General features: G+C 69.5%; 148 protein-coding genes, 1 tRNA gene and 1 pseudogene (1 of these 150 only partly in view). 101 read left to right on the top strand and 49 right to left on the bottom strand.

The window, feature by feature from the left end:
* Positions 1–27: 27 nt before the first annotated feature.
* Complete coding sequence (locus SNA_RS17790) at positions 28–225, bottom strand: antitoxin (RefSeq protein WP_030070446.1); 198 nt, start codon at positions 223–225, stop codon at positions 28–30.
* A gap of 192 nt (positions 226–417) precedes the next feature.
* Between SNA_RS17790 and SNA_RS42435 the strand changes: the two genes are divergently transcribed.
* Positions 418–627: a hypothetical protein gene (locus SNA_RS42435; RefSeq protein WP_037792942.1), complete on the top strand. Its 210-nt coding sequence runs from the start codon at positions 418–420 to the stop codon at positions 625–627.
* A 60-nt stretch (positions 628–687) separates the two neighbouring features.
* Here the strand turns inward: SNA_RS42435 and SNA_RS17780 are convergent, their stop codons facing one another.
* The 6 genes and pseudogenes from SNA_RS17780 to SNA_RS17755 all read right to left on the bottom strand — a co-directional run bounded on the left by SNA_RS17780 (position 688) and on the right by SNA_RS17755 (position 10,459).
* On the bottom strand, positions 688–3,741 hold the full coding sequence (locus SNA_RS17780) for an alpha-mannosidase (RefSeq protein WP_030070445.1): 3,054 nt from the start codon (positions 3,739–3,741) through the stop codon (positions 688–690).
* 51 nt (positions 3,742–3,792) lie between these two features.
* Positions 3,793–5,868 carry an endo-beta-N-acetylglucosaminidase gene (locus SNA_RS17775; protein ID WP_044365744.1) on the bottom strand — a complete coding sequence of 692 codons (2,076 nt, stop codon included), beginning with the start codon at positions 5,866–5,868 and terminating at the stop codon, positions 3,793–3,795.
* Positions 5,869–5,958: 90 nt separating this feature from the next.
* Positions 5,959–7,194, bottom strand: a complete 1,236-nt coding sequence (locus SNA_RS17770) for a glycoside hydrolase 5 family protein (RefSeq protein ID WP_030073437.1) — start codon at positions 7,192–7,194, stop codon at positions 5,959–5,961.
* 51 nt (positions 7,195–7,245) lie between these two features.
* A complete protein-coding gene (locus SNA_RS17765; protein ID WP_044365886.1) occupies positions 7,246–8,109 on the bottom strand; it encodes a carbohydrate ABC transporter permease in 864 nt (287 codons plus the stop codon).
* A gap of 101 nt (positions 8,110–8,210) precedes the next feature.
* Positions 8,211–9,146, bottom strand: a complete 936-nt coding sequence (locus tag SNA_RS17760; RefSeq protein ID WP_078969963.1) for a carbohydrate ABC transporter permease — start codon at positions 9,144–9,146, stop codon at positions 8,211–8,213.
* A gap of 7 nt (positions 9,147–9,153) precedes the next feature.
* Positions 9,154–10,459 (bottom strand): annotated as a pseudogene (locus SNA_RS17755) (ABC transporter substrate-binding protein).
* 229 nt (positions 10,460–10,688) lie between these two features.
* Between SNA_RS17755 and SNA_RS17750 the strand changes: the two are divergent.
* Both SNA_RS17750 and SNA_RS17745 read left to right on the top strand, forming a co-directional pair.
* On the top strand, positions 10,689–11,759 hold the full coding sequence (locus SNA_RS17750; protein WP_030073443.1) for a LacI family DNA-binding transcriptional regulator: 1,071 nt from the start codon (positions 10,689–10,691) through the stop codon (positions 11,757–11,759).
* A gap of 107 nt (positions 11,760–11,866) precedes the next feature.
* Complete coding sequence (locus SNA_RS17745) at positions 11,867–12,256, top strand: VOC family protein (RefSeq protein WP_030073445.1); 390 nt, start codon at positions 11,867–11,869, stop codon at positions 12,254–12,256.
* A 138-nt stretch (positions 12,257–12,394) separates the two neighbouring features.
* On the opposite strand, the gene SNA_RS17740 is transcribed toward SNA_RS17745, so the two are convergent.
* Positions 12,395–13,255: a lysozyme gene (locus tag SNA_RS17740; protein WP_044365741.1), complete on the bottom strand. Its 861-nt coding sequence runs from the start codon at positions 13,253–13,255 to the stop codon at positions 12,395–12,397.
* Between the two features lie 293 nt (positions 13,256–13,548).
* A complete protein-coding gene (locus SNA_RS17735; protein ID WP_198535060.1) occupies positions 13,549–14,235 on the bottom strand; it encodes a transglycosylase SLT domain-containing protein in 687 nt (228 codons plus the stop codon).
* Between the two features lie 708 nt (positions 14,236–14,943).
* Here SNA_RS17735 and SNA_RS41305 point away from each other — a divergent pair.
* Positions 14,944–15,246: a hypothetical protein gene (locus tag SNA_RS41305; protein ID WP_104531987.1), complete on the top strand. Its 303-nt coding sequence runs from the start codon at positions 14,944–14,946 to the stop codon at positions 15,244–15,246.
* A 95-nt stretch (positions 15,247–15,341) separates the two neighbouring features.
* Here the strand turns inward: SNA_RS41305 and SNA_RS17725 are convergent, their stop codons facing one another.
* The 7 genes from SNA_RS17725 to SNA_RS17695 all read right to left on the bottom strand — a co-directional run bounded on the left by SNA_RS17725 (position 15,342) and on the right by SNA_RS17695 (position 20,909).
* Positions 15,342–15,899 (bottom strand): transglycosylase SLT domain-containing protein, encoded by a 558-nt coding sequence (locus SNA_RS17725; RefSeq protein WP_044365738.1) that lies wholly within the window; start codon positions 15,897–15,899, stop codon positions 15,342–15,344.
* 446 nt (positions 15,900–16,345) lie between these two features.
* Positions 16,346–17,194 (bottom strand): SRPBCC family protein, encoded by an 849-nt coding sequence (locus SNA_RS17720; protein ID WP_030064942.1) that lies wholly within the window; start codon positions 17,192–17,194, stop codon positions 16,346–16,348.
* On the bottom strand, positions 17,191–17,508 hold the full coding sequence (locus tag SNA_RS17715; protein WP_044365735.1) for an ArsR/SmtB family transcription factor: 318 nt from the start codon (positions 17,506–17,508) through the stop codon (positions 17,191–17,193). The genes SNA_RS17720 and SNA_RS17715 overlap by 4 nt, the downstream gene beginning before the upstream one ends.
* 148 nt (positions 17,509–17,656) lie before the next feature.
* Positions 17,657–18,556 carry an alpha/beta fold hydrolase gene (locus SNA_RS17710; RefSeq protein ID WP_030064939.1) on the bottom strand — a complete coding sequence of 300 codons (900 nt, stop codon included), beginning with the start codon at positions 18,554–18,556 and terminating at the stop codon, positions 17,657–17,659.
* Positions 18,557–18,690: 134 nt separating this feature from the next.
* Entirely contained in the window at positions 18,691–19,932 is a 1,242-nt protein-coding gene (locus SNA_RS17705) for a beta-ketoacyl-[acyl-carrier-protein] synthase family protein (protein ID WP_044365733.1), read from the bottom strand.
* Positions 19,929–20,162: an acyl carrier protein gene (locus tag SNA_RS17700; protein WP_030064937.1), complete on the bottom strand. Its 234-nt coding sequence runs from the start codon at positions 20,160–20,162 to the stop codon at positions 19,929–19,931. The genes SNA_RS17705 and SNA_RS17700 overlap by 4 nt, the downstream gene beginning before the upstream one ends.
* Before the next feature lie 294 nt (positions 20,163–20,456).
* Complete coding sequence (locus SNA_RS17695; RefSeq protein WP_030064936.1) at positions 20,457–20,909, bottom strand: MarR family winged helix-turn-helix transcriptional regulator; 453 nt, start codon at positions 20,907–20,909, stop codon at positions 20,457–20,459.
* A 125-nt stretch (positions 20,910–21,034) separates the two neighbouring features.
* Here SNA_RS17695 and SNA_RS17690 point away from each other — a divergent pair, with 125 nt between their 5' ends.
* The 4 genes from SNA_RS17690 to SNA_RS17675 all read left to right on the top strand — a co-directional run bounded on the left by SNA_RS17690 (position 21,035) and on the right by SNA_RS17675 (position 23,658).
* A complete protein-coding gene (locus SNA_RS17690; protein WP_030064935.1) occupies positions 21,035–21,445 on the top strand; it encodes an organic hydroperoxide resistance protein in 411 nt (136 codons plus the stop codon).
* Positions 21,446–21,715: 270 nt separating this feature from the next.
* On the top strand, positions 21,716–22,963 hold the full coding sequence (locus SNA_RS17685; RefSeq protein WP_078969980.1) for a PP2C family protein-serine/threonine phosphatase: 1,248 nt from the start codon (positions 21,716–21,718) through the stop codon (positions 22,961–22,963).
* 219 nt (positions 22,964–23,182) lie between these two features.
* Positions 23,183–23,419 (top strand): DUF6400 family protein, encoded by a 237-nt coding sequence (locus SNA_RS17680; protein ID WP_030064933.1) that lies wholly within the window; start codon positions 23,183–23,185, stop codon positions 23,417–23,419.
* A 2-nt stretch (positions 23,420–23,421) separates the two neighbouring features.
* Positions 23,422–23,658, top strand: coding sequence for a hypothetical protein (locus SNA_RS17675; protein ID WP_030064932.1), 237 nt, complete (start codon positions 23,422–23,424; stop codon positions 23,656–23,658).
* A 10-nt stretch (positions 23,659–23,668) separates the two neighbouring features.
* Here SNA_RS17675 and SNA_RS17670 read toward each other — a convergent pair whose 3' ends face one another.
* Positions 23,669–24,571: a S41 family peptidase gene (locus SNA_RS17670; RefSeq protein ID WP_044365730.1), complete on the bottom strand. Its 903-nt coding sequence runs from the start codon at positions 24,569–24,571 to the stop codon at positions 23,669–23,671.
* A 32-nt stretch (positions 24,572–24,603) separates the two neighbouring features.
* Here SNA_RS17670 and SNA_RS17665 point away from each other — a divergent pair, with 32 nt between their 5' ends.
* Positions 24,604–25,473 carry an SCO6745 family protein gene (locus SNA_RS17665; protein ID WP_044365728.1) on the top strand — a complete coding sequence of 290 codons (870 nt, stop codon included), beginning with the start codon at positions 24,604–24,606 and terminating at the stop codon, positions 25,471–25,473.
* Between the two features lie 40 nt (positions 25,474–25,513).
* Here the strand turns inward: SNA_RS17665 and SNA_RS17660 are convergent, their stop codons facing one another.
* Positions 25,514–26,422, bottom strand: coding sequence for an SCO4651 family lipoprotein (locus tag SNA_RS17660; RefSeq protein WP_198535059.1), 909 nt, complete (start codon positions 26,420–26,422; stop codon positions 25,514–25,516).
* Between the two features lie 513 nt (positions 26,423–26,935).
* Between SNA_RS17660 and SNA_RS38375 the strand changes: the two genes are divergently transcribed.
* From SNA_RS38375 to SNA_RS41300, 5 genes are all read left to right on the top strand, one after another.
* Positions 26,936–27,748: a hypothetical protein gene (locus SNA_RS38375; protein ID WP_241779701.1), complete on the top strand. Its 813-nt coding sequence runs from the start codon at positions 26,936–26,938 to the stop codon at positions 27,746–27,748.
* A gap of 324 nt (positions 27,749–28,072) precedes the next feature.
* Positions 28,073–28,756 (top strand): pyridoxamine 5'-phosphate oxidase family protein, encoded by a 684-nt coding sequence (locus tag SNA_RS17650; RefSeq protein ID WP_044365726.1) that lies wholly within the window; start codon positions 28,073–28,075, stop codon positions 28,754–28,756.
* Positions 28,757–29,162: 406 nt separating this feature from the next.
* A complete protein-coding gene (locus SNA_RS43240) occupies positions 29,163–29,303 on the top strand; it encodes a hypothetical protein (RefSeq protein WP_198535058.1) in 141 nt (46 codons plus the stop codon).
* Positions 29,304–29,412: 109 nt separating this feature from the next.
* Positions 29,413–30,585, top strand: coding sequence for an elongation factor Tu (gene tuf / locus SNA_RS17645; RefSeq protein ID WP_030064925.1), 1,173 nt, complete (start codon positions 29,413–29,415; stop codon positions 30,583–30,585).
* Positions 30,586–30,760: 175 nt separating this feature from the next.
* Complete coding sequence (locus SNA_RS41300; RefSeq protein ID WP_044365880.1) at positions 30,761–31,642, top strand: spermidine synthase; 882 nt, start codon at positions 30,761–30,763, stop codon at positions 31,640–31,642.
* Here SNA_RS41300 and SNA_RS17635 read toward each other — a convergent pair.
* Positions 31,629–32,954 carry an MFS transporter gene (locus tag SNA_RS17635; protein ID WP_198535057.1) on the bottom strand — a complete coding sequence of 442 codons (1,326 nt, stop codon included), beginning with the start codon at positions 32,952–32,954 and terminating at the stop codon, positions 31,629–31,631. The two genes, SNA_RS41300 and SNA_RS17635, sit on opposite strands and share 14 nt — an antisense overlap.
* A gap of 168 nt (positions 32,955–33,122) precedes the next feature.
* Here SNA_RS17635 and SNA_RS17630 point away from each other — a divergent pair, with 168 nt between their 5' ends.
* Positions 33,123–33,578, top strand: a complete 456-nt coding sequence (locus tag SNA_RS17630) for a DUF4442 domain-containing protein (protein ID WP_030064922.1) — start codon at positions 33,123–33,125, stop codon at positions 33,576–33,578.
* Between the two features lie 239 nt (positions 33,579–33,817).
* On the top strand, positions 33,818–34,465 hold the full coding sequence (locus SNA_RS17625) for a DedA family protein (protein WP_030064921.1): 648 nt from the start codon (positions 33,818–33,820) through the stop codon (positions 34,463–34,465).
* A gap of 65 nt (positions 34,466–34,530) precedes the next feature.
* Here SNA_RS17625 and SNA_RS17620 read toward each other — a convergent pair whose 3' ends face one another.
* The 3 genes from SNA_RS17620 to SNA_RS17610 form a co-directional block, all read right to left on the bottom strand.
* Positions 34,531–34,761, bottom strand: coding sequence for a hypothetical protein (locus SNA_RS17620; protein WP_030064920.1), 231 nt, complete (start codon positions 34,759–34,761; stop codon positions 34,531–34,533).
* A gap of 89 nt (positions 34,762–34,850) precedes the next feature.
* Positions 34,851–36,920 carry an AAA family ATPase gene (locus SNA_RS17615; protein WP_044365724.1) on the bottom strand — a complete coding sequence of 690 codons (2,070 nt, stop codon included), beginning with the start codon at positions 36,918–36,920 and terminating at the stop codon, positions 34,851–34,853.
* 135 nt (positions 36,921–37,055) lie between these two features.
* Positions 37,056–37,613, bottom strand: a complete 558-nt coding sequence (locus SNA_RS17610) for a gamma carbonic anhydrase family protein (protein WP_044365722.1) — start codon at positions 37,611–37,613, stop codon at positions 37,056–37,058.
* 137 nt (positions 37,614–37,750) lie between these two features.
* Here SNA_RS17610 and SNA_RS17605 point away from each other — a divergent pair, with 137 nt between their 5' ends.
* On the top strand, positions 37,751–38,527 hold the full coding sequence (locus tag SNA_RS17605) for an acyltransferase (protein ID WP_420823487.1): 777 nt from the start codon (positions 37,751–37,753) through the stop codon (positions 38,525–38,527).
* A 7-nt stretch (positions 38,528–38,534) separates the two neighbouring features.
* Here the strand turns inward: SNA_RS17605 and SNA_RS17600 are convergent, their stop codons facing one another.
* Positions 38,535–39,404, bottom strand: a complete 870-nt coding sequence (locus SNA_RS17600; RefSeq protein ID WP_030064915.1) for a DMT family transporter — start codon at positions 39,402–39,404, stop codon at positions 38,535–38,537.
* A 137-nt stretch (positions 39,405–39,541) separates the two neighbouring features.
* Between SNA_RS17600 and SNA_RS17595 the strand changes: the two genes are divergently transcribed.
* Both SNA_RS17595 and SNA_RS17590 read left to right on the top strand, forming a co-directional pair.
* On the top strand, positions 39,542–40,114 hold the full coding sequence (locus SNA_RS17595; RefSeq protein WP_030064914.1) for a helix-turn-helix domain-containing protein: 573 nt from the start codon (positions 39,542–39,544) through the stop codon (positions 40,112–40,114).
* A gap of 100 nt (positions 40,115–40,214) precedes the next feature.
* Positions 40,215–40,775, top strand: a complete 561-nt coding sequence (locus SNA_RS17590; RefSeq protein WP_030064913.1) for a YbaK/EbsC family protein — start codon at positions 40,215–40,217, stop codon at positions 40,773–40,775.
* Positions 40,776–40,833: 58 nt separating this feature from the next.
* On the opposite strand, the gene SNA_RS17585 is transcribed toward SNA_RS17590, so the two are convergent.
* The 3 genes from SNA_RS17585 to SNA_RS17575 all read right to left on the bottom strand — a co-directional run bounded on the left by SNA_RS17585 (position 40,834) and on the right by SNA_RS17575 (position 42,739).
* Positions 40,834–41,340 (bottom strand): GNAT family N-acetyltransferase, encoded by a 507-nt coding sequence (locus tag SNA_RS17585; protein WP_030064912.1) that lies wholly within the window; start codon positions 41,338–41,340, stop codon positions 40,834–40,836.
* 42 nt (positions 41,341–41,382) lie between these two features.
* Positions 41,383–41,790: a CoA-binding protein gene (locus SNA_RS17580; protein ID WP_030064911.1), complete on the bottom strand. Its 408-nt coding sequence runs from the start codon at positions 41,788–41,790 to the stop codon at positions 41,383–41,385.
* Positions 41,791–41,947: 157 nt separating this feature from the next.
* On the bottom strand, positions 41,948–42,739 hold the full coding sequence (locus tag SNA_RS17575; protein ID WP_052808930.1) for a type VII secretion system-associated protein: 792 nt from the start codon (positions 42,737–42,739) through the stop codon (positions 41,948–41,950).
* Between the two features lie 249 nt (positions 42,740–42,988).
* Between SNA_RS17575 and SNA_RS17570 the strand changes: the two genes are divergently transcribed.
* Positions 42,989–43,615 (top strand): YigZ family protein, encoded by a 627-nt coding sequence (locus tag SNA_RS17570; RefSeq protein WP_030064909.1) that lies wholly within the window; start codon positions 42,989–42,991, stop codon positions 43,613–43,615.
* 349 nt (positions 43,616–43,964) lie between these two features.
* Here SNA_RS17570 and SNA_RS17565 read toward each other — a convergent pair whose 3' ends face one another.
* The 3 genes from SNA_RS17565 to SNA_RS17560 form a co-directional block, all read right to left on the bottom strand.
* Positions 43,965–45,302, bottom strand: coding sequence for a site-specific integrase (locus SNA_RS17565; RefSeq protein ID WP_030064908.1), 1,338 nt, complete (start codon positions 45,300–45,302; stop codon positions 43,965–43,967).
* Positions 45,244–45,531 carry a hypothetical protein gene (locus tag SNA_RS42430; protein ID WP_157879964.1) on the bottom strand — a complete coding sequence of 96 codons (288 nt, stop codon included), beginning with the start codon at positions 45,529–45,531 and terminating at the stop codon, positions 45,244–45,246. Before SNA_RS42430 ends, SNA_RS17565 begins: the two co-directional genes overlap by 59 nt.
* Positions 45,532–45,678: 147 nt before the next feature.
* Positions 45,679–46,131, bottom strand: coding sequence for an XRE family transcriptional regulator (locus SNA_RS17560; protein ID WP_157879963.1), 453 nt, complete (start codon positions 46,129–46,131; stop codon positions 45,679–45,681).
* A 531-nt stretch (positions 46,132–46,662) separates the two neighbouring features.
* Here SNA_RS17560 and SNA_RS43235 point away from each other — a divergent pair.
* The 21 genes from SNA_RS43235 (at position 46,663) to SNA_RS17460 (ending at position 57,235) form a co-directional block, all read left to right on the top strand.
* On the top strand, positions 46,663–46,989 hold the full coding sequence (locus tag SNA_RS43235; protein ID WP_030064905.1) for a hypothetical protein: 327 nt from the start codon (positions 46,663–46,665) through the stop codon (positions 46,987–46,989).
* A 104-nt stretch (positions 46,990–47,093) separates the two neighbouring features.
* The gene (locus SNA_RS17550) at positions 47,094–47,588 is read left to right on the top strand and encodes a hypothetical protein (RefSeq protein WP_030064904.1); all 495 of its coding nucleotides are present in this window, start codon (positions 47,094–47,096) and stop codon (positions 47,586–47,588) included.
* Positions 47,581–48,192 (top strand): hypothetical protein, encoded by a 612-nt coding sequence (locus SNA_RS38370; protein ID WP_051877196.1) that lies wholly within the window; start codon positions 47,581–47,583, stop codon positions 48,190–48,192. Before SNA_RS17550 ends, SNA_RS38370 begins: the two co-directional genes overlap by 8 nt.
* A complete protein-coding gene (locus SNA_RS17540; protein WP_030064902.1) occupies positions 48,189–48,515 on the top strand; it encodes a hypothetical protein in 327 nt (108 codons plus the stop codon). The genes SNA_RS38370 and SNA_RS17540 overlap by 4 nt, the downstream gene beginning before the upstream one ends.
* Positions 48,512–48,847, top strand: a complete 336-nt coding sequence (locus SNA_RS17535) for a phiSA1p31-related protein (protein ID WP_030064901.1) — start codon at positions 48,512–48,514, stop codon at positions 48,845–48,847. The genes SNA_RS17540 and SNA_RS17535 overlap by 4 nt, the downstream gene beginning before the upstream one ends.
* Entirely contained in the window at positions 48,844–49,188 is a 345-nt protein-coding gene (locus tag SNA_RS17530) for a hypothetical protein (protein WP_030064900.1), read from the top strand. Before SNA_RS17535 ends, SNA_RS17530 begins: the two co-directional genes overlap by 4 nt.
* On the top strand, positions 49,185–49,337 hold the full coding sequence (locus SNA_RS42425; protein ID WP_157879962.1) for a hypothetical protein: 153 nt from the start codon (positions 49,185–49,187) through the stop codon (positions 49,335–49,337). The genes SNA_RS17530 and SNA_RS42425 overlap by 4 nt, the downstream gene beginning before the upstream one ends.
* 88 nt (positions 49,338–49,425) lie before the next feature.
* Positions 49,426–49,824, top strand: coding sequence for a hypothetical protein (locus tag SNA_RS17525; RefSeq protein ID WP_030064899.1), 399 nt, complete (start codon positions 49,426–49,428; stop codon positions 49,822–49,824).
* 34 nt (positions 49,825–49,858) lie between these two features.
* A complete protein-coding gene (locus tag SNA_RS17520; protein WP_030064898.1) occupies positions 49,859–50,239 on the top strand; it encodes a hypothetical protein in 381 nt (126 codons plus the stop codon).
* Positions 50,240–50,305: 66 nt separating this feature from the next.
* Positions 50,306–51,400: a DUF5131 family protein gene (locus tag SNA_RS17515; protein ID WP_044365718.1), complete on the top strand. Its 1,095-nt coding sequence runs from the start codon at positions 50,306–50,308 to the stop codon at positions 51,398–51,400.
* Positions 51,397–51,735 (top strand): hypothetical protein, encoded by a 339-nt coding sequence (locus tag SNA_RS17510; protein ID WP_030064895.1) that lies wholly within the window; start codon positions 51,397–51,399, stop codon positions 51,733–51,735. Before SNA_RS17515 ends, SNA_RS17510 begins: the two co-directional genes overlap by 4 nt.
* Positions 51,732–52,574: a hypothetical protein gene (locus SNA_RS17505; RefSeq protein WP_044365717.1), complete on the top strand. Its 843-nt coding sequence runs from the start codon at positions 51,732–51,734 to the stop codon at positions 52,572–52,574. Before SNA_RS17510 ends, SNA_RS17505 begins: the two co-directional genes overlap by 4 nt.
* Before the next feature lie 3 nt (positions 52,575–52,577).
* Positions 52,578–53,510, top strand: coding sequence for a recombination directionality factor (locus SNA_RS17500; protein WP_044365715.1), 933 nt, complete (start codon positions 52,578–52,580; stop codon positions 53,508–53,510).
* Positions 53,511–53,589: 79 nt separating this feature from the next.
* Positions 53,590–53,865 (top strand): hypothetical protein, encoded by a 276-nt coding sequence (locus SNA_RS17495; protein ID WP_030064892.1) that lies wholly within the window; start codon positions 53,590–53,592, stop codon positions 53,863–53,865.
* A gap of 74 nt (positions 53,866–53,939) precedes the next feature.
* Positions 53,940–54,311, top strand: coding sequence for a hypothetical protein (locus SNA_RS17490; protein WP_030064891.1), 372 nt, complete (start codon positions 53,940–53,942; stop codon positions 54,309–54,311).
* Positions 54,308–54,508: a hypothetical protein gene (locus SNA_RS17485; RefSeq protein WP_030064890.1), complete on the top strand. Its 201-nt coding sequence runs from the start codon at positions 54,308–54,310 to the stop codon at positions 54,506–54,508. Before SNA_RS17490 ends, SNA_RS17485 begins: the two co-directional genes overlap by 4 nt.
* On the top strand, positions 54,505–55,347 hold the full coding sequence (locus tag SNA_RS17480; protein ID WP_044365713.1) for a hypothetical protein: 843 nt from the start codon (positions 54,505–54,507) through the stop codon (positions 55,345–55,347). The genes SNA_RS17485 and SNA_RS17480 overlap by 4 nt, the downstream gene beginning before the upstream one ends.
* On the top strand, positions 55,344–55,607 hold the full coding sequence (locus SNA_RS17475) for a WhiB family transcriptional regulator (protein WP_030064887.1): 264 nt from the start codon (positions 55,344–55,346) through the stop codon (positions 55,605–55,607). The genes SNA_RS17480 and SNA_RS17475 overlap by 4 nt, the downstream gene beginning before the upstream one ends.
* A gap of 39 nt (positions 55,608–55,646) precedes the next feature.
* Positions 55,647–55,721 (top strand) — tRNA-Leu (locus tag SNA_RS17470).
* Positions 55,722–55,745: 24 nt separating this feature from the next.
* Entirely contained in the window at positions 55,746–56,807 is a 1,062-nt protein-coding gene (locus SNA_RS17465) for a hypothetical protein (RefSeq protein ID WP_037789034.1), read from the top strand.
* The gene (locus SNA_RS17460; RefSeq protein WP_030064886.1) at positions 56,807–57,235 is read left to right on the top strand and encodes a hypothetical protein; all 429 of its coding nucleotides are present in this window, start codon (positions 56,807–56,809) and stop codon (positions 57,233–57,235) included. Before SNA_RS17465 ends, SNA_RS17460 begins: the two co-directional genes overlap by 1 nt.
* 61 nt (positions 57,236–57,296) lie before the next feature.
* Here SNA_RS17460 and SNA_RS17455 read toward each other — a convergent pair whose 3' ends face one another.
* A complete protein-coding gene (locus SNA_RS17455) occupies positions 57,297–57,515 on the bottom strand; it encodes a type II toxin-antitoxin system prevent-host-death family antitoxin (RefSeq protein ID WP_030064885.1) in 219 nt (72 codons plus the stop codon).
* 155 nt (positions 57,516–57,670) lie between these two features.
* On the opposite strand from SNA_RS17455, the gene SNA_RS38365 reads away from it, so the two are divergent.
* The 10 genes from SNA_RS38365 (at position 57,671) to SNA_RS17415 (ending at position 64,048) form a co-directional block, all read left to right on the top strand.
* The gene (locus tag SNA_RS38365; RefSeq protein WP_037789033.1) at positions 57,671–58,963 is read left to right on the top strand and encodes an HNH endonuclease; all 1,293 of its coding nucleotides are present in this window, start codon (positions 57,671–57,673) and stop codon (positions 58,961–58,963) included.
* 22 nt (positions 58,964–58,985) lie between these two features.
* Entirely contained in the window at positions 58,986–60,134 is a 1,149-nt protein-coding gene (locus SNA_RS17445) for an HNH endonuclease (RefSeq protein ID WP_157879961.1), read from the top strand.
* Positions 60,131–60,886, top strand: coding sequence for a zinc finger domain-containing protein (locus SNA_RS17440; RefSeq protein WP_157879960.1), 756 nt, complete (start codon positions 60,131–60,133; stop codon positions 60,884–60,886). Before SNA_RS17445 ends, SNA_RS17440 begins: the two co-directional genes overlap by 4 nt.
* Positions 60,883–61,215: a hypothetical protein gene (locus tag SNA_RS42420; protein ID WP_157879959.1), complete on the top strand. Its 333-nt coding sequence runs from the start codon at positions 60,883–60,885 to the stop codon at positions 61,213–61,215. The genes SNA_RS17440 and SNA_RS42420 overlap by 4 nt, the downstream gene beginning before the upstream one ends.
* Positions 61,212–61,523, top strand: coding sequence for a zinc finger domain-containing protein (locus tag SNA_RS17435; RefSeq protein ID WP_030064881.1), 312 nt, complete (start codon positions 61,212–61,214; stop codon positions 61,521–61,523). The genes SNA_RS42420 and SNA_RS17435 overlap by 4 nt, the downstream gene beginning before the upstream one ends.
* Positions 61,520–61,870: a helix-turn-helix domain-containing protein gene (locus SNA_RS17430; RefSeq protein ID WP_063752476.1), complete on the top strand. Its 351-nt coding sequence runs from the start codon at positions 61,520–61,522 to the stop codon at positions 61,868–61,870. The genes SNA_RS17435 and SNA_RS17430 overlap by 4 nt, the downstream gene beginning before the upstream one ends.
* Complete coding sequence (locus SNA_RS17425) at positions 61,867–62,172, top strand: hypothetical protein (protein WP_044365709.1); 306 nt, start codon at positions 61,867–61,869, stop codon at positions 62,170–62,172. Before SNA_RS17430 ends, SNA_RS17425 begins: the two co-directional genes overlap by 4 nt.
* On the top strand, positions 62,169–63,368 hold the full coding sequence (locus tag SNA_RS17420; protein WP_063752474.1) for a DNA cytosine methyltransferase: 1,200 nt from the start codon (positions 62,169–62,171) through the stop codon (positions 63,366–63,368). Before SNA_RS17425 ends, SNA_RS17420 begins: the two co-directional genes overlap by 4 nt.
* The gene (locus tag SNA_RS43230; protein WP_198535056.1) at positions 63,365–63,535 is read left to right on the top strand and encodes a hypothetical protein; all 171 of its coding nucleotides are present in this window, start codon (positions 63,365–63,367) and stop codon (positions 63,533–63,535) included. Before SNA_RS17420 ends, SNA_RS43230 begins: the two co-directional genes overlap by 4 nt.
* Before the next feature lie 126 nt (positions 63,536–63,661).
* Complete coding sequence (locus SNA_RS17415) at positions 63,662–64,048, top strand: hypothetical protein (RefSeq protein WP_030064878.1); 387 nt, start codon at positions 63,662–63,664, stop codon at positions 64,046–64,048.
* Positions 64,049–64,241: 193 nt separating this feature from the next.
* On the opposite strand, the gene SNA_RS42415 is transcribed toward SNA_RS17415, so the two are convergent.
* On the bottom strand, positions 64,242–64,922 hold the full coding sequence (locus tag SNA_RS42415) for a GIY-YIG nuclease family protein (RefSeq protein ID WP_157879958.1): 681 nt from the start codon (positions 64,920–64,922) through the stop codon (positions 64,242–64,244).
* Positions 64,919–65,140: a hypothetical protein gene (locus SNA_RS17405; protein WP_037789032.1), complete on the bottom strand. Its 222-nt coding sequence runs from the start codon at positions 65,138–65,140 to the stop codon at positions 64,919–64,921. Before SNA_RS17405 ends, SNA_RS42415 begins: the two co-directional genes overlap by 4 nt.
* Positions 65,141–65,306: 166 nt before the next feature.
* Between SNA_RS17405 and SNA_RS17400 the strand changes: the two genes are divergently transcribed.
* From SNA_RS17400 to SNA_RS42410, 11 genes are all read left to right on the top strand, one after another.
* The gene (locus SNA_RS17400) at positions 65,307–65,624 is read left to right on the top strand and encodes a WYL domain-containing protein (protein ID WP_030064876.1); all 318 of its coding nucleotides are present in this window, start codon (positions 65,307–65,309) and stop codon (positions 65,622–65,624) included.
* 48 nt (positions 65,625–65,672) lie between these two features.
* Positions 65,673–66,272, top strand: a complete 600-nt coding sequence (locus SNA_RS17395) for a hypothetical protein (protein ID WP_044365707.1) — start codon at positions 65,673–65,675, stop codon at positions 66,270–66,272.
* 72 nt (positions 66,273–66,344) lie between these two features.
* A complete protein-coding gene (locus tag SNA_RS17390) occupies positions 66,345–66,548 on the top strand; it encodes a hypothetical protein (RefSeq protein WP_030064874.1) in 204 nt (67 codons plus the stop codon).
* Positions 66,545–66,907 (top strand): hypothetical protein, encoded by a 363-nt coding sequence (locus tag SNA_RS17385; protein WP_030064873.1) that lies wholly within the window; start codon positions 66,545–66,547, stop codon positions 66,905–66,907. Before SNA_RS17390 ends, SNA_RS17385 begins: the two co-directional genes overlap by 4 nt.
* Entirely contained in the window at positions 66,904–67,233 is a 330-nt protein-coding gene (locus tag SNA_RS17380) for a hypothetical protein (RefSeq protein WP_030064872.1), read from the top strand. Before SNA_RS17385 ends, SNA_RS17380 begins: the two co-directional genes overlap by 4 nt.
* Before the next feature lie 55 nt (positions 67,234–67,288).
* Positions 67,289–67,555 (top strand): hypothetical protein, encoded by a 267-nt coding sequence (locus SNA_RS17375; RefSeq protein ID WP_030064871.1) that lies wholly within the window; start codon positions 67,289–67,291, stop codon positions 67,553–67,555.
* A gap of 2 nt (positions 67,556–67,557) precedes the next feature.
* Positions 67,558–67,986: a DNA-3-methyladenine glycosylase gene (locus tag SNA_RS17370; RefSeq protein WP_030064870.1), complete on the top strand. Its 429-nt coding sequence runs from the start codon at positions 67,558–67,560 to the stop codon at positions 67,984–67,986.
* A 46-nt stretch (positions 67,987–68,032) separates the two neighbouring features.
* The gene (locus SNA_RS17365; RefSeq protein ID WP_051877194.1) at positions 68,033–68,326 is read left to right on the top strand and encodes a hypothetical protein; all 294 of its coding nucleotides are present in this window, start codon (positions 68,033–68,035) and stop codon (positions 68,324–68,326) included.
* Between the two features lie 81 nt (positions 68,327–68,407).
* Positions 68,408–68,908, top strand: a complete 501-nt coding sequence (locus SNA_RS17360; RefSeq protein ID WP_030064868.1) for a hypothetical protein — start codon at positions 68,408–68,410, stop codon at positions 68,906–68,908.
* On the top strand, positions 68,905–69,186 hold the full coding sequence (locus SNA_RS17355; RefSeq protein WP_030064867.1) for a hypothetical protein: 282 nt from the start codon (positions 68,905–68,907) through the stop codon (positions 69,184–69,186). Before SNA_RS17360 ends, SNA_RS17355 begins: the two co-directional genes overlap by 4 nt.
* Positions 69,186–69,359 (top strand): hypothetical protein, encoded by a 174-nt coding sequence (locus tag SNA_RS42410; protein ID WP_157879957.1) that lies wholly within the window; start codon positions 69,186–69,188, stop codon positions 69,357–69,359. The genes SNA_RS17355 and SNA_RS42410 overlap by 1 nt, the downstream gene beginning before the upstream one ends.
* A gap of 328 nt (positions 69,360–69,687) precedes the next feature.
* On the opposite strand, the gene SNA_RS17350 is transcribed toward SNA_RS42410, so the two are convergent.
* Complete coding sequence (locus SNA_RS17350; protein WP_157879956.1) at positions 69,688–70,125, bottom strand: hypothetical protein; 438 nt, start codon at positions 70,123–70,125, stop codon at positions 69,688–69,690.
* A 57-nt stretch (positions 70,126–70,182) separates the two neighbouring features.
* Positions 70,183–70,692: a hypothetical protein gene (locus SNA_RS17345; RefSeq protein ID WP_030064865.1), complete on the bottom strand. Its 510-nt coding sequence runs from the start codon at positions 70,690–70,692 to the stop codon at positions 70,183–70,185.
* A 180-nt stretch (positions 70,693–70,872) separates the two neighbouring features.
* Here SNA_RS17345 and SNA_RS17340 point away from each other — a divergent pair, with 180 nt between their 5' ends.
* The gene (locus SNA_RS17340; protein ID WP_030064863.1) at positions 70,873–71,175 is read left to right on the top strand and encodes a hypothetical protein; all 303 of its coding nucleotides are present in this window, start codon (positions 70,873–70,875) and stop codon (positions 71,173–71,175) included.
* Between the two features lie 95 nt (positions 71,176–71,270).
* On the opposite strand, the gene SNA_RS17335 is transcribed toward SNA_RS17340, so the two are convergent.
* The 12 genes from SNA_RS17335 to SNA_RS17280 form a co-directional block, all read right to left on the bottom strand.
* Positions 71,271–72,260: a hypothetical protein gene (locus tag SNA_RS17335; RefSeq protein ID WP_030064861.1), complete on the bottom strand. Its 990-nt coding sequence runs from the start codon at positions 72,258–72,260 to the stop codon at positions 71,271–71,273.
* An 87-nt stretch (positions 72,261–72,347) separates the two neighbouring features.
* The gene (locus tag SNA_RS17330; RefSeq protein WP_030064859.1) at positions 72,348–72,803 is read right to left on the bottom strand and encodes a hypothetical protein; all 456 of its coding nucleotides are present in this window, start codon (positions 72,801–72,803) and stop codon (positions 72,348–72,350) included.
* An 18-nt stretch (positions 72,804–72,821) separates the two neighbouring features.
* Positions 72,822–73,277: a Panacea domain-containing protein gene (locus SNA_RS17325; protein WP_030064857.1), complete on the bottom strand. Its 456-nt coding sequence runs from the start codon at positions 73,275–73,277 to the stop codon at positions 72,822–72,824.
* 209 nt (positions 73,278–73,486) lie between these two features.
* Positions 73,487–73,741, bottom strand: a complete 255-nt coding sequence (locus tag SNA_RS17320) for a hypothetical protein (RefSeq protein WP_030064856.1) — start codon at positions 73,739–73,741, stop codon at positions 73,487–73,489.
* A gap of 179 nt (positions 73,742–73,920) precedes the next feature.
* Entirely contained in the window at positions 73,921–74,199 is a 279-nt protein-coding gene (locus SNA_RS17315; protein WP_157879955.1) for a hypothetical protein, read from the bottom strand.
* Between the two features lie 405 nt (positions 74,200–74,604).
* A complete protein-coding gene (locus SNA_RS17310; protein WP_030064852.1) occupies positions 74,605–75,096 on the bottom strand; it encodes a hypothetical protein in 492 nt (163 codons plus the stop codon).
* Positions 75,097–75,230: 134 nt separating this feature from the next.
* The gene (locus SNA_RS17305) at positions 75,231–75,629 is read right to left on the bottom strand and encodes an NUDIX hydrolase (protein ID WP_420823486.1); all 399 of its coding nucleotides are present in this window, start codon (positions 75,627–75,629) and stop codon (positions 75,231–75,233) included.
* A complete protein-coding gene (locus SNA_RS17300) occupies positions 75,622–75,927 on the bottom strand; it encodes a ribonuclease E inhibitor RraB (protein ID WP_030064848.1) in 306 nt (101 codons plus the stop codon). The genes SNA_RS17305 and SNA_RS17300 overlap by 8 nt, the downstream gene beginning before the upstream one ends.
* A 45-nt stretch (positions 75,928–75,972) precedes the next feature.
* Entirely contained in the window at positions 75,973–76,746 is a 774-nt protein-coding gene (locus SNA_RS38360) for a hypothetical protein (RefSeq protein WP_030064846.1), read from the bottom strand.
* A 139-nt stretch (positions 76,747–76,885) separates the two neighbouring features.
* Positions 76,886–77,254, bottom strand: coding sequence for a DUF6907 domain-containing protein (locus tag SNA_RS17290; RefSeq protein WP_030064845.1), 369 nt, complete (start codon positions 77,252–77,254; stop codon positions 76,886–76,888).
* 104 nt (positions 77,255–77,358) lie between these two features.
* A complete protein-coding gene (locus SNA_RS17285; RefSeq protein WP_030064843.1) occupies positions 77,359–78,561 on the bottom strand; it encodes a helix-turn-helix domain-containing protein in 1,203 nt (400 codons plus the stop codon).
* A gap of 130 nt (positions 78,562–78,691) precedes the next feature.
* The gene (locus SNA_RS17280; RefSeq protein ID WP_044365699.1) at positions 78,692–78,994 is read right to left on the bottom strand and encodes a hypothetical protein; all 303 of its coding nucleotides are present in this window, start codon (positions 78,992–78,994) and stop codon (positions 78,692–78,694) included.
* 312 nt (positions 78,995–79,306) lie between these two features.
* Between SNA_RS17280 and SNA_RS17275 the strand changes: the two genes are divergently transcribed.
* From SNA_RS17275 to SNA_RS17210, 18 genes are all read left to right on the top strand, one after another.
* Positions 79,307–79,564, top strand: a complete 258-nt coding sequence (locus tag SNA_RS17275; protein ID WP_030064838.1) for a hypothetical protein — start codon at positions 79,307–79,309, stop codon at positions 79,562–79,564.
* Between the two features lie 405 nt (positions 79,565–79,969).
* Positions 79,970–80,092: a hypothetical protein gene (locus SNA_RS44720; RefSeq protein WP_275042008.1), complete on the top strand. Its 123-nt coding sequence runs from the start codon at positions 79,970–79,972 to the stop codon at positions 80,090–80,092.
* 53 nt (positions 80,093–80,145) lie between these two features.
* Positions 80,146–80,403, top strand: a complete 258-nt coding sequence (locus SNA_RS17270) for a hypothetical protein (RefSeq protein WP_030064836.1) — start codon at positions 80,146–80,148, stop codon at positions 80,401–80,403.
* A gap of 44 nt (positions 80,404–80,447) precedes the next feature.
* Entirely contained in the window at positions 80,448–80,624 is a 177-nt protein-coding gene (locus tag SNA_RS42405) for a hypothetical protein (protein ID WP_157879954.1), read from the top strand.
* The gene (locus SNA_RS17265; protein ID WP_044365696.1) at positions 80,624–80,803 is read left to right on the top strand and encodes a hypothetical protein; all 180 of its coding nucleotides are present in this window, start codon (positions 80,624–80,626) and stop codon (positions 80,801–80,803) included. Before SNA_RS42405 ends, SNA_RS17265 begins: the two co-directional genes overlap by 1 nt.
* Before the next feature lie 12 nt (positions 80,804–80,815).
* A complete protein-coding gene (locus SNA_RS42400; RefSeq protein ID WP_157879953.1) occupies positions 80,816–80,986 on the top strand; it encodes a hypothetical protein in 171 nt (56 codons plus the stop codon).
* A 92-nt stretch (positions 80,987–81,078) separates the two neighbouring features.
* Positions 81,079–81,240: a hypothetical protein gene (locus SNA_RS42395; protein ID WP_157879952.1), complete on the top strand. Its 162-nt coding sequence runs from the start codon at positions 81,079–81,081 to the stop codon at positions 81,238–81,240.
* 105 nt (positions 81,241–81,345) lie between these two features.
* Positions 81,346–81,678: a hypothetical protein gene (locus SNA_RS17260; RefSeq protein WP_030064831.1), complete on the top strand. Its 333-nt coding sequence runs from the start codon at positions 81,346–81,348 to the stop codon at positions 81,676–81,678.
* 95 nt (positions 81,679–81,773) lie between these two features.
* The gene (locus SNA_RS17255; protein ID WP_030064829.1) at positions 81,774–81,977 is read left to right on the top strand and encodes a hypothetical protein; all 204 of its coding nucleotides are present in this window, start codon (positions 81,774–81,776) and stop codon (positions 81,975–81,977) included.
* Positions 81,978–82,070: 93 nt separating this feature from the next.
* Positions 82,071–82,289, top strand: coding sequence for a hypothetical protein (locus SNA_RS17250; RefSeq protein ID WP_030064828.1), 219 nt, complete (start codon positions 82,071–82,073; stop codon positions 82,287–82,289).
* A 35-nt stretch (positions 82,290–82,324) separates the two neighbouring features.
* Entirely contained in the window at positions 82,325–83,620 is a 1,296-nt protein-coding gene (locus SNA_RS17245) for a hypothetical protein (RefSeq protein ID WP_037789028.1), read from the top strand.
* 11 nt (positions 83,621–83,631) lie between these two features.
* Entirely contained in the window at positions 83,632–85,788 is a 2,157-nt protein-coding gene (locus tag SNA_RS17240) for a hypothetical protein (protein WP_044365693.1), read from the top strand.
* Positions 85,789–85,988: 200 nt separating this feature from the next.
* Positions 85,989–86,570 carry a DUF6197 family protein gene (locus tag SNA_RS17235; RefSeq protein ID WP_030064822.1) on the top strand — a complete coding sequence of 194 codons (582 nt, stop codon included), beginning with the start codon at positions 85,989–85,991 and terminating at the stop codon, positions 86,568–86,570.
* Between the two features lie 15 nt (positions 86,571–86,585).
* The gene (locus tag SNA_RS17230) at positions 86,586–86,810 is read left to right on the top strand and encodes a hypothetical protein (protein WP_030064820.1); all 225 of its coding nucleotides are present in this window, start codon (positions 86,586–86,588) and stop codon (positions 86,808–86,810) included.
* An 18-nt stretch (positions 86,811–86,828) separates the two neighbouring features.
* A complete protein-coding gene (locus tag SNA_RS17225; RefSeq protein WP_030064819.1) occupies positions 86,829–87,071 on the top strand; it encodes a hypothetical protein in 243 nt (80 codons plus the stop codon).
* A 45-nt stretch (positions 87,072–87,116) separates the two neighbouring features.
* Positions 87,117–87,350: a hypothetical protein gene (locus SNA_RS17220; RefSeq protein WP_030064818.1), complete on the top strand. Its 234-nt coding sequence runs from the start codon at positions 87,117–87,119 to the stop codon at positions 87,348–87,350.
* 69 nt (positions 87,351–87,419) lie between these two features.
* The gene (locus SNA_RS17215) at positions 87,420–87,737 is read left to right on the top strand and encodes a DUF7739 domain-containing protein (RefSeq protein ID WP_030064816.1); all 318 of its coding nucleotides are present in this window, start codon (positions 87,420–87,422) and stop codon (positions 87,735–87,737) included.
* 55 nt (positions 87,738–87,792) lie between these two features.
* Positions 87,793–87,981 carry a hypothetical protein gene (locus tag SNA_RS17210; RefSeq protein ID WP_030064814.1) on the top strand — a complete coding sequence of 63 codons (189 nt, stop codon included), beginning with the start codon at positions 87,793–87,795 and terminating at the stop codon, positions 87,979–87,981.
* A 641-nt stretch (positions 87,982–88,622) separates the two neighbouring features.
* On the opposite strand, the gene SNA_RS38355 is transcribed toward SNA_RS17210, so the two are convergent.
* Positions 88,623–89,072, bottom strand: coding sequence for a hypothetical protein (locus tag SNA_RS38355; protein WP_051877193.1), 450 nt, complete (start codon positions 89,070–89,072; stop codon positions 88,623–88,625).
* A gap of 12 nt (positions 89,073–89,084) precedes the next feature.
* Positions 89,085–90,650 (bottom strand): restriction endonuclease fold toxin-2 domain-containing protein, encoded by a 1,566-nt coding sequence (locus SNA_RS39725; protein WP_030064808.1) that lies wholly within the window; start codon positions 90,648–90,650, stop codon positions 89,085–89,087.
* A gap of 237 nt (positions 90,651–90,887) precedes the next feature.
* Here SNA_RS39725 and SNA_RS17190 point away from each other — a divergent pair, with 237 nt between their 5' ends.
* From SNA_RS17190 to SNA_RS42390, 3 genes are all read left to right on the top strand, one after another.
* Positions 90,888–91,544: a hypothetical protein gene (locus SNA_RS17190; protein WP_030064807.1), complete on the top strand. Its 657-nt coding sequence runs from the start codon at positions 90,888–90,890 to the stop codon at positions 91,542–91,544.
* 139 nt (positions 91,545–91,683) lie between these two features.
* Positions 91,684–91,926 (top strand): hypothetical protein, encoded by a 243-nt coding sequence (locus SNA_RS17185; protein WP_030064805.1) that lies wholly within the window; start codon positions 91,684–91,686, stop codon positions 91,924–91,926.
* A 240-nt stretch (positions 91,927–92,166) separates the two neighbouring features.
* Positions 92,167–92,319 carry a hypothetical protein gene (locus tag SNA_RS42390; protein WP_157879951.1) on the top strand — a complete coding sequence of 51 codons (153 nt, stop codon included), beginning with the start codon at positions 92,167–92,169 and terminating at the stop codon, positions 92,317–92,319.
* Between the two features lie 100 nt (positions 92,320–92,419).
* On the opposite strand, the gene SNA_RS17180 is transcribed toward SNA_RS42390, so the two are convergent.
* A complete protein-coding gene (locus SNA_RS17180) occupies positions 92,420–92,902 on the bottom strand; it encodes a hypothetical protein (protein WP_104531986.1) in 483 nt (160 codons plus the stop codon).
* 209 nt (positions 92,903–93,111) lie between these two features.
* On the opposite strand from SNA_RS17180, the gene SNA_RS17175 reads away from it, so the two are divergent.
* From SNA_RS17175 to SNA_RS17095, 17 genes are all read left to right on the top strand, one after another.
* A complete protein-coding gene (locus tag SNA_RS17175) occupies positions 93,112–93,519 on the top strand; it encodes a phage tail fiber protein (protein ID WP_044365691.1) in 408 nt (135 codons plus the stop codon).
* Positions 93,520–93,564: 45 nt separating this feature from the next.
* On the top strand, positions 93,565–94,767 hold the full coding sequence (locus tag SNA_RS43225) for a hypothetical protein (RefSeq protein ID WP_198535054.1): 1,203 nt from the start codon (positions 93,565–93,567) through the stop codon (positions 94,765–94,767).
* The gene (locus tag SNA_RS17165) at positions 94,761–95,060 is read left to right on the top strand and encodes a hypothetical protein (protein ID WP_030064797.1); all 300 of its coding nucleotides are present in this window, start codon (positions 94,761–94,763) and stop codon (positions 95,058–95,060) included. Before SNA_RS43225 ends, SNA_RS17165 begins: the two co-directional genes overlap by 7 nt.
* Before the next feature lie 771 nt (positions 95,061–95,831).
* A complete protein-coding gene (locus SNA_RS17160; RefSeq protein WP_030064795.1) occupies positions 95,832–96,299 on the top strand; it encodes a hypothetical protein in 468 nt (155 codons plus the stop codon).
* A complete protein-coding gene (locus SNA_RS17155; RefSeq protein ID WP_044365689.1) occupies positions 96,286–97,920 on the top strand; it encodes a hypothetical protein in 1,635 nt (544 codons plus the stop codon). Before SNA_RS17160 ends, SNA_RS17155 begins: the two co-directional genes overlap by 14 nt.
* An 18-nt stretch (positions 97,921–97,938) precedes the next feature.
* A complete protein-coding gene (locus tag SNA_RS17150; RefSeq protein ID WP_420823485.1) occupies positions 97,939–99,378 on the top strand; it encodes a phage portal protein in 1,440 nt (479 codons plus the stop codon).
* Between the two features lies 1 nt (position 99,379).
* On the top strand, positions 99,380–100,405 hold the full coding sequence (locus SNA_RS17145; protein WP_030064790.1) for a VG15 protein: 1,026 nt from the start codon (positions 99,380–99,382) through the stop codon (positions 100,403–100,405).
* Between the two features lie 9 nt (positions 100,406–100,414).
* The gene (locus SNA_RS17140; protein ID WP_030064788.1) at positions 100,415–100,663 is read left to right on the top strand and encodes a hypothetical protein; all 249 of its coding nucleotides are present in this window, start codon (positions 100,415–100,417) and stop codon (positions 100,661–100,663) included.
* A gap of 71 nt (positions 100,664–100,734) precedes the next feature.
* Complete coding sequence (locus SNA_RS38345) at positions 100,735–101,544, top strand: hypothetical protein (RefSeq protein WP_051877191.1); 810 nt, start codon at positions 100,735–100,737, stop codon at positions 101,542–101,544.
* Positions 101,541–101,729: a ribosomal-processing cysteine protease Prp gene (locus tag SNA_RS17130; RefSeq protein ID WP_030064785.1), complete on the top strand. Its 189-nt coding sequence runs from the start codon at positions 101,541–101,543 to the stop codon at positions 101,727–101,729. Before SNA_RS38345 ends, SNA_RS17130 begins: the two co-directional genes overlap by 4 nt.
* A gap of 2 nt (positions 101,730–101,731) precedes the next feature.
* Positions 101,732–103,048: a major capsid protein gene (locus tag SNA_RS17125; protein ID WP_030064783.1), complete on the top strand. Its 1,317-nt coding sequence runs from the start codon at positions 101,732–101,734 to the stop codon at positions 103,046–103,048.
* A 68-nt stretch (positions 103,049–103,116) separates the two neighbouring features.
* Positions 103,117–103,482, top strand: a complete 366-nt coding sequence (locus tag SNA_RS17120; protein ID WP_030064781.1) for a hypothetical protein — start codon at positions 103,117–103,119, stop codon at positions 103,480–103,482.
* Positions 103,483–103,494: 12 nt separating this feature from the next.
* The gene (locus tag SNA_RS17115; protein ID WP_030064779.1) at positions 103,495–104,124 is read left to right on the top strand and encodes a hypothetical protein; all 630 of its coding nucleotides are present in this window, start codon (positions 103,495–103,497) and stop codon (positions 104,122–104,124) included.
* A 1-nt stretch (position 104,125) separates the two neighbouring features.
* The gene (locus SNA_RS17110; protein WP_030064777.1) at positions 104,126–104,533 is read left to right on the top strand and encodes a DUF6093 family protein; all 408 of its coding nucleotides are present in this window, start codon (positions 104,126–104,128) and stop codon (positions 104,531–104,533) included.
* Between the two features lie 13 nt (positions 104,534–104,546).
* Positions 104,547–104,957 (top strand): hypothetical protein, encoded by a 411-nt coding sequence (locus SNA_RS17105; protein ID WP_044365686.1) that lies wholly within the window; start codon positions 104,547–104,549, stop codon positions 104,955–104,957.
* Positions 104,958–104,970: 13 nt separating this feature from the next.
* Complete coding sequence (locus SNA_RS17100) at positions 104,971–105,300, top strand: hypothetical protein (RefSeq protein ID WP_030064774.1); 330 nt, start codon at positions 104,971–104,973, stop codon at positions 105,298–105,300.
* A gap of 61 nt (positions 105,301–105,361) precedes the next feature.
* Positions 105,362–105,589, top strand: the beginning of a protein-coding gene (locus tag SNA_RS17095) for a phage tail tube protein (protein ID WP_030064773.1). The gene runs 252 nt beyond the window's last position; 228 of the gene's 480 nt are visible here — the first part of the coding sequence; the start codon lies at positions 105,362–105,364; the stop codon falls past the right edge of the window.

Genomic DNA, 105,589 nt, shown 5'->3' with positions numbered 1-105,589 from the left:
GTACGAGCCCCCGGAGACGGGCCGTGATCACTGCTGTGGCGGGTTGTCCCGGTCCTGGTCCATGCCGCCGAGCTGTTCCTTGAGCTTGTCCTGGGCCGTGTCGGTCTGGCCGCTGTACTTGCCCTGGGTCTTCTCGTCGACGAAGTCCCCGGCCTTGTCGACGCCCTGGCCGGCCTGGTCTTCATGGCCCTTCAGCAGCTGCTTGAGCTTGTCCATCACGGACATGGAGCACCCTCCTCACCACAATCCCCCGTCTCTCCAGCATCACCCCCGGCCTCCCGGTATGCATCCGCGCGCCACGGCCCCGCGCACCCGCCGCGGTCACCCGTACGGACCGCACCGGGCCGGGCCCTGCGGACGGCGGCCCGCCGGCCCGCCCGACGGGCAGCGCGCCGCCCCCCGGCCGAGAATGCAGCGGTGAGCGATGAACACTGCACTGCCGATGACACCGCGCCGCGCCGGATGCCCACCCATGAGCAACGGCGCCGCGCCCGAAGGGCGCTGGCCGGCCGTGCGCGGGATGCGGACGATCTGTCGCTGCTGATGGACATGCTGGGCCTGGACCCGGCCGCCGAACTGCGCCATGACGCGTCCCCGGCGCCACCCCGGCCGGCCGAACCCAGATGACCCGTCCCGACAGCCGACACCCCGCGCGGCTCGCCGTACCACCTGCCGTGACCAGGGCCGTTACGCCGCGCCCCGGCCTTGCCGCACCAGCCGCAGGGTGACGATCTGGAACGGCCGCAGCGCCATCCGGACGGTGTTCCCCGCTCGCTCCAGCGCCGGGCCGTCGTCCGTCGGCCGCTCCAGCAGGTCCGTGGCGAGCGCGTCGGACAGGCCGAAGGCGGTGGTGAGGGTGGCGGTGGCCCGACCGCCGTGGGCCTCGTGGAGGCGGACGACCACATCGCCGCTCGTATCGTCGGCGAGTTTGACGGCCGTGACGACCGTGGCGTCATTGTCCACCGCGACCAGGGGCGCCACCGGGCCGGAGCCGGTCAGGCGCCGCTCGGGGAGGTTGATGCGATGCCCTTCGCGCACGGCATCGCCGATCCCGGCGCCGGGCACCAGGGCACAGCGGAAGTGGTGCGGGCCCTGATCGGTCTCCGGGTCGGGGAAGCGCGGGGCGCGCAGCAGGGACAGCCGTACGGTGGTGGTCGTACCGTGATCGCCCTCGTCGCCGTCCCGGACGGCGCGGGTCAGGTCATGGCCGTAGAGACAGTCATTGACGAGGGCGACGCCCCAGCCCGGTTCCGCCGCGTGGACGAAGCGGTGCGCACAGACCTCGAACTTGGCGGCCTCCCAGCTGGTGTTGGTGTGCGTGGGGCGGTACAGATGCCCGAACTGGGTTTCCGCGGCATACCGTTCGGCGTGCAGATCCAGGGGGAAGGCGGCCTTGAGGAAGGTCTCCGTCTCGTGCCAGTCGACGTCGGTGGCGATATCGAGCCGCCGCTGACCGCGGGCCAGGGTCAGGTCCTGGGTGACGTGCGAGGCGCCGAAGGAGCGGGCGACGCGTACCGTCGCGCCGCTCGGCGACGCGGTCCGCAGCCCCACCTCGTCCGCCTCGGTGAGGTCGGTGACGACATTGCGGTAGAAGGAATCCACGTCCCAGGCGTCCCACATGTTCGGGAAGTCGGGGTGGATCTGGAGCAGATTGGCGGCGCAGCCGGGGGCGACGGCCTCCCGGTCCGAGTCGTGGTCGTAGGCCGAGACGACCAGGCCGCGGGCGTCGATCTCGATGCGCAGCAGGCCGTTGTCGAGGGTGAATCCGCAGGCGGGCCGCGGCACGGCGCGTACCTCGGGACCTTCGGTCGCCGCCACCCCGAGGGCGCCGGCGGCGATCCCGGAGCGGGCGTGCGGTGCCGCGTTCGCCGTGAGTTCCGTGCTCCCGCCGCCCGCCAGCGCGCCCAGCGCCGCGCCGATGATCTCTTCGAGCTCGGCGGCCACCGCGGCATACGTCCGCTCGGCCTCCCGGTGCACCCAGGCGATGGAGGAGCCCGGCAGGATGTCATGGAACTGGTGCAGCAGCACGGTCTTCCACAGCCGGTCCAACGCGGCATAGGGATACGGGTGTTGGCGCAGCACCGCGGCCGTTGCCGACCACAGTTCGGCCTCGTGCAGCAGCTGCTCGCTGCGGCGGTTGCCGCGTTTGGTGCGCGCCTGGCTGGTGAGCGTCCCGCGGTGCAGCTCCAGATACAACTCGCCCACCCACACCGGCGCCTGGGGATACTCCGCCTGGGCCGTGGCGAAGAAATCGGCGGGCTTCTCCCACCGCACCACCGGCGAACCGTCCAGATCGCGCAGCCGGCGGGCCTTGGCGACCATCTCCCGGGTGGTGCCGCCCCCGCCGTCGCCCCAGCCGGTCGGCGCCAGCGAGTGCCGGGCGACCCCCTTGTCCCTGAAGTTCCGTGCCGCATGGGCGAGTTCGGTGCCCGACAGCCGGCAGTTGTAGGTGTCCACCGGCGGGAAGTGGGTGAAGATCCGGGTGCCGTCGATGCCCTCCCAGCGGAAGGTGTGATGCGGAAAGGCATTTGTCCGGCTCCAGGAGATCTTCTGGGTCAGCAGCCACTTCGACCCCGCCGCCTTGATGATCCCCGGCAGTCCCGCGGCGAAGCCGAACGTGTCCGGCAGCCACACCTCGTCGTTCTCGATGCCGAATTCCTCCAGGAAGAACCGCTTTCCGTGGACGAACTGCCGGGCCATCGCCTCCGACCCGGGCATATTGGTGTCCGATTCCACCCACATCCCGCCCGCCGGTACGAACCGCCCCTCGGCGACCGCCTGCTGGACCCGGGCATAGACCTCCGGGCGGTGCTCCTTGATCCAGGCGTACTGCTGCGCCTGCGACATGGCGTAGACGAACTCCGGCTCGTCCGCCAGCAGCGCCGTCATGTTCGCCGTGGTCCGCGCCACCTTCCGTACGGTCTCCCGCAGCGGCCACAGCCACGCCGAGTCGATATGCGCATGACCCACCGCGCTGATCCGGTGCGCGGACGCCGCCGCGGGCGCCGCCAGCACCTCGTGCAGTTCCGCACGGGCCCCCTCCGCCGACCCGCCCACGTCCCGCAGGTCCACGGCATCCAGCGCCCGCCCGATGGCCCGTAGCACCTCCCAACGCCGCGGCGCGTCCACCGGCAGCTCCGCCATCAGCTCGCCGAGCACCTCCAGATCCTGGATCAGCTCCCACACCGCGGTGTCGAACACCGCCAGATCCAGGCGCGCCAGCCGGTACAGCGGCGCGCTGCCCGCCGTCTCCGGATCGCCCAACGCCGTTGGCCGGAAGGGTGGGACGCCCAGGATCACGGGGTTGGACGCGGCTTCCAGATGCCACTCGACGCGTTCGCCGCCGCGGACCGGCGTACCCACCCGCACCCACTGATTGCGCGGATTGAGACCCTTGACCGGGCTGCCGTCGGGCGCGTACACGAGCGCCTCGCACTGGAAGCCCGGCATCCGCTCGTCGAACCCCAGGTCCAGCACCGCCTCCACGGTGCGCCCGGCCCATTCCCGCGGCACCCGGCCCGTCACCTTGAACCATGTCGTCGCCCAGGGCGCACCCCATGAGTCGCCCACCGCAATCGGGCTGTGCGCGGCCGCCAGTCCCTCCGCCACCGGCACGGGGTCACCCGGCGCGACCCAGGCCGCCACCTCCAGGGGTACCGACTGCGGATACAGCGCGGGCCGGATGCGTTCGGTGAGCACACGGGCGAGACGGGCTTCGATCAGGGCGCGATCGTCATGCATGGGGCGGCTCCGTTGGAAGAGTCGGGTGTCCGACGGCGGGATGCGTGGGGGCTACCAGGGATGGGTGGTCTCGGCGGGATCCGAGGCGGTGAACAGCTCGGATATGGCGCAGACGGCGAGCCGGACGGCCTGCTCGTTCCCCTCGCGGCGCAGGCCCGGGACGTGGAACGCGGCGCCGCAGGTCCCGCCGAGGAAGCGGCGGCTGCCGTCCGGGAGGGTGCGGTGCAGCGCGTAGTGGCGTATGGGTCCGGGGGCGCGCCGCCAGCCGAGCCGCAGGGACACCGTCCCGTCCGCGGTGGCCGCCCCGGTGACCCGCAGCCCGGCGGGTGCGGCCGGGCGGACGGCGGCCGAACGGACCGCCAGCGCCCCCAGCCGCCAGGCCACCGCGCCGGTGCCCCGGCCGCTCAGCCGTACGCCCAGGGAGTGCAGCACGCCGGGGCCGAGCGCGGCCAGCGGGACGGACACGGTCCGCCAGCCGCCGCCCGCCTCGACCGTGCCGGCGGGCAGAAAGGCGTACGGTGCGGGCGCGCCCGGCGCCGACGGCTCGCGCAGCGCGACGGCCACCTCGACGGCGACCGGACCCGACGCCGCATCGACGCGGTGCGTCATTTCGACGACCGTGTCCCCGTCGGCCGGCAGCCGGGCGGGGAACAGCTCCACGGTCGCCGGGGCGTCGAGCCCGCCCCGTACCAGCAGGCTGCTGCCGCCGCGCCAGGCGTCCGCGAAGTCCAGGGAGAGCCGCGGGCGCCGGCCCGCGGTCCGCACCGACCAGCGGCGGGGCGGCAGCCGGTCCTGGAGCCCGAGGTGGTTCCACGGCGCGGGGGAGGTCGCTACCCCTTCCTCGTACCAGCGCAGACCGTGCCCGGTATTGAAGGTGGTCGCGAACGGCAGCGCGGTGAGCGTCGACCGGTCGGCGACCGCCGCCGCGGGCGCCCGCCACCCGCTGCCGCCGCCCGGCCTGGCCGGATCGAGCCGCTCACCGCACCAGAACCGGTCGTCCGCGGCGTGGAAATCGCCCGGGGTACGCCCCTGGGGGAGGTGGTGGAGCGTCCATTCGGGCCGGTAGAAGCCGTACGAGACCACCTGCGCGCCGTCGGCGGGGACGATCGCGTCCCAGTCGACGGGGGAGTCCCAGCCCGCCGACTCCACATCGACCCCGGCCCACAGGTCGTAGCGGCTACGGCCCAGCCGCTCCGCCAGCCGCCCCGAATCCGCCAGCGACCGCGCGCTCCAGCGGAAGTCCAGGAACAGCCCATCGGCGACCGGGCCCGTGGCGTCCTGGAAGAACGGCCGGTTGAGCGCATCGAGCGCGCCCTGCCAGCCGACCTCGCCGGTGGTGTTCAGCGCGTCGTACCAGGTGATCCGCAGCCCCCGGGCGCCGCCCGCGGCGCGCAGCGCCTTGAGGAAGCCGCGCATCCGGTCGGCCAGCGCGGCATCCCCGCCGTCGGTCTCGGCGTTGACGAACCAGCCGTCGAAGCCGTACGCGGCCGCGACCCGCACCAGCTGCGCGGCGAGCGGAAAGCCCCCGGCCGCGTCCCGCTGCACCAGATCGCGGGTCCAGCGCAGATCGCCGCCGAAGGCGCTCGGCGGCAGAAAGACCGTACCCAGGACGGGGACCCCGTTGCGGTGCGCCGCATCGGTCACCGGGGCGTTCGGGGCCAGGATCAGGCCCTCGCCGGACGAACCGCCCCAGAAGACCAGCTCATCGAGGTAGGCCCAGTGCGTCGGCGCGTAGAAATCGGCGGTGGCCGAGCCCTGCGACGGATTGCCCGCGGTGTGGTCGAAGGCCGCCAGCGCGCTGATCCGGGCCTGACCGGCGCGGGCCGTGGTGTTCGCCGGGACCGGCGTGAACCGCTCGGCCAGCGGCACGGAGGCGGCATTGAACGCCAGATCCCGGTCGCCCTCGGGTGTCCAGTCGGCCAGGCTCCGCCAGGTGATGCCGTCCCCCGGCGCGCCCGGCGGCAGCGAGTCGGGGAACCAGTACGACGCGTACGGCTGCAAGGAGTCGGCCGCGCCGCGGCGCCCGGTGGCCCCCGCGGCGGGCGCGGGACCGAGCAGCGCGGCCGCCGCGCCCGCCCCGGCCAGGAGCACACGGCGGCGGGACGGCGGCCGGGGGTGCGGGGACATGGAGGCTCCTTCGGTGGCTTCGGTGGCTTCGGTGGCTTCGGTGGCTTCGGTGGGGGAGTGCGGAGCTGGAGCCGGGGGCGCAAGGGCCTGCTAGACCTCGTCGGGAGTGCGGACCTCGGTGATCTGACGTTCCTTCAGATGTCCGGCGTCCTCGGCCCGTTCGGCCAGTACGAGGCACGGGCGGACCCCTTGCGCGGTGAGCCTCGCCCACGCCTCGAAGACCGCGCCTCCGGGCGCGCACACCGAGCGGTACGGAGCGTCCTGGGCGCCGCCGGCATCGACGACCAGCGCGGTGGTACGCGGCGGCGGCCGGTGGTCCCGGCCGCGCCACTGCCCGGCCAGTGCGGCGAACGCCCGGCCCGCCGGCTTGACCGTACGGTCGTTGGCGAGCAGCCCCAGCCCGTACTCCAGCTCCGGGAAGTCCGCCAGCGACCGCGAGACGTCATGGGAGCACCACCAGGTGATGCCCCACAGGTCCGGGCAGTCCAGCGCGTTGACGACGGTCGCCTCCGTGAAACGGGCCGCCCGGTCCTCGGGGATGAGCGGGGCCGGCGCGCCGACCTCCTGGAGCCATACCGGGCGGTGCGGATCGGCGGCCCACGCCTTGGACAACTCGATCAGATACGCGGCGTGCTGCTCGGTGGCGATACCGTCCGGGCCATGGCGCTGCGCGGTGCCGTTGAACACCCAGGAGTGCACGGCGGTCGCGGCGCCGAGCCGGGCGGCCTGCGCGGGGGTGAAGGGGTGCCCGTCGCGGTACCAGGCCGCGTCGTACTCGGCGTGCACATGCATCCGGCCCGGCGCGCCCCGTTCGCACGCCGCCAGCATCCGTTCCAGCCAGGCCGTGGCCTGGGCGGCGGTGATGCGGTCCGGATCCGGGTGCGGGCCGTCCGCGAACTGGTTGATCTCGTTGCCGACCGTCATCCCGAGAAAGGCGGGCCGGTCGGCGAGGGCGGCGGCGAGCGTCCGCAGATACTCCTCCTGGGCGGCGAGCACCTCGGGATCGGTGAAGAGAGAGCGGCGGTGCCAGGTCTGCGTCCAGGCGGGCAGGAAGTCGAAACTGGAGAGATGTCCCTGGAGGCCGTCGACGGCGACGTCCAGGCCGCGTTCGGCGGCCGCATCGGCCAGCTGGACGAGCTGGTCCACGGCGCGCGGCCGGATCAGGGTGCGGTGCGGCTGGAAGAGCGGCCAGAGCGGAAAGACCCGGATGTGGTCGAGCCCGAGCCCGGCCAGGGAGTCGAGATCGGCGCGTACGGCATCCAGGTCGAAGTCCAGCCAGTGGTGGAACCACCCTTGGCCGGGCGTGTAGTTGGCGCCGAATCGCATGGGCTCCTCCAAAGGGCGGAACGGGGCGCGGGGCTCGGGGCGGCGGCCGGATCAGCCCTTGACGGCACCCTCGCCGACGCCGCGGAAGAAATAACGCTGGAGACAGGCGAACAGCACGATCAGCGGCAGGACGGCGATGACCGTGCCCGCCGCGACCAGCCGCTGGTCGTCGGCGAAGGTGCCGTGCAGGAAGTTCAGGCCGATGGTCAGGGTGAATTTCGACTGGTCGCTGAGCACGATCAGCGGCCACAGGAAGTCGTCCCAGGCGCCCATGAAGGCGAAGATCGCCACGACGGCGAGGGTGCCCCGGACCGACGGCAGCGCTATCCGTACGAACCGCTGCCAGGCGTTCGCGCCGTCGACGAAGGCCGCCTCCTCGATCTCGTAGGGCAGTCCGGCGAAGGCATTGCGCATCAGCAGCACATTCATCGCACCGATACAGCCGGGCAGGACCACCCCGAGCAGGGTGTCGTTCAGCCGGAGATCCCGCATCGTCAGAAACTGGGCGATCATGATGCTTTCGACCGGCACCAGCATCGCCATGAGGAAGACCCCCAGCGCGGCCGTGCGGCCCGCAAAGCGCAGCCGGGCCAGCGCGTAGCCCGCCGGCGCGGCGCCCGCGCAGTTGGTGAGCACATTGGCGGTGGCCACCTTGAGCGAGTTCAGCGCGAAGTCCCACACGGGGACGATCCGGGCCACGCCCGCGTAGTTGGCGAGCGTGGGGTGGTGCGGGACGAGGCTCGGCGGATAGCGGTAGAGGTCCTCGCCGGGCCCCTTGAGGGAGGTGGACAGCTGCCACAGGAACGGGCCGACCGTGAGGGCCAGGACGGCCAGCAGCAGCACGTACCGCAGCGCCAGCTGCCGGCGGGGCAGCCGCCGTTCGCCCCGCCGCTCCTCCCGGTCCGTGCGGCTCATGCCGAAACTCCCCCCGTCTCCGACCGGGGGTACCCCCACGCTACGTTCGGCTTCGCATTCGCTCAGCGCGCGCCCTTTGATGATGAGCTCGCTGCGCTCGCTCATGCCCCGCCCTCCCGCCGCGAGGCGCGCAGCACCAGCAGCATCAGGCCGAGGGTGAGGACGAAGACGACGACGGACAGTGCCGAGGCATAGCCGACCCGGCCGCTGAGACCGGTACCGACCTGCCGGACGAGCATCACCAAGGTGGTGTCCTCGCCGCCGGGGCCGCCCGTCGGACCGGCCATCAGATAGACCTCGGAGAACACCCTGAACGCATTGACCGAGGCCAGCGCGCCCACCAGCACCATCGTCGGCCGCACCGCGGGCACGGTCACCGTGACGAAGCGGCGCACGGTCCCCGCGCCGTCGACCGCACACGCCTCGTGCAGCTCACGGGGGACACCGGCGAGCGCCGCCAGATAAATGATCATGTAGTAGCCGAGCCCCTTCCAGACGGTCACCGCCATCGCGCTGAGCAGCAGCAACCACGGATCGCCGAGAAAACCGACCCGCCCGAACCCGAGCCCCTCCAGCAGCGCATTGATCAGCCCCCGGTCGTCCAGCAGCCACACCCAGATCAGCCCGACCACGACGACGGAGGCCACCACCGGGGTGTAGAACGCGGCCCGGAAGAAGGTGATCCCGGGGATGTGCCGGCGCACCAGGAGGGCCAGCAGCAGCGGCAGGATCACCAGCAGCGGGACGACCCCCAGGACGTACAGCAGGCTGTTGCGCAGCCCCGTCCAGAACATCGCGTCGTGGATCAGCTCCCGGTAGTTGGCGCCGCCGACATAGCGCCCGCCGGTGAGGGTGCGCGCGTCGGTGAAGGAATGCGCGACGGTGCTCAGAAACGGGTAGAGGCCGAACGCCGCGGAGATCAGCAGCCCGGGCGCCAGGAACAGCCAGGGAGTCGACGGCAGATGCGTACGGATACGGGGGCGGGGGCGGGTACAGATGCGGGGGCAGGTACGACGGGCGGGCCGCCGGGCGCTCACCGTGGCCTCAGCCCGTCGCGAGCAGGCGGTTGCACTCGGCGGCCGCTGCGTCCAGCGCCGCCTTCGGCGACTGCTTGCCCTGCACCGCCCGGGCGACCGCATTGCGCAGCACCGTCTTCATCTGATCGCTGAGCGCCACCGGCGTGTAGTTCACCGCGGTCCGCAGCGACCGGGCCGCGGCCACCCGCACCCGGGTCGCATCGGTGCCGTCCTCCCTGGTGAAGTACGGATCGTCCAGCGTCCCCTTGGTACTGGGAAAGATCGCCACTTTCCTGGCGAAGGCCATCTGCTGCTGCGCGCCGGTGACGAAATGAGCGAACGCCACGGCGGCCGGCTTCACCCTGCTCTGCGCATTCACCATCAGGCCCTGGACATACATATTGGCCCGGCCGGTGTTGTTGACCGCATCCGTGATCCCGATGTTCCGGTACAGACCCGGCGCCTCTTTCCGGAAATTCTCCAGATCCAGCGCGCTGCCCGGATTCATGGCCACCGACTGCTGCTCGAACTTCCGCCCCGCGGACTCGGCCTGTGCGGTGAGCGCCTGCGAATCCAGCGCCCCGGCCGCATACAGCTCCCGGTAATGCCGTAACAACTCGACGCCCTTGGGATCATTGAACGTGAACCGAGTGCCGCTGGAATTCATCAGCCGTACGCCATAGCGTCCAAAATCCTCGATGCTCGGCGTACTCGCCAGCATCGCCGTCTTCCCGCCGCTCCGCTTCGCCATCGTCACGGCATCCGCGAAGAGCCGGTCATAGGTCTTCGGAGGTTTCTCCGGATCGAGACCGGCCCGCGCGAAGAGCTGCTTGTTGTAGAACATCGGGCCGGTGTTCAGATACCACGGGAAGGCGTAGACCCCCGGCAGCCCCGGCATCCGCTGGCTGCGCCACGCCCCGGCGAGATACTCCCCGCGGTACCTCCCCGCGGTACCTCCCCGCGGCCTTGTCCAGGTCGAGCGCGAGCCCCGCCTTCGCCAGCGGATAGGCGAGATCGGGCGACACATTGACGACATCGGGCAGCGTGCCCCCCGCCGCATCCGCGCTGAGCTTGTCCGGATAGCCCTCGGCCGGCTGGTCGATCCACTTCACATGGGCGTCCGGATACTTCTTCTCGAAGTCCGCGATCACACCCTCGAAGTAATCCTTGAAATGCGCCTTGAGATTCCAGGTCTGAAAGGTGACCTGCCCCTCGACCTTTCCCGTGACAGCGTCGGACCCCGCGGAATTTCCCGGGCCCCCGCACGCGGTAAGCGCCATCACTGAGGTCACCAGGGCCACGCCGACCACGGCTCCACGGCGAAAGATACGCATGGCTGGCTCCTTTGCGATACAAGCAGAATTGCTGTATGACGGCCACACCGTAACGATGCGGCAGACCGTACTGAGGCGATTTGGCGAGTGTCAATACCGGGGACCGCGCGGTCTCCCAGGAAGCGGCCGAAAAGCGGGTTGACAGATCTTTTCTCGCTGGTCAGTCTGCTCGGACTGCCGCTACTAATGCGGTTTAGTGAGTACCGTCCACGCCCCGAGGAAGTGCGCCATGACAGCATCCGGTGAGGCCGCCCGCCGACCCCCGGCACGCCGGCCGACGATCAAGGACATCGCCCGACGGGCCGGGGTCTCGGAAAGCGCCGTCTCCTTCGCGCTCAACGGCCGTCCGGGCGTCTCCGACCGCACCCGCACCCGGATCCGGCGCGTGGCACAGGAACTGGGCTGGCAGGCCAACAGCGCCGCCCGCGCCCTGTCCGGCGACCGCGCCGACTGCATCGGGCTGGTGCTCGCCCGCCCCGCACGGACCCTCGGCGTGGAGTCGTTCTTCCTCCAACTGGTCTCCGGCATCCAGGAAGTGTTCTCCGCGCACCGCACCGCGCTGCTCCTCCAGGTCGTGCCGGACCTCGCGGCCGAATGCGCGCTCTACCGCCGCTGGTGGGCCGAACGCCGGGTGGACGGCGTGCTCGTCGTCAACCCGCGCACCGAGGACCCGCGGCCGCGGCTGCTCGGCTCGCTCGGCCTCCCCGCGGTCGTCGTCGGCGGCCTGGCCACCCCCGGACCGGACTCCGCGCCGCCCCCGCTGCCCACCGTATGGGCCGACGACGCCAAGGCCATGGCACGGATCCTCGACCACCTCCACGGCCTCGGCCACCGCCGCATCGTCCATGTGGCCGGCCTGCCGGAACTGGCCCACACCGCACGCCGGATCCGCTCACTGCGCAGTGAGGCGGCCCGGCGCGGCCTCGATACGCGCCAGGTCCGCTCGGTGACCACCGACTACTCCGACGCCGAGGGCGCCGAGGCCACCCGCCGCCTCCTCGACACGGCCGAACCGCCCACGGCGATCATCTACGACAACGATGTGATGGCGGTGGCCGGCGCCTCGGTCGCCGCCGAGCGCGGTATCCCCGTCCCGCGCGGCCTCTCGATCGTCGCCTGGGACGACTCTCCGCTGTGCCGGGTAACTCACCCCCGGCTGACGGCACTTGTCCGCGACACCGCCGCCTTCGGCCGGCTCGCCGCCCAGGAACTCCGCGCCGTCCTCGACGGCGGTCCGGTACGCGCCGTGCAGGGCGAACTGCCGCATCTGGAAGAACGGGAGAGCACCGGCGCGCCTTGACAGCGCCTTTGCCACATGCCGAGGATGTGCGCACGGCATCGCGCGTCGGTCACCGTCCGGGTGAAGCGTGGAGGTGCCCGGGAGATGCCCGCTGGAGGCATTCCACCGTGTCAGTCGAGTTGAACCACACCATCATTTCCGCCCGGGACAACCGGGCTTCCGCCGAATTCCTGGCGCATATCCTTGGCCTTGAGGTCGGTCCGGAATGGGGCCCCTTCATTCCCGTCGCCACGTCCAATGGCGTCACACTGGACTTCGCCACCGTCGATCCGCAGCACCTCACGATGCAGCACTACGCCTTCCTCGTCTCGGAGGACGAGTTCGATGCGTCGTTCGCCCGCATCAAGGAAGCCGGGCTCACGTACTGGGCCGATCCCCGGCAGCAGCATCCGGGCGAGATCAATCACCACCACGGCGGGCGCGGCGTGTACTTCCTGGATCCCGCGGGCCATGCCTTGGAAATCCTCACTCAGCCGTACGGCAATTCCGCGACGTAACACGGAACTTGTGTCGGGCGGTCCGAGATATTCCGGAATTCCCCCGAAGTTGGACACAACGGCCGGTCCCCGGCGCCGAAAGAGGCGCCGGGGACCGGCCGTTACCGCGCGGAGATGAGGCGCGGGGGCAGGGAGGGGTCAGCCGCCGTTCGCGAGGACCATGAGCCGGGAGAGCGAACCGTTGAAACGGTTGCGGTCACCGATGCCCGGACCCGACGAGGTGTGCTGCCAGATGCTGTGGAATTTCCAGCCGGCCGGCAGCGCGCCGAGCGAGCCGCCGTAATGCGGGATCCACAGCGGGTTGGAGATGCCGAAGCGCGCGGAGTTCCCGGTGCACCGCTTCCACCAGTTGGTCGAGGTGTAGATCACCACGTCGCGTCCGGTCTTGGCCCGGTAGGTCCGCGCGAAATCCGCGATCCAGTCGGTCATTTCCGGGTGGCTCTTGCCGTAGCACGTCGAACCGTACGGGTTGTACTCCAGGTCGAGTGCCCCCGGCAGCGTCCTGCCGTCCCGCGACCAGGCACCGCCGTGGGTCGCGAAGTAATGCGCCTGCACGGCACCGGAGGAGTGGTCCGGCAGCGCGAAATGGTAGGCACCGTGGATGAGCCGCGCGTCGTATGCGCCCTTGTACTGCTGACGGAAGTACGGGTTCCGGTAATTGTCGCCCTCGGTGGCCTTGACGTAGGCGAATTTCATGCCGGCGTCGCGCAGCCCCGACCAGCCGATCTTGCCGTTGTGGCTGGAGACATCCACACCGGCCACGGCCGGCCGGCCACCCCGCGGCTCGGCGCCCCCGGCGCGGTCGCCCCCCTCGTGGGCGGCGATGGTGGAGCCCATCCAGTCCTGCTCGGGGTGCGCGGGTCTCTTTCCCGCGTCCGAGGCCCCAGCGGCGCCGGGCAGCGTGAGGGGCAGCACGAGCACGGTGAAGAGAGAGACGAACGTTCCGGCCACGATATGGCGTGAGCGGCGGCGGGCCGGACCGGATCTGCGCAAGGGCATCGCGTGCCTCCGAAGTCCTTCGGTTGGGTCAGGTACGGCGGAATGCGAGCAGAATTCTGCCGATAAGAAGACTCATACGCTCATCCGACCGCAGCTAAGGCCCGACCGGGCCGCGGTCCGCCGACCGGCCGGGGCATCTCACCCGACCGGCCGTCATATCCGGGCATGCGAACGGGCCCCGGCTCAATGCCGGGGCCCGTTGGGCTGTGCAGCGGCGAACGCGCCATTCCGCCGCTTCGCACTGCCTACGCCGACCGCTCCGTCGGCTTGTTCACGATGTCCTGCCCCCAGGCTCAGTACGCGGAGTTCACGTTGTCGATCGAGCCGTAACGGTCGGCCGCGTAATTGGCCGCGGCGGTGATGTTGGCGACCGGGTCCGTCAGGCTGTCGGCGGTACCGGCCACGTGGAAACGGTCGAACGTGGGCTGGATCACCTGGAGCAGACCCTTCGAGGGAATGCCGTTGATGGCGTTGATGTCCCAGTCGTTGACGGCGTTGGGGTTGCCGCTGGACTCCCGCATGATGTTGCGGTGCAGGCCCTCGTAGGTGCCCGGAATGCCCTTGGCCTTCATGATGTCGAGCGACTGACGGATCCAGCCGTCCAGGTTGTTCGCATAGCGCTTGGGCTCGGCCTTGGGCTCAGCCTTGCGCACGGCCTTGCGCTCGGTGGAGCGGTTGGCGGCCTGCTTGGCGGTGTGCGCCTTCTTCGGGGCTTCCTGGGCCTTGACCTGGGCGGCGACGGCCTCGATGGCCGGGTGCGCGACCTTGGGAGCGTCACTCTTGACCTGCACCGGGGTCGGCATACCGTTCGCGCTCACCGGCTTGACCGCGACCGAAGCGTGCGAGGCGGTGGCCTGCGCGGTGCTCGGCTGGGCGGTGACGGCCAGGGCCGTGGTGGCACCGGCGGCGACCAGGACGGCGGTGGCGACCTTGTGAGTGGTGGTGATGCGGGCGGTGCGGGGCAGGGTGAAGCTGGGCATGCGTGACCTCTTCCAGGTACGGGGGACGGGGGAGATGGCCTTTACTGCGGCGCGTGGTGCGTCCGGGAGTTATTCGCTGCGTTCGCCTTCAGAGGCTTAATTCGCTGGCTCGTTCCCGGCGCAAATCCATAGTTAGCGACCGCCCCGGTCGCTGGCAATGATGGCCGGTACTAGGCATCTTCGTGAGATACCCGGCCACGCCCGCACCCGGGCCCATTTCCCGCCCCAGCGGCGCTATTTCGTCCACTAGTCGAGGTCGTACGTGACGTACGCCCTGTGCCCGGCATCACCCGTGGCGGCCCCGAATTGCCTTCCCCTGCCGCGCCAAAGTTGCCTGGCTCACATGCGAATTGAGCTTTCCCCGTACCCGTCCTCTGCCCGGGACGCCGGAAGGGAATCCGGGTTATTCAGTGAGCCGGGTCTCACGGATTCCAGAAATGTGGCGCACGGCACCATTCCGGGACCTGGAAGGGCGCGGAATACGGGCACGCACGGCAACCGGTAAGGGACGCGGTGCGGTGCGATACGCCACCCGCCTTCGGGCGTCCATCGAGCTAGCCCGTCAGGGAGATTTCGCTACGGCGAAACGGCGGTGCTGATGGTCCGTTCGCAGCAGCATCCGGGCTGTCGTGTGGCCGCGGATCCCTATGTGCCCGATGGTGAGACCGCAAGGTGTAGTTCACCGCTCACTCACCGTAGGGAAATCCCATGCTACGTCGTGTTTCCACCGTTCTCACCGGCGCCCTTGTGGCGGGCGTCATCGCCACCGGTGCTGCCGCCGCGACGCCCAACCCCGAACACGGGCAGCGCGCGCACCACAGCCAGGGTCGGCACATGCGGATGGACGAGGGCCGTCGTCACGTCCGCATGGACGACCGCGCCCGCGGTGGTGGTGGCGGTCGCGACGAGGGCCGCGGTGACGGTCGCCACCGCTACGACCGCGAGGGCCTGTTCCTCGTCGGCCGTGTGCTGCACGCGCTGTTCGGTCCCTGGGGCGGGATCGGCTTCTGACGCCTGGACAGCAACGAGAACGGCAGTGGCCCTGCCCGCGCGATGCGGGCAGGGCCACTGCCGTTGCTGCTGCCGTGTGCCGTTGAGAAGGCGGCTCAGTAGGCGGAGTTGACGTTGTCGATCGAGCCGTAGCGGGCGGCCGCGTAGTTGGCGGCGGCGGTGATGTTGGCGACCGGGTCGGTCAGGTTATCGGCGGTGCCGGCCACGTGGTACGTGTTGAACGTCGGCTGGATGACCTGGAGCAGACCCTTGGACGGTATGCCGTTGACGGCGTTGACGTCCCAGCCGTTGACGGCGTTGGGGTTGCCGCTGGACTCCCGCATGATGTTGCGGTGCAGGCCCTCGTAGGAGCCGGGAATGCCCTTGGACTTCATGATGTCGAGCGACTGACGGATCCAGCCGTCCAGGTTGTTCCCGTACTGCTGCCCGTCCTTGGACGCGGCCTGCTTCGCGGTGTGCGCCTGCGTGGCGACGGCGGTGACCTTGATGTGGTCGGCGGCGGTCGCGGCGGCCAGGTGGCCGGCCGGCGTCGCGGCCTGGCTCGGCGTCGCCAGCGCAACGGCCGCCGCGCAGCTCGCGGTGGCCACCAGCGCCGCGGAGAGCTTGTGGGTGCGGCCGATGCGGGCGGTGCGGGGCAGGGTGGTGCGAAGCATGCGAAGTGACCTCTTCCAGGGGGGTGGCGGGTAAAGGCGGGTGGCCTTCGGTGGCTGTTGTGTCCCGAGGGTCTGTGCCGCGCTCGCCGCTCTGGCTGAGGTCATCGGCTCGTTCTCGGTGCTGCCGAGAAACATGTTTAGCCAGCGCCCTGGATGGTGGCAATGGTGCCGAGTACTACCGATGTTCGTGAGATGACGTGAAATGTCCGTTGTAAAGGCCGCGGAAGGCGCTCTCCGTCGGAGATGTGCCCACTAGGAAAGCTCGTAAGTGAGCTACGTCCTGTGCCCGGCGTCACTGCATAGCCCGCCGAAACCGGCTTTCGGAGACCGCCGAAGTTGCCTGGCTCACACGCCCAATGGGCGTTTCATGGGCGTTTTTGCCGATATGCGACGGCGCTCCTTGTGCGCCACCGCACAAGGAGCGCCAATAACGGGCCGCTGCGCCGTCAGTCCTCCAGCAGCCGGGCCGCCAGATGCTCGAGCCGCGCATGCCATGCAGCCAGCGCCGCCTCGGTGTCGAAGCCCCGCGGCCCGGTCTGGGTCAGTACGAGACGCGGCCCGTGGCCGGTGCCCGGCCGCAGCTCCCAGCGGACCCTGCCCTGCGGATCCCAGCGGTACGCCAGCAGCTCCGCCGCCCGCACCTCGGTGACCGGCCCGCCCGCCACCCCCTCCGCGGTGAAGCCGTCCGGCACGGGCTCGCCCGGTGCCGGCTCATCGCCCCCGGTCAGCGCCGCCCAGACGGCAGCGGACGGCCGTACCAGCTGACGCTCGAAACGGATCCGTGCCCCGTTGGCCGTCTCCTCGACGCTGCCGTGACCGAGGTCGAACTGTTCGAGATACGCCTCGTGCAGTGCGCCCGAGTCGGGATGCACGGCCGTCGACTCGCCGTCGAGCAGCTGTGACAGCGAGCTGAGGCACAGATGCCAGCCGGAGGCGAAGCTCGCGGCGCCGAAGCGGTCGCCGAAGGTGTGCACCAAGGTCAGCAGCGAACCGTCGCCGTCCGGGGCGATCTCCCAGCGCAGATGGTCCTCGCCCCAGGAGAAGGCGAACAGCCGCGGTTCCTCGGCATCGGTGACCGTTCCGGCCAGCGCGATACCGCTGACCCCGGGCATGGAGAAGGTCATCGCCCCACCGGGCCGCAGTTCCACCGTGACCTCGGCAGGGAACCACTGCCCGATACGCGCCGGATCGGTGAGCGCGGCCCAGACCTTCTCCGGGGGGTGGGCCAGCCGGCGCTCCATCCGCAGTGCGGTGCGGCCGTCGGCGGTGGTGAGGGTGTCGGAGTGCGGGTTCATGAGGGGTCGTCCTCCATGGCGTCGAGATGCCGTTCGAGGGCGTCGAGGCTCCCGGTCCACAGATGCCGGTAGTGCGCCAGCCAGGCGTCGAGCTCCGCCAGCGGCTCGGGCCGCAGCGCGTACCAGCGGCGCTGGGCCTCCTGCCGGACCTGGACCAGCCCGGCCTCGCGCAGCACCCGCAGATGCTTGGACGTACCGGGCTGGCTCAGCCCTAGCCGCGCCGTGAGCTCACCGACCAGATGCGGCCGCTCCAGCAGCAGATCGAGGATCTTGCGTCGGCTCGGTTCCGCGAGGACGTCGAACGGTATGGGCATGGCACCAGTATTGCTCTGGAGTTATATAACCGCAAGGAAATATACGGGCCCGTCCGCATCGCCGCAGGTCAGCCCGGCTACCCGCCCCCGCCCCCGCCGATCCGCCTCACCACTACGCGGCCCCCGCGACGGCCCCTACGACGCGCCCTCACGCATACGCCGGATCCCCGACCGCCCACGCATCGTCCGACGCCGCGAACAGACACGGCGCCGAGCTCAGCGGCGCGTCCGTGAAGAATCGCGTGGCCAGGTCGGCGACCTCCAGCGGGCGCTCCAGCACCACCCAGTGATCGGCGTCCGGAATCGACAGAAAGCGGCTCCCGTGGATCCGGGCCGCGAAGTCGCGCTGCCGGGCCGACGAGGTCACCGTGTCGTGCTCGCCGCTGAAGACGAGCGTCCGTACGCCGCTCAGGCCGCGGGAGAAGTCCGGGCGGTCGGTCAGCGCGCGGCGCACCGAGTCGACGGCATGGGGGGAGTGCCGCGCCGCATGCAGCATCGAGCGCCGCACATAGCGGTACGCCAACTGCCGTTTGGTCACATGCCGGCTCTCGTCGAGACACATCAGTCCCTCGGTGCTCACCGTGGCGAAGGACTCCAGCTCACCGCGGAAGAGATGCTCGGCGGCCCGCCGCCAGTGGTCGATCTGCGTGGTGGTGATGTGCGTCGGAACGCCGCCGAGCGCCAGCCGCGCGATCCGCCCCGGGAAGCGCTGGGCGCACGTATAGGCCAGGCCCGCGCCGTAGGAGAAGCCGAAGAGATTGATCCGCGGCACGTCCAGATCGTCGATGATGTGCTGGATCGCCGCGCACAGCAGGCCGATGCACGGCCCCGGCGGCAGCGGGTCGGCGCTGCCCATGCCGGGCAGGTCGGCGGTGACCACCTCCGCGAACGGCCCCAGATGCTCGTCCATCTGCGGCCAGCCGTACATGCCCTGCAATGCGCCGCCCAGCACCATGACGGGCTCGGTGACCCGGTCCGGCTGCCGCACCACCCGGTACGAATAGGACACCCCGCTCACCGACAGCGAGCGGATCGATTCCTCGGCCATGGCTGATTCCTTCGGGAGAAGCGGGAGAAGACCGACGGGAACGGGCCGCGCCGAGGTGGCGCGCCCGTTCCCATCGGTCACTGTTTGCGGGTGCGGAATATTCGTGGGGTGCGGAGCCAGGGGCGGCAACGGGGCTAACCGCGCGTCAGCACGAGCGCGGCGTTGTGTCCGCCGAAGCCGAGCGACGTCTTGACCGCGCAGTCGAACCTCGCGGGCCGGGCTTCCTGGCGCACGAGGTCGAGGGGGATCCGATGATCGGGCACCTCAAGATTGGCGGTCGGCGGCACCAGCTGGTGCTCCAGCGCCAGCACGGTCAGCGCGGTCTCGATCCCGCCGGCGGCGCCCAGGGTGTGTCCGGTCATCGCCTTGGTGGACGAGACCAGCAGATGATCGCCGAGCACCCGCTCCAGCATCATCGCCTCGATCAGATCGTTGACGACCGTCGAGGTGCCGTGCGCATTGACGTATCCGACATCGCCCGGCGCGACCTCCGCGTCCGCCAGCGCCGTCCGCAGCGCCCGCTCGATGCCCGTGCCGTCGGGGTCCGGCGCCACCGCCGCGTAGGCATCGCTCGATGCGCCGTACCCCGAGACCTGTGCGCGGACGGTGGCTCCCCGGGCGCGGGCGTGCTCGGGCCGCTCCAGTACGAGCAAACCCGCGCCCTCGCCGACCACGAAACCGTCCCGCTCCACATCGAAGGGCCGACAGGCCGCGGACGGCTTGTCCCGACGGGTGGAGACCGCCTTCATCTGGCAGGCGCTGGCGACCAGCAGGCGTGCGATGGTCGACTCCGCGCCGCCGGCGATGGCGATATCGCAGACCCCGGCGCGCAGCAGCTGGTGCGCGGTGCCCACCGCGACGGCGCCGGAGGAGCAGGCCGTCGCCACACCGAAGCTGGGACCGTGCACGCCCAGGTCCGTGCAGACGCTGCTGGCCGCGCTGTTGATGACGCTCAGCGGGGCGAGCTTGGGGGAGACCCGGCGGGCGCCGCGCTGGAGCATCGTCGTGTGCTGCTCGTCGTAGAAGGACACGCCGCCGTGCGCGGAGCCGATGACGACCGCGACCCGGGCGCTGTCCCAGGTCTCCGGCTCCAGCCCGGCATCCGCGACCGCCTCGCGGGCGGCGATCACCGCGAACTGCGAGAAGCGGTCCATCAGCCGCTGGGTCGCCACACCCAGCACCTCGGCCGGGTCCAGGTCCCCGACCGTGTACATGAAGTCGCAGGGGAGGTCCATGAGTTCGTCCGGCCGGGACACCCCGCCGGGCGCGCAGTCATGGGTGATGGTGTGCCAGGCGGCCTTCGCGCCCACACCTGCCGCGGTCACCAGCCCCAGCCCCGTCACCGCCGCGGAGAACGGCTGCTGCCGGGCGGTCACGCCGCGACTTTGCCGTCGACGGCGGACACCAGCGCACCCACGGTGTCCCGCGAGGTCAGCGCCACCTCATCGAGATCGATGTCCAGCTGGACCTCGATGAGCACCCGGAGTTCCTCCAGCGCCAGGGAGTCCATCTTCAGCTTGCGCAGCGGGGTCTCGAAGCGGATGTCGGCCTTTGCCACCCCGAATCGTTGGACCAGCAGGTCGTTGACAACTTCTGCCGCATTCACGTGGCGCTCCTCCGCTGTTCGTAGGCGTGCTGCCAACCGCGTCCTGGCGGGTGCTCGCCGGCGGCTCCGGCTGGTTCGGCCACTCTTTATACGCCGTGGTCCCGAGGACTCCCCAACCTCGGTAGCTCAATGGAGTGATGGGCGTACCGGGGCGTGCGAGGGAGTGCGCGGCCCCATGCCGCACACGCTGGATGGCATCTGCCTGTCCTAACGGCACGGGCCGACGGAGGGTACGGGGAGACGTCGTCGGACTCGGCCCACGGGCCCGGCCCCTGGCCGTACGCCGACGGGGCGTCAGACCTCGTCGAGGGCGGCGGTGACCCGTCCCAACAGACCCCTCAGCATACGAAGTTCCTCGACGGTCAGGCCCGTGGCGGCCAGCATCCGGCGGGGCACCGGCAGGGCCCGTTCCCGCAGGTCCTCGCCGGCGGCCGTCAGATGGACGGTCACCGAGCGCTCGTCCTCGGTGCTGCGCTCGCGGCGTACCAGGCCGGCGCCCTCCAGCCGCTTGAGGAGAGGGGAGAGGGTGCCGGAGTCCAGCCGCAGCTGCTCGCCGATGGCCTTGACGGGCTGCGCGCCGTGCTCCCAGAGGACCAGCATGGCCAGGTACTGGGGATAGGTCAGGCCCAGGTCCTTGAGGGCGTCCCGGTAGACGCTGCCGAAGGCGCGCGAGGCGGCATGCAGCTGGAAGCAGACCTGGTGGTCGAGGCGGAGCAGTTCGGAGTCGGGTACCGGGAGCGTGGTCATGGGTTCAGATTAGCTCGCTGGTTATTGAGTTGTGTACAACCAAGTTGCATCCAATCTAAGTGTGTGCAATGGTTGCCCCTGAATGAAGCTCAATGAAGCTCGATGCCGTGCGAGAGGGAAAACACATGGACGCGCTGTACACCGCTGTCGCCACCGCCAATGGCCGCGAGGGCCGGGCCGTCAGCTCCGACGGGCAGGTCGACCTCGCCCTGGCCCTGCCGCCCGTGCTCGGGGGCAATGGTGCGGGCACCAACCCCGAGCAGCTCTTCGCCGCCGGATACGCGGCCTGCTTCGCCAGCGCCATGAGCAATGTCGGGCGCCAGATGAAGATCGACACCAAGGATGTCTCGGTCACCGCCGAGGTCTCCATCGGCAAGGACGACACCGGCTTCGGCCTGGCCGTGGTCATGCGGGTGGAGCTGCCGGACGCCCTGGCCGGCGAGACCGGGCGCCAGCTGGTCGAGGCGACCCATCAGTACTGCCCGTATTCCAAGGCCACCCGCGGCAACATCGATGTCGAGCTGGTCATCGAGTAGGGGGTGTGTGCGGTGGCGGGGTGCCCGGCGGGACGGATGGGATAACTCGTTCTGTTGGTAGGGGAGTTGGGGTGGGGGGCCGGCGCGAATCGGTCGGTCGCTGAAGATCGGCGACGATCGGTGAAGGGCGTCACGTGCGTTTCCGGGCGCGTCGCCAGGCATGGCACCGGGTGCGTCACCGGGCGCGTGGGAGATGCGCCGCCGCACTAAGCGGACATTTATCTGTTATGGGTGCAAATATGGTGCATGGCCTTTCAACGGCTGGTGCACATGCCTGGACGACTGGCGCGACGGCTGTCTGAAGCCCTCCGGGGGCTGCTGCCCGGGCGGCGAGGTCTGAGCCCTGTTCTGACGCTGATCCCGGTCGGACTGATCGTCACCGTTGTCGTGATCGATGTGCTCTCGCCGCCCGACATCCATCTCGGGCCGCTCCTCGTCGCCGCGCCCGCCGTCTCGGCGGCTTTCGCGGGGCCCCGTGTCACCGCCGCGATCGGTGCTCTCGCGGTCGCCGCCCAGGTGTTCATCGGGATCGCGCGGGGCGTGCTGTTCACCGAGAACCTCCAGGCCCAGATCGCCGCCCTGGTGGCCGTCAGCGCGCTGGTCGTGCTGTTCGCCGCCGTACGGGAACGCAACGAGCGACGGCTCATCCGCAGCCGCTCGGTGGCCGGTGTCGCCCAGCAGGTCCTGCTGCGGCCGCTGCCCCGGCGCAGCGGTGCGCTGGAGATCGCCTCGCTCTATCTGCCCGCCGAGGAGGAGGCGGAAATGGGCGGCGATCTGTTCGCGGCGGCGCGTACCACCTACAGCACCCGGCTGATCATCGGCGATGTACGGGGCAAGGGGCTGCCCGCCTACAGCCATGCCGCCCTCCTCCTCGGCGCCTTCCGCGCCGCCGCCCACCGTCAGGCCACGCTGCCCAACCTCGCCATTCATCTCGACGGGGCCGTCCGCTGGGACAGCGGCCAGTGGCGCGCCGACCCGGGGGCCGCCCACGCGGCGGCGGACGGTGACAGGGGGGCGGAACGCGACGGGGGGAGGGTGCGCGACGGGGCGACGGGCGGTGCCGCCGCCGCCCATGCCGACACCGACGAAACCTTCGCGACCGCCTCGCTCTTCGACATCCCCGACCAGTGGCCCGTACTGCGCACCATCACTTGCGGTCATCCCCCCGCCCTCCTGCTGCGCGATGGTGAGATCACGATCCTGCACCCCCAGCGGGCCGCCCTGCCGATCGGCCTCGGTGTTCTGGCAGGGGAGCCCGAGTACGTGGTCGAGACCTTCCCCTTCGAGCCCGGTGATCTTCTGCTGCTGTACACCGACGGGGTGGCCGAGGCCCGCGACAGCAGGGGCGCGTTCTACCCGCTCGCCGAGCGCGCCGCCGCCTGGAGCGAGAGCAGTCCGCAGCAGCTGCTGCGGCGCCTGCGCGAGGAGCTGCTGACGCATACGGACGGACGTCTCGGCGATGACGCCGCGGCCGTCGCGGTGCGCCGCCTGCCCGGCGACCCGGCGGCCGGGCGATGAGATACGTCACGCTCGCCGACTCATCGCCATGTCGGGCATAACGGATTAAACGGATCGAGGGGAATGGGTAATACGCCGCATGATGTGGCGTATTCGGGCCGCCTGGCCCTCGCCCCGGACCGGCCGTCGGAACGCGGCCTCCTGGTCTGACGCTTCCTCAGTCCCGCCCCACTTGGTAAACACGTCCGAATCATCCCCAAGTGCCATGGGACCCGCACCATGATCGACCGCAACAGCCCGGACCACCACATATTCGCGTTCGACCTCACCGAGCACGAAACCCGGCGCCGGACCGAGGTGCTCGCGGCGCTGGGCGACGCCTGGAATCCCCTTGAGGTGATGGAGGGCGAGGCGGCGGCCGAGCGGCTGCTCTACTCGGGTCTGGACGCCGAGCAGCAGGCCACCTACGACATGCTGGTCGCCGAGGGTGTGCTGCCGGCCTCCGGACAGGCATGAGCATGCTGCCGCTCGATCCCACCGCCGATATCGGCCGCCGGGCCTGGGTGCCGTGCCCCGGATGTCAGGACCACCGGGCCTGCGCCACCTGCCTCGACGGCCGCACCTGCGCCGACCACTGGCGCTATCTGCTGTCGAACGAGGGCAGCCGACTGCACCTCCAGTGCCCCAACTGCGCCCATCTGTGGGCCTGGGACTCCGGCTTCGGGGCGGGCGGCGTCGGCCGCACCACCACCTGAGCCCTCCCGGCTACTCCTCCCGACCCTTCAGGTCCTCCACGGCGGCCTCGAGCGCCTGCTCCGCGGGCACCGCGCGATCCGGTGACACGCCGACCCCCTCCCAGTTCGTCCCCGTCACCGCGTTGATCGTCCGGGCGGTCGGCACGGTGACGGTGATGTGCTCGGTCACCGGGTACGGGTCGGTCGGATGAGCCCCGCCCCCGGTCGTCTCCCCGATGATCGCCGCGCGACCGTGCGCCTGAAGGGTGTACGCCACGTCCTCGCCGCCCGAGAAGGTCGCGGCGCTGGTCAGCACGTATACGGGACGGCCGAGATAACGCGGTGCGGGCAGATGGGAAGCGGTCCAGTACTGGCGGAGGGAGTCCGTCCTGCGCTCGTAGATGTCGTTGAGGTGCACCTGATCGTCGGGGAAGAAATAGGTGCACCACAGGGCGGCGCCGGTGGGCGCACCGCCGCTGCACTTCCGCAGATCGAGGATGAGGGCGCGGGTGTGCGCGACCAGCTCCATCGCCGCGCCGATCGCCCGGCCCCCCTCCCCGGCATCGGCGATCAGCCGGATGTCGAGGTAGCCGATGTTCCCGTCGAGCCACTCGATGCGGCGAATGCCCTGGTTCTCGGAGCGCAGCAGCGCGAGGAACGCCGCCTGGCCCTCGTCGGCGTCCGCCGGTGCGAGGGACTGCGGCTCGTCCCGCCACAGGAGTCGCAGATGCCGGTCCGGGCAGATCTCGTGTAACTGGGCGGTCACCGTCGTGCACAGGTCGGGGCCGCTCAGTCCGTCGTACTCGCCGGCGGCGAGCCGCGCCCGGAGGGCCTTGTCGATGTCGGCGGCTCGTTCCGGAAAGACGTAGCCGGCCGTGATGTGGTCGAGGGCGTCGCTCACTATGGATGCGGTGGTTCGCGCGTTGGTGGGCATGGCCGGTGATCTTAGAGGGGTAGCGTGCGGGCATGGAGCTGCGCGCCCGATCGCTTTGGCTGTTGACCGAACCGCTGCACGCCGTCACCTACTTCGACGAGGAGTGTCGTGGCCTGGGCAAGGCCCTGGGCCTCAAAGGCTTCTGGATGGGCTACTTCGCCTCCCGTACGGCACCGCTCGGTGCCGTGGAACCCTCGCTCGCCACCGCCGTGCTCGGCGTCTTCGCGCCCGGCATGGTGGCCCGCGCGCTGCCCGCGGCCTGGCAGCTCGTCAGCCCCACCCATGTCCTGGAGGAACGCGCCCGCCGCGCCGCCGGCGCCCTGCGCGGGATTCACCCCGGACTGGACGAGACGGCCGCCGAGCTGTCGGGCCCGCTGCTGACGATCGTCGAGGACGCGCCCGTCGTCGCGCGGCCGCTGTTCGCCGCGAACCGCGCGCTGTGCGATCACGCCGACCCCGTCGAGCGGCTGTGGCAACTGAGCACCGCACTGCGCGAGTTCCGGGGCGACGCCCACCTGTGCGTCCTCGCCGACGAAGGGCTCGACGGCTGCGAGGCCCTGGTCCTGAGCGCCGGGGCCGGCCGCGTCCCCAAGGACACCATCCGGCAGGACCGCGGCTGGACCGAGGAGGAATGGGCGGCCGCCGCCGACCGGCTGCGCTCCCGCGGGCTGCTGGACCGGCGCGGCGATGCCACCGACCGCGGCCGCCAGGAGCGCAACCGTATCGAGGAGGAGACCGACCGCCTGGCGGCCCAGCTGCTCCGCCCGCTCTCCAGGCCGCAGACCGACCGACTCCTGGAGGGCCTGGAAGACGTCGTACGACGCATCCTGGCCGCGGACGTCCTGCCGTTCCCCAACCCGATCGGCCTGCCGCACCCCGACGAGAGCGAGGCCCAGGTCTAGGCCCTGGCGTCCAGGGCCTGTCCCATGGGTCGGCGTGGGCTCACGCCGACCCGGTGCCTATCCCCGTGCCGACCCCGGCGCCCCCGCGTTCCTTGAAGCCCTGCTGGGCCCCCGGCCGGAATCCCTGCCGGAAGCGCTGCGTCAGGTCCATGGTGTCGGACGCGGGCGGCGCCTGGACCGTGACCGGCTTGTTGACGTCGAAGAAGCGCAGGGTGAGGTCCAGCGGCCCCCGGTCCGTCGTCGCGCGCTCGCGGAACTTCACCGTACGGTCATCGGGTCCGACCCACAGATCCAGCGTCAGCGCATTCACCCCGAGGGCCTTGTACCGCTGGACCGCCCGCTCGCGCCGCTTGGCCGCCAGGGCGTCCTTGGCGGGCCGCCGCTTCAGCAGCTCATCGACCGAGACCGTACCGGCGTAGTGCGTCGTCCGGACCCCGCCGACGGTCTCCTGGCCGACCTTCTTGATGTTCTTGGACTGCGTGAGCAACGACGCCTGCGCCGCCGGGTCCTGGTCGGCCTGCTGCCGCATGCCTCCGAAACCGGCCGCGCCGCCCGGCCCCTTGCCCCGCATCTGGAACTTCAGCCAGTGCTTGCCGTGCAGGGCCGCCGCCGCGCGCTCGCCCCCGTCCACGTACACCGTGTTGCCGATGAGCCGTACCGAGATCTCGCCCGACCGCACCCCGCCGGCCGCCGTCATCCGCATGTCGAGGGCCCGCGGATGCAGGCTGATGGACACCTTGCCCTGGACGGTGCCCTGACCGGCGATCTTGCCATTGACGGAGTACGACAGCGAGTTGAGCTTGGCGCCCTTGTCGACGGCCTTGCGCACCGCGGCGATCGGCGCGGCATTGAACCGCTCCGGCTTCGCCGACCGGTCCCGCGCCGCCCCGCCGGACGGCGAACAGGCCGCCGTACCGCACAGCAGCACACCGGCGAGCACCGCTCCCACGGCACGGACCGACGTCGGCGGAAGCGGTGTACGCGAAACCGGCGCACCCGAAACCGACGAGCGCGACACCGAAGAACGGAACAGTGAGAGCGAAGAACGTCGGGCCATGGCCTCCCCCTAGAGGTGCGGAACACACAGTGCGGAACACGAAGTGCGAAACGTAAAACTGCGTAACGTGATGCGTAACGTAAAGCGCGGACAGCAACTGCGGACGCGCTGCGCGGACCACACGTCATGAACCGCACATCGGCGAACAGTCGAATGCCTGTCTGGCGGAGACAGTAGCCCACGCCACTGACAGTCCGTGTTGCCCGCCTGTTCCGTACGCGGAGGGGCCCGCCGGCTCCGCTGCGGGGTGATTTTCAGCTGGTGTGTGAATGCCTGCTTTGGGGTGCTTTGCTAGACAAGATCGGATCACCTGCGGAGGAGCGGCGTTGTCAGGGTATGGAGCCTAGAGAGTTGTGGGACCGTAACGCCGTACTCGCAGAAGCGTTTTGTCTTGGCGATGAGCGAGTGCGGGAGGCCCAGGCCCGGCTGGACGAGGCGCAGGCCGACCGGTCACGGGTCCTGGCGGCCTTCGCGGTGACCGTCGGCAGTACGGGCGCGGTGGCGGGTCTGTTCGGCTTGAACGAGCGGGAAGTGCGGATCGCCCGGCGCACGGTGGGCAAGGACGACGCCCGCGCAGTCGCCGAGCAGCTGCTCGCCGCGGCTCCCAATGCCGCCCCCCGGGAGACCGATACGGCGACGCCGGCGCCCGATACCTCGTCAGAGCAGACCCCCGACGCCGCACCGTCCTCCTATTCTTCTTCTTCCGGTACCCGCCCCACGGCCACCCCGCGCGAGAGCCGCGACACCGCGGCCTCCTCATCGGAGCCTTCCTGGTCGGCGGCGTTGGACGCGGTGCTCGTCGGCAGTTGGCAGACCGGCGTCGATCTGCGCGAACTTGCCACCGAATTCGGTCTGGACTTCAACCGGCTGCTCACCCGCGCCCAGCAGCTGGCCGCCCAGGGGCGTTTCCATCACGCCCCCGGCCAAGCCGGCGAAACCTACGGCGGACGCCACCGCCGCGGCGATCTGCACGAGTCCGAGTGCACCATTCCCGCACAGCAGACCGCGGCCTGGAACGCCACCGCCCCGTCCGGGCACGGCATGGCGTCCGCGTGGCACCCCGGCGCGGCGCAACCGGCGGAAACCGTGGCCGATATGAGCACCCTCGCCCCCGACTGGGACAGCGCACTCGCCCCGTGGGGCACCATCACCCAGCCGCCGTACCAGGAACCCGAGCCGGCCCACCAGCCGTGGACGCAGTACCACCTCAGCTCCTGACACCCCGCGCGCCTCGCTGCCTGCCCCCGCCCCGCCCGCCTCGCCACGTACCTCCCGCCCCGCCACGGTGACCGACCGGCGGGGCTTTGCCGGTCCTTCTCGGGGCGTGCGGGCGAGGCGGGGGCTTTGCGCGTCGCGGCTCCTGTATCGCCGTGCGAGCTGCGAAATCGGTTGCGTAATGCTCTGCTGGCAACGGATATGGCGAAATCTATCGTCTGATGGGCATGGAATCAGTACTCTCGGAATCAGTGTGCTCCGGTCACGGTACGGGACTGCGAGCCCGCTACCGGAGCCGGCCGCCCCACGACGACACCGAGGACCTCCATGACCACCCCGCCCCCCGCCCGCCCCCTGTCGGCAACGGAACGCACCCGCCACCGGCGGCTGCGCGAGCAGGGCCGCGCGGACCGCGCCGCACTGGACTCCATACTCGCGGCCGGGTTCGTATGCCACCTCGGGGTGACCGTGGACGGCACGGTCATGGTGGTGCCCACGGTCTACGGCGCGGACGGTGGCACGCTCTACTTCCACGGCTCGGTGGCCAGTCGCAGCCTCGTCGCCGCCCCCGGAGCCACGGTGTGTGTGACGGTCACCCACGTCGACGGGCTCGTACTGGCCCGTTCCGTCTTCGAGCACGGCGTCAACTACCGCAGCGCGATGATCTACGGAGTGCCCCGCCCGGTCACCGACGACGAGGAGAAGCTCGCCGGATTGCGCTGCCTGACCGAACAGTCCGCCCCGGGGCAGTGGGACTACGCCCGGCGCCCCAGCCGCAAGGAACTGGCCGCCACCGCGCTGCTCGCCCTCTCGCTCGTCGAGTCCTCGGTCAAGGTACGCACCGGCCCGCCGGACGACGGCGACTCCCCGGACGCCGAACTCGGGCTGTGGGCCGGGGTCCTGCCGCTGAACGCCTCATGGGGCGCCCTCCGGTCCGCCCCCGACCTGGACCCCGCCATCGCCCCGCCGCCGCACCTCGTACAGCGCGCGGGCACCGCCGCCCAGGCATGAGGCCGCGGGGGCGGGGCGCCCGCCCTCGCACATAGCCGCTCAGCCGGCGCTGTCCGCCGGGCGGCGCTCCCCGGCCTCCACCGCGGCATTCAGCGAGAGGGAAGCGCCACCACCGCCTCCCACCCCAGCCGCAACGGAGAGACGGACTCGACTCCCCGGATCCCCCGATCCCTCACCGGACGCGTGGTACGACGACGGGCTCACTGCGGGAATGGAACGGACCGTCGTGAAGTGGTGCTCTTGATCCAGAGGTCCGACGAACGGCCGGCGCGGCCACGCCAACGGGGGTGTCGTGGCCGCGCCCGCCCGCCCGACGGACGCTCGTGAGGGGGCCGGTCGGCCCCTCAACCCCCCTCCGCACATAAATCGTTCGACGCCGCCGCCGGCGCCCGGCACCATTGGACGCATGTTCCGGCACGCCTTCCTCTCCCTGCCGTCCGCAGTCGCGGACGCGCTGAAGGCTGCCGTCGATGCCGCTGCCGACGACGTCCACACCGACGTCCTCGCGACCGCAGCCGTCGCCTTCACCGACGGCGCACGAAGCTGACCCTCTCCGGACCGTCCGGCGGACCCCACAGGGGGAGGGTCGGAGTGGCTCAGGGGTCCCCACGGCGCGAAGTCGCCGTTCTCACCGCTTCGTTGCGAGGAAGAACACCATGCCCAAGACGGCATACGTACGCACCAAGCCGCATCTGAACATCGGCACCATGGGCCACGTCGACCACGGCAAGACCACGCTCACCGCCGCCATCACCAAGGTCCTCAGCGACCGCGGCAGCGGCACCTTCGTACCGTTCGACCGGATCGACCGGGCCCCGGAGGAGGCCGCCCGCGGCATCACCATCACCCTCTCGCACGTCGAGTACGAGACCGACACCCGGCACTACGCGCACGTCGACATGCCCGGCCACGCCGACTTCATCAAGAACATGGTCACCGGTGCGACGCAGCTCGACGGCGCCATCCTCGTCGTCTCCGCGCTCGACGGGATCATGCCGCAGACGGCCGAGCATGTGCTGCTCGCCAAACAGGTCGGCGTCCGCCACATCGTCGTCGCCCTCAACAAGGCCGACGCCGGCGACCCGGAGCTCACCGACCTGGTCGAGCTGGAGGTGCGCGAGCTGCTGAGCGCCCACGGCTACGACGGGGAACACGTCCCCGTCGTGCGGGTCTCGGGGCTCCGCGCCCTGGAAGGCGACCCCCGCTGGGCGGAGGCCATCGGAGCGCTGCTGGACGCCGTCGACACCTATGTCCCGATGCCCGAGCGGTACGCGGACGCGCCGTTCCTGCTCCCGGTGGAGAACGTTCTGACCATCACCGGACGCGGCACGGTCGTCACCGGAGCCGTCGAGCGCGGCACCGTACGGGTCGGCGACCGGGTCGCGGTGCTCGGCGCCGACACCGAGACCACGGTCACCGGGCTGGAGACCTTCGGCAAGCCCATGCAGTCGGCCGAGGCCGGGGACAACGTCGCGCTGCTGCTGCGCGGGCTCCACCGCGACCAGGTGCGCCGCGGCCATGTGGTCGCGGCGCCGGGCAGCGTCACCCCACGACGCCGCTTCACCGCCGAGGTCTATGTGCTGTCGACGGAGGAGGGCGGCCGCCGTACGCCGCTGGCCACGGGCTACCGGCCGCAGTTCTACCTGCGTACCGCGGATGTGGTCGGCGATGTCGACCTGGGCGACCGCGGTGTGGCCCGGCCCGGCGAGACGGTGACGATCTCGGTGGAACTCGGCCGCGAGGTCCCCCTCGAAAAGGGCCTCGGCTTCGCCATCCGCGAGGGCGGCCGCACGGTCGGCGCCGGCACGGTCCGCTCCGTGGAGGAGTGAGCCGGCCCACAGCCGCGCCCCGTACCTTCCTGGGTACGGGGCGCGGTGCTCTCCGCCCCGGCGCGGCCCGCCCGCTCCGTCCGTCCGCTCCGCCCGCCCGCTCCGCCCCCGTCCCGCCCGGCACAATGGAACGGTGGACACACCAACCGGCCCGACGGGCACAGCAGCCCGTCCGATACCCGACACCCACCCCCAGGCCGACCCCGACCAGGATCCGGACCCCGTCCCCGTCACCCGCCCCGTGGACCACGGCACCGCCAAGCTGCTGCCCGATGTCGACCGTCGCCGCGCGTGGCTGCTGACCGTGGACGGCGCCCCGCAGTCGTACGTCGACCTGGATGCGCCCGCCCACCTGGAGTTCGAGTACGTCCGCAGGCTGGCGCACGCCCTGGACGTGGCCGCCGCCCCGGGAGAGCCCCTCGACGCGCTCCACCTGGGCGGCGGCGCCCTGACCCTGCCCCGTTACCTGGCCGCCACCCGCCCGGGATCCCGGCAGCACGTCATCGAGGCCGATCGCGGCCTGCTCGCCCTGGTGGCGGAACATCTGCCGCTGCCCGCCGGCTCCGGTATCGAGGTGCATGCCCAGGACGCCCGTACGGCGCTGGAGGAGGCGCCCGAGGGCAGCGCCGATGTCATCGTGGCGGACGTGTTCGGCGGTTCCCGGGTCCCCGCCCACCTCACCTCGGTCGAATACGCGCGGGCCGCCGCCCGGGTGCTGCGACCGCACGGCCTCTACGCCGCCAACCTCGCCGACGGCGCGCCCTTCGACTTTCTGCGCGGGCAACTCGCCAATTTCGCCTCGGTGTTGCCCTACCTGGCGGTGATCGCCGAACCCTCGGTCCTGCGCGGCCGCCGCTTCGGCAACGCCGTCCTGCTCGCCTCGTCCGCCGAGCTGCCGCTGGCGGCACTGACCCGGCGGGTGGCCGGCGATGCGTTCCCGGCGCGGGTCGAGCACGGCGCGGCACTACGGCGGCTGATCGCGGGGGCGCTGCCCGTACGCGATGCCGAGGCCACGCCGTCGCCGGAACCGCCTTCGGGGGCCTTCAGCCTCGGCTGACGGGGGGTGGTGCCTGGTCCGGCAGTGAGGCGTCGTCCCGTTGGTGCCCGGGAGCCTCGCGCGCCGCCGTCTCCTCCGGACGGCGCGGATCCCGGGCAGGGCCATGATCACGCCGGGTGAGGGCCCGTACGTCGCGTACGCACAGCACCGCCGCCGTCAGCAGGGCGATCAGCGCGGAGCAGCCCCAGAGTGCGGCCGGTCGCCCGATCACGTTCTGGACCGGGCCGGCCAGTGCGGTCGCCACCGGGACGCCGGCCAGGGAACCGAACCAGTCGTAGGAAGAGACGCGGGAGAACTTCTCCTCGGGTATCTCCTGGTGGAGCGCCGTCATCCAGGCGACCGAGAAGACCTCGACCGCGATACCGGTGCCGAACATGACGGCGCTGAGTCCCGCCGCCGGGAGAGGTACGGCCAGCGCGGCGGAGGGAAGGGCGAGCGGGAAGACGCAGAGCGTGCCGGTCAGCAGGATGCGGCGGGGCTTGTACCGGGTCATCAGCAGCGCGCCGCCCACCGTGCCCACGCCGAACGCGGCCATCGCCAGCCCCCACGGCCGGGCGCCGCCCAGGTGCTCCTCGGCGACCAGCGGCCCGTAGACCGCCTCGGCCGCGACGATCACCGCGTTGACGAGGGAGAACTGCACCACTATCGCCCACAGCCAGGTCCGCGAGGCGACCTCGCGCCAGCCGTCGCGCAGATCACGCAGCATCCCGCCGCCGGGGGCCCGCTCGGGCACCCCGCCGGCGTCGAGGAACGCCCGTAACGTGGCCGCCAGGGCGAAGGCGGCCGAGTCGATCGCCAGCACCCAGCCGGGCCCGGCGGCGGCGACCAGCGCGCCGCCGAGTGCGGCGCCGCCGATGGTCGCGCCGTTCATGCCCATGCGGAAGACGGCGAAGGCGCGCCCGGAGTGCTCGCCGGAGACGCTGGCGAGCACCATGCCCTCGGAGGCCGGGGCGAAGAACGCCTGCCCGGTGCCGCCGAGCGCCGCCAGCGCGGCCATCTGCCACAGCGGCGGCTGCCCGGTCAGTACGAGCAGCGCGAACAGGCCCTGGGACGTGCAGTTGAGGATGTTCGCGGCCACCATGACGCGATGGCGGGGCAGCCGGTCGGCGACCGCGCCGCCGATGAGGAGGAAGAGGACGAGCGGGATCGTACGGGCGGCGGCCACCAGGCCGACGTCGGTGGCCGAACCGTTGGCCGCGAGCACCGCGAAGGCGGTCGCGATCTGCGCGCCGGAGCTGCCGAGGTTCGCGATCACCGTGGCCCCGGTGAGCAGCAGGAAGTTGCGCCCGGCCCAGGCCGGACGGACGGTCATCGAGACACCCCGCGGTGCCGGTCCGGTCGCATGGGTGCCGACGATATGCGGGGAGTGACCGGGCCGGATACGGGTTTTTTGCCCAGGCGATGCGGACCCGCGGCCGACCCCGGGCCGGCCCCCGCGCGACCCTTCCCAAGCGAAGCTACCGACAGGTAACATGCCGCCATGTCCTCTGAGACCCTGCCGTCGATCGGCGAAATGATGTCGGCATCCGTGCCGATGGTGCGCACCCTGAACCTCGAGTTCACCGAGACCACCGCCGAGCGCGCCGTGGTCCGTATGCCGGACCAGTCCGACTTCCACAACCACGTCGGCGGTCCGCACGCCGGAGCGATGTTCACCCTCGCCGAGTCCGCGAGCGGCGCGATCGTGATGACGGCCTTCGGTGATCAGCTCGGGCGCGCGGTGCCGCTGGCCGTACGGGCCGAGATCGGCTACAAGAAGCTCGCCATGGGCCCCGTCACCGCGACCGCGGAGCTCGGCCGGCCGGTGGCCGAGGTGGTCGCCGACCTGGATGCCGGTGAGCGCCCGGAGTTCCCGGTGACGGTCACGATCACCCGCGAGAACGGCGCGGTGACCGGCGAGATGACCATTGTGTGGACGCTGCGTCCTCATAAGTGAGGCATGAGCGAGACATGAGTGGGGCGTAAGTAAGCGAGTCACAAAAGAGCCGGAGCCCGGCTCCGCGGCCCGTCGTGCAGCGCACGGCGGGCCGTCGTCGTTCGGCGTCCGTGGCGGCCGATCGAGTACGCTTCCGGGGCGCGCCGATACGGCGTGCCGAGGGTAAAGACCGGCCCGGCGGCACAGGTGGAGCCGGGCAGCGGCCCACGGGGGCCCGACATCAAGTGGAGGAAGCTGCTTTGCACATCCAGGAGTGGCTCGAGACCGTACCGGCCGTGAGCGTCTACCTCCTGGTGGGGGTGGTCATCGGGGTGGAAAGCCTGGGCATTCCGCTGCCCGGTGAGATCGTTCTCGTCAGCGCGGCGATCCTCGCCGCGACCACGGACCACATCAACCCGTTCGTGCTGGGTGCCTGCGCGTCCGCCGGCGCGATCATCGGCGACTCCATCGGGTATCTGATCGGGCGCAAGGGGGGCCAGCCGCTGCTGGACTGGGCGGCCCGGAAGTTCCCCAAGCACTTCGGTCCCGACCATGTCGCCATGGCGGAGGAGAAGTTCGAGAAGTGGGGCATGTGGGCGGTGTTCGTCGGCCGCTTCATCGCCCTGCTGCGCATCTTCGCCGGGCCGCTCTCCGGTGTGCTGAAGATGCCGTACTGGAAGTTCCTGATCGCCAACATCCTCGGCGGCATCGTCTGGGCCGGTGGTACCACCGCGCTCATCTACAGCCTCGGCCTGGTCGCAGAATCGTGGTTGCAGCGCTTCCAGTGGCTCGGTCTGGCCGCCGCCCTGCTCTTCGGGCTCGGCTCCTTCCTGGTCATGAAGCGCCGCGCGAAGAAGGCGGCGGCCGAGCGGGAGGCGAAGGCGCAGGTTCCGGCGGCGGTCGACTGACGGGTCATCAGATATTGCCCGGCCCGGTAGCGCGCGCTCGCTACCGGGCCGGTGGCGTTCTCACGTCAGGGCGTCGACCACACGTCGGGGCCGCCCTCGCGCCATTCGATGAGGCCGGTGTCGTCCCAGGCGAACTCCGCCGTGACGAACCCCGCCCGGCGCAGATACGCGGCCACGTCGCCTCGGCGCAGGGCGCGGCCCAGATCCTGGCCGTAGAGCGTGACGCGGCGCCCGCCGGTGCAGGGCGGGTGCACGATCACGGGGGCGCGCGCCGCGCGCTCCAGGGCACGTTTCATGGTCTCCAGGGTGGGGGCGGCGCGGCGTTCCCGCATCCCGAGCGCGGCCGGGTGGTCACGTGCTGTGACGAGGCCGGGGCACAGCCGCTCTACGAACCCGTCCGCAGCCGTGAGAAGAACGGGGCCGTGCGGACTGCGCCACCGCGCTGCCACCACCGGGTGGCGCCGCCGTCGGCCGGTGCCGGAGCTCCCTTGCGTGCCGCGCGTGCCTCGCGGCGCAGGCCGTCGAGCATATGGCGCGCGCCCGCGATGAACAGCGGGTCGCCGACGAGCTTCTTGGCCGCCAGTGCCTTGCGGCAGGCCCGCAGGGCCGCGTCCGGCCGTCCATGGGCGCGTTCGGTCAGGGCGCGGGCGTACAGGACGGTGGAGTACAGCCAGAAGTCGCCGTCGGAGCGCCGGGATTCCCAGGCGCGGCGGGCGGCGGCCCGGGCGCCCTCGGCGTCCACCGCCGACAGCGCGACGGCGAGCAGCGCCCGGCTGTGCGCGGGCCCGGGCCCGAACCACGGATCCCTCGACCGGTGTCCGGCCGCCTCCTCTAGGCAGGCCACCGCGGCCCCGGTGTCCTCCCGGTAGAGCGCCAGCACACCTTGCGCATGCGCGATACGGGCCAGCCCGTCGGCGTCCGCATGCATCACGGCGGCCGCCCATGCCTGTTCCAGCAGCGTCTCCGCGGCGCCGGGCGCGTGCTCCTGCGCGGCGAGCCAGCCGGCCAGCCACAGCGCGCGGGCGCGCAGCGGGGTGTCGCCCCGGGAGAGCAGCAGCAGCCGGTCGAGATGCGCCCGGCCCTCGCGACGGTAGCCGCACGCACCCCACTGGAACCAGAGGGAAACGGCGATCTCCAGGGCGCTGAGCGCATCGTCCGCGTCCTGCGGTGGCCGGGTCAACGCCGCGTCCAGGTTGTGTTGTTCGTCCTCCACCAGGCATACGGCGATCTGCTGGTCGGGCCCCTGCCAGGCGATCTGCGCCTCCGCCGCGAGCGCCGCACACGCCTGCCGGAAGCGGCGCAGCGCCGCGGACTCCTCGCCCGCGTCGCGCAGCTGGGCCCGCCCGAAGTCCCGGGCGCCGCGCGGGAGTCGATAGCGCGGCGGCAGCGCGGCACGGGCGTCCCGCGGGGCGTCGTTCCCCTCCCGTACGCGTTCCAGTACGGATGCCCGCCGCAGCCGTTCGAGCGCCGCGTCGATCTCCGGTGAAGGAACGTCACTGCTGGCACAGACGCACCCTGCCAGCCAGGGATCGAAGTCCCCGGGGAGCACCGAGAGCCGCGCCCACACCCGCCGGTCGGTGGGCGAGCAGAGGGCGTAGCCGGCGGCGTGTGCCGCGTAGAGCGAGGTGTGGCGCGCGGTCGGCGCCGGGCCCGAGTACGAGAGCGGGCCGTCCGCGGCGACCTGCGCGGCGAGCTGCGGCAGCGACATCCGGTCCAGCTGCCGGGCGGCCAGGGCGATGGCCAGCGGCGAGCCCTCCAGCGCCTCGCACACCGCGACCAGCAGCTCGGGCGCGGCCGACTCGGCGCGCGTGGCGAGCAGTTCGACGGCCGGCCCCGCGATGCCCTCGCCCAGCGTCACCGGCAGCGGCGGGATCTCGACGACCCGCTCCACGGGCAGCCCCAGCGCGCGCCGGGACGTCGCCACGACCCGCAGCGCCGGTTCGGCCCGCAGCAGCCGCCGTACCAGCTGCGCGCATTCGTCGAGCAGCGGATCGCAGTCGTCCAGCAGCAGGATCGCGCGCTGCTCGGCGCAGTGGGCGGCGAGCGCCGCGACGGCGGCGGAGCCGACCGGGCGCGGGGGACGGGGGCGGGTGCGCGGCGGTTCGTACGGGCGCGAGACGCCCCGCGCGACGGTCTGTGAGCCGGTTGTGGGGGCACCTCCCCGCTCCTTGAGAGCTTGGGGGAGGGCGGCGGCCGGCAGGCCCGCGGCCTCGGCCAGCGCGTCCGTCAGACCACCCTCGGCCAGGCCGTCCCAGCAGCCGACCCGGACGACCGTGCCGCCGTGCCGCGCGAGATGCTCGTCCAGAACGGCCCGGGCCAGCACGCTCTTGCCCACCCCCGCGGCCCCGGTGAGCGTCACCAGACAGGAGCCGTCCAGCAGCCCGCACACCTGCTCGTGCTCAACGGCCCGGCCCACCACCTCGGGCAGTGGCCGGTGATCGGCCCACACGCTCATCCGTCATCCCCGTCCACGGCACAGCCGCGCCGTCCCTATGGGTGACCAACGATGCCAGAACCGACCGGCGGGTAAACAGGCCACTTCCCCTCTCTATCGGGGGAAATACGGCGGGGGCGTTTGACGCCGCCGCCGTCAGTCCTCCCGTACCGACGCGCGGTGCTGCGCCGCCAGATGCAGATACATCGCGGCATTGAGCTTGATCGTCTCGCGCTCCTCGTCGGTCAGTTCACGCCTGACCTTCGCCGGCACCCCGGCGACCAGCGAACCGGGCGGCACCCGCATCCCCTGCGGGACCAGCGCCTGCGCCGCGACCAGCGAACCGGCGCCGATATGCGCGCCGTTGAGGACCGTGGCGCCCATGCCGATCAGGACGTCGTCCTCGACCGTGCAGCCGTGCAGTACGGCGTTGTGGCCGACGGAGACCCGTTCGCCGACGGTCACCGGGAAGCCGGGGTCCACGTGCACCGTGCAGTTGTCCTGGATGTTGCTGTCCGCGCCGAGCACGATCGGACCGCAGTCGGCGCGCAGCACCGCGTGGTACCAGACGCTCGCCCCGGGAGCCATCGTCACCTCGCCGACCACGACGGACGTGGGCGCGGTGTAGGCCGCCGGATCGATCGCCGGCTCCGCGCCGGTCACCCCTGAAATCAACGCCCCGCAAGTGCCGGAGGGCACCGCCCGTCCTGCCATGTCGTCTCTCCTCGCCAGTGCCGTGCCGCGCCAACAGCACCGTAGACGACGTCCGCAGCGGTGGGCGGGGGCGGCCGGCGGTGGGGCGAAGATCACAGCGCCGGGCGCGGCCGGTCGCGCGGCGTGCTGAGTACGGTGTGCGGGTGCCGTCACACCAGAACGTGTTCTCATCCCTCGCTGCCTGGCGGCGCCGGGCCGTTTCGCGCGCCGTCCACCGGGGCGTGCACTGGGTGCGGCAGACCGCCGCCGTCACGGCCGAGCGCCCCGGCCCGTACCGCTTCCGCCGCATCGGGGCCGGCGCCCGGCTCGCCTTCCCGCAGGGGACCGTCTTCGGCGACCCGTGGATCGAGATCGGCGAGCACTGCATCATCGCCCAGGACGTGACCCTGACGGCGGGCATGATGCCGGACCTCGACCTCGGCCCCGACCCCATCCTCACCCTCGGCAACGGCGTCGTCCTGGGGCGGGGCAGCCATGTGATCGCGGATGTCCGGCTGACGATCGGCGATGACTGCTTCTTCGGCCCCGGGGTGTATGTCACCACCACCAACCACAGCTATGACGATCCCGAGGTGCCGGTCGGCAAGCAGTGGCCGCGCACCGAGCCGGTCAGTATCGGTTCCGGCAGCTGGATCGGCACCGGGGCGGTCATCCTGCCCGGCGCGCGGCTGGGCCGGAACGTGGTGGTGGCGGCCGGGGCCGTGGTGCGCGGCGACATACCGGACCACGCGGTCGTCGCGGGCGCGCCGGCCAAGATCGTCCGCTCCTGGGATCCCGAGGCGGGCTGGCAGCCGCCGCTGCGTACGCCGACGCCGGTGCCGGTCCCCGAGGGCGTCACCCCCGAACAGCTGGTGGCGCTGAAGGGGTGGGAGCCGGAGGAGGCCGCCACCGCTGCGGAAGGGGCGTCCTCCTGATCACCTCTCATCCCCGCGAGGCGAGCAGCACCGTTCCCACCAGGGCCAACGAGGCGCCCGCCGTCTGGACGGCGCGCATCCGTTCCTTCAGGACGCCGAGCGCGGCGAGCGTGGTGACGACGGGGTAGAGCGAGGCGAGGACGGCCGCGACGGTGACCGGGCCGCTCTGTGCGGCCAGGGCGTAGGTGCCGTTGGCGGCGACATCGGCGATGCCGACGAAGGCGAGGGCGGGCAGCGAGCCGCGCAGCGCCGCGAAACCGCCCTCGGGCAGCGCGGGGGTGCCGCGCCGCACCGTCGCGTACAGCGCGGCGCCGCCCACCGCGACATTGCACACCCGCTGGACGAACAGCGCGAGGAACAGGCCGGTCACGGTCGTGGACGCCTCGGCGATCAGGGACATCACCGCGCCGAAGCCCAGCGCCGAGATCAGCGTCAGGGCGATGGTCTGGCGGGCCACCGATGCGCCGTCGAGCCGGGGGCCGCCCGCCAGCAGGACGCCGATCACGGCCACGATCATGCCCGCGACCTGGATCAGGCCCGGCCGTTCGCCCGCCACGACGCCGATGCCGAGCGGGACGAGGACGGTGCCCAGGGAGGCGAGCGGGGAGACCACACCCATCGGGCCGAGCGCCAGGGCGCGGTAGAAGCAGAGCATGGCGGCGGGCCCCACGACACCGGCCGCGACAGCGAACCACAGCTGCGGGCCCGCCTCCCGCCAGCCGCCGGTGGTCACCACGACGGCGCCCAGGACCAGGGCGGCCAGGGCCTGCGAGACGACCACGACGGTCAGTGCATGCAGTCGTCGGGTGAGCAGTCCGCCGCCGAAGTCGGCGAGCCCCCACAGGAGGCTGGTGGCCAGGGCGAAGACCGCAGTCATGGGAAACCTCGCAGTACAGTGACGTGGACGCTGAAGTGCACCACACAGTAGTTCATAAGAATGAACTGTGGAATCGAATATATTTGACCGCGGGGGCGCCTCGGGTGCACCCCGATGGACTTCGACCTGGACGGACCGTGACGGATCTCGATCAGCTCACGCAGTCGCTCGCCCGCAATCTCAAGCACTGGCGCGCCGAACGCGGCTACACCCTCGACGCCCTGGCGGCGCGGGCCGGAGTCAGCCGCGGCATGATCATCCAGATTGAGCAGGCCCGTACGAACCCGAGCGTGGGCACCACCGTCAAGATCGCCGACGCGCTGGGCGTCAGCATCACCACGCTCCTCGACTACGAACAGGGCCCCCAGGTGCGGATCGTCGCACCCGAGGAGACCGTACGGCTGTGGTCCACCGAGGCCGGCAGCCACAGCGTCCTCCTGGTCGGCACCGAGGCGCCCGGCCCCTTCGAGATGTGGAACTGGCGGCTGATGCCCGGCGACCGCAGCGCCTCGGATCCGCATCCCCCGGGCAGCGTCGAGCTGCTCCATGTGCGGTCCGGGACGCTGACGCTCGAAGTGGAGGACGAGGAGTACGAGGTGGCGGCCGGGGCCTCGGCGACCTTCGAGGCCAAGGTGGCGCACGGCTACCGCAACGACGGGGTGGAGCCGGTCGAGATGACGATGTCGGTGGTCATCCCGCTGGGGCGGTGACGGGGCGCGGCGGCGGCCGGTGCGTCCACCGGGCCGTACGTCTGGTCGTACGGTGAGAGGGCCCGCGCCCGGCCGTCCCGCCCCTGTTGGCTTGGCTGTTATGGCTGCGCCGATGGAAGCTTTCGACGATGTCCGGCCCGCCGCCGAGTGCCTGGACCTGCTGGTCGAGCCGGTGGCCGCGGCGATCCGCGGCTGGCGCGGATCCGTCCCGGTGCGGGAGCTGCGCTACGTGGACACCGACCCGGCCATCGCGGACACCGAGCTGCTCGTTGCCCATTACGGCTCCTGGCTGCTGGAGCAGTCGGCGAACTGCGTCGTGGTGGCGGGCAAGCGCGGCGGCGAGGTCACCTTGGCCGCGTGCCTGGTCCTCTCGCACACCCGGGTCGACGTCAATGGCACGGTCCGCCGCCAACTGGGCGCCCGCAAGGCGTCGTTCGCGTCGATGGACACCGCGGTCGGCGACAGCGGGATGGAATACGGCGGCATCACCCCGATCGGCCTGCCCGTCGGCTGGCCGGTGCTGGTGGACGCCGCCGTCGCCGATGCCCCCTACGTACTGATCGGCAGCGGCCGCCGCCGGGGCAAGCTCATCGTGCCGGGCAAGGCGCTGGCCGAACTGCCCGGTGTCACGGTGCTGGAGGGCCTGGGCATCGCCGGGTGACGGACCCGACCGCGGCGGGCGGGCTCGTACCCGCCGGGCCCGCGCCATCGGGCCGGCGCTAACGGGACCGCGCCCGTCCAGCGCCCGTACGGGAGCGCAGGTCCAGCGACAGCGGTATCGAGTGCTCGGTGAAGCCGAGGCTGCGGTAGAGCGGTTCGGCGTCGTCCGTGGCATGCAGATCGACCCGGGTGACGCCCCGCTCGGCGAAGCGGGCCAGCAGCGCCTCCGTCGTGGCCCGCGCATGGCCCCGGCCGCGGTAGCGCGGGTCCGTACAGACGTTGAAGACGAAGCCGAAGAGGCCCGAAGGGTGTCCGGGCGCGGGCAGCCGCTCCTCTGTCCGCCCGACCGCACACGCCGCCAGATGTGGTGCCCCGGCCTCCTCGCCGTCCACCACGAAGGCGACCAGTGGCCCGTCCGGCCCGGCCAGCTGACGACGTGCCACCGCCTCGGCGGTGCGCTCCCAACTCCCGGGATCGTCCTGCCCGTTCATGGCGAGGAACATCAGACGACGCAGCCGGACGAGCTCGGCGGCGTCCTCGGGTACGGCGGCACGTGGCGTGATCATGTACGGACGCTAACGCAGCCGGTGCCCCGCCCCCACGGGGGGTCAGTGGAGCAGGGGTATCTCGATGGCGGGGCAGCGGTCCATGACCATGGCGAGCCCGGCGGCGCGAGTGCGGGTGTAGGCGGCGTCGTCGATGACACCCAGCTGGAACCACACCGCCCGGGCGCCGATGGCGACGGCTTCGTCGGCGACGGCCCCGGCGAGGTCGCTGTTCACGAAGGTGTCGACCACATCGACCCCGAACGGAATGGCGTCGAGGGACGGGTAGCCCGTTTCCCCGTGCACCGTCTCGGCCTTCGGGTGCACGGGGACGATCCGCTTGCCGTAGCGCTGGAGCACCTGCGCGACACCGTATGCGGCCCGCCGCCGGTTCGAGGACAGCCCCACGATGGCCCAGGTGTCCCCGAGCTCGGTAAGGATCCTGCGGATCGTCGCCGGGTCGTCGTGCATGGCTGCCTCCTGTTGTCCAAGACTCCGCTGTGGGACAACGGGCGGCGGGCCGTACTGATTCCCGGCTGGTCATTTTGCTGGTCGGCACCGGGGCGTGGATACCCGGACGCCCCGCCCGAAGGGGAAGACGGGCGGGGCGGGTCTTTATGGGTGGGGATCAGGTGGTGCCACCGGCCGCGCCGGCGCCGACGACGGTGGTGCCGGGGGCGGTGCGGGCCGGTTTGCCGATGGCCGCGCCGCCGGTCACCGGCTCGATGCCGGCCGCCGCCGTGCCCGGACGCAGCGCGCTGATGATCGCCGCCTCGCGGGCCTCGTCCGTCTGCTGCGAGGCTTCGCCACCCGTTCCGGCCGCCGCCATCGCCGCCCGCAGCGGTTCGGTCTCGACCAGCATGCTCACCGGTCCGGTCGGGTTCAGGTACAGGGCGTGCCCGGGCGGCAGCGCGTCGACCAGCTCGGCCACCGGACGCCGGTCGTAGAGCAGCCGTCCGACCGACTCCAGGTAGGCGGGGGAGGTGTAGACGGGGATCACCGGGGTGCCCTCCGGGGAGGCCGCGGCCAGCGGTGTGCCGGTGGCGGTGACCAGGACGGAGACCTCCGCGCGGGCCAGCGTCGCATGGACGTCCTCGGCCGGGCCGTAGCCCGTGGCGGCCAGCTGCACCGCGCGGTCCACGGCATCGGACGGCTCGGTCCAGTCCAGGGCCTGCGGCGAGGGCCGGTATTCGGGGTTGTCCCGCCACTCCTCGATCTCGCCGGTCGGGCCCGACCGCCACTGGCCGATCAGCGCCCACAGGGGCGGTGCCCCCTCGCCCTGCCAGGTCAGATCGACCATGGCCAGCCAGTGGTCGGGTGCGTTGCGTGCCGCCTCGACGACCTCCGGCGGCGGCTTAGGCATGTCCTCGCCCGTCACGGGCTCGCCTGCCGTCATCGCCGCCTGTGTGCTGTTGTCCATGAAGCCCTCCGCCACCCGCCGTCGGTTCTGAGTGCACGGGCGGACCCCGCAAACACAAGGCCGTCGCCCGGGCCTCACCCTGCCCACGGGGCGGCGCGGACGTCTTCCCGACGCACCGCACGGACCCCTGGGGTACGCCGCCTGGCCGTGCGCCGTGCGCCCGTACGGCGGACAGCGCAGCGCGGCGAGGGGCAAGGGGCCACGGGACCGGCCGGTGGCCGTGTCACAGGGGCGGCATAGGCTGGCCGGATGCAGGAGCAGTACCGCACGCTCGCGGGCGAGGGCGTCCATGAGATCGAGATCAACAAGTCCCGCTTCATCGCCGCGCTCGCGCCCGTGGCCGACGAGGCCGAGGCCCAGGACTTCATCGCGCGCATCCGCAAGGAGCACCCCGGGGCGCGGCACCACTGCTGGGCGTATGTCCTCGGCGCCGACGGCGGCGTCCAGAAGGCCAGCGACGACGGTGAGCCGGGCGGCACCGCGGGGGTGCCGATGCTCCAGATGCTGGTGCGGCGCGAGGTGCGTTATGTGGTCGCCGTGGTCACGCGGTACTTCGGTGGCATCAAGCTCGGTGCGGGCGGGCTGATCCGCGCTTACGGAGGCGTCGTCGGCGAGGCGCTGGACGCGCTGGGCACGGTCACCCGGCAGCGCTTCCGGCTGGTCACCGTCCGCGTCGACCACCAGCGCGCCGGCCGGGTGGAGAACGATCTGCGCACGACGGTGCGCGCGGTGCGCGAGGTGACGTACGGGGCCGATGTGCGGATCGAGGTCGGGCTGCCCGAGGCCGATCTGGACGCCTTCCGCGGCTGGCTGGCCGATGCGACGGCCGGGACGGCGGTGGTGGAGGTCGGCGGGGAGGCGTACGGGGACCTCTGACGGGGGAGCTGTCGGGGGGCGGGGGAGAGGCACCGGCAGGCCGTACAGGGCCGCGCAGCCGGCGAGCGAAAGGGCCCGCACATGCCTGAACTCCCCGACGAACGAGGGGAATTCGTCCGCCGCATCGGACTCTTCCAGGCCACTGCCCTCAACATGAGCCAGATGTGCGGAAATTGACTGAGGGCGAAGCGAAAGAACGTCGAAGGGAAGAACGTTGGGCTACCGCGCCATCTGCTACCTGTACTTCCAGGCTCATGCTTCCGCAGCTCAGAGACCTGCGCTCGCCTCGATGGGTGTGCACGGAGACCACGACGGGGCCCGGACTGCACGCGCGGTCCGGGCCCTGATTTCATTCCGCTTCGACACCCTGGGGAGAATCTGGGGAGAATAAGTCTGGGGTGGCCTCGAACCAGGCGTCCATCGCTGCCCGCCCGCGGCCATCCGCCTCGGGCATCATGTGCGCGTAAATCCGGAGCGTGATACTCGGGTCCGCGTGGCCCAGCCACTTCGAGACTGCCACCGGGTTCTCCCGAGCGTCCAGGTGCACCGACGCGAAGGTATGCCTCAGGGCGTGGAACCCGTGCTCCCTGCTCTCCTCGTACTTCAGCACGGTGCACTCTCTCTTACCGTCGCTGGAGACCTGCTGGAGCATCTCAGGTTCCGTGATGACGCCGGCCGCGGCAAGGGCAGGCTTCCACTGGCGCAGATTCCAGCTGTCCCTGCGGAGCGGACCACCCCGTACTGCGGTAACGACCAAGACATGCGTCTGGGGCGCCCAGTCCTTGCGCTCCTTCTCCGAGGTCGGCGTCTCCGGGTTCATCCAGGGCAGGGTCACGCCAGAAGCCGGGAATGCCTCGAGGTGGCTGCGCAGCCTGCTCGCCACTTGACCCGGCAGTGGCACATCGCGCGTCTTGCCCCCTTTGGGAGGTGCAAATACGAGCCTGCCGCCGATCTTGCGGATCTGCCGGCGGACATGGATAACGCCGGCCCCCTCATCGATGTCCTCAACGGACAGCCCGAAGACTTCCCCTTGCCGTAGCCCGACACCCACGCCCAGATCGACCATCACCTGGAACCGCGAGTCCATGGCCTTTTGAACGGCCCGAACTCGATCACGTTGCCAGGCCCGCGCCTTGCGCTCCGGGCGCTTTGGCAACCCGGCCCTGACAGATCGATAGGTTGCGTAATTTCGTGGGATCCGCTCGTCCTCAACAGCCATCTGCAGAATGGACGACAGATAGCCCCAGGCCGCGAGTGCAGTCCCTGGGCCAGTCTGCTTGTTGAGCTCTTTCACGAAGGCGCGCAGCTGTGCGACCTTGATCGCGTTGAGCGTCTGGTGTCCCATGAGTGGGATGATGTGGTTCCACACGCGGCCCTTGACGGTTTGAAGCGTAGACACATCGCCCGTAACTGACGGCCACCACTCGTCTTCGATGTACTCGGTGAGCGTCAGGTTGCCGCTGCGGGGGTCGATGAACTCCCCTGCGCGGCTCTTGCTCTGGGCGTCTGCGAGCCAGGCGTCTGCGCCGTCGGGGCCGGTCTTGTTTTCGAAGGAGCGGTCGCGGACGCCGGGGATGCCGGCGACCCGCCATCGCTTGCCCTGGCCATACCGGGCGGTCTTGCGCTTCTTACCAGTCTTGGGATCGGGCTTCTTGGTCCACCAGCGATCCTCGATGTATCCGGCCATAGGGCTCCTTGAGCAGAGGTGAGCGCATGGACACGATCTCACCTCTCCACAGCTGGAACCACTGTCCTCCGGCGAGGACTTGGGCCGTGGCGATGTTCAGCGCGGCGACTCCCTCGGGGAGGAAGAAGCCGCGGTAGAGCTCGAAGCGGACGGTACCTCGTGTTTCGCGGACGGCTACGGGCTCGTCGAAGGTTCGCGCCTTGTCGTACACGTACTGGACGTCGAGCATCCTGCACCCCCAGGCCGTGGGAACAGGGGTGTGGGGGAGTCCCCTGATGTGACGGGTTGAATCCGGAAAGCTACCCTCCGAAATTTGAACGCACAACCAGAATCCACAAGTCGTTCCGATTTGCGTAGCTTCGTTCGGCCGTCACCGTCACTCTTCGTCGACGTTCTCCACGGCCTCGATCATGGCTCGCCACCGGCGCTTGGCGGTGGGTGTCATGCCTGCCAGGTGGGCGACGATCACACGCACGTCATCGTCGTAGCCGGATAGCTCGGTCGCCTTGTAGTCGAGGAACTGTCGCGCCGCGGCCCGCTGCACCACGGTCAGCGGCTGCCGTAGCGCGGCGGCGATAGCTCGCAGCCGGGCGGCGTTCGGGGCCGTCGTGACGGCATTGGTGGCCAGCTTCTGCATGTACGGCTTCGAGAGCTGCTCGCCCGTCTCGGGGTCGACCGCTCGATCCGCGAGCTGCTGATAGGAGGCGCCGGCGTCGTTGGCCTCGCGCACCAGGCGGCTCAGCTCATCGCGGTCCAGCTGCTCGGCAAGGGAGTCGGGCACTGCTGACCCCTCGGGGTGGTGCTGACGGTCGGCAGCAGCCGCCTCCATGTCATCGTCCCTTCGCGTTTCATCCACGGTCGTCTCGTCTCTAGGCCGCGCTGACTCTACAAAACGCAGGTCAGCCGGTACAACCATTCCCCGCCGCAGACGAATCGTCTACGAATCGAGGTTAGCGCTCAAGCTACTGCGCGGAAACTTCTAATTTGGCCGTTCGGATCGGTAGACGAAGCGGCTCCTGCTGTGCTTATCTGTTCTCATCGAGAACCGATCCGTTCCACTGGAGATCCGTTGAGAGTGCGCTACCGGCTCCGCGACAGAGGTGTCCTGCAGTACCTCATGCAGCACCCCGGGCGCGGCACTCCATACACCGTCAGATCGCTGGCAGATGCCATCGGCCTGAGCCACCACTCACTCATAGGGCACCTGGTCAGCGGACGTCGCGCTGACTGTGACGCGGGCACGGCCCACAACATCGCGGAGTCCCTCGGCGTTGCCGTACTGGTGCTTTTCGCGCCCCCGGCGTCTCCAGATCCGAACAACACGGATCCCAACACCGCCCCACCGGACTAAGGAGAGCATGTGGCCAGCAAGACACCCCCGGACGGCTTCGTCTTCATCGACGACAGCCCCAACGGGCCGGGTATCGCTTCACGCCTGGGCATCACGCCCGGCACCTACCGCAAGTGGCGCATGGCTGGAAAGGGTCCTGAGACCTTCTTCCTCGGCAAGCACGTCTGCGCCCGGATCGAATCCGTAGACGCCTACATCAGGGACCTGGAACTGCAGGCCCAGCAGCCGTCGCAGGATTCCCGACCCCCCGAGGCCCGACGGCCCAAGCGGTCCGCGGCTCGCCGGCCGCGGAAGAGCTCCACCGACACCCCCTGCGAGCTCGCCCTCGCGGGCTGAGCTACCCGCCGCTTAGCGGCAAACGGCCCCAACCGCCGGGCTCTCACACACCGGCAGCGGGGCCTAGACGCACCACCCACACACATCAAAGAAGGGCAGGCGTCATGAACGCCATCTTCGCATCCGCATCGGTACCCAACTCTTCCACCCCGGCTCTCCGCCGCATCTCCGACCTGGACATGCATGCCGCCCAGGTGGAGCGGGAGATCAAGCTCCGCACGGCCTACGAACTGGACCGTCTCCAGCAGCGGATGCCGCTGACGGATGGCCGGCTGGCTGAGCAGCGGCACTGGCTGGACGCCGACCTCGACACGAGCTTCCCGCTCCCCGGCATTGCGCACCCGAAGGTGAACAGCACTTCCACCCAAGACGTTTTGACCGCCCTGTCGGGTGGTGACCTGCCCGCCACGGCGGCGCGTGAGGGTCGCTGCCTGATGCCGCCGATCGGCTGCGGTCGGCCCCTCGCGGAGATCGCCGACACCCGGCTGTTCCGCTCCCAGGCCGAGGCCGCGCAGTACGAGGCGGAGTACCGCATCACCGGCCTGTGCCCCAACTGCCAGGACGCCCTGGACGTCGACGAGGAGGCTGGCCGTGGCTGACGACTACCCGGAGATCGCGGCCCGCTTCGCCCGCGACACCGCCCAGCACCAGATGATCGTCCTGCACGGCGACGGCCTGTACCGGCACCTGCGATTCGCCAGCGCGGAGCGCGGCGGCTTCCACGCCTTCGAGCTGATCACGTGGCCGTACAACCTCGTCGTCAAGGCGGGCTGGACGTTCCACTTCGACATCGACGCCACCCCCGACATGTTCGACCTGTTCCGCAACACGTCGTTCAGCGGCGAGATCAACCCTAGCTACTGGCAGGAGAAGGTCCGCGCCGGACGCGACGAGGTCGAGGCGTTCAGCGACGAGCTGTTCGAGCGCCAGGTCAAGGAGCATGTCGTCCGGGCAATCCGTGAGGGCGATGCCCCGCGCGGCATCGGCGCCGAGGTAACTCGCGACATCTTCGAGTGGGGCGACATCAGCCACGAGGCTGGCGCCCGCAAGGAGCTGGACGACTTCCGCTACGAGGGCTGGACGTTCGGCGAGACCTGGGAGTGGGACTTCAGCGACTACACGCCGGGCTTCCTGCACTGCTGCCACGCGATCCGTCGCGGCATCGACCTGTACGACGCCGCCCGGAAGGCGGTGGCAGCGTGAGCGGCTACCGAGCAAGGCTCGAAGCGGAGAAGAAGAAGGGCCAGCGCGAGGCTGACGCCTGGAACACCCGCCACCCGGTCGGCACGCGTGTGATGGCGTACCCCGGCATCCGCCCGGAACATCCGGTCGCAGTCGCCCACCAGAAGAGGGTCGACGAAGGCCGCACCTACGGGGAAACCGACCCGTGCACGCGGCTGGAGACCACGACCCGGACCTCGGCGTGGATCCTCGGCCACGGTGAGCCTGTCGTCTCCGTCGACGGCTACGCCGGCGGCATCTGCCTCACTCACATCGACGTGATCGAGGGCGGTGAGGCGTCGTGACCATCATCGACGACCTGACCGCCGCCCCGGCGGCCGGCGGGTACGCAGCCCTCGCCGACGGCACCGTCATCGACCTGCGGCACCAGCAGATGGATGCGACAGGCATCCCGTGGGAGTGGACCGGCCAACGCGACACCACCGGGCAGCCGCTGATGCGGTCGTGGCGCCGGGACCTGCGCGGCCACTTCCTGCCCACCATCTCGACTCTCACCGCGGTGCCGCTCCAGGACTTGCACGACTGGCACGGGCCCCTGCACCAAATGCCGGCCCGGCCGACGTTCACCCGCCCGATCCGGCCAACTCCGGCCGACGTTTTCGGAGGCATCTCGTGACCAGCACCCTCCTGACGGCCCGCGACCAAAGCCGCGCGTACAGCCTCCTGTCGCAGGTTGCCGAGGCCGCAACGGACCTGCCGGCGGCCGAGGTTCATGTACGGGGCCACATCAACCTGTCGGCGCTGGTGACCATCGACCTGTCGTTCCACGGCGAGCCGGACGCGTTCGACGCGTGGCTGCGGGCGCTGGACATCGCGCCCGCGGGGGTGCACACCCGCCGGGTCGAGTTCGGCGGGTGGGTGTCCAGCACCCACACCACGATCGACGGGATCGCCATCGTCCTCACCCTGCACCACCGGCAGGACGCCCCGGCGATGGCTCTGGCGGCGGCGGCATGACCGCCACCCCGCGGGCCATCGACCCCGACTTCGCGCGCTCGCTCGCCGACGGACTCACCGAGTCCTACGAGGCGTACTGCCAGCGGCTCGACGCCAAGAGCGCCACGGAGCCGGTCGGCGAGCCCAATGACGGGGAGGTCACGTCGTGACCGCCCCCGAGTGGATCGCCGCCGTCCTCGGCGCCATCGCCGCCGCAATGATCGTCGCCTCCCAGCGAGGCAACAGGAAGGAGGACCAGTGACCATCCGGATCATTCTCCGCCTCCGTCGACAGCTTGCTGAATCCCGTGGGGAGACCGCCCGGATCGAGCGGGAACTCCGCAGCCTCGACAGCGAGATCACCGACGTGCGGGACGCCAACACCCAACTCCGCCAGGAAGCCGCAGTCGCCCTCGAACGACAGGTGGCCGCGATGGAGACGATCGACCATCTCGCCGCTGAACGCGAGCGCCTGCTGGCCAAGCTTGAGCAGGCAATCAACTGGGCCACCGAGGTCGGACGCGTCAACGCCTGCGTCGACCGCCAGAACCAGGAGCGGGCCGCCGACAACGAGCGCCTCCGCCGCGAACTCGCCGCCCGCACACAGCCGATCGCCCGCGTCATCCCGCTGCAGCAGCGCGGCCCCTCCGCCGCCTGAAACACCCCACCGCACGCCATTCGAAGGGACAGCCATGCCCGAAACAGAAGGCATCCCCGTCGCAGCCGTGATCAATCTCCCGCTGGACGACGGCGGCACCATGCGCGTTCGGCAGACCATCCACGCCCAGCTCACCGAGACGGCCGGCCTGGTCGTCTTCCCACTGCTTCTCGGCCCCCTCGCCGTCGAGAAGGACTGGTGGAGCGTCACCCACGCCCCCAGCGGTAAGCGCATCCCCATTAGCTTCCGCAGCCCCGAAGCGGCAACGGCCTTTGCTAACGCCGCCGGTCCGCTCGTCGACTGGATCACCGACCGGCCCCGGGTGCAGAAGCAGGCGGTCCTGGATCTCGCTCACGAGCACGACGGCTACACCGACGAGCAGTACATGGCCGCGCAGCGCAAGGCCGCCGCTTAAGCCCTTGCATGGCAACCCCGCCCGCCCAAATCGGGCGGGGTTGCCACCAACCAAGGAGAACACACAGTGGCTAATACCACCGGCATCGAATGGACCGATGCCACCTGGAACGTCGTCACCGGCTGCGAGAAGGTCTCGCCCGGCTGCGACAACTGCTATGCGGAGACCTTCGCCGAGCGCTGGCGCGGCACCCTCGGGCACTACTTCGAGAACGGCTTCGACATCACGCTCCGACCGGAGCGGATGACGATCCCCCTGAGGTGGCGCAAGGCACGCAAGGTCTTCGTCAACTCGATGTCCGACCTGTTCCACAAGGACATCCCCGACGACTACATCGCCCGCGTGTGGGCGGTCATGGCGCTCACGCCGCAGCACACCTATCAGATCCTGACCAAGCGCCATGCTCGGATGCGGTCGCTGGTCGGCAGCAGCTCCTTCCGCCTGCTGTGCGAGAAGGAGCAGGCAGCCCTCGTCGCCGACGATGCGACGCCGTTGGCGCGCTACGAGCGAGAGCAGAAGACCTCTCAGTGGTGGAGCGACTTCGCCAAGCCGCTCCGCAACGTGTGGCTCGGGGTGAGCGTCGAGGACCAGAAGCGTGCCAACCTCCGCATCCCCGCCCTGGTCGACACCCCGGCCGCGGTGCGGTTCCTGTCCTGCGAGCCACTGCTCGGGCCGGTCGACCTGTCCGCCTGGATGCCCGAGGGCACGGCCAGCTGGCGCTGCCAAGAACCGTCATGCCGACGCTACTTCTCCGGCCCACTCCAGCGGCACTGCCCGAACTGCGGCGCCGAAGGCATGTGGAGCGGCAGCCACACCGGCAACGGCCGCCCGAACGAGCAGCCGATCGGCTGGGTCATCGCCGGAGGCGAGTCCGGACCCGGAGCCCGCCCTATGAGCCCAGACTGGGCCCGCTCCCTCCGCGACCAGTGCGCCGCCGCCGAGGTGCCGTTCCTCTTCAAGCAGTGGGGCGCCTACCAGCCCACCGGCTACATGGCCATCGGCGCTCGCGACAAGGGATGCGTGTTCGTCGGCGACCCGATCGACGACCTCGGCCACCGCTGGGAAATGCGGCGAGTCGGCAAGAAGAACGCCGGCCGCCAGCTCGACGGCCGCACCTGGGATCAGTTCCCCGTGGGCCGAGCCACTGAGGCGGCGGTGTGAACACCACCAAGGAGACCACGCCCATGCCGAACATCCCCGACGACATCAACTGGACCCTCATCAACACCGAGGACTGGGGCGGTGGCCTGGAGCGCACCTACCGCGCCGAGGACATCGGACACGCCGGCTGCGGCGGCGACGTCCTTCTCGTCCACCTGCACGACGAAATGGGCGCGATCACCGGCGCCCACTCCCGCTGCGCCAAGTGCGACGAAGACCTCACCGAACAGCAGCCAATCCGCTGCACCCGGTGCGGTGACGAAGACGGCCCGTTTACCGACGACGACCTGTGCGAGCCCTGCGCACGGCCCGTGCCCCTGGGCGGTGCCTTGTGACCAACCCACGCCACGCAAACGACACCGACCACGGCCGTTACTACACCGATCCGGCCGGCGGCCCCGACCTCGTCTCCGTCACCAACGTCCTCGCCACTTCCGTCAACAAGCCGGCTCTCATGCCCTGGGCGGTGAAGCTCACCGTCGAGTGGATCCTCGACCACCGCATGGAGGTCGCCCGCCGCGCCATCACCGGCCGGGACGACCTCACCAGGCAGATCAAGAAGGTCCACCGCGACGCCCGCGAAACTGCGGCCGACCTCGGCGACCGCATCCACAAAGCATGCGAGCTGCGACTCCTCAGCGCCCCCGTCGCCAACGATCCAGAAGTCGCCCCCTACCTCGCCCAGTTCGACCTGTGGCTTTCCTACTGGGGAGTCGACACGGCCAAGCACGTCGAAGCCACCGAAATCACGTGCCTGCACCGGCGCCTCGGATACGCCGGAACCGCAGACCTCCTCACATGGCTGCCGACCGGCAAGAACCGGGCCCTCGAACTGTGGCTGATCGACTACAAGACGTCGGCTACCCGCTCCGCCAAGTCCGTCTACCCGGAGAACACACAGCAACTGGCCGCGCTCCGCTACTGCGAGACGGTCCTCCTGCCGGACGACACCGAGCAGCCAATGCCGGCCATACAGCGAACCGGCGTGCTCAACCTTCGGGCCAAGTCCCACGCCCTCGTCGAGATGCCCGCCGACCGCGACGCCCACAAGGCGTTCCGCGGCGCCCTCGTCAACGCGCTCTGGCACCACGCCGCCCCCTCCTCCTACCCGGCACTCCTCGCCCCCGACCAGCCCGTCCCGGCACGGTGGCGCAACTTCCGAAAGGTGGCCTGACCGATGGGCTCCCGACTCCTCAACATCCAGCGCCGCGCTGCCGAGCACGGACGCCTCCGCACCGGCTACACCCAAGGCAACCGGCCCATGCGGTCAGCTACCTGGGTCGTCACCTCACACAGCGAAGAACACGTGAGCAAGGCAGCCGAACTGTGGGGCGGCGCCCCTGAGCAGTGGCAGCCGCTCAACTCGACCATCACGCAGTGGCGTGTCATCACAAAGGCTTCGTCGATCGAGGCGCTGATCACGCCCGGCGACCCGCTGAACCAGTACAACGAGATGTGGTCCAAGGGCGGCTGCCAGCGCCGGTGCGACGGTCAGACCGAGCTCCTGTCCCGCCAGCCCTGCCTGTGCGCCCGGCAGTTCGGTGAGGACTGGCACCAGCAGAAGAAGGGCACCGTCTGCTCCACCACGTCCCGCATGAACGTGATGCTCCCCGACCTTTCCGGTATGGGCATGTGGCGGGCCGAGACCCACAGCTTCTACGCCGCGCAGGAGTGGGGCGGCATGGTCGACATGGTCCTCGCCGGAACCAACGGCCAAGGGTTCGTCCCCGTCAACCTTCGCATCGAGCCACGGCAGCGTGTGTCGAACGGTGAGACGAAGAAGTTCCCCGTCGTCGTAGTCGAACTCCGTGGCGTCACCCCGCGGCAGGCCCTCGCCGGTCCGATGACGAGCGCCATGGCCCTCAACCCGGGCACTCAGGCAGCAGCCCCCGCACTGGAGGCGGGGCGCCCCGACTACCTGGCGCTCGCCGAGGGCGCCCTCACATCGGACGACGTCGGCGACGTGTACCGCCAAGCCCACGCCGCAGGCCACCTCAACAACGACCTGATCGCCGGACTCAAGGCCATCTCCGACCGCAAGAAGGCCGAGGAAGCCGGGCCCGACGAGGACGGCGCCTACCCCGCCGAAGTGGTCGAGACCACAGCCTAGCCCGCACGCGCCTGAGCCGGCCGCGGGCAATGCGGCCGGCTCAGAACCCCAGCACACCACACCTTGGAAGGCAACCACCATGACCGCCAAGACCATGCACAAGGCCGAAGCCGACCTGCGCACCACCCTCACCAGCCTCGCTGACCGGTGGGAGCAGATGGCCAAGTCGGCGCCCGACTTCGGGGGCGACGACCTGTTCATCGATGAGCCCACCCCGACGCAGCTGCAGCAGTTCGAACGTGCCACCACCTACCGCAAGACCGCCGCCGACCTCCGCGAGGTTCTCCGCATCGGTCAGATCCCGCACGACCTGATGACGGACGCCGAACTCGAGCAGCACGGCACCGCCCAGTAGGGCACCCCGGGCCGGCCCGCGGGCAATGCGGGCCAGCCCACCCCTCCAGGATCCCCCTCGATCGGAGAACCTCAATGCCTCGCTCTCTCACCCCGGCCGAGCGCCTGGCCGCCGCCGACAAGGACATCCGGCTCGACGACATCGTCGCCCGCACCGGCGACTGGGACCGCTTCATCGTCGAGCAGGCTGTCTGGCACTTCGGCCTGGCGAACGACACATTCGACTGCAATCAGCTCCGCGATGTGCTGCCCGAGCTGTCGCACGGCTACCTCGGTGCCGCCATCAACTCGCTGCGCACCGCTGGCGTGATCGAGCACACCGGGCAGATGGTGCCGTCCACCAGCGGCCCCACCCACGGCCATCGCATCTCTGTCTGGCGGTTGTCGGTGAAGGGCCTGGTCATAGCTGAGACCCGCGCCGCCCGGCCCAAGGAGGCCGCCGCGTGAGCGCCGACCTGGCGCACATTGCCGCCCTCGCCGCCGCGGCCCTCCTCATCGTCGCCCCGCTCCTCATCGCCGCCGCCTTCACCCACCTCGCCAACCGCCGCCGCAACCGACTCGCCCCCGAACTTGCCGCCCTCGAACGCATCTGGCGCCACCCCGCCCGACGCCGCCGCAACACCCGGAAGGAGCCCCGACCGTGACCCGCACCCCGCCTCAGCACGGAGAACGCGCCTGCTACCTCCGCGGATGCCGCCGCCCCGAATGCATCGACGCCAACAAGCGCTACTGCAAGCAATACCGAGTAGCCACCATCCACCGCCCCATCCGTGTGGACGCCACACCCGTGCGCCAGCGCCTCGAGCAGTGGAGCAACCAGGGCTACAGCCACACCCAGATCATCACCGTCGTCGGCGGAAGCAGCGGCGACATCAGCAAGATCCTCGCCGGGCAGCCCACCGTCGCGCCCAAGGTGGCCGCCCGCATCCTCGCCTCGGCCGGGCCCACCGGAACCCCCTTCCACGCCGTGACTGACAGCACCGGAACGATCCGTCGAGCTCAAGCCCTGCACACAATCGGTCACTCCTACTACAAGATCGCAGCCAGCGTCCCCATGGCCGTCAACCACCTCGGGCGACTCCTCGACAAGCAACCGCCAACTGTTCGCGTAGCCGTCGCTGAAGGCATGGCTGCCGCCTACAAGCGCCTCAGTGCAATCCCCGGCACCGACGGCAAAGCCAAAGCGCGAGCAGCCCGGCTCGGCTGGAAGTCCGTGGCCGCCTGGGACGACAACATCGACGACCCCGCCGCGACACCCGAGACAGACCAGAACGTCGTAGACCTCGACAACCGGCGGGAACTAGCAGCCCTTCGCCGCGCCGAGATCGAGCACCTCGCCTCCTTCAACATCCCCGAGCACGAGATCGCCAACCGGCTCGGCATGTCCCGCGACTACGTGCACGACCTCCTCCGCGACATGCGCAAGGACCGCTTCACCAAGCCGGCCATGGCCAGCGTCAGCAACCTGGAGGTCGCCGCATGAGCCGCCGCGACTGGCGCGACCAGGCCCTCTGCGCCCAGATCGACCCGGACCTCTTCGCCCCCGACGTCTGCAACTCGGCCACGGTTCGGGAGCCCAAAGCCACCTGCGCCAGATGCCCCGTCGAGACGACCTGCCTAGAGGACGCCCTCACCAAAGAGCTGGGTCTGCCACCCCAGATGAGGAGCGCAATCCGCGGAGGCAAAACACCCCGCGAACGAGCCGCCATCGACAAGACCCGCCACCGGCCGAACGCCGCCTAGACGCAACAACGCCCCGCAGCCAGAGCCGCGGGGCACCAGGCCCGAGTGGCGCAACTGGAAGACGCCGCGGTCTTAAACACCGCTCAGCTGCGGGTTCGACTCCCGTCTCGGGCACCCCCAGAACAACCGGAGACCTCTATGGACTACCAGCTCACCATCACCCCAACCGGCCACCCATCCACCCGCCGCACTGTCACTGGTGACAGTCCCACCGACCTTGCCGCCACTATCCACCGGCACGCCCGCGGACTCCTCGGCGGACAGGTCGACATCCAGCTCGACTTCGCGGCGCTCACGGGAAGCATCGTCCAGCACCACGCACACGTCGGGCAGTTCGCCCTCAAGCCCATCGAGCACGAGCCCACCCCCACCCCGGACACCAGCGCACCCGACCACGTCGCACACGGCTACACACTCCGGGACCTGCACGCCCTGGCCCGCACCGCATGCGCCGCCGACCGGTCCCTGTCATCCGACATGATCACCCGCTACGACACGGCATGGTCAGCGATCGCCGAGCACCTCTGCACCGCCGAAACCCCGCCCGGCTGGAACGAGCTGACCCGCGTGGGATGGCAGGCGATCTACACGGAGATCCGTGAGCAGCGGCATCTCTACGGAATTCCCCGTGACTACGTTGAGCGGGATGACTGTGATCGCCGCTTCGCTGCCTACTGGCAGCCTCAACTCATTGACGAAGACAAATGTTACGGGAACAGGCAGAGGTACGCAGTGGCCACCGCCCCCCGGTTCGCCATCTACTGGCGACCGGTATCCCTTCCCCCGGCCGACGAGCAGCTAACCGAACGCATCGCCGTCCACCAGGTGCTTGCCACCCTCCCGGAGCACCAGCGAGAAGCCGTAGTGGCCCTTGCGGCCCAAGAAGACTACCAGCGGGCCGCCGAGAGTCTCGGCCTGAAGTACGGCACGCTCACCGCCCGCATCCGACTCGGCCGTGGCACTTTCCGCGACCTATGGTTCTCGCCCGAGACCGCCCCACCCACCAAGGGCACAGACCGACGCGTCGCATCCCGGGCCGGCGTGTCCACCCACTGCCCGCAAGACCACGAGTACACGCCGGAGAACACCCGCTACACCCGGCGAGGCAAGGACGGCCGGAAGTCCCGCCGCTGCCGGGCCTGCGAGCGTGCCCGTGGTGCGGCGCGACGGCAGCACAAGCAGGAACTGGCGGTGGCCTGATGCGCCAGCCCGAGCCAGACAATCCGATCGAGCAGCTACGGGAATTCCTCCAGCTCGCGGTGCCGCTGATGATCCGCGACCTCGAGTACCGGGCCGCACGCGGTGAAGTGAGCGAGGCGTGGCTGATCGGCACGTCCCGCCGTGGTGGCGCCTCCCTGGGCGCACGCGGTGACGCCCTGCTGTTCTCCGACAGGACGCCGCGCAAGGGCAGACAGCGTGACGTCGTGACACGGACGACGCAGGACCTGGTCGAGGGCATAGCGGCCGCGGCCCTACTGGCCGGCCCAGACGGGATCGATGTGTTCGGCGACCACTACGGACCTCCCCCAGGCCCTCCACCCGCAGCCCCATCCGTGCCTGCGCCCCAGCCCACTGCCCCAGCGCCCCGCACCACCCACGACGCGCCACTCACCGGCACCTACCTGTAGCCGCACACAACAACGCCCCACGGAAACCACGGGGCGAGGAAGGGAGGGGAGAGGGATGAGGTCAGTCGGAGGCAGGCAACTTGGGGACGAGGACGCGTTCCTCGCCGAGGGCTTCCAAGGCGCGCTCGTAGAAGTCCATGCCGACCAGGACGGCCACACGCTTTCCGCGGGACGTCATCACAGTCGTCTCGTCGTAGTAGCGGGCTCGTTCGATCGCATCGGCGAGCGCGTTGCGCACGTCCGCGATCTTCTCCTGGTGCTCCTTCTTCAGCGCGGTCATGTCGGCAGTGTACCTCACAGACGTGATGTACATGAGCGCGGTGAGCGCTATTATGTACACGAGCCTCCGATGCGCCAGGGCCGCGACAAGCGACCGCCCTGAGGGCCTGGTTCCACGCGCCCGCCATCAACCGCACCGTCCGAAGGAACCCACCAATGGCCGTCTCCAAGCGACTCCGCTACGAGATCCTCCGCAGGGACCAGCACACCTGCCGCTACTGCGGCGCCACCGCCCCCGACGTGCCGCTGCGCATCGACCACGTCACCCCCGTCGCGCTCGGCGGCACCGACACCCCCGACAACCTCGTCACCGCATGCCAGGACTGCAACAGCGGCAAAAGCTCGGCGAGCCCCGACGCACACCACGTCGACAACGTCAGCCAGGACGCCCTCCGCTGGGCCGACGCCATGAAGCAGGCAGCCGACAACCTGCGCAAGCAGGAAACCCCCAAGCTTGAATACCGCGACGCCTTCCTCGCCGAATGGAACCGCTGGCATGTCGGCAAGGGTGAGGCCAAGGAGGTGCCGCTCCCGAACGACTGGAAGCCGGCCATGGACCGGTTCCGCGTCGCCGGTGTCCCCACCTGGATGTGGGGAGACATCGTCGACATCGGCATGACCAACGAGAAGGTCAAGCCGGAGAATACCTTCCGCTACTGCTGCGGCATTGCCTGGAACAAGGTCACCGCGTTGCAGGCTGAAGCCCGGCGCATCGTCGCTCCCGACGCACCCCAGCCTGAGCTGTCTCCGCTTCCTGAGGCCCTGGCGGCGGCTGCCCTCGAGGTGTGGCGCTACGAAACCTGCGAAGCCCTTACGGATGCGCAGGAAGCAGAACTGCGAGCGGGCGTCGTCGAGGCAGTCAAAGACAGCATCGGCGCCGACGAGATCATCAGGGCGGCAAAGCACGCTGCCTGGATCGGGTACTCGAGTATTCCGGAAGGCCTCGCCGACATCGCGGCGGAAGCCCGCCACATGGGAACCCTCAACATCTGGGAGTCGGCGTGGGCAGCCAGTAGCGGGGCGAGGCCGTCGACGGACGAGTTCAAGGCCTTCACCGAGTCCTGTTCCGCGCTTGCGAGGTCCGGTGCGAGCACCGAGCAGATCCATCTCGCTGCAGCATTTGCCGGATCCCACCTGACCCCGCATCTGTACCTCGGGCTCGACGTCGATCACCTTGAGTCGGCCAACGTGAAGTGGGCACGGCAGCGCGCCGTCGACTTCTGGGCTGCATCGTCTGCTGCGACTAGCCACCGCTGGCCGAGCGTGGAGGAGCGCGAAGCGGTCAATCGGTCGATCGATCGAATCCAAGGTGACGGCGGATTCCGAGTCCACGATTTGTGGGCCGCCGCTGCGGCTGCCGGCGCATACGAGGACACCGATCTTTCTACTGCCATTACCCGCAACCTGTCGGTCTTCGAGATCGCCGCCCAGCCGATGGCGGGGGCGTGAACTGATGCCCCGCATCCGCACTGTGAAGCCGGAGTTCTGGGAAGACGAGCTCCTCGGCGTTGTGCCGCGCGACGCTCGGCTGCTGTTCATTGCGACGTTCAACATGGCGGACGACGAGGGGATCCTCCGGTGGACGCCGGCCTACATCAAGGCGCAAGCGTTCATGTACGACGACGACCTCACGATCGGCGACGTCGGCAAGCTGATGCAGTGCCTCACGGATACGGGTCTCGTCTTCCCGTTCATCGGAGGGTCGGCGCGGCAGCAGATGGCAGTGGTCGTCAACTTCCGTAAGCACCAACGGATCAACCGGCCTCAGAAGAGCAAGCTGCCGCCGCCGTCCACAGGAGCGTGGCAGGTGCGGGAGATGTACGCCCGTCGCGACGGATGGATGTGCCAGTTGTGCGGCGGCGAGATCCCGCGCCGACTGGTCGCCAACGACGACCACAACCTCTGGGTCGACCACATCCGCCCGGTGGCCGCTGGGGGCACTGATCACCCGTCCAACGTGCGTGCCGTGCACCAGGTGTGTGCAAGGAGCAGGCAGGACTGCCACGACGGGGAGGAGTTCATTCCGCCCGCGGGACTGGCAGGCATTGAGGATTCACTGAACGATTCACTGAATCGTTCAGTGAATGATTCAGTGAATGAACCTCACGCAAACGTGAATCCTGAGCCCTTCATGGATACGGACGGTGAGATTTCTTCACTGAACCATTCACTGACGGAAGGGAAGGGAAGGGAACAGGGAAGGGAAGGGAAGGGAACCCCCCCTACCCCCCGGCAGTCGTCCGCCAGCCCCACCGTCTCGCAGACGGGCGAGAGGGCCATCGAAGACCGGATGACCGACGCCTTCCTTGAGCGGTACGCCCGCGGCAACGCCTACAACAAGCGCCAGGTCCGCAAGGTCATCGCCGAAACCCTTGCCAACGGCACCACCTCCAGCGAGTTGTGGCAGGCCCTTGAACGCCTCGGCTTCCTGTCGAAGCCCGTGAGCGCCGGCACCCTCCAGTTCGCCTTCTCCGAACTTCGTCAGACCCAGAACCCCAGCAACGTCATCGCCCTCGCCTCCGGCCAGCCGCTGCCAGGCACCGACACCAACCTCGCCGGCTGGGGCGCCGTCGCTGCCTCCCTAGCCGACTACGACACCGCGACCGAGGACTCTGCATGAATCCACGAGAAGCTGCCGAACTGCTGGGCCACTGCGCAGCGTTCGACAACCGCAAGCCGAGCCAGGGAGCAGCGGTGGCTTGGGCCGCCGCGCTCCACGACGTGCCGCTGGATGCCGACGCCAAGGCGGCCGTCGCCAGCTACTACACGACCGCCCCGAAGGATCCTGACGGCAAGCTGTGGATCCTGCCGCACCACGTCCGCACGCTTCGCTCCAAGATCCGGTCGCAGCGGTTAGAGAACTTCCAGTACGAGCCGATCGGCGATGAGTCGACTGCCGAGTACCTGGCCCGGTACCGCGGCCAGGTGCAGGCCATAGCCTCCGGCCGCGTTGCTCCGGCTGCTGGCCGGCTGGCGCTTGAGGGTGGCCCGCACCCGGAGTTCGCGAGGGGGCTGGAGGCCCGCGGCTACACGGTCGGCCGCGACGTTCCCGACTCGGACGAGGAGGCGCTCGCCGACGCGGTGCGCCGGGCTGGCCCGTTGGGCGTCGAGTGTCCGCAGTGCCAGGCGGCGATCGGCCGGCCGTGCAAGACGCCGGGCGGTAGCCGTAAGCAGCCGATGGGCAAGCCGAGGGCTACTCCGCACTCGGCCCGTCTCGCCGCGGCATCCGGGCGGCCGGCGACGGATCCGGCGCAGCGGGCCCGCGAGGAAGAGCGCCGCCGCGAGGCGTCCCGGCTTGCTTTGGCTCGCATGCAGGCCGAGGAGCACATCCCCGACGCCGAGATTGTCGAGCCCGAGGGCGAGGCGTCATGACCGACTTCGACCCTGACGACATCCGGGCGATGCGCAAGCAGGGTGACTTCAAGGAGTTCATGCGCCAGCAGATCGCCACCGGCAAGAACCGTCGAGAGGTCGGGGCCACCCAGCCGCCCGCAGCCCCGTCGCCCGGCCGGCGCCCCGGGGCGTGGCCACCTGGCACCCGGCCACCCAGTCGCCCGCCAGCCCAGCCCGATGCGGCCGAGTGCTCCCGTGCTCTCGCCGAGTACCGCGAATGGCTCGAGGCCGGCGCGAACCTCCGCACCGTCGACCCGCCCTGTCCATGCCCCGCCTGCCGCCGCACTGACCCCAGGAGCCAGACATGAACCACATCCCTGCCGCCCCGATGCCCGACGGCATTCGCCACAGCCTTCGCGCCAAGCAGCACCCTGCCCGCGCCGTTCCCTGCCCGCACTGCGGGGCCCATGCGCACCGGCCGTGCACGACGCCCAGTAAGCGCCGCCTCATGCCGCAGCCGCACCCGCAGCGGATCTCGAGCTGGGCGCAGGCCGTGGCCTGCTGTCCCGAATGCCAGGTCACCCCCGGGGTGCCGTGCCACGCCGACGGCTGGCCGCTGCGCAACGGCGACACCCACCCCCGCCGCCATGTCGAAGCCCAGGAGATGGCGGCATGAAGGTCCGTAGCGACATCGCCGCGCTGATCGCCGGTGGGCACACCGACGCACACATCGCCCACCGGCTTGGCTGCCACCGGATGACCGTCTACCGGGCCCGCCAAGCGATGGCGCGAAAGCTCGTCGATCCCCAGCAGCGTCTGTTCGCCGAGGAACTGCCCACGGGGCGGGTGCGGGACTACGTCCGGTGGCGTCAACCGATCACCCCGGCCCAAGCCGCGGCCAATCGCCGGGCCCTGGAGGAGGCACTCCGCCCTCCTCCGACGGCCAGGGTCCGGGACCTGACCGCCTACTCCGACATCCACGCCCGCCGCGCCGAGCGCCGCACCCGGAGGACCGCCGCATGAGCGTCCTGCCGATCGGCACCCCGTTGTGGGTGGCTCAGGCTGCCCGTCCGGACGGCACCCGCCGCGCCCTGGCTGGCGACGGCACAGTCGTCAGCCACGTTCCGTGTGACGCCTGCTGGCAGCGGTACGCGGCAGCCGATCTCCGGCGGATGTCCCCCGCGGCCTACGCCGCGGTGGCCGCAGCGTGCGACCGGCCGGCCGGGTTCGTGGCGACGGTTCACGGCTGGCCGGTGACCGTCACGGCCAGCGACGACACGGTCCTCGCCGTGCCGATCACCAGCGACGAACGGAGCGCGGCATGAGCGGCAAGCTGATCGTGGACGGATTCGCGGGCCCGGGCGGCTGGTCCGAGGGCCTGCGGATGCTGGGCCTCGCCGACATCGGCCTGGAATGGGACGAGGCCGCATGCAAGACCCGGAAGAATGCCGGGCATATGACCGTCCGCATCGACATCGCCACATTCGTCGTCGCCCGCATCATCGGCAAAACCTGGGGCCTGATCATGTCCCCGCCCTGCACGAAGTTCTCCACCGCCGGCAACGGGGTCGGCCGCAAGTTCATTAGCGTCCTGGCCGACGGCATCCGCCGCATGATGCGCGGCGAGGACTGCCGACAGGAGCTGCGCGACCAGATCTACCCGGAGGCGCTCGCTATCCGGGAGGCAGCCAACCAAGCCCGCAAGCCCGACAAGCAGTGGCCTCACGCGAAGGTCGAAGCCGCCGCCATGGAGGACACCATCGCGACAGTCCTCGTCGTCGAACCGGCCCGGTTCCTGTACGCGCTGATCTGCCAACGGCCCCACGACCTGGGTGAGCCGCTGGAGTGGGTGGCATTCGAGCAGGTGCCGTCCGTTCTCCCACTGTGGGAGGTCTACGCCGGGGAACTGGAGCGGCTGGGCTGGTCGGTGTGGACGGGCAAGGTCAACGCGGCCAACCACGGTGTCCCGCAGACCCGCACACGGGCCGTGCTCATCGCCTCAAGCTTGCGGAAGATCACGGGCCCGACCGTCACCCACAGTCAGACCAGGCAGGAAGTCGATCTGTTCGGGGACTCGCTGCCCGTATGGGTCACCATGGCCGACGCGCTGGGCTGGGGAGCAACGGACCGGGACCAGCGCCCGGACGGCAGCAGGCAGACGGCGGATCCCGCGGCCGTCCCGGCGCCCTCCCTCACGGCCAAGTCCGGTGGCCAGTGGGTGCTGAAGCGGCCGGCCACCACTGTGTGCGCCACCAATCGGTTGTCCCCGCCTGGTCACCGCGACCGCAGTTCTGGTGGAGAGAGCCAGTTCGCCGGGCCCGACACGGTGCGCATCACCGTCCAGGAGGCGTCGATCCTGCAGTCGTTCCCCGCCGACTATCCGTGGCAGGGCACAAAGACCAAGCAGTTCGAACAGGTCGGCAACGCTGTGCCGCCGCTGTTGGCTGCGCACCTGGTGTCGGCTGCCACTGGTATTCCGATGCCGGCTGCGGATCTTGGTGGGCTGGATGTGGCCGCATGACTGCCCCCTTTTCGGCTCCCCGCGGCGAGCGTGCCGGTAAGCCCGGCGCCCCCTGGGAGACCGAACTCCGCTGGAGCGGCGAGCAGATCGTGCCGGATGACCAGCCCGAGCCCCGCCCGAACCGGGCCGCACGCCGAGCCGCCGCCCAAGCCAGTCGGCGCCGATGACCTCGCCCGCCCCGCAGAACCGCTGAACGCCCGCCTGAGCCTCGCAATCGACCGCGGGGCTCCCGGGCCCCGCATCCACCACCAAAGGCCGTCACGCGGCCTCACAACCCCACGGGAGGCACCGAAGTGACCCACCGACAGGAACCAGCGACCGGAACCGAGTACAAGGACCGAGAGGGCGCCGAGAATGCCCTCAGCGGCCCGCTGGGCGCCCCGTGCAGCGAGAACGGCGCCCAGGGCGTCGAAGCACCCGAGAGGGCGGCAGGCGGCCGTACAGGCGATCCGGATCACGTCGCCCCCGCCCACGTCGCCCTCGCACGCATCGAAGCCGAACACGCCAAAGCCGAACGCGACACCGCCGCCTCCCGCAGCGACGAGGCAACCATCGCCCACAGCGGCATCGCAGCCGGCCTCCACATCGCCGCGGAAATCCTCCGACGCGCACTGGACGAGTGCCACCCGTCGCCCGGCGAGTCGGCCCCGCCCGACCCGTCGGCCGGCGGTGCGCGATGAGGCTCCTGTGCGCCTTGCTGGCCGTCTGGTTCGCGTACATGGCGCTCGGCCCGATGCTCGCCCCGGTACGGATCGAGTACCGGTAGGCGCCGCCGGTCGCCACCGCGGCCCGGTGGACGCGCTGACAGGCAACCCGCTGGCCGCTGGCACACGAAAGCCGCACCCATGGAGGGTGCGGCTCCGGTGGGGCAGGTCAGGCGTCGGGGGGTGCGGAGCTTCGAGGCGAACGTCCTTCCCTGATCGCGTCCGTCACCTCGGTCTTACGCTTCGCCAAGCGGGCTCTGCAAGTCTTCAGTCGGCGAACCGCGGCCTTGATCGCATCCTCCGCCTCCATCTGACGCTCTACGACTTCGTCGACAGGTATTCCCCTCGACTTGCTCCATTTTGTGGGGGTCTTCAAACCTGGTGGCGTCGGCGGGACGGCGTGGAGTCGCGCATACTTGCGCACAGTGCACGGCTCCCACCCTGCGAGCTGAGCTGCCCGAGTCGGGCCAATCATCCCGACCAGCAGCGCGGAGACCACGCTCTCAACGAGTTGATTGTGAGCGTCGACCACTGCCAAGTCGGCTCTGTCCCGCATACGCATCGCCCTCAGGATCTTTGCGGGGATGTCGGTCCTGGATGCGGCATCGGAAACTGCGTGGACGACGTTCCAGATTGGGTGTTCGTTTCGGATCGCCGCCCGCTCTGCCGATTCAGCGAGGGCGCGACTCTCGTGCCACTCCAGTTCGCGATATTCGACAGCGCTCCACCAAGGCTTGGTGATGGAGTGCTGCCCCCAGCGCATGTCGGGGTTGGTGCTAATGCCGACGTACAGCAACCGATGGTCCGCCGCGCGGAGCCGGTAGAGGGCGGTGCGTCCGTTCGACGTCACGCCTCCTCGCCGCCTGCATCTTCGGGGTTGGCCTTCCAGTCAGCGCGTTCCGGCCGTTTGGGCAGCTTGGCGCCGGGTTCCCGCAGGTACCAGTCGATGAAGTCGCGAATGAGTGCCGCGCGCTCTGTGCTCATGGCCTTGGCAGCGGCGTCGAAGTCGTACCAGGCGTCCCCGATGCGGATCTGGCGGGGCGGGGTCTTGGGCACGTTGGGCGACATGGTCGCACCGTATCCAGGTGTAGCTACGGGCTGCAAAGCAGTCTCCCCTCTATGGAGCTACACATCCCCTGTCGGGTGTAGCTACAGATTCTTCAGCGAATGGCTTGCGGTGTAGCTACACCCAACTGTACGGTGTAGCTACACCAGGTACAAGGGGGAGTCCAAGATGTACCGCACTGTCACCACGATTCGCCGCACGATCCGTGCCGCACTCGCCGCTACCGAGGCCATCGCCCGCGGCGCCCTCTCCCGAATCTTCCGTCTGCTGGCCGACCTGTTCCGGGCGATCGACCTCGACCAGGTGGTTGAGATCAGCTACCGGAAGGCGGACGGCACCGAGTCCACCCGGGTCATCGAGCCGGCCGAACTCGCTGCCACCAGCACCGGTGCGATCACCGTCCGCGGCCACGACCGGATGCGCGGCGAGGACCGCACCTTCCGCATCGACCGGATCGTCAACTGCCGCCCCGCGGAGGTCGGCTAGACCGACTTCGCCGCCCAGTCCAGCCAGCCCGCATCGAAGGGATTCTCCATGAACGAGCGCAGGGAAGCCGCGAAGGCCCGAGTCCGAGCGAAGATTGCGGCGGAGAAGGCACTGCCGGCGTCCGAGCGGATCGCGAACGTACTGAACGCCACGCACACGCATGCGGAGGCGCAGGCGTTGCTGGACGAGGTTCGCGCTGAAGCGCGCGCCGAGGTGTTGCGCGAGGCCGCCGAGGTGGCGGTACGCGCCGCCCGTTCCTGCGGCGACACCGAGGCCGGGCAGTACGCCGCGTCGGTCGCCGCTGGTGTCGGTAAGGAACTGCGCCGCATGGCCGACGCCGCCGGGAAGGGCACCCCCACCGAGCAGTCCGCCCGCATTCCCAGTAGGGAGTTCACCGTGTTCCCGAAGATCGTTCGTCAGGCCAAGGTCAAGGGCGCAGAGAAGGACCTGACGGTCTCCACCGTCCAGATCGGCTTCCGCCGCTACAGCACCGTCATCTTCGACGACCATCCCGACCGGCGGCACACCGGGAAGCGCGTCGGCAAGCACGTCATCGACGCCGATGAGGTGCGCAGCGACACCCGCGAAGAGGCCATGGAAGCCCACCGCGAAGCCCTGTACGTCGCTCGCACCGAGCCCATCCGCTGATGCCCCTGCGGCCGCCCCAAGCCCCAGCGTGGGGCGGCCCTTCCCGCCCGCACCGAATCGAAGGAGCACCGCATGGAGATCGTCAGCATGAAGCACGACGGCACGGTCGTCGTCGAACTGTCCGCCGAGGAGGCCAGGGGCGTCCGCGACGACCTCGGCGCCATTCCGCACACCCAGGTCAGTGGGTCCGGGGACCAGTTGCACAGCCTGCTGGAGTGGGCGCAGCCGTCGCGTCGGACCGTGGCGGAACGGCTTCGTGAGGGTGGTTCCCTGTGACCGCCGCCGACCTGTCCGCCCGCCTGGACGGCTTCGGCCTCGGCGTGATCCTCCGCGTCGACGTGATACGTGCCGAGACGCTCGACCAGCTGGCCCGCGCGTGGGCCGATGACCAGACCGCCGTCATCGATGCCCTGGACCGGCTCGCCGCGGTAGTGCAGCGCACCACGGACCCCGACGACGACACGGGCTGGCATCCCGCCGCGATCGACGCGGCCCGCGACGACCTGGAGACGGTCGTCGGCCTCGACGCAGCCGAAGTCACCCTGCGGCCGGACACCGCCATCATCCTCGCCAGCGAACTCCAGGAAGCCGCCGGCGCCACCTTCACCGCACACATCCGAGGAGCAGCAGCATGACCACCCCAGAGACCGCCCTTGCCGCGCAGCAGCCAGAGCCGGTGACCGCGTTCAGCCTGACCCCGGTTGGCGACGCTGGATTCGACCTGACCCTGACCACCTGGACCCTTGAACGCGGTTACGAGCAGGGCGTGTTCCGTCTCTCCTCACCTATCGCCTCCGCGTTCAAGGCTGCGATCGCGCAGGGGATGGCCGATGTGCCGACGCCCCCGCTCCTTGCCTGGGATGACCTCATGCGCACCGGTCGCGAAGCCCTCTGCAGCATGGCCGCCCGAAGCTACGCCCGCGGCGACAACGCCAACTGCCAGCCCGAACCTGGCGCCTGAAAACCCCGCCCCTGCCCGCCGCACCTCGCGGCGGGCCCGAACCCTTGAGGAGCCCATGACCGCCCGCGACGACCTCTACAACTACGCCGCCAGCGCACACCTCGACGACGGCCCCCTCGATGAACTACTCGACGCCGTCGAAGCCGAGGCCCGTGCTGATGAACGCAAGCGTGTTGCCGACGAAATCCACCGCGCCGACCGCCCTACCTTCCCGGACGGGGAACGCCCTGATCTGGTCGTCTCCACCCTCCGCAACGTCCACGCCCGTATCGCCGCCCACGGTCCCGACGCCCCGTACTGGACACCCGAGAAGGAGAAGTGACCATGTCCTACCCGCAACTGCTCACCGCCGAAGAGAAGCTCGCCGACGCCAAGCAGCGCCTCAACCTGCCGCGCATCGTGGTCATCTGCGGATCTACCCGCTTCATGGCCGAGATGCAGGAGGCCAACCTTCTCGAGACCGCCGACGGCAACATCGTTGTCGCGCCCGGCTGCAACATGAAGGAAGCGCACCCGCGTTGGGACGACCCCGCCGAGGCCGAGGCGCTCAAGGTCCGCCTCGACGACTTGCACCGGGCGAAGATCCGGCTCGCGGACGAGGTGCTCGTCGTCGGGGATTACATCGGCGACTCCACTCGCGCAGAGGTCCGGTACGCCCGCAGCCTCGGCAAGCCCGTCCGATTCACCCACCTCGACGTCGACCCCGACAGCCCGTCTCCCCGCCCCCACGCCCACCAGCAGTCCACCACCTAACCCGGACCGCGTCGTCCGACACAACGACCAACCGTAGGAGAACCTCATGGGATACGCCCGATACGAGATCTTCCGCCGTGGCCAAACGATCGAGGCCGGTTACGACGTCCCGACCACCTGCGAGCAGCCCGGCTGCACCGAGCGCATCGACCGCGGCCTCGCGCACCTGTGCGGGGAGACCCCTGGCGGCGACGACTACGGCTGCGGTGGCTACTTCTGCGGCCGGCACTTGTACATGGCGCCCGAAGGGCAGCGCGGTGAGCGGTGCATCCTCGACCGCGACAACGGCACCGACCCGACGGTGCACTCGCCTGACGCCATGACCGTCACCTTCAACTAACCCCAGCCCGCCGCACCTCGCGGCGTGCCCAACACCCAATGCGTATCGCCCTACCGACCTCGCCATCTCCGAGGAGCAGCCGTGACCGACAATGCCGCCTTGCCCAGCTTCCTGGCCGACTACCTGGAGCAGCGGGCTGTCCACCGCACCGACGCCGTGAATGTCGTCCTCGCCTCCTTCACCGACTGGGAGAAGGCGTTGGTCCATGACGCCGCTGTCATGGGCTACGTCCAGGGCATGCGGCACCCGCAGGGCGAGCCCATCGCCAAGGACCGGCAGACCATCGCCCACGTCATCGACGCCTGCCTCGCGTTCCCCGACCTCTACCCGGCGATCAGCACCGCTGCCGAGATGACCACCGCAGAGCGGCGGGAGACCGTCGAATACTTCGTCCAAGGCCAGCAGCCCGACGGCACATGGGAGCAGGCAAGCAGTACGACCACGGATCCGGACTTCGCCACAGCGCGACTCGCGGCACGTCGCAAATGGCGACCCGGCTACCAGTTCCGCATCGCCCGCCGGACCACGACAGTTGTTGTCGAGGCATACAACACACCCAGCAGCGAGCAGGAGCAGCCGTGACCGAAGACCGCACAGTCGGCCCGAACCTGACGCCCGGCTACGTCAACCCACCCGGCTCGACCAGTGAACTCTTGCCTCCGGAGATCCTGGCCGCCATCGACACCCCGCCGTACCTGTCCACCGGCTGCGACACTGCACTCCGCGTCGACGCGGCCGACGTCCCGGACGCCACGGGCTGGGCGCGGCAACTACACCAGCGGTGCCGGCTCAACAACAAGTTCACCGGGGAAGAGTGCACCTGCACCTGCCACCACGTAGATCCCGCCCAGGAGGCATGATGGCGCGCCGCATTGACACGAGCGAATTCCCGACCGTCATCGCAGAGCTGATCGCCGAGGCAGAGCGCGACAACGGCAACCGGTCGATCAACTTTCGCCGAGTTCCCCGGCACCTCGTGCAAGCCGTGATGCACCTGGCGGGCCCGATCGGCAAAGCTCGGGATGAGGCCTAGGCTGCGGTTCGACGTGTGCGTGTACTGCACGCTCGACGCCTCGGCGCTGACGGAACTGCCTACTGCGATCTCTGTAGCAAACCACGGCGACACAGGGTGGCCCTGCGCCACGGTGAACGCACTCGACGGACAGGGCAAGTTGTGAGCGAATGGCATCTGGGCCGGCTGGTCGGCTTCGATCTGGAGACGACCAGCCCCGCGACTCGCTGGTCGTCCTACGAACCGAAGGCCGTCGACGCCGCCGCGCACCGCGGGTAGTGGTCCGGGTACTTGGTCTTCACGTTCTCGAGCGACATCTGGTCCCAGACGATGACGACCCGGTCGTTGCTTACGCCGGCTCGGTCGGCAGCCCGCCGCTCTTCTCGGCGCTCTGGGCGATGGCGGCCTGAAGGGCATGGACGCTTGCCGCCGGAGGCAGCGGGGCGGGCCACGTGTGGTCGCACGCCATGCAGACGACGGTGGCGAGGTCGCCCCACTTGCCCCGGAGAGAAAGATCGGTGCCGCTCCGGCAGTTACGGCAGGTCATCCGCCTTTCGATCCACTCGGTGACGTAGAGCGGTTCGCTGTCCAGGCCCGGGAAGTCATCGCCCTCGGCCCGCATCTGGACGGGACGCCGGACCGTGAGTGTGCGGATCCGCATCTGGTAAACGGTTGCGGGATTGAGTCCTGCTGGTGTCGACACCGGGGCTGGGGGCGTCGGCTCGGCGGACAGGTCCTCGAGCACGGTCTCGAGGGTTTGTGCGAGGCGCTCCGCTGGCGTGGTCACGCGACGACACTAACAACAGGCGCAGCGCTGGGCAGATGACGGTATCCCCGCCGGGCCTCAGAAGCTGTTCGACTCCACGCCGCGTTCGGCGTGCAGCCCCGTCAACGCGGCCCTTGCCGCCCAGCCGGTCAAGATGTCGAGGGCAGGGGCTGTCAGGCCACGGGCGACGCCGCGGCTCATACCATCCCACGGGCCGTCGGCCGGCCAGGAGCGCGTCAGCCACACCCACGCCCCCACCACGGGATCATTCATGTCCACGGTCGCCGGGTCGATGTCCGTCGCGTGCGCCAGGTCATCGCCGAGCAGGACGGCGGCCAGCCTCCGCACGGCGGCCGGGCCCGCTTCGAGGTGCGACAGCAGATCTCCGGTCTGCACCGGGTCCTTGGCGCTTTCGCTGAGGCTGGTCAGCGCGATGGCCAGGATGCCGCGCACACCGGTGCAGTCCCAGCTGTCGTCGACGACCGGCTGGTCCAGTGCGGCCAGCTCTCCCGCCCGCGCGTATGCCTGCTCCCATCTCATGCCCGTCTCCTCCATCGTCAGCACCAGCACCCGCCGGGCGACAGCCACGTTATCTGGGCGTCCAGCGCCGCCGCACTTCGCCCACTGTCTGGCCGGATGCTGGCGCAGACCTGTGCGGCACCGCGAGGATGAGCACGGCATGCAGTCGGCAGGAGGAGCGCAGATGGACACGGCGCAATATGAGATGCGAATCGCCAGGCCCACGGGCGACATTGCGGGGGTGACAGCGTGACCGGGTACCCCGGCCCTCGCCCGATACACGGTGACGCCGTCCTGCTCACCACCGGCTCCGCCTCGATGACCATCACCGGGAGCATCACGTCCCAGGGCATCATGCGCGCCGGTGCCGGGGTTGTTGAGCTCACGCTGCCGGACGCCGACCCGCAGCAGCGCCGCTCCCTGGAGCGGGCCGAGTGGTACCAGTACGAGCTGTACCGAGGTGGCGCGCTGCTCTACTCGTCTCCGCAACTGAGGGTCAGGGAGACCCGGAGAGTGACGGACGGGTCGCTGGTGGTGACCGGATCTCCCTGACAGGCAATCGCCGTCACGATCCTTCCCGTGACGGCCGTGCGGGAAGAGCGGTTGCACGCGCGCCCCACGCCCTGCCAGTAGTCGCGGGCCGTGGCCTACGAGGCGAGGACGGTGAGCCAGACGCGAAGGTCCTGGATGAGCACCTTGATCTCATCTGTCCGCCTAAGGAGCGAGGCGGGGACATGCGACAGGTCCCAATAGCTCAGGTCGACTGGCTGAACCGGCTCGGCCGACCAAAGGTGCTCAACGTCGACGACGCTGTCGTGCAACTGGAGACAGGCGCCGGCGTGGCCGGAGAGAACCATGGCCAGGGGGCCTATGTAGCCGTCGCTTGTGCGCGGCAGCGTGCCGGCCACTGCGGCCAGGGCGGTCCCGACGGAGAGCAGGTAGTGCGCCTCTTGCAGCCACAGCCGGTACCCGTCCGGACCGACGGGCGCGGCGGGATAGTCGTAGGTCGGCTCGACGGGCACCGCTCGGGCCGCGGCTTGAAGATCCGCCGCGGTTACTCTCCAGCTTCCGTCCTCGCGCTTCTGCCAGGCGTGATCCAGATACTTTCGCGCGATCCTCAGGTCTGCTGTCCAGTCGCCCTCAGCCCAACCGGGCGTGGACCGCAGGTCCCGGGCCCGGTACCCGACGGTGGTGAGTGGCCCGATCCGATGTGGCGTCGCCTCATCGACGAGGGCGTGCTTGTCCAGGATGATTGCCACCTGGTGGAGCAGCTCGGGCGACGGGCCGTCTCCGTCGATGATCTCGCGCGCGGCGTCTGGGACCGGGCCGTCGCGCAGGGCTTGGGCGCCGAGGATGCGGCCGTAGTAGCGCCGGATGGTACCGAGCACCACGTCGTCCACCAGAACGTCGGCGTCGTAGGCCGCCCGCCACAAGACCAGAGCGGCGAGACGTTTCTGGTCGGCCCACTCCCGCTCCAGCGCCGGCCGGGCGTAGACCAAACGGAGGCGCTCCTCCGCGTCGATGCCGCGGTGCTCCATCTCCCAGTCGAGGAGCGTGCCAGCCTGCTGGACCGCGCGGTGCCACGATCCGCAGCCGTACCTCGTCTGGTGCCGTATCTCCCACATCTCCCACTCCACACCCGAACGCTACCCCGCGGTCGGCGTGCCCGTGATCCGTCACGACGCCTGACCTGCCCCCGCCCAGCGTGATCGGGCGGGGCAGCGTCACGTGTGCTTCAGCTTCGACGGATACACCTGGTGGTTCGGGTCCCACCACACGACGTGAAAGATATTGCCCTCGAGGAAGCCGTACAGGCGCTGCGTGCCCGTGAACTCAAGACGCTGGATCTTCGTCATGTCATCCCGGCGCAAAGCCTCGAGCCGGTCTAAAGCGTCCCGGCACAGGCCGCCAGGAAGGTCGTACTCCTTGAACAGTCGCCAACTACCCCGAAGCTCGTTGACGGTCATCGACTCGCAATGCGACAGCTTCCGCAAGACCTCGCAGAGCATGCCCGGCACCATCTCACCGAAGCCCCATGGCCCATCGTGATCCACCTGCGAGAAGCGCCACGAGACCCGCTCATGCGACGTGTCGGCGCCCGGCAGGAGAACACCCGGGTTACCTGTCCGCTTCCCCTCGGCAGTCTTCGACTGCGGGACAGACAGCTTCTTCTTCCCCACCTCTGCCCCCGCCCGCGGCTACTCGTCGTCCTGGCTCACCAGCGCGCCGAAGAAGTCGGCGATGTCCGCATCCCTCAGCTCCTCGTTGCTTCGCTGCAGATCGGCTGCGCCGGCACGCTCCCGGGCCTGCACCCACGGGCCGGCGCGATGCGTCATCGCCGACAGCTCGTGCGCGGAGTAGACGCCCATCGAGTCGAGGACGATGGTCACGGACTCCCGCTCGCCGTCATCCAGCAGCGAAGGGTCGCCGTTCACGTCGCCTGCATTGAGCTGGTATCGGCCGCGGTGCTGGTCGTACAGCTCGTAGGAGACAGGCCCGTTCGCCCAGGCTTCGAACCGCTCAGGGAACAGCTGCCGGTCCTCCCACGCGAGGTGGTAGCCGTAGGCGAAGTAGCAGAGCTTCTGCAGCTTCATCGCCGACATCGGGCCGTCCTTCGCCAGGATGTACGCGGCGACGTCCTCCACGCTCGGCATGATCGCGATCCCCTTTCGTCCCCCTCCGCCACCGTAGACGAGACGACACCAGCGGCCCCTCGACAGATCCACCGCGGCAGAGAAGAACCCCCCAGGCAACCCACCCTATCGACCGCCGCCGGGCCTCGGAAGGTTGCCCGCACGAGCCGTCCAGACGCCCCAGGCGGGCGGCCTCCAGGCCCGGCAAGACCACCCCAACAGCGCAACGACTACCCGGCCACCGCATCCGGTCCCGCAGCCAGCTCATACGGGTACGTGTCCGGGTAGCTCTCCTTCAAGTCATCCAGCGACATCGCGTCCCACCCCACCTCGAGACGCTCGCCGGCCAGCGGGAACATCGGGCAGAAGATCCCGTCCCACTGCTCCATAAAGTGCTCCAGCCCCGCCTCCTTGCCTTCGAAGCACGGCTGGCCGCACGTCTTGCACAGGAAGATCGGGCCGCTGAAAGTGCGGATGGACGTCACGAGCTCTCCTCAGGTCAGGGGACGGCGAGGCTAGCGGCCGGCTTGTAGCGGCGCGCCCGGTTCCTCGCCCGTTCACCCGCCCGTGCCCGCGCCGCCCCGCATCCCTGTTCGACCAGCGGAGCAGATCCCGCGGAGTGGCACCGAATTCCCGACGACCTGGTGCAACTACAGCGCGACCCTCACACCGCGACAGCATCCTCCCGCGGGAACACGGCCGTGCACTGCTTACAGATCAACGACCGCTCCCACCGGGCCCGCGCATCCTCCGCCGCCTGGGCCCGCCGCGATAGCCAGTAGCCGATCCCGGCCGCGCCGATCAGGAGGACGATGCCAGCGGCTATCGCTCCGGTGACGAAGGCGACCACGCCTAGAGCACCTATGCCAGCCGGCAGCAGCCACTGCACCGCGTACTCCGGGGGCGGCGCGTGCAACTTCTTCGCCTCTGCGTCCTGCGACAACGAGCGCCAATACTCCGGCCGATGCAAAACCTGCGTGTGGTCCTTGCAGCGCGGACAGGCAAGCGCCATCGATCCCCCTCAGTCAGAAGACGGACAGGCTCCCAGCGGAACGAGACGTTCAGCAGGGGGCGCAAGAAGCGCACCGAGGGGCGCGCACAGCAAAGCCCCACCCCCAAAGAGGCGGGGCCTCAAGCCACCTACTGCCCGATGCCGCCAGGGCACTGCTCGCGGCTGTCGTCAGCCTTCTGGTGCGGCGTCACAGGCTGCCCCGGCTCACTCCCCACCGTCTGCTGACACGACGGGCATGACGCCGTACCTAACTCGATCTTGCGCTCCATGGCCACCTCCAAGCAGAAAGGTGCCGCCCCGCGTGAGGCGACACCTTCAGCTACCCAGCGGAAGTGGTCAGAACGCTTCCTGAAGATCGAACGCCTGCCGGCCCTTCCCCTGGCCAGCCCGAGCCGTGTGAATGAACGGCAAGAAGCCCCGCCCCGCCGAATGAAATTCCAGCCCGACACCCGGAGCCGACGTCGGCCTGGTCATCGTCGCCCCCTCCGAATACCCATACGCCCGCTTGATCTCCGCGCTACCCGAGTTCGTCAACACCGCGGCGATGTACGCCTCCGCCGACAAGGGCGTGACCTTGCCGCCCTCCAGCAGCTCCGGCACCGCCACCTCCGCCGGCGGCTCCGCCGTCACCGGCACCTCCGGCTCGTCATAGCTCTCGCCGGGCGCGGCTTGCGCCATAACCCCGAGCCACAACTCCGCGCCCGTAAGGAACGTGACCTGCACACCATACGGCCGGACGCCACCCTCCTGCCACGGCACAGCGCGCTGCACCTCGGGGGCATTGGTCAGCGTCTCGGCGACAAACTCCATCAACCTCTGCGGGCGCATCAGCGATCAATCCTCTCGGGGTGGGCACAGCGAGTCTACGAGGGTGGCGCACACGAGGCGGAACGCACCATTCCGACGCGCAGGCCGGATGAGGACGGACCAAGCCGGTGAAGGAGGCCGCCGTAGGGGAGCGCTCACGTCTCACTCAGCTCCCCGTCCAGATACGCCTGCACGGGCTCGAACAGCCCGTAGGGCACGTACTCGGGGATCTCGCCGTGTGCGACCCACGCGACCTCGGCGAGCTCCTCCTCGTCGGCTACGTGCGCCTCACCGGATACGGGGGAGCAAGCGACATAGTGCATCAGTCGGCCGGTCTTCGGGTGCATACGACTGCCCAGCGTCTTGACCGCCTCGACGGTCAGCCCGGCCTCCTCCTCGGTCTCACGGACGGCTGCGTGCTCCGCGGTCTCGCCGGCCTCGAGCTTGCCCGCCGGGAACTGCCAGCGCAGATCGCCTTCTTCGACCGCTCGGCGTACCAGCAGCACGCGGCAGCCCCGAACGATTACGGCGGCGGCGATGGGCTGATCAGGCATCGTCACCCTCACCATCCTGGATCAGCATCGGGTCCGCGACCGGCTGTCCCGTTCCGAGGTATGTGGCTTCGCCGCCGTCGTACTTGCCGCCGTGCCGGGTGACGATTTCCTCGACCTCCCTGTGCCGCTCCGGCAGACGGTCACGGACGACGTCCCGCCCGGCCAGCAGCAGCCACTCGCCTCCCTCGGCCGCCTTGCGGACACGTGTCACGAAGTCGGGCAGGGCCTGGGCGCAGCGGCGGGCGCCGGCCTCGTCGGAGAAGTACGCCCAGTGGGTGTACGGGATCATGTCGTCCATCGGTGATCGTTCCTTTCGTGAGTGTGCGGATAGGGCCGTGTGGTGTCATCGCGGCTGCGGGAAGCGGCGTAGCCACTCCGGGATGCCTGGCTCCTGGTAGTGCATCAGCGCGTATTTGAAGCTCAACAGGTCCACAGCGCGTACTGAGTTCGCGGTGCGCAGGATCTCTGGCGATTCCCGCTCCAGCTGCGCGAGGGCCGACTGCCGCTGTTCCCGGTAGATCCGTGGCCGCTTCTTCTCGAACTGGAGGAGCAGTCGGCGCAGCTGGTCATCGTCGAGGTCGTTGGCGGCCTCGTACAGCCGGTTGAGCTGCTCGCGCCGTCGATCTTGCGGGCCGGCTTGCTGGCCCGCGCGAGCGCCAGCGAGCGCGGAGGAGTGTTCTTCGCCAGCATCTTCTTCATCAGTCCTTCCTCCGTCAGTACTTACTGAAGAGGTACCGCCCGCCGACGTCACGCTGGCCGACGTACCGTCTGCCGACGTACCGCGAGCGGTACCTCGGTCCTGTGGGATGTCGTAGACCTCAAGGACCGTGATGAATCGCCCCTTCGATGCCTGCTCCCTTCGACGGACGATGTAGCCGGCCGCCTCCAGTTCGGTGAATGCGGCCCGCAACCCACGCCGCCCCTCGCCGACGACATCCCCGCGGTGCCGGCGCGCCCGCTCTGACAAGGCGTCCGCGTTCGTCTCCCAGCCCGAAGGGCGGCTCAGTAGCTCAGCGAGCACGCCGCGGGCGCAGTACGTCAGCCGATCGTCGCGCAGCAGGGCGTTCGGCAAGATGGTGAAGTTGTCGACGGGCTTCGAACGGCGGATCTTCAGCATCCGCCCGCCCCCATCAGCGGGCCCACGGCAGGACTCGTTTCGTGCATGGACGCTCCAGGATTCGCGAGTGCTGCACCCGCGGGAGAACTGAGAACGGCCGGACAGCTGAGGCTGCCCGGCCGTGAGGAACTCGGGGCGATCAGCCCATCTGCGCGCGCAACACCCGCAACGTGTCCACGAACGCCTGCGCCTGGACCAGGAGCACGTCCACCTCCGCAGCCGTCATCTCGACGTCGGTCTGCCCCTGCACGTACATCGTGGTGGCGCCGACCTCCGAGCCGGCGTCGTAGCGGTACAGCTCCGCCCGCATGAACGACTCACCGGCGCCGAACGCCGCCGGATTGTCCAGCCGGGCCTGCACGCCCCAGTGCGACGTCACCGACGGGCCAAACTCGTGCGCTACGGGGGCGTGACGGTCCCGACACCACGACGGGCACGCGGTCGGGTGTGAGACCAGGCACTCGGCTGGGTTGGTCTGGGACGGAATCTCGGGAGCGAGTACAGTCATGGCAGAGTTCTCCTCATTTGCGTGTGGATCTCTACTGGTCAGCGGGTTGCAGCCCGCTGGTCGAACTGGCCGGGCGGGTGATGACCGCCCGGCCTTTCTGCTGCTCAGGCACCGAGGGCCGCGATGGCTTCCCGGAGATCGACGGCAGCAGAAGACTGGTGGTAGCGGGGCGCGGCGAGGATCGAGCCGACCCGGTGCGCCCGCTTGTTGATCCAACTGATCTGATCCTCGACCGGCAGCGCCAGCACCGGGGCCATGGACTCCGCGGCCGCTTCCACCTCGCCGAGCTGCACCTGGGCGGTGGCCAGGTAGATATGGCACAGTCGCTCGTCGTCCAGGGACCGCTGCTCGGGCGGCATCTGCTGCCACGATGCGATTGCCGCCTCGGCTTCGGTTGCCGCGGTTCGCGCGTCGTCGCCGCCGTTCAGCCAGATCAGGGAGCTGGCGGCGTAGTAGCGCTGCTTCGTCTCGGAAAACTCGAAGAGACCGGTCAGGCTGTCGGGTCGCTGCACGCGTTCCCGCGCCTGCTCGGCAAGGCGCAGCGTCCGGTTCGCCGCCCGGGAGTCGCCGAGGTTCGCCAGGCACTGGACCTCGCCGCACAGCAGGCGCGCCTCGCCGGTGCCGGGCACGTCACCGGCGTACTGGAGCCCGTCTCGCACGTAGTCGAGGGCGATGCCGTAGTCGCCGGCGAAGCGGGAGATCAGCGACTGGGTGCCGCGCACCCACATCAGCAGCTCAGTGTCGCCGGCGTACTGGGCGCAACGTCCGGCCGCCCGCGCGTGCTCTAACGCCGCTGCCGAGTCGCCGAGGTCGAGGGCGGCGTAGGCGAGGATGCCGGAGAGTCGTCCTGCGGAGACGTACAGATCGGCTCGCTCGTGCGGCCCGTGCCTGTAGTCCCGCAGGCGCGCCAGGGCATCACGGCGAAGCGAGTCAGCGCGCAGCAGCATCGGGCCCGGCGCGGTTCCGAGGTAGTCGACCGCGGTCTCCTCCACTCCCGCCTGCAATTCATCGAGCTCCAGGTCGGCCAGCGCCATCAGATCTCGCGAGGTGGCGAGGGAAGCAGCGAGAGTCTTTCGGGTGGCGGCTTGCCGTTGCCGTTCCCGGTCCTCCCGGTCGAACTCGGCGACCAGCCGGCCACATGCTGCGAGGGCTACGTCGGCCGCTGCGGCGAGATCGCTGCTCGGGGCGCGGCGCCCGGTCTCGACGTTATGGATGTGGGCCCTAGTCATGTGGACGCGGCAAGCGAGTTCAGCGAGAGACATTCCGGCGTCTTGCCGGTAGTGGCGGAGCTCCGATCCGAAGGTCATGCCGCAATCCTGTCGCCGTATTCGAATGGTGCGGAGGGGGTTGGTGTTTTCAGATCCGCCTGTTGCCGATTGACAACAGGCTGGATCTGGATCGTGACCCAGCGTGGTGGTGCGCTGGGGGCATGAAGAATTACTGCTCCGGCTCGGAGCTCTTCGGTGGCGCATCGTCCGATTTGGCGACCGGCCCTCTTCCGCGAGGCGTGGTGCGCTCCCGGAAGAACCTCTCGATCGGCTCCCAGGGCATTGCCCAGGCCGAGCCAATTTTCATCCAGCGGTCCTGCGGGACAGGCCAGTCGGGGTCGTGGTCGGCGATGTATCGGACGCCTTGCCGAGTGATGGGGCGGCTAACCAGGTCCTGTTCGTTCACGCGCTTCGCGATCTGCGTGAAGGTGACGAATTCGGGCATCCCCCCCTTCTCGTCATCTGGGGTCATGGCTACAACTTTCCACTCGGTGGGCAGTACTTGTCAACACGCAAGTTCTCCTCTAGTGTCGAAGACGAACGAAGCCCCGGCAGGTGGTTGCACACCAGGCCGGGGCTGGAAGCGGCCCTCCCCAGTGGTTGCACACCGGGAAGGGCCTCAATCCCGGCTAGGTGGTTGCACACCTTGCCGAGGCGCCCAGTTCCACCTGCATCACCAGGAGGACCAGACATGACCGATAGTACTTGCGTCCCGCGTAGTACTGCTAGCGCCCCGACCGCCACTTCCGTACCGGCCGGCTGCTACCCCAGCACCACCCCCGCCATGACTGCGGCGGACATCGCCGCCCACAAGTTCGGCTCGCACGTCCGGGTCTCGCCGGAGGTTCAGCGTGCGGTCACGCGCTTCGAGGTCGCTGCGCTGCGGGTCGTGGAGTTGGCCGGCCTGGATGCCCGCGGTATGTCCGCCGCCCAGTTCGACTCCCTGGCTCTCGCGCAGGACACGATGGTCGAAGCCCGGCTTGTGCTGGAGCGGGCTGGCCTGCTGCACCTGATCGACGCCTCCGCTCTGGCGGTGGCGTGATGGCTACCTGTCCTGCCCCGTTCCCGGGCGACTCGGATCCGTCTGTGGCTCCGGAGCTTGCGCATGCGGAGCAGATTCGCGGGGACGGGCTTACGGCCCGGATCGTCGCGATCTCTGCCGATCCCCGTCATCCGTCGCACGGTCAGCTGGACATGTACAGGTGGGCGGCTCGTGAGGCGTATGAGTCGGCTGCTCGGTATGCGGTTCAGCCGGTTCGGGGGCGGTGACGGTGTCGTCTGAGCCTGAGCCTCAGCACGACCGGGCTGATCCTCCGCCCGCTCTGCCGCCGCTTCCGAAGCGGACTCCCGGCGGGTCGCTGTAACCCTCTGACCGCCGCGCCTGCGGGCTGACTACCCCCGGCGTCCCGGGCGCGGCTCTCCAACCTCACCTCATCCCACCCGCGACATGCGGGGTACCACGGGTAACGCCCTGCCGGACACCGACGACGCGTACTGCGCGACCAAGGGCCCCTGCTCGATCATCCGCGAACTCCGCGCGGGCGTCCGTCCGCCCGTCTACCGCGCCTGAAAGACCCACTCCCCACGCAGATCACCCCGACCCGAACCGGAAGGACTCGTCCGATGCTCGCCAAGTACCAGGCCCGCCAGCGTCACCAGAAGCTCATGCGTGTCGCCCACCACCTCCTCGGCGAGGTGGCCGACCGGCGTCGCCCGGAGTCCCTCCGCTACCACCCCGTCACTGCTGACGTCACCGCACAGGACGTTAGCGCCTACGCCTTCGGTCGCTACCAGCTGAACCTCGATCTCGACGAGGCGCAGCGGTACCTCGATGCCGCCCGCGTCTCCCGCGGTGAGACCGCCGCCCCGGCCACCGCCTGACCCGTACCTCTTCACCACCCACACCTTCCGAGAGGACCACCGTCATGCCCGAGAACACCCGTATCGCCTACCTGAACGAGTACCGCGACGCCGTTGCCAAGGGCGACCTGGACCGTCAGCTGGGCATTCAGCTGGCCGCCCTCGACCTGGATCAGGCGGATCCCGACGGTCCTCGGCTGATGGACGAGATCCGCGGCTTCCGTCAGCCGGCCGCCGCGTGATGTCCGCCGCCGCTGTCCTCGCCGCTGCCCGCCAGGCGGACGCCTACCTCGGTCCGATCGAGCGGGGTGAGGCGCCGAAGCCCGGCGCTCGACTCGCCGCCCAGGCTGCGATCCGCACCGCGGTCCGGGCCGGCGCCACCCCCGCCCAGATCAACGCCCACCGCACCACCAGCCGCTGAAGGAGGCATCACATGCGCAGCCGATTCGACACCGCCGAGGGCAACCGCGAGGCCGCCGCGAACGCCGACCGATACGCCGCCGAAGCCCGCAAGGCCGGCAACACCGCCGACGTGGAGATGCACGAGGGGTTCGCCCGTGAAGCCCGCCGCGTCGCCGACGACATCGACCGCAAGAGCAGCTAACCCCCAGCCCCTGCCCGGTCTCCCGGACGTATGCCGCAAGTGCAGGCAGGGGCACGCACCGACACCGACACCACACCGACGAAGGGAACCCCATGGCCATCCGCAAGAGCTACGTCCCCAGCGAGATCTACGGCGTTCCGCGGCCGCGCTACCAGGTCGAGGGAGACACCCCCTGGGTCCACTTCACAACCGAGGACGAGGCCAAAGCCCGCGAGGCCAAGCTCGCCGGCCGCTCGGAGTCCAAGAAGGACTGACCGGATGCCTGTCCCGCTCGGGCTACCACCGAGCGGGACGGGGAGCCGGCCAGCCGGACCAGACGTGAACCCCACCCATCCACGCATCGAGTTGAGGAGACAGACATGACTGTTTGGGAGCCCGGCGACTACAAGAAGTTCGGCCGGCAGGTAGTGCCCGGCAAGACCTACTACACGATCCACACCACGGTGAATCCGTGGGGCGAAGAGCCGGTCTGGGATTCGCACGTCTTCGATAAGCGTTCGCCGATCACCGGCTCGTGGATGTCCGGCGCGAACTCGGCTCAGGGCGTGTGCCTGCGCTACGGCCCGATGTACGACACCAAGCCCACCCACGTCAGGGCCATGTTCGAGCAGGACGACGAGGTACTCGTCACACCGGCGGATGTCCTTGCCATACGAGAAGCCAGCCGGAAGAAGCGTCTCGCCCGCCGCTAACGGCTGCCTGTGGCCCCGGAGCAACGCCAGAACCGCAGCTGGCGCCGGGACCGCGGGGAGCCGGACCAGCCGGCCGCCTACCGAGAGGACACCAAATGCGCTTCCGCAAGGGAGACCGCGTCACCGTCACCAACCCCAGCCGCGAAAACCGCACAGCGAAGGGCAAGACCGGCGTTGTCGTCGACGACGGCTCGAAGTCCGGCGGCCTGATGACTGTGAAGGGCATCGACGGTCGAGTCGCCGAGGCGGTCAGGGGCCACCGCGGGTTCTACGCCGAAGAGCTCAGCCCCGCCCGCTAACCCGCTCGTCGGTAGCCCGATCCGCCGGTCTCGTACCGGCGGTGAGGAGATCCGACGCAGCACCCACCCTCACCCCTGTCAAAGGACACCGTCATGCGTCACGGACTTTTGATCGGCCTGACCCGAGCCCGGGTCGCCTTACTGATCGCGGGGCTGGCCTGGTTCATGGGCCTGTCCGTACCGCCCGGAATCCGCATCGTGATCGCCGTCCTTGTCCTGGCCGGCATCGCAGGGGACGGCGCGGTCGAGGAGCAGCGCATCCGCAAGCCCGCCTCCGCCGCCGCCCACGACGACTACCGAACCGCCGCCTAACCGCCCCGCCCCACCAGTAAGGAAGGAGAAGCCCGATGACGACCGTCATCGAAGACAAGGCCACCGCTGCTGACACGCGGTTCGACCCGATTGCCCTGGCCGAGGCGGAGGCGATCCGTAGCCGTGCCGAGTCCGAGGCGGAAGCCCGCCGGATCGAAGCCGAGGGCAAGGCAGACGCCGAGAAGATCACGGCGAAGGAGGAAGCCGAGAAGCTGCGCATCGCCAACGAGCGCGCCGCGATGCGGCTGGGCAAGGAGAAGGCCGACTACAAGGCGTACCTCGCGAAGAAGGCCGCCGACACGGCGAAGTCCAACGCCGAAGAGGCGAAGGCGAAGAAGGCCGAAGAGGAGGAGGCCGAGCGCGAGGCGCAGCAGCTGGCCGAGCAAGAGCGCTCCGAGCGGTACTGGAAGTGGGGCGCCCGCGGCATCTACGCCGTCTGCCTCATCATCGCCGCCCCGGTGCAGTTCCTCGATTTCTGGGACGAGCGCCGCCCCTTTCTGGTCGCCGCGCCCGCCATGCTGGAGGGCATCGCCCTGGTCCTGGCGTGCGGGGCTGCGTGGGCAGTGGCCCACCGGCGGGACGTCGCCCCATACCGGGTCGGCATCATGCTTGGCGCCGCAATCGCGGCCACGATCAACATGCGCGGCGGCATGACGAACGAAGCGATCGGCTTTAACGCCGGCCTGGTCGGCGCCATCGCGTCCCTTGTTGGCCCGATCGTGCTGATGGCCTACGAGCACGGCATCGCACAGAAAGCCGACGGCATTCCGTCCTGGCGGGAGAAGCGTGCAGCCGAGCGCCAGGCGAAGAAGGAGACAGAGGAGCGCGAGAAGGTCAAGGCAGAAAAGGCCGCCGCTGAAATGCGAGCCGCCGAACAGAAGGCCGAGCAGCAGAAGCGCGCTGACGAAGAGCAAGCGCGTAAGGACAAGGACCGCCAGGAGCAACACCCCGACGTGTGGGAGGTCGCCGAGGCGCTGCGCTCCGCGCGGGGTTCGGCCACGGTCACCGAACAGATTTGGGCGGACGCCTGGTACCGCGTCACCGGCTCCAAGGTGGTCGGCGTGCGGCCCGAATTGGAGGCCCAGAGCAGGGCCGCGCAGGCCCGTATGAAGACCATCTCGGAGATGCCGGTACTGGGCGACTCGTCGCAGGTGGGATCCCAAAAGGCGCCCGGCGCGAAGAAGGCCCCGGGGACCCCCGACGGTCGGCGTCACAACGGGGGCGTGCCGCCCCTCAGGCGGGCCGGTGACACGCAACCGTACTGCGATGCCGCAAAGAAGCAGGCGGCCCGCGAACAGGCCGACACGCAGTCAGCTAACAAGACCATCTGAGGAGCCCACTAATGGCTATTCACACCCCCTCCGCGGACTCCCAGACCGACCTCGACGTCCCGGAATTCATGCGCACCGAACCGGCTATCCGCCGGCCGAATCTGAGCCTCGTCAAGGACCAGCCGCAGCCTGTAGAAGGAGCGGTCGTCGAGCATCAGGGTGAGCCCGTCCGGCCTACCTGGATTCAGTCCAACCGTGCGATGCGGCACGCGGTCGAAAACCGTCTGTACGTCGGCTGGTCCGTCCGCGGCTACCAGCAACTCGGTCGTCGCTGGATGGAAGCTCGGCGCGACGATTACCCGCAGATGATCGAGACCGCGCGTCAGGCTCTCCGCGCTTCCAAGGGGAACCTGGATCGCGAGACCGAGATGCGGGAACTCGTGACTGAGCGGCGTGCCGCCTACAAGCGCCATAAGCGGATCATGCTCGCGAAGACCAGCGGTTGGACCGCCGCCGCTGCGACCGGCGCCACCGTTGGCGCCGTCACGGGCGGCCCCGTCGTCGACCTCCTCATGGGGCTCGGCGCGATGGCTCTCGGTGTCTGGCACGGCCGACCCGAACCGGTGGATGATGTCGAGGAGCCGAACCAGCAGGAGATCGAAGCTGTGCCTCAGGACGGGGCGGTCCCCGTGTCGGCTGCCGTCGAGCGAGCCTTCGACGCCCCGCCGCCGCCGGCGCTGACCGTGGAGGAGCTGGACACGGCGCTGCGCGAGATCGGCATCGTCAAGGGACGCGAGCAGATCACGGTCCTCGCCGCGCCGGAGCGCGGTACGGACGGCAACACCACCGCTGTGTTCGACCTGCCCGCCCGCGTCACCGTCGCCATGCTGCAGAAGCAACTGGACGCGCTCGCCGGGGCGCTCGGCCGCGACAGCTCGATGGTCGACATCGCCAAGGCTGGCACCGAACGCCGCGTCTCCCTGTGGATGACCGACGCCAACCCTTTCGCCGCGCCCCGCCCGTCCCCCCTTCTGGCCATGCGAGGCGGCATCGACGCCTGGACGCACGGTGTGCCCGTCGCCTGGAACAAGCGCGGCGCCATCGTCTCTCTCGTCATCAATAACAGCTCGTTCGTCATCGCGGGCATGACCCGCTCGGGCAAGGGCGTCGGTGCTTCCAACCTGATCGTGGGCGCCGCCTTTGACCCTCGGGTCAACCTGCGGATCGTGGCTGGGAAGAACAACGGCGAGTGGGACGCATACGCCAAGACCGGGGTCGCCTCTACGTACTTCAAGCCCAGCCCCGAGCGGCTCCTCGCCCTGCTGAAGGGGCTGCTGGCGGACAAGGACCGGCGTGAGGCGGAGTTGGGCAGGCTCGGCAAGTCCAAGCTTGTGGCGTCTGCTATCGAGCAGATCGGCGGGCTGGAGCTGCTGGTCATCGATGAGCTGGCCACGTACACGCGGCCGGGCAAGCCGTTGCGTGAAGAGATCCTGGAAGCTCTGATCGGGCTGTCTGCTGTTGCTGCGGGAGCGGGCATCCTCATGGTGCTGATCACGCAGTACCCCGAGGTCGATGTGATCCCGCAGGCTCTCGCGATGAACTGCGGTACCAAGTGGGCGATGCGTGTGGACAACGCGGACCAGTCCAACGCCATCCTCGGCAAGGGGTCATCCGGTGCGGGCCGTGACGCCTCCAAGTTTGATCCGCCGCGGCCAGGTCTGGGCTGGCTGGTGAACCCGTTCGCCGGGGTCACCGACAAGGCCCGTAGCTTCGACCTGGATGAGGACGAGCGGGGCGAGATCACCATGCTGCTGGAGCGGGCCGCGAAGATCCGCGAGCAGGCGGGGCGTCTCGCCGGGCAGTGGGATGACGCGATCGAGAGGCACCTCTTCAACACGACCGGCCTGTCGTCGGCGGCCGGCGGGCCGAAGCGGGACGGTGTGCCGGGGCGGGAGGTCATGCATCTGTCGGCTGCGCAGGTGCGGCAGGTGGAGGCGCTGCGTGGCGCGCTCGCCGCGATGAACGACCTGGGCCGTGATGTCGCACAGCTGGAGGAGATGGCCGAGATCATCGGCGGGGGCATGACCGCTGACCGTCTGGGGGAGCTGCTGCGGGCAGCCGGGGCCGGCGGCACCGTGAAGATCACCGTGCCGCACAAGACCGGACGCGTCAACGGCTACCAGCGGGCCGAGATCGCTGACGCGCTGGACTTCTTCAACGGGGCCTGACCACCCCGGACAGTGATCTGTTTGCCCCGGTATATCCCCCGGTCAGAGGGCGGACAGGGGGCGGACGGCACCCGGACGTGACCCGGGTCGCGTCCACCCCCTGTCCGGGCCCCGTCCGGGGTGCATAGCGGGAGATATTGGGCACCGTTCGCCCCGCATAAGCCGCATTTCACCTACCAAGTAAGGAGCTCTACCTCGCCATGCCCACGTCCACGTTGACCGCCGCCGCCCTCGATCAGGCCGCCGCGCGCATCGCCCCGACCCTGAGCGAGCCCGAGCGGGCAGCGTGGGCGAGCATCGCCGCCAGCTACTCCCGCAGCCTCGTGGCCAAGACCACCGCCGAGCTCGTCGACGAGGCCCTCCGCGCGCTGCCCGAGCACGGCACCCGGCCCGCCGTCGACGTCCGGCTGCCCGGCCGCATCTCCCGCGCCCTGCCCGACTGGGCACACCGCACCCGGGCCGACCTCTCCCACAAGCCCAGCACGCAACTGGCCGTCGCCGCCGAGGTGCTGCGCCGCTGGGGCTGGCAGAACCGGCCCCACAAACTCCGCGACGGGCGAGGCCGCCGCTGCATCTGCGGCGCCATCTGCTCCGCCGTAGCCCTCGGCGTCGGCTCCGTCGACTCCGCCCACCAGGCCGCCGGCTACGTCCTCACCGAGCTGCGGGGGCGGCACTGGAACGCCCTCATCGGCGACTGGAACCAGAACGTCTGCCGCACTCCCGACCAAGCCGTCGAACTCCTCACCGCCGCTCACCACCGCGCCCTCAACGCAGGGCGCTAACCGAAAGGGAAACGCATGCTCCGCCGAAACCGTGCCCATAAGCCCACCGCGACTCTGCCCGACCCTGCCCGTCTCGCCCGCGCTTTCCAGATCCTCGCCTACCCGACCAGCTACTGGCGCAAGCGCAGCCTCGCCTGCCTCGGTCGGCCGCGCCCCGGCGACGTACCCGACGACTATGAGCCGCCCGCCGGCTATCAGATCCCCGCCCAGTACCTGACGCCGAAGCGGTCAGCCGCCTAACCCACAGAAGGAGACCGAATGTCCCGCTACTCCCGGGCCCGCCTGAACCAGGAGGCTGACCGCTTCGAAGCCGAAGCGAAGCGCTACGACGAAGCCGCCCGCGACGGCGAACAGGCCGCCAAGAACCCGCAGCTCGGCGACGCCGAACGGCAGGTGGCCTCCCGCGCCGTCCCCCTTCACCGCCGCAATGCCCGCGACTTCCGGGTGATCGCCGCTGCCCTCCACGCCGGCGAAATCCCCGACGGCGTCCAGCTCGACTGACTCCAACCCACCCGTCAAACCCCTCCGACCATCAAGGAGAAGCCCGTGACCATCGCTCCCGAGACTCCCGAGGAATTCATCAATCAGCTCGGGACGGCAGCGCTCAACTTCGGCACCTACGCCCGGATTAACGGGGCGGAGGATCTGGAGACCGCCGCGACGTACCTGTCCGGCGCCATCGGCTCCACCGGCGCCAAGCGTCGAACCCTCCTGAACCAGGCCGTCAAGTACCTCGCAAACACCAGCGACATGGTCGACGAATACCGGCTCATGGTCTGACCGTCTCTCGGCGGGGCCCAGCGACCAGTACCGGGCCCCGCATCACCTCCACATCGAAAGGAACCCTGAATGGGCTGGAACATCTTCCACGGAACCGACCGGAACAACGAAATCTGCCGCTCGTACACCACCATCTCCAACCTCGCCCAAGCAGTCGCGGACGTATTGCCCGCCCGCGACTGGCGGACTCTGGCGCCAGTGCTCAACCACCGCTACGGCGACGCGTACTTCTCCGTTCCCGCCGCAGATGCTGGCCGTATCGCGAGCCTCCTGCACAAGGCCGCCAGTCACCGCCGAATGCCACCCGATTTCGGCGACCTCGCCCGCGAACTCGCCAACGCCGCACAAGCCGCTGCCAACGCCCGACAGCCCTGGGAATGGCGCTGACAAGCAAGCTGGCGATGTCCCCGTCAACAACCAGCGAACTGTGAAAGGAACACCGATGAGCCTCAAGGAATCCGCCGCCGACAGCGCAGCCAAGGCCCTCGACAAGGTCTTCAAGCAACTGGACAACGGTGGGACAAAGTACGCGGAAGTGCGCGCCGCCAACACCGCGATGGAAGTCGCCGCCAGCCTTGGTGTCACCGCTGCCGACTACGAACGGCTCCTGATCGCGACTGTTTGGTCCTGAAAGTCGCCGACCGTCTGTCAAACTGAACTTGACCCCGCCGCGTCCCCCGTCGCGGCGGGGCCCTTCTATGTCCGGGCTACTCGGGGATGTGGCCGCAGAGCTCGCGAGGACAGACCCAGCCGAGAGCGCCGATCGGATCAGCCTCGGATTCGAATTCCGGTGGGGCGGGCGTCCAGGATGGCTGGTAGCGATGCCCGCACTCGGGGCAACGGCGGAACGGGATTCGGCGGTACTCGGATTGCGTGCATTCCCGGGGTAGTTGCTTCGTCATGCTGTGACCGTGGCACGAAAACTGTCGCCTGTCCGACGTGCATTCCCCCGGCCCAGGTTCAGGACGACGTCTCGCCCTCCGCGGGGCGCTTCGATTCGACAGCGCGGGCCAGCCAACGGCCGCGGCCGAGAACCACAGACGGCCCGCCCAACGGAGCCAGGTCAAGGAGTTGGCAGAGGCGGGTGATTCTCTCGTGCGCCGTGTCTCGCGAATCCGCGAGGACCGTGTACACCGTCTCCATAGCAGCATCATGCCCCGGACACAGCACAGTTGGGGGTGAATTCGGGCAGAACCCCTCCAACGGCCGTAGCCCCGTGGGAGCAGCACAGCCCCTCAGTCCCACGCGCCGTCTTCTCGGTCGCACGACGGCTCACATGTCCCCGCGCTCCTGCGCTGCAAGGACGTCTTCGACGTATGCCAGCAGGGCCTGCTTCACTGTCGCCGCATCCCCCCGGGGCAGGAGGCGGTTGGGCAGGTCGATTTCAGCGGCCGGTCGGATGTTGAACTCGATCTCTGCCGTCTCAGGGACGATGTACTGGCGCAGCCAGAGGGCGAACTCGGCTGCCTCTTCGGCCGTGCAGTCCTGCAGAGCTGTCCCGTCAGGGTCGGCCTGTGCGAAGCCTTCGAGGTCCTCTCCGAAGCCGAAGGTCAGCGCATCGCCAGTGATCTCACTGCTGTCCCGGTTCAGAAAAACGTCGGGATCTTGGCTCCGCAGGGTGTCGGCAAACGTGTCGAGTGACAGGCCCCAACTGCGCGGGTTGGCGTTAGGGGCGCCGAACATGAACAGCGTCCGGTAGTCGTGCGCGGCTGTGTCTGGCACAAGAGCTCCTTATCAGGGTGCGTAGCGGGCGTAGCCTTTAACGCCTTGGGCGGCCATCATGGCGTCCCAGTACGGCACGGTCGACTGGTCGTTGGTGACGATTTCCAGGCCGCGGATCTGTCCCTTGTTCGGCCCGTACTCCATAGCTGACTTGTACTTCTTCAGCTCACCCGTGTCGTCGCTGAACAATACCCTCTTCTGGAAAGCGTCTGCTTTTTCCAATTTGTCGAGGCTACGGAAGGTTTTGGAACATCCGGGATCCCGGACGTGCTTGGCGTCCACCGCCATGCCATCAGAAGCACGCACGCCATCAGCGATCTGCGTGCCATTCTTCGAGAGCTTCGGATCGATCGGCAGTTCCTTCTCCGGATAGCCACAAATGCGGTGCTGGTAGGCGTTGTCCGGATCAGTGATGTCCCGTCCGTTGGAGAACCCCCCGTCGCGCAGCCCACCGGCCCAGTGCGTGAAGGCGGCACGCTCCTGGGCGCTGAGCGGCGGGAAGCGCGGGTCCGGCGGATTGGGTGGAGGGATGGGCTGCCCGCGCGGTACGGATGGGTCTGGCGGGAAATACGCCGCGGGCACGAGGATCGGGGCAGGGACGCGGATGAAGGGCGGGACGCCCGGCATTGGTCCGTCGATGTCCGGTTTCGGGCCGGGCACTGGAACACGGGCCTGGGAGGCGTCCAGGTTGTGTGCGAGGCTCGCCAGCTGGGTTATCCGACCATCGCTCACAACGGCGTTCATCAATCCACCGTCATAACCGTTACCGCCCAGCGCCGGCTTCTCCCAGGGCATTTGCCAGTTCGACTCCCCAAAAAGGTCGGATGCATCATCCAGTGCCGCCTTGTGTGCGGTCTCGATGTGGTCGGCATACTGATCGCAGGCGTTGGTGATCTGCTGGCAGGCGGCGGGCAGGTTGGCCATCAGCGTGCACGAGCTGTCAGTCTGCGACGGAGCGGTCTCCCACCCGACGAACTTGGTGAAGAACCTGTCGATCGCCTCGGCGGTTTTGCCTTCGTGGTTGCGCTTGGCTTGGAGCCAGCAATCCTGCGCCTCGGTGTGCACCCGTTCGGTGATGGTTCGGGCTTTACGCCAAGTGGCGGCAACACTGCGCAGCTTCTCGGGATCGCCCCGGAACCGGTCGCCAAACAGCCACTTGGTAGCCGTGCTGGACTCGCCGACCACTTCCTCCAGTTCCTCGCCCCGCCCCCGCGGTGCCGAAGTGCAGTTGCCGGATCGACCCGTCGGAGGGCCGGCTGCTCCGCTCTTCCCCATCGCCTCCAGCATCGCCTTGGTCGCAGCGCTCTCGGCCGCCATGTAGTTGTTGGCCGTCTGCAGCACTGCGTCACTGCCACGCCCCATGGCATGGGCGGCTTCCCCAAGCTGGTTTACCGTCGTCTTGGCTGCGCTCTTGTACACGTTGGCGAAAACCTCGCCCGCATCGTCGTCGCCCACCATGCCCGCTTGCTCGCTCAGCTCCCGCACCAGCGCGAGAACCGTCTCCACGAGCTCGTCGTTCAGCGTGTGCATCCCCCACGACGATTCGATCAGATCCACCGCATGCACGCGATAGAACACCGCGTCACCGCCCCCTCCCAGGTCACGCGTCCACCCTGTCACGTGTACATGCCAGTCGGCCAACCCCCCGGCATCAGACACAGGCTTCACGCCGGACAGGGCTCAGAGAGATAGGTACCGGCCAAGGAGCCGTCATACCTCACGGCACCCTCCCAGGCGCCCGGGATTGTCGGGGCAGGCGTGCACACTGTGTATAACGCCGCCCCTCAGTCCCACGCGCCGCCGAGGAGCCTCACCGTGAACAACGCCGCCAGCAACGACAGCTACCAATGGCCGACCTGCACCGCGTGCGGCCGGAACCTGTGGGACACCGAACTCGGCCGGCAGGCATGCCGCCTGTGCCAGAGCCGCGCCGGCGAGTACCTCGAAGCGCTCGCCGGGCCCCGCGGACTGTACGCCTCCCTCGCCCTCGCCCTCAGGCCCGGTGCCAGCAGTGGGGAAGCCCGCGTTTCCGGAGGCGCCCGCACCGCACCGCTCCCGCTCCGCCTCGAACCGCTCAGCCTCTCCGCCCGCGGAGGCGTCGTCACCGTCCTACAGACCTGGCTGACGGACTGGCACGAGCGCCTCGGCTGGAACCATCCGCGGTGGCAAGGCGGCCTGCAGCAGCAGCTTGACCAGGTCGTGAAGGCGCTCCGCAATAATTTGGAATGGGCAGCCACCGAACACCCAGCCTTCGCAGAATTCGCCACCGAGGTCGCAACACTCACCCGATCCTGCCGACGCCAGGTCACCGGAGAGAAGCCCGAGCGGCGCGTCACTGTCGCCTGCCCATGCGGCGGGACAATGCGCATCACGATCTCTACACCCGGCACGCGATGCATCAACTGCAACACTCAATACACCCGGACCGATGCGCTGGAACTGCCCCTTGCTGAGCGGGACATGGCGGCCTGATTGCCGAATTCCCGGCGGCGCTTGCGGGACGGGTAGTTGAATGTCACACTGCTTCAAACGAAGCACCCGTGTGCCCGCAACCTTGAGGAAGCCTCCGATTCGTCGGGGGCTTTCTGCATTCCAGATCCGGAGGTGCCGCGTGCGTCTCGTAGAGATCCAGCCCGAAGACTTGGTCTTCGGTCACGAAGCCACAGCGGCAACCGGCGTTCCGCAGCAGGTGATCCGCCAGTGGGCGTCCCGCGGGAAGATCCGCCGCTTCTCCGGCGAGAACCGGCTCACCGGCAACGGCCACGAATACAAGACCATGTACGCGCTCCCCGAGATCGAAGCGCTGGCCCGCACCTACCGGGCCACACCGCAGCGCGGACTACGCGCCGCCTGACCCCTCGCGGGACGGTCGAGCCCTGTGGCGGCAGCTCCCGCGCCCGCGAGGAACAACGCCTGCCGTGTGGGGCAGGCAGGGGCCTTGAAGCGCACCCCCGCGCTCGGCACCCCGGTCCGCCCGACCGCCTGGCCGCGGTCGGGCGGACCCAAAACCCCCGCTGCCCGAGGGACCGCGGCCGGGCAGCGGGCCTCGTCGATGTGCCGTCGCCCGCACCCTGCCCGAACGGAGCTGACAGCCATGCTGAACGTCTTCTGCTACACGATCGGCTTCGCTCTCCTAGCGCTCGCCGCCGTACTCCCGGCAAACGTGCCGCACCGCGACAGACTCGCCTACGCCGGGCTCGCCCTCTGGCTCCTCCCCACCACCGTCCACACCCTCCAAGCGCATTGAGCGGACGGAGACCCGTGACTCAGCACGCCACCGCACCCGCCAGCGCGCGGGAGGCTGCCCAGCAGCTCGCGGCCGAAGGCAGCGCAACAGCCGCTGACCATCAGCCCAACGAGGCAGCGAACTTCCCGCCCTTCGCCTCCGCCGCCGACACGGTGACCTTCCCGCGATGGCTGACCTCGACCTGATAGAAGCGTGAGCCCTCCGGCACGCCCGGCACCTCGGCGACGAACACACACGCCCCCGAATCCGGCTTCCCCGTGCCGAGCGCACCCGTCGCCACAACCTTGCCCGCCGAGTCGTACACCGTCACCCCGGCCCCCTTGGCGATGTCGTCGTAGCCGCTGTAGCCCGTGCAGTCCTCGCTCGTCGCCCCGGACGGCACATGGTCGCCGGTCAGCATCATCGTGCCGCGCAGTGTGAACGTCGCAGGCGCACTCGACCCGCTGCCGGACAGGCCCCACGCCAGGCCCACAGCACCCGCACCAACGACCAGGCCGACAACACCGGTTATCAGCGGGTGCAGCCAACGCTTCGTAGGAGCGGGAGTGAGGGACACGGCGGCGGCATCGGTCATCTCAGACATGCGCGGCATCATCCCAGCGCCCCAACGCCGCGTACACGGCCACCGCCGGATCGTGACACGCCGCGCACTCCACGACACCCGACCGAACGGACCGCCATGGCCGACGAATACGTGCTGCGACTGGAAGCCTCCGGCGAAGTCACCCCCGCCCAACCCGACAACGACGCCGCCGAAACCCAGCCCGAGACCGAGACCGAGGAGCCCGAGCAATGACCGCAGGACTCGCCCCCGGCCTCGTCTCCGGCTGGCTCAACACGCTCCGCACCACCGGCAACGGCGGCGCTGCATACAGCGCAGTCGCGGGCGCCTTCGTGCAGCTGCACACCGGGGACCCCGGCGCCGCCGGCACCGCCAACATCAGCGTCGGCTCGACCACCCGCAACAGCTTCGTCTTCTCCAGCTCTTCGTCGGGCTCGTCTCTGTCGCTGAGTACAGCGCCGTCGGCGTGGACGAACGGCGGCACGTCGGAGACGCTCACCCACATCTCGGTGTGGACGGCCTCCTCCGCCGGGACGTTCCTGTTCTCGGTGGCACTGACAGCCAGTAAGGCGTGGGCCTCAGCCGACACGTTCACATTGGCGTCCTTGGGTGCAAGCGTGGCCCCCCAATCTGCATGATCGCGTAGCTCGCAGGTGGCGTGACGCGCTGACGGGGAGGCCGCCGTGACGACCTTCACCGACAACTTCAACCGCTCCGATTCCACCAACCTCGGCGCCAACTGGGTTGAGGTGTCCGGCGACTGGTCGATCATCTCCAACCAGCTCTCATCCGGATCAGCGGGTGGCACGGTCATCCTTCGCGCCGCCGGCGCCATGGCCACCAACGACAACTCAGCGCAGGTCACCATCGCCGCCACCGCAGCCGTCAGCCACGGCATATGGTGCCGCGGCAACTCCACCTTCACCTCGGGCTACCTGTGGCGCAACGACGGCACGTCGTGGAACCTCTTCTCCGTCGTCGGTGGCAGCTTTACCTCCATCGGTTCCTTCGCCGCAGCCGCCGTCGCTGGTGACGTCGCGAAAATCCAGGCGGTCGGTAGCACCATCAAGGGATACGTCAACGGCATCCAGCGCGTCAGCGTCACTGACACCGCCGTCACCACCGGCACCAGCGTCGGAATCCGCGCCGAATCCACCAGCTCGCTCAGATTCGATGACTTCACCGGGGCGGATGTCACCACCGGCGCCACCGGCGACGCGGCACTGTCCAGCACGGCAACACTGTCCGCGTCGGGCCTACGAGCCGCCGCCAGCGACGCTGCGGTCACCGCGACCGCATCCCTGACCGCAACAGGACTGCACGCCACCACAGGCGGCACGGCACTCACGATCACGTCCAGCCTCACCGCAGACGGCACCCGAGCCACAACCGGGACGGCGAACCTCGCCCCCACCGCAACCCTCGCCGCGGACGGAACACGCGCAACCCAAGCCGTCGCGGGCCTCGCCACCACAGCAGACCTGACCTCACAAGGACAGATCGCCCACAGCAGCGACGCATCCTTGACGTCCATGGCCACCCTCACGGCCGACGGAGTGACCGGCGTACCGCCCATACTCGGAGACGCCACCCTGAACACGACGGGCACCCTCACAGCGGCCGGCGTCCGCGCGACAGCCTCAGGCACCGGCCTCAACGCTGCCGCAGCACTCGCAGCAGCAGGAACCACAACAAGCACCGGCAACGCCGCGCTCACCGCCACGGCGACGCTCACGGCCAGCGGGACAACGCACAGCACCCGCGACGACATCGACATCACCGTCGGCGCGCCCTACAGCCCATGGGTCGCAGGCGAACCCCAGGCCGAAACGTGGACGGCTGGCGCACCACAGCAGACAAGCTGGGAGGTGGCCGCCCCGTGGTGATCCCAGCCAGCAGCACCGAATACCTGCACATCACGGTGACCGCCCCGGCAGGCGTCGACCTCACCGCCACCACACCGAGGATCGCCATCCTGTCGATGTCCAACCGCAACAACCCCAGCACGGTCGACTGGCACATCGGCGACTGGGCCAGTCCCACCGAAGCCCGCCTCCTCATCGGACCGGACGGCGGAGCACTCACCCTCACACCAGGCGACTACCACGTCTGGGTGTCCGTCGATCCGGCCGGCAGCGAGAACATCGTCCGCCTGTCCGGCTACCTCGGCATCACATGAGTGGGCGCGGTGGTTACCGGATCTGCTCGGTGCCTGGCTGTCCCGAGTACACGCAAGGCGGACGGTGTGAGCAGCACAGGCGACAGGCAGAGCAGAGGCGTGGCACAGCACGGCAGCGAGGCTATGGACGACAGCACGAGCAGCGCTTCCGTCCCGCTGTGCTGGCTCGTGACCCGGTCTGCGTCTGCGTCGACGAGGGCCATGCCCACGGCAGGCCCTGCGGTCGGCCGTCGGTACACGCTGACCACCACCCCCTCAGTCGGCGGGAGCTGGTCGAGCGAGGCGAGGACCCTGACGACCCGCGGCACGGCCGGGGACTCTGCACGTCGTGCCACAGCCGGTCGACGGCCGGCGAACAGCCTGGCGGCTGGCATCGCGACGGAGGGTGACCGTACCCCAGGGGAGGGACCCGTCGGGGCGATCAAGGTCGGACCGCCGGGGAGAGCTAGCCCTGGTCCGTCAAGTTCTAATTTTTCATGATCCAAAAAGTCCTCGATCCATAACCACAGACGGTGACGTCCTGTGGGATCGCCCTGGCGCGATCGGGAATACCCAAGTAGGCGGCAGGAGACGGCAACCTGCCCGTACCGCCGTCCCGATCCCCAAGAACCGGCGGCGGCGTGGGCGTGCATCGGGAAGGGTGGCATGCCCACGCCGTCGTCTGTAGTACCTCGGAGCCCCCGCCCGTCGGGGGTTTCGTCATGTACGGCCGATCGTGCGCAATGCCGGTCGGGATGAGCGCCGCAACGGCGCGACTCGAGGAGTACCGAGATGGCGAGTGGTGGAGCACGAGCGCGCTCCGGCCCGGCCCCCGACCCGAGCGCGCTGCGGCGTGACCGGGACGCTGGCGAGTGGACGATCCTGCCCGCGGAGGGCCGCCAGGGCGCAATGCCCGAGTGGCCGTTGACGGAGCAGACGATCCGCGAGCACGAGTTGTGGGCGTCGCTGTGGCGAAAGCCGCAAGCGATCATGTGGGAGCGGTACGGCCAGGAGTACGAGGTGGCGCTGTACGTGCGCCGCTTCGCTGAGGCTGAGGCGATGGAGTCGCGGGTGAATCTGTCGACCCTGGTTCGGCAGATGGCCGACTCGCTGGGGTTGACGACGCCGGGGATGCGGGCGAACCGGTGGCGGATTGCGGCCGACGAGGTCGCGGAGCGGCGCGAGGGTTCCGGGAAGCAGCCGGTGAAGCGGCGCACGGCCCGGGATCGGTTCAAGGTCGTTCCCGGTGACGGGGGATGATCGGGTAGTCCAGTGGCCCACGCTCGGCTTCCTGATCGCGGACTGGGTTGAGGCGCACTGCGTGATCCCGGACGGCTTCTCCGTTGGCGAGCCGTATGTCCTCACCGACGAGATGCTGTGGTTCTACCTGAACCACTACCGGGTGAAGCCCGGTGCGACGCGGGAGCGGTCGATGCTGTCGCCTGCTTCGGCGTTCCACTACCGGCGCAGCCAGTTGGTGCGTCCGCAGAAGTGGGGCAAGGGTCCGCTGACCGCGTCGCAGGTCTGTGTCGAGGGTGTCGGCCCGGCGGTGTTCGCCGGGTGGGCGTCCGGTGGCGAGCTGTACGACTGCCGGGATCACGGCTGTGGCTGCGGCTGGCTGTACGAGTACGAGCCGGGCGAGCCGATGGGCATGCCGTGGCCGACGCCGCTGATCCAGATCACGGCGTTCTCGGAGGAGCAGACCGACAACATCTATGGTGCCCTCCGTCCGATGATCGACAAGGGTCCGCTTGCCGAGTTGATCCCGAAGACGGGCGAGGAGTTCATTCGCCTGCCGGGCGGGGGCCGCATCGACACGGTGACCTCGTCGGCTCAGTCCCGCCTCGGTCAGCGCGTCACTTTCGTGCCGCAGGACGAATCCGGCATCTGGACGACCGAGAACAAGATGCAGAGGGTCGCGGACACGCAGCGGCGTGGCCTGGCGGGCATGGGCGGCCGGTCGACGGAGACGACGAACGGCTGGGACCCCAGCGAGAACAGCGTGGCGCAGCGGACGTTCGAGGCGAAGGTGCAGGACATCTTCCGGGACTTCCGGCGGGCTCCGGCTGACCTGGACTACGCCAAGAAGGCGGACCGCCGGAAGATTCACAAGGCGGTATATGGCGACTCCTGGTGGGTCGACCTCGACGCCATCGAGGCCGAAGCTGCTGAGCTGATCGAACGGGACCAGGCGCAGGCCGAGCGGTTCTTCGGCAACCGGATCACGGCGGGTACGGGTACATGGCTTGCCCGGGACCGCTGGGATCTTCGAGCAGCTCCGCGGGAGGTCCCGGACGGGACGCCCGTGACGCTCGGGTTCGACGGCAGCGACATCGACGACTGGACGGGCATCCGGCTCGAGACGCTGGATGGTTACCAGTTCACGCCGGTGTACAGCTCACTGAAGCTGCCGACGATCTGGGACCCGGCCGAGTGGGGCGGCCAAACACCGCGCCTCGAGGTCGACGCCGCTATGGACGAGGTGATGCACCGCTACCACGTGGTGCGCGCGTACTGCGATCCGCCGTACTGGGAGACCGAGGTCGACACGTGGGCGGAGCGGTACGGGGAGAAGCGGGTGGTCCGCTGGTACACGCAGCGCGTCGTGCAGATGTATGCCGCCTGTGAACGGCTGCTGACTGATGTGACGAAGGCTGGCAGTGCCTTCGAGCATGACGGCTGTGAGGACACGTCGGCTCACGTGGGGCATGCCCGGAAGGCGGCCCGAACCGCTGGCCGGTACGTGCTGCGCAAGGCAGCACCCCACCAGAAGATCGACCTGACGGTGGTGTCCGTACTTGCCCATGAAGCCGCTGGTGACGCGATTGCCGCAGGCATGGCCCGCCCGAAGAAGTCGAGCCGGACAACCGTCATGCGTTGACCTGAAGGGGGTGGGGCTGTGGCTTTGGACCTGTCCCCGGAGGAGTGGCTGAAGCGGCTCGTGCAGGCGCACGACAAGGAGCTGCCCGAGCTGAAGTTGATGGACGCCTACTACGAGGGCATTCAGCCGCTGTCGTACATGGCGCCGGAGATTCAGGTCGAGCTGTCCGACCGGATGCGGCAGGTCGTCATCAACTGGCCGCAGCTGGTGGTGGATGCGCTGGATGAGCGGCTGGACATCGAGGGCTTTCGGTACGCCAAGAGCGAGACGACCGCGGATGACCTGTGGGAGATCTGGCAGGCGAACAACCTCGACGAGGGGTCGCAGCAGGCGCACGTGGATGCGCTGGCGCTGCGGCGGTCGTATGCGATCGTCGGCGCGAACGACGCCGATGAGGAGATCCCGATCGTCACTGCGGAGTCGGCGCTCGAGGCGTATGCGGAGCGGGATCCGCGGACGCGGCAGGAGATCGCCGCGATCAAGCGGTGGGATGAGCCGGCCGCGTCCGGGTCGATGCCGGTGCAGAACGCGATGCTGTACCTGCCGGACTCACGCCACCAGTTCGAGAAGCAGAAGGGCGCGTGGGTCGAGGTCGACCGGGATGAGCATGGTCTCGGTCAGTTGCTGGTGGTGACGCTGGCGAACCGGCCCCGGTTGCGGCACATGGACGGCACGTCGGAGCTGCGTGCGGTGATCCCTCTGTCGGATGCCGCCTGCAAGATCGCCACGGACATGATGGTGAGTGCGGAGTATCACGCGATGCCGCGCCGGTGGGCGACCGGCATGAGCAGGGACGACTTCGCCGATGAGATGGGGCAGCCGCTCGGCGCGATGTCGTCGTTGGCGGGCCGCTTGTGGGTGAACGAGGGCGACGGCGTCAAGTTCGGCCAGTTCCCCGAGGCTCAGCTGACCAACTTCCACGAGACGATCAACCAGCTTGCCCGGCTCGTGGCCGCGTTGACGGGCCTTCCGCCGGCCTTCCTCGGCCTGGCCACGGATCAGCCGCCGTCCGCGGACGCGATCCGTGCGTCGGAGGCTCGCCTGGTGAAGCGGTCCGAGCGGCGCCAGCGGGCGTTCGGGGAGGCGTGGGAGCGGGTGATGCGTCTCGCCTTGCTGGTCCGGGACGGCAGCCTGGATCCGAAGGCCCGCAGTCTGGAGACGGCGTGGCGGGACGCTGCGACCCCGACCTATGCGCAGAAGGCGGACGCGGTCACCAAGCTGCACGCGTCCGGCATCCTGCCGACCGAGCAGGCTTGGGAGGACCTGGGCTACTCGGCTGAGCAGCGGATCCGGATGCGGGCGATGCAGGATGAGGCTCTGACCCGGATGACGGCCGCGGACCTGCACGCGCTGTCGACGGCGCCGCCGACCGCCCCGGGCGCCCCCGCGCCATCGGACGGCGGCCCAGGTGGTGGCGAACCGGTGCCGCAGTTCTCGGCGGCTTCCGCGGACGGCTGAGATGGCCGACACCAGCACGATCGTCGCCTCCTACGGTGAGACGCAACGCCGCGCGCAGCTTCAGGCGACGATGCGTATGGCGCAACTGTGGCGGCAGTTGGACACCACGGACCTGTCCGGATCGTGGCTGCGGGGCATCGGTGATGCGATGGTGAGCGCGCTGGCCGCGGGCCAGTTGCTCGCGGCGTCGACCGGGCAGCGGTACGTGGACGCGATGGTGGCCGCGGACGGGCTCTCCTCGGACTACGCGGACGGCGCGTCGACCGTGCAGTACCGGCAGTTGGCCGGGACCGCGGCGGACGGTCGGGCGCTGGACTCGCTGCTGTACCTGCCAGTCATCCGCGCCAAGACCCTGATCCAGGGCGGGTTGACGTTGCAGGAGGCGATGCTCGGCGGCATGGCCAGCCTGCAGCGGATCGTTGCGAGCGAGGTCGCGGACGCAGGGTCGGGAGCGATGGGAGTGGCGATGGTCGCCAACCGCACGGTGACCGGCTACATCCGGATGGTCCGGCCCGGCGCGTGCGCCCGCTGCGTGATCCTCGCCGGGAAGTGGTACCGCTGGAATGCGGACTTCGCTAGGCATCGCCGCTGTCAGTGTTATGGCAGTCCGTCGACGAAGGCGCGGCCGGGTCGGTTTACGGACCCGAAGGCGTTCTTCAACAGCCTGTCCCGCGCGGAGCAGGACCGACGGTTTGGCGTGGGTGGCGCGACCGCGATTCGGGAAGGCGCTGACATCTTCCGCGTCGTGAATGCCAGCCGGAGCGTGCAGACGCTGGACGTCTATGGGCGGAAAGTCGTCGCCACGCTGGAGAGCACTACACGCCGCGGCGAGTTCTTCCAGGAGATGCGGCGTGAGACCGAGCAGAGGACGGGGCAGCGGTTCGCCCGCACCCGAGCGGACGTTGAGCAGGGCCTGCCGCGCTTCCGCCTTCGTACTCCGCGGCTGATGCCGTCCGAGATTCTCAAGCTCGCCGAGGACCGGGACGAACTGATCCGGCTCCTGCGGCGCTTTGGCTACCTCTTGTAGGAGGACATCGTGGCCGACATGAACACGGCCGCCCGGAAGAAGGCGGCCGCGAAGGGCCAGGCGATGCCTGGAGGGAGATTCCCCATCCGCAATCGTGCGGATCTCGAGAACGCCATCCGTGCTGTCGGCCGTGTGCAGCCGCCGACGGAAGAGGCCCGCAGCAAGGTGCGGCGCTTCATCATCCAGCGGGCCAAGGCGCTCGGCGCCTCGGACGCTGTCCCCGATACCTGGTCAGCCGACGGCAGTCTCAAGAGCTGACCACGCACCACCCAACCCCCGAGGGGTGCTGCAACGGCGCCCCTTTCGCATCACACGAGAGGGCGGACGCAATGTCCACCGAGAAGCACCCGGCACCGGCAACCGGCGCCACCTGGTTCAACCTGGCACGACACGACGACCCTGAGCCTGAGGGCGGCGACCCGGAGGCACCGGCGGCTGGCGCCGGCGCCGGGACCGGCGACGGGGGAGACCCCGAAGCTGAGCGGATGCTCGCCGACGCCCTGAACGGCGATGGTGACGACGACCCCGAGGGCGACGAGGGCGATCCGGAGCCCGGTGATGAGCCGGCGAAGGACGGCTTGGGCGATGCGGGCAAGAAGGCTCTCGAGCGGATGAAAGCTGAGCGGGTTGCGGCGAAGAAGGAAGCCGCGGCCGCGAAGAGGGAGATGGCTGCTCTCGCACGCAAGGTGCAAGAGTTCGAGGACCGCGACAAGTCCGAGCTGGAGAAGGCGCAGGCTCAGGGCGAGCGTGCGAAGACCCAGGCGGCGAAGGCCGTTGCGCGTGCCGTGTCGTCCGAAGTGAAGGTCTTTGCGGTCGGCCAGTTCGCGGATCCGTCGGATGCCGTGGACGTGCTGATGCGCGACCCCAGCAAGTACGTCGACTCCGACGGCGAGATCGATACCGATGCGATCGAAGCGGACCTTGCGGACCTGCTGGAGCGCAAGCCGCATTGGGCGAAGCCCGAACCGGTGGTGAGCGCTGCGGCGGCGGAGCCGGAGCCCGCCCGCAAGCCGAAGCCCCGGCCTGACCCCGGGCAGGGCTCGCGAGGCGCGCCGGCGCCCACCGACTACTCGAAGGCATCCAAGGACGAGGTCGCCGATTACCTCTCCCAGTTCGGTTACCGGCAGCGCTCGGCGTGATCGAAGTCCGCGCCCACCTGGGCGAGGGGCGCATCTCGATTGAGGTGGCCGGTCACGAAGAGCACGTCGCTGGGGGTCGCGTCTGCGCCGCCGTGTCGGCCGTCATTCAAACCGCATTGCTCGGGGTCCAGGCGATTGCCGAGCAGCACCCGGACCTGGTGTCCGTAGAAATCACTGAGGAGTGAGCATGACCCCCACCATCCCGAAGGCGGGCACCACCCGTTCGTGGTTCCGTCTTGACCGGCACGCCGGTGTCCGTGCGACCGTTCCGGCCGCGATTCAGGCGATGCTGCAGAACGGCATCCTGGACCGTGTCTTCCGTGACGCGCTCGTGCCGAACTTTCTGTTCCCTGCGATTGCGGACTCCGAGCCGTGGCAGGGCGGGCTCGGGGACACGAAGACTTTCACCCGTAAGGGTCTGCTGGCGCCGGCGACGACGCCGGTGACCGGCTCGGACCCGTCCGCGTCGACCTACAGCATCGAGCAGTGGTCGGTCGTGATGGACCAGTACGCCAACAGCATGGACACGAACATGCTGTCCAACGCGATGGCGCTGGCCTCCAAGTTCCTTGCCGACGTGGAGACCCTCGGCATCAACGCGGGGCAGACCATCAACCAGGTCGCCCGGAACAAGCTGTACGCGTCCTACGCGGGCGGCCGCACGTGGTGCACCACTGCGGGCACCTCGGACACGGCGATCATCGTGCAGTCCGTGAACGGGTTCTCGACGGTCAACGTCAACGGTGTGCCGACCCCGGTGTCCGGAGCGAACCCGCTGAACGTGACGATCGCTGGTGTCGCGAACACGGTCGTCGGCGTCAACACGTCCACGAACACGCTCACGCTGGGTTCCGCGCGGGTGGACGTCGTCGGTGATGCGGTGATCTCGAGCAACGCGCCGACCACGATCCGCGCTACCGGCACGAACACCGCCTACGACCTGGCCAGCAGCAACACGGTCACCTTCCAGAACTTCCGCAGCGCAGTCGCGAGGCTCAGGAAGATGAACGTGCCGACCCTCGGCGGCTACTACGTCGCGCACATCGACCCGGACACTGAGGCCGAACTGTTCTCCGACAGCGACTTCAAGCAGGCGCTGCAGGGCCGCGTTGACAGCCCCATCTACCGCGACCTGAGTATTGGCCGTTTCGGCGGCATCGACTGGGTCAGGAACATCGAGACCCCGACCATCCTGGGTGGCTCGGCGGGCACGCTGACGGTGCACCGGCCGATCGTCCTGGGCGCGTCCGCGCTGATGGCGGCCCCGTTCGACAACACCGGCACGCTGCTGTCCGGCACCGGGGTGGAGGACGTGCCGGAGGTGCGACAGGTCAACGTGGCACCGGGTGTCGACATGACGCTGCTGGTGCGTCCGCCGCAGGACCGCCTGCAGCAGGTCCTGTCGTCGACCTGGTCGTGGGTGGGCGACTACGGCGTTCCGACCGACGCGGGCAGCGGCGACGCGGCGCTGTACAAGCGCGGCGTGGTCATCGAGCACGCCTGACCGTCTCCCGCCGGCACAGGCACCCCTGTCTGCCTGTGCCGGCGGGGCTCTTATGAAGGGGAAGACGCATGCGTGTGCGTGTGGTCAAACCGTTTGAGGCGTACTGGAACTACGCCGTCACCACGTTCAACGTGGATGCGGAGCTGGAGGGCGAGATGGCCCGTCACTTCGCGGACAACGCCCCCGTCGGCTGCATCGAGGTTCTGGAGAGGGACCCCGAGCCGAAGCCCGAGCCCGCCCCCGCGAAGGCGGCGGATCCTGTCCAGTCGGAGGGTGACGGGCCGCCGGTGGACGGCACCATCGACACCCTCATGACGTGGGTGGACGGCGATCCGGGGCGTGCCGCACAGGCTCTCGAGGCGGAGCAGGCGAAGGACAAGCCGCGCTCGACCGTTGTGAAGCGGCTGGCTGGCCTGGCCGACGGCGAGGAGTAAAGGGGGCGCCCTGTGTCCCCGACCCCTCTGGCAACGCAGGCGGACCTCGAGGCGGCGTTGCAGCGGTCGCTGGATCCGGCGCAGGCCGCGATGGCGATCCGCCGTGCCTCGGCTCGGGTTCGCAAGCACTGCCGGCAGCAGTTCACCCTGGTGGAGAACGAGACGATCACCCTGCCGGGTAACGGGCGGGTGCTTCGGCTTCCGCAGCGTCCCCTCGTTCTTGATGACACCCATCTGCTCACCGTCGTCGAGCTGTTCGGGATCACCAACGTCGAATACACGGCCCTCGAGGGCCGCGACTACACGCGGATCGGCACCGAGCTGACCCGCGGCGAGGCATGGTGGACGCCCACACGGCTGATGGGCTTTCCATGGCTGCGCCCGCAAGGCATTTGGTCGCAGCGGGTCCGGGTCACCTACAGCCACGGCTATGCCGAGGTCCCGGACGACGTCGTGGACGTGGTCCTGGACCTGGCGCAAATGTCGATGACGAACCCGCAGGGCTTGCGCTCGGAGTCGATTGACGACTACTCCCGGACGTTCGCGGCAGAGACGATCGGCGGCGCCCAGTTGACGCCGGAGCACAAGCTGGCGCTGCGCCCGTACCGGGTGGGCGGGTTCTCTGTGGATCCGGTGACGTGACATGGCAGCCATCGACATCCAACCGCTGCTTGCCGCAGGTCGGATCGCGCACCAGCAGCTCATGGTGGATGCGTGCACGATCAGCCGGCCCGGTACGCCGACGTTGAATCGGTCGACGAGCGTCCTCACCCCGGGGACCCCGACGGTGTTGTATTCGGGGCCGTGCCGTCTGAAGCCGCAGCGGGTTCCTCGCAACGAGGAGGCGGGGGAGCGGCTGACGGTGGTCGCCCGGTACGAACTGGCGCTGCCGTTTGCTTCCCTTGCTGCAGATGACCTGCACGTCGGCGACACCGTCACCATCACGGCGTCGGGCGACACTAGGCTCGTCGGCCAGCCCTTTTCGGTGATGGCCGTCGACTTCGGTTCCACGGCCACGGCCTGGCGGATCTCCGTCGAGGGAACTACCTGACGGGAGGCCGCCCGTGACGACGCCTGCTGTCCTGCCTCACGTCGATGCCGTCGTGTCGGCCCTCACTGGTGCCGGACTGGTCGTCTATCTGGGCGGGGCGCCTTCTGGGGTCTCACCGACCGCTAGTACGCCCTATGTCGTGCTGTATCCGGAGCCGGGTCGCGCCGAGGTGGCGTCGCTCGCCGACAACCGGACCAACTATTCGGCCGTCATTCAGCTGACCTGTGTGGGCCTGACGGCAGAGGCGGCCATGTCCGTCTCTGACCGGGCTGTTGCCGCCCTCTCCGTGGTCCTGGCGGTCGCCGGACGCACGTCCTGGAGGCCAGAGCCCCTCGACGGGCAGCCGGTGCAGCGCGATGACGATGTCGTCCCGCCCTGTTTCTATGCCGCCAGCCGCTACCGGCTGCGTTCAATCCCTCAGTGAGGAGCTCACTCTCATGGCACTTCTCCCCGTTCAGGCGGTCGTTGCGGCTGGCCTGACCCCGACGATGGCTTCGGCGGCGGCCGGCGGCGACAAGGTTCCGTTGGGGTCTGCGAACACGTGGATCGAGGTCGCCAACGGCGGCGGATCCTCCGTCACTGTCACCGTGACCGTGCAGAACAATTCGTACAAGGGTCTGACGCTGCCGAACAGGACCGTGACCGTCGCGGCGTCCGGCTCGGCAAAGATCCCGCTGGACGCCAGTCTCCACGGCGACACGAACAACCAGGCATCGATCGGCTACTCCGGCGTCACCAGCGTGACCGTCGGCGCCTTCCGTATCTGACCCCAGCCTCCAGCCACAACCGCCCCGCTGACGGGGCTTTTGATGCCCCAAGGAGGGTGCAATGAGTGACCTGATCTCCGACGGCAACACCAAGGTGGTGTGGGTGTCGTCCATCGCCAGCATCGCCGCGCCGACCGCTGTCGAGTTGAACGCGGGCCTGGACTGGACGACTCGGCTCACGCCGGACGGCCTGAAGTGCGACCCGACGACCGCTGACGTCAACACAAGTTCGCTGGCCAGCACGTTCGACACCAACCAGCCTGGCAGGCGCTCCTACTCCTGCGAGATC

Origin of the sequence: Streptomyces natalensis ATCC 27448 (genome assembly GCF_000935125.1) — a bacterium.
Lineage (GTDB): Bacteria > Actinomycetota > Actinomycetes > Streptomycetales > Streptomycetaceae > Streptomyces > Streptomyces natalensis.
This window is presented reverse-complemented; position numbering and strand designations above follow the sequence as displayed.

Excerpts from the sequence above, each read along its gene's own strand:
- SNA_RS42430 (WP_157879964.1), bottom strand. The coding sequence starts at position 45,531 with ATGCTCGACGTCCAGTACGTGTACGACAAGGCGCGAACCTTCGACGAG.
- SNA_RS17630 (WP_030064922.1), top strand. The coding sequence starts at position 33,123 with ATGTCCTCTGAGACCCTGCCGTCGATCGGCGAAATGATGTCGGCATCC.
- SNA_RS17780 (WP_030070445.1), bottom strand. The coding sequence starts at position 3,741 with ATGCATGACGATCGCGCCCTGATCGAAGCCCGTCTCGCCCGTGTGCTC.
- SNA_RS17475 (WP_030064887.1), top strand. The coding sequence starts at position 55,344 with ATGAGCCGCCGCGACTGGCGCGACCAGGCCCTCTGCGCCCAGATCGAC.
- SNA_RS44720 (WP_275042008.1), top strand. The coding sequence starts at position 79,970 with ATGCGGGGTACCACGGGTAACGCCCTGCCGGACACCGACGACGCGTAC.
- SNA_RS17560 (WP_157879963.1), bottom strand. The coding sequence starts at position 46,131 with ATGGAGGCGGCTGCTGCCGACCGTCAGCACCACCCCGAGGGGTCAGCA.
- SNA_RS17580 (WP_030064911.1), bottom strand. The coding sequence starts at position 41,790 with ATGCACGACGACCCGGCGACGATCCGCAGGATCCTTACCGAGCTCGGG.
- SNA_RS17370 (WP_030064870.1), top strand. The coding sequence starts at position 67,558 with ATGTCCTACCCGCAACTGCTCACCGCCGAAGAGAAGCTCGCCGACGCC.
- SNA_RS17725 (WP_044365738.1), bottom strand. The coding sequence starts at position 15,899 with ATGCTTCGCACCACCCTGCCCCGCACCGCCCGCATCGGCCGCACCCAC.
- SNA_RS17395 (WP_044365707.1), top strand. The coding sequence starts at position 65,673 with ATGAACGAGCGCAGGGAAGCCGCGAAGGCCCGAGTCCGAGCGAAGATT.
- SNA_RS17215 (WP_030064816.1), top strand. The coding sequence starts at position 87,420 with ATGGGCTGGAACATCTTCCACGGAACCGACCGGAACAACGAAATCTGC.
- SNA_RS17495 (WP_030064892.1), top strand. The coding sequence starts at position 53,590 with ATGACCGCCAAGACCATGCACAAGGCCGAAGCCGACCTGCGCACCACC.
- SNA_RS17100 (WP_030064774.1), top strand. The coding sequence starts at position 104,971 with ATGGCACTTCTCCCCGTTCAGGCGGTCGTTGCGGCTGGCCTGACCCCG.
- SNA_RS17720 (WP_030064942.1), bottom strand. The coding sequence starts at position 17,194 with ATGAACCCGCACTCCGACACCCTCACCACCGCCGACGGCCGCACCGCA.
- SNA_RS17585 (WP_030064912.1), bottom strand. The coding sequence starts at position 41,340 with ATGATCACGCCACGTGCCGCCGTACCCGAGGACGCCGCCGAGCTCGTC.
- SNA_RS17255 (WP_030064829.1), top strand. The coding sequence starts at position 81,774 with ATGCGCTTCCGCAAGGGAGACCGCGTCACCGTCACCAACCCCAGCCGC.
- SNA_RS38365 (WP_037789033.1), top strand. The coding sequence starts at position 57,671 with ATGGCCGTCTCCAAGCGACTCCGCTACGAGATCCTCCGCAGGGACCAG.
- SNA_RS17750 (WP_030073443.1), top strand. The coding sequence starts at position 10,689 with ATGACAGCATCCGGTGAGGCCGCCCGCCGACCCCCGGCACGCCGGCCG.
- SNA_RS17650 (WP_044365726.1), top strand. The coding sequence starts at position 28,073 with ATGACCACCCCGCCCCCCGCCCGCCCCCTGTCGGCAACGGAACGCACC.
- SNA_RS17285 (WP_030064843.1), bottom strand. The coding sequence starts at position 78,561 with ATGACCTTCGGATCGGAGCTCCGCCACTACCGGCAAGACGCCGGAATG.
- SNA_RS17420 (WP_063752474.1), top strand. The coding sequence starts at position 62,169 with ATGAGCGGCAAGCTGATCGTGGACGGATTCGCGGGCCCGGGCGGCTGG.
- SNA_RS17440 (WP_157879960.1), top strand. The coding sequence starts at position 60,131 with ATGAATCCACGAGAAGCTGCCGAACTGCTGGGCCACTGCGCAGCGTTC.
- SNA_RS17590 (WP_030064913.1), top strand. The coding sequence starts at position 40,215 with ATGGCTGCGCCGATGGAAGCTTTCGACGATGTCCGGCCCGCCGCCGAG.
- SNA_RS17120 (WP_030064781.1), top strand. The coding sequence starts at position 103,117 with ATGCGTGTGCGTGTGGTCAAACCGTTTGAGGCGTACTGGAACTACGCC.
- SNA_RS17430 (WP_063752476.1), top strand. The coding sequence starts at position 61,520 with ATGAAGGTCCGTAGCGACATCGCCGCGCTGATCGCCGGTGGGCACACC.
- SNA_RS17695 (WP_030064936.1), bottom strand. The coding sequence starts at position 20,909 with ATGACCACGCTCCCGGTACCCGACTCCGAACTGCTCCGCCTCGACCAC.
- SNA_RS17775 (WP_044365744.1), bottom strand. The coding sequence starts at position 5,868 with ATGTCCCCGCACCCCCGGCCGCCGTCCCGCCGCCGTGTGCTCCTGGCC.
- SNA_RS42425 (WP_157879962.1), top strand. The coding sequence starts at position 49,185 with ATGACCGCCACCCCGCGGGCCATCGACCCCGACTTCGCGCGCTCGCTC.
- SNA_RS17465 (WP_037789034.1), top strand. The coding sequence starts at position 55,746 with ATGGACTACCAGCTCACCATCACCCCAACCGGCCACCCATCCACCCGC.
- SNA_RS17765 (WP_044365886.1), bottom strand. The coding sequence starts at position 8,109 with ATGAGCCGCACGGACCGGGAGGAGCGGCGGGGCGAACGGCGGCTGCCC.
- SNA_RS17180 (WP_104531986.1), bottom strand. The coding sequence starts at position 92,902 with ATGTCTGAGATGACCGATGCCGCCGCCGTGTCCCTCACTCCCGCTCCT.
- SNA_RS17250 (WP_030064828.1), top strand. The coding sequence starts at position 82,071 with ATGCGTCACGGACTTTTGATCGGCCTGACCCGAGCCCGGGTCGCCTTA.
- SNA_RS17570 (WP_030064909.1), top strand. The coding sequence starts at position 42,989 with ATGCAGGAGCAGTACCGCACGCTCGCGGGCGAGGGCGTCCATGAGATC.
- SNA_RS17665 (WP_044365728.1), top strand. The coding sequence starts at position 24,604 with ATGGAGCTGCGCGCCCGATCGCTTTGGCTGTTGACCGAACCGCTGCAC.
- SNA_RS42405 (WP_157879954.1), top strand. The coding sequence starts at position 80,448 with ATGCCCGAGAACACCCGTATCGCCTACCTGAACGAGTACCGCGACGCC.
- SNA_RS42410 (WP_157879957.1), top strand. The coding sequence starts at position 69,186 with ATGGCGCGCCGCATTGACACGAGCGAATTCCCGACCGTCATCGCAGAG.
- SNA_RS17670 (WP_044365730.1), bottom strand. The coding sequence starts at position 24,571 with ATGCCCACCAACGCGCGAACCACCGCATCCATAGTGAGCGACGCCCTC.
- SNA_RS17390 (WP_030064874.1), top strand. The coding sequence starts at position 66,345 with ATGGAGATCGTCAGCATGAAGCACGACGGCACGGTCGTCGTCGAACTG.
- SNA_RS17455 (WP_030064885.1), bottom strand. The coding sequence starts at position 57,515 with ATGACCGCGCTGAAGAAGGAGCACCAGGAGAAGATCGCGGACGTGCGC.
- SNA_RS17435 (WP_030064881.1), top strand. The coding sequence starts at position 61,212 with ATGAACCACATCCCTGCCGCCCCGATGCCCGACGGCATTCGCCACAGC.
- SNA_RS17770 (WP_030073437.1), bottom strand. The coding sequence starts at position 7,194 with ATGCGATTCGGCGCCAACTACACGCCCGGCCAAGGGTGGTTCCACCAC.
- SNA_RS17425 (WP_044365709.1), top strand. The coding sequence starts at position 61,867 with ATGAGCGTCCTGCCGATCGGCACCCCGTTGTGGGTGGCTCAGGCTGCC.
- SNA_RS17270 (WP_030064836.1), top strand. The coding sequence starts at position 80,146 with ATGCTCGCCAAGTACCAGGCCCGCCAGCGTCACCAGAAGCTCATGCGT.
- SNA_RS43240 (WP_198535058.1), top strand. The coding sequence starts at position 29,163 with ATGTTCCGGCACGCCTTCCTCTCCCTGCCGTCCGCAGTCGCGGACGCG.
- SNA_RS17240 (WP_044365693.1), top strand. The coding sequence starts at position 83,632 with ATGGCTATTCACACCCCCTCCGCGGACTCCCAGACCGACCTCGACGTC.
- SNA_RS17310 (WP_030064852.1), bottom strand. The coding sequence starts at position 75,096 with ATGCGCCCGCAGAGGTTGATGGAGTTTGTCGCCGAGACGCTGACCAAT.
- SNA_RS17575 (WP_052808930.1), bottom strand. The coding sequence starts at position 42,739 with ATGGACAACAGCACACAGGCGGCGATGACGGCAGGCGAGCCCGTGACG.
- SNA_RS17305 (WP_420823486.1), bottom strand. The coding sequence starts at position 75,629 with ATGCCTGATCAGCCCATCGCCGCCGCCGTAATCGTTCGGGGCTGCCGC.
- SNA_RS17300 (WP_030064848.1), bottom strand. The coding sequence starts at position 75,927 with ATGGACGACATGATCCCGTACACCCACTGGGCGTACTTCTCCGACGAG.
- SNA_RS17280 (WP_044365699.1), bottom strand. The coding sequence starts at position 78,994 with ATGACCCCAGATGACGAGAAGGGGGGGATGCCCGAATTCGTCACCTTC.
- SNA_RS42390 (WP_157879951.1), top strand. The coding sequence starts at position 92,167 with ATGCTGAACGTCTTCTGCTACACGATCGGCTTCGCTCTCCTAGCGCTC.
- SNA_RS17290 (WP_030064845.1), bottom strand. The coding sequence starts at position 77,254 with ATGACTGTACTCGCTCCCGAGATTCCGTCCCAGACCAACCCAGCCGAG.
- SNA_RS17735 (WP_198535060.1), bottom strand. The coding sequence starts at position 14,235 with ATGCCCAGCTTCACCCTGCCCCGCACCGCCCGCATCACCACCACTCAC.
- SNA_RS42395 (WP_157879952.1), top strand. The coding sequence starts at position 81,079 with ATGGCCATCCGCAAGAGCTACGTCCCCAGCGAGATCTACGGCGTTCCG.
- SNA_RS17275 (WP_030064838.1), top strand. The coding sequence starts at position 79,307 with ATGACTGCGGCGGACATCGCCGCCCACAAGTTCGGCTCGCACGTCCGG.
- SNA_RS43230 (WP_198535056.1), top strand. The coding sequence starts at position 63,365 with ATGACTGCCCCCTTTTCGGCTCCCCGCGGCGAGCGTGCCGGTAAGCCC.
- SNA_RS38345 (WP_051877191.1), top strand. The coding sequence starts at position 100,735 with ATGTCCACCGAGAAGCACCCGGCACCGGCAACCGGCGCCACCTGGTTC.
- SNA_RS38360 (WP_030064846.1), bottom strand. The coding sequence starts at position 76,746 with ATGCTGAAGATCCGCCGTTCGAAGCCCGTCGACAACTTCACCATCTTG.
- SNA_RS17615 (WP_044365724.1), bottom strand. The coding sequence starts at position 36,920 with ATGAGCGTGTGGGCCGATCACCGGCCACTGCCCGAGGTGGTGGGCCGG.
- SNA_RS17265 (WP_044365696.1), top strand. The coding sequence starts at position 80,624 with ATGTCCGCCGCCGCTGTCCTCGCCGCTGCCCGCCAGGCGGACGCCTAC.
- SNA_RS41305 (WP_104531987.1), top strand. The coding sequence starts at position 14,944 with ATGCTACGTCGTGTTTCCACCGTTCTCACCGGCGCCCTTGTGGCGGGC.
- SNA_RS17375 (WP_030064871.1), top strand. The coding sequence starts at position 67,289 with ATGACCGCCCGCGACGACCTCTACAACTACGCCGCCAGCGCACACCTC.
- SNA_RS17110 (WP_030064777.1), top strand. The coding sequence starts at position 104,126 with ATGGCAGCCATCGACATCCAACCGCTGCTTGCCGCAGGTCGGATCGCG.
- SNA_RS17740 (WP_044365741.1), bottom strand. The coding sequence starts at position 13,255 with ATGCCCTTGCGCAGATCCGGTCCGGCCCGCCGCCGCTCACGCCATATC.
- SNA_RS17715 (WP_044365735.1), bottom strand. The coding sequence starts at position 17,508 with ATGCCCATACCGTTCGACGTCCTCGCGGAACCGAGCCGACGCAAGATC.
- SNA_RS17210 (WP_030064814.1), top strand. The coding sequence starts at position 87,793 with ATGAGCCTCAAGGAATCCGCCGCCGACAGCGCAGCCAAGGCCCTCGAC.
- SNA_RS17405 (WP_037789032.1), bottom strand. The coding sequence starts at position 65,140 with ATGTCGCCCAACGTGCCCAAGACCCCGCCCCGCCAGATCCGCATCGGG.
- SNA_RS17400 (WP_030064876.1), top strand. The coding sequence starts at position 65,307 with ATGTACCGCACTGTCACCACGATTCGCCGCACGATCCGTGCCGCACTC.
- SNA_RS17235 (WP_030064822.1), top strand. The coding sequence starts at position 85,989 with ATGCCCACGTCCACGTTGACCGCCGCCGCCCTCGATCAGGCCGCCGCG.
- SNA_RS17175 (WP_044365691.1), top strand. The coding sequence starts at position 93,112 with ATGACCGCAGGACTCGCCCCCGGCCTCGTCTCCGGCTGGCTCAACACG.
- SNA_RS17325 (WP_030064857.1), bottom strand. The coding sequence starts at position 73,277 with ATGCCGAGCGTGGAGGACGTCGCCGCGTACATCCTGGCGAAGGACGGC.
- SNA_RS17620 (WP_030064920.1), bottom strand. The coding sequence starts at position 34,761 with ATGAAACGTGCCCTGGAGCGCGCGGCGCGCGCCCCCGTGATCGTGCAC.
- SNA_RS17365 (WP_051877194.1), top strand. The coding sequence starts at position 68,033 with ATGGGATACGCCCGATACGAGATCTTCCGCCGTGGCCAAACGATCGAG.
- SNA_RS17160 (WP_030064795.1), top strand. The coding sequence starts at position 95,832 with ATGGCGAGTGGTGGAGCACGAGCGCGCTCCGGCCCGGCCCCCGACCCG.
- SNA_RS17710 (WP_030064939.1), bottom strand. The coding sequence starts at position 18,556 with ATGGCCGAGGAATCGATCCGCTCGCTGTCGGTGAGCGGGGTGTCCTAT.
- SNA_RS17520 (WP_030064898.1), top strand. The coding sequence starts at position 49,859 with ATGCCCGAAACAGAAGGCATCCCCGTCGCAGCCGTGATCAATCTCCCG.
- tuf (WP_030064925.1), top strand. The coding sequence starts at position 29,413 with ATGCCCAAGACGGCATACGTACGCACCAAGCCGCATCTGAACATCGGC.
- SNA_RS17500 (WP_044365715.1), top strand. The coding sequence starts at position 52,578 with ATGGGCTCCCGACTCCTCAACATCCAGCGCCGCGCTGCCGAGCACGGA.
- SNA_RS17230 (WP_030064820.1), top strand. The coding sequence starts at position 86,586 with ATGCTCCGCCGAAACCGTGCCCATAAGCCCACCGCGACTCTGCCCGAC.
- SNA_RS17145 (WP_030064790.1), top strand. The coding sequence starts at position 99,380 with ATGGCCGACACCAGCACGATCGTCGCCTCCTACGGTGAGACGCAACGC.
- SNA_RS17460 (WP_030064886.1), top strand. The coding sequence starts at position 56,807 with ATGCGCCAGCCCGAGCCAGACAATCCGATCGAGCAGCTACGGGAATTC.
- SNA_RS17550 (WP_030064904.1), top strand. The coding sequence starts at position 47,094 with ATGAACGCCATCTTCGCATCCGCATCGGTACCCAACTCTTCCACCCCG.
- SNA_RS17380 (WP_030064872.1), top strand. The coding sequence starts at position 66,904 with ATGACCACCCCAGAGACCGCCCTTGCCGCGCAGCAGCCAGAGCCGGTG.
- SNA_RS42400 (WP_157879953.1), top strand. The coding sequence starts at position 80,816 with ATGCGCAGCCGATTCGACACCGCCGAGGGCAACCGCGAGGCCGCCGCG.
- SNA_RS17565 (WP_030064908.1), bottom strand. The coding sequence starts at position 45,302 with ATGGCCGGATACATCGAGGATCGCTGGTGGACCAAGAAGCCCGATCCC.
- SNA_RS17680 (WP_030064933.1), top strand. The coding sequence starts at position 23,183 with ATGATCGACCGCAACAGCCCGGACCACCACATATTCGCGTTCGACCTC.
- SNA_RS17225 (WP_030064819.1), top strand. The coding sequence starts at position 86,829 with ATGTCCCGCTACTCCCGGGCCCGCCTGAACCAGGAGGCTGACCGCTTC.
- SNA_RS17260 (WP_030064831.1), top strand. The coding sequence starts at position 81,346 with ATGACTGTTTGGGAGCCCGGCGACTACAAGAAGTTCGGCCGGCAGGTA.
- SNA_RS17690 (WP_030064935.1), top strand. The coding sequence starts at position 21,035 with ATGGACGCGCTGTACACCGCTGTCGCCACCGCCAATGGCCGCGAGGGC.
- SNA_RS17635 (WP_198535057.1), bottom strand. The coding sequence starts at position 32,954 with ATGACCGTCCGTCCGGCCTGGGCCGGGCGCAACTTCCTGCTGCTCACC.
- SNA_RS17245 (WP_037789028.1), top strand. The coding sequence starts at position 82,325 with ATGACGACCGTCATCGAAGACAAGGCCACCGCTGCTGACACGCGGTTC.
- SNA_RS42420 (WP_157879959.1), top strand. The coding sequence starts at position 60,883 with ATGACCGACTTCGACCCTGACGACATCCGGGCGATGCGCAAGCAGGGT.
- SNA_RS17125 (WP_030064783.1), top strand. The coding sequence starts at position 101,732 with ATGACCCCCACCATCCCGAAGGCGGGCACCACCCGTTCGTGGTTCCGT.
- SNA_RS17675 (WP_030064932.1), top strand. The coding sequence starts at position 23,422 with ATGCTGCCGCTCGATCCCACCGCCGATATCGGCCGCCGGGCCTGGGTG.
- SNA_RS17685 (WP_078969980.1), top strand. The coding sequence starts at position 21,716 with ATGCCTGGACGACTGGCGCGACGGCTGTCTGAAGCCCTCCGGGGGCTG.
- SNA_RS17790 (WP_030070446.1), bottom strand. The coding sequence starts at position 225 with ATGTCCGTGATGGACAAGCTCAAGCAGCTGCTGAAGGGCCATGAAGAC.
- SNA_RS17600 (WP_030064915.1), bottom strand. The coding sequence starts at position 39,404 with ATGACTGCGGTCTTCGCCCTGGCCACCAGCCTCCTGTGGGGGCTCGCC.
- SNA_RS17490 (WP_030064891.1), top strand. The coding sequence starts at position 53,940 with ATGCCTCGCTCTCTCACCCCGGCCGAGCGCCTGGCCGCCGCCGACAAG.
- SNA_RS17610 (WP_044365722.1), bottom strand. The coding sequence starts at position 37,613 with ATGGCAGGACGGGCGGTGCCCTCCGGCACTTGCGGGGCGTTGATTTCA.